Source organism: Streptomyces sp. SKN60 (assembly GCF_026236535.1).
Classification (GTDB): Bacteria; Actinomycetota; Actinomycetes; order Streptomycetales; family Streptomycetaceae; genus Streptomyces.
On sequence record NZ_JAHTMW010000008.1, the window covers coordinates 57124 to 172466 of the forward strand.

General features: G+C 73.5%; 90 protein-coding genes, 1 tRNA gene and 1 riboswitch (2 of these 92 only partly in view). Of the genes, 67 read left to right on the top strand and 24 right to left on the bottom strand.

The features are described 5' to 3' along the window. Positions 1-257, top strand: partial view of a GTPase HflX gene (gene hflX / locus KV205_RS15135; RefSeq protein WP_265864871.1) — the 3' portion only. It extends 1237 nt beyond the left edge of the window; 257 of the gene's 1494 nt are visible here — the last part of the coding sequence; its start codon lies off the left edge, out of view; it ends in the stop codon at positions 255-257. Between the two features lie 109 nt (positions 258-366). Here the strand turns inward: hflX and KV205_RS15140 are convergent, their stop codons facing one another. Continuing rightward, the gene (locus tag KV205_RS15140) at positions 367-1542 is read right to left on the bottom strand and encodes a serine protease (RefSeq protein WP_265864872.1); all 1176 of its coding nucleotides are present in this window, start codon (positions 1540-1542) and stop codon (positions 367-369) included. A 168-nt stretch (positions 1543-1710) separates the two neighbouring features. Next, on the bottom strand, positions 1711-2886 hold the full coding sequence (locus KV205_RS15145; RefSeq protein ID WP_265864873.1) for a serine protease: 1176 nt from the start codon (positions 2884-2886) through the stop codon (positions 1711-1713). 356 nt (positions 2887-3242) lie between these two features. Here KV205_RS15145 and KV205_RS15150 point away from each other — a divergent pair, with 356 nt between their 5' ends. Genes KV205_RS15150 through KV205_RS15170 form a run of 5 tightly spaced genes read left to right on the top strand, consistent with a single transcriptional unit; the run spans position 3243 to position 11502 of the window. After that, entirely contained in the window at positions 3243-4820 is a 1578-nt protein-coding gene (locus tag KV205_RS15150; protein WP_374214674.1) for a diaminobutyrate--2-oxoglutarate transaminase family protein, read from the top strand. A gap of 49 nt (positions 4821-4869) precedes the next feature. Then, positions 4870-6765 carry an IucA/IucC family siderophore biosynthesis protein gene (locus KV205_RS15155; RefSeq protein WP_265864874.1) on the top strand — a complete coding sequence of 632 codons (1896 nt, stop codon included), beginning with the start codon at positions 4870-4872 and terminating at the stop codon, positions 6763-6765. Positions 6766-6818: 53 nt separating this feature from the next. Beyond that, a complete protein-coding gene (locus KV205_RS15160; RefSeq protein ID WP_265864875.1) occupies positions 6819-7592 on the top strand; it encodes a GNAT family N-acetyltransferase in 774 nt (257 codons plus the stop codon). A 59-nt stretch (positions 7593-7651) separates the two neighbouring features. Beyond that, positions 7652-9451 carry an IucA/IucC family siderophore biosynthesis protein gene (locus KV205_RS15165; RefSeq protein ID WP_265864876.1) on the top strand — a complete coding sequence of 600 codons (1800 nt, stop codon included), beginning with the start codon at positions 7652-7654 and terminating at the stop codon, positions 9449-9451. A 50-nt stretch (positions 9452-9501) separates the two neighbouring features. Continuing rightward, positions 9502-11502, top strand: coding sequence for an ATP-dependent DNA helicase (locus KV205_RS15170; protein ID WP_265864877.1), 2001 nt, complete (start codon positions 9502-9504; stop codon positions 11500-11502). Between the two features lie 122 nt (positions 11503-11624). Here KV205_RS15170 and lexA read toward each other — a convergent pair whose 3' ends face one another. Beyond that, positions 11625-12413, bottom strand: a complete 789-nt coding sequence (gene lexA, locus KV205_RS15175; protein WP_265864878.1) for a transcriptional repressor LexA — start codon at positions 12411-12413, stop codon at positions 11625-11627. Positions 12414-12937: 524 nt separating this feature from the next. Between lexA and nrdR the strand changes: the two genes are divergently transcribed. Together nrdR and KV205_RS15185 are read left to right on the top strand one after the other, a co-directional pair. Continuing rightward, positions 12938-13447, top strand: a complete 510-nt coding sequence (nrdR, locus tag KV205_RS15180; protein WP_265864879.1) for a transcriptional regulator NrdR — start codon at positions 12938-12940, stop codon at positions 13445-13447. Positions 13448-13624: 177 nt separating this feature from the next. Next, positions 13625-16516, top strand: coding sequence for a vitamin B12-dependent ribonucleotide reductase (locus KV205_RS15185; RefSeq protein ID WP_265864880.1), 2892 nt, complete (start codon positions 13625-13627; stop codon positions 16514-16516). A gap of 109 nt (positions 16517-16625) precedes the next feature. Here the strand turns inward: KV205_RS15185 and KV205_RS15190 are convergent. Together KV205_RS15190 and KV205_RS15195 are read right to left on the bottom strand one after the other, a co-directional pair. Then, positions 16626-16698: transfer RNA gene (locus tag KV205_RS15190), tRNA-Gln, on the bottom strand. Between the two features lie 74 nt (positions 16699-16772). Further along, entirely contained in the window at positions 16773-18158 is a 1386-nt protein-coding gene (locus KV205_RS15195; RefSeq protein ID WP_265864881.1) for a hypothetical protein, read from the bottom strand. 152 nt (positions 18159-18310) lie between these two features. Here KV205_RS15195 and KV205_RS15200 point away from each other — a divergent pair, with 152 nt between their 5' ends. Both KV205_RS15200 and KV205_RS15205 read left to right on the top strand, forming a co-directional pair. Further along, positions 18311-18856: a hypothetical protein gene (locus KV205_RS15200; RefSeq protein ID WP_265864882.1), complete on the top strand. Its 546-nt coding sequence runs from the start codon at positions 18311-18313 to the stop codon at positions 18854-18856. A 63-nt stretch (positions 18857-18919) separates the two neighbouring features. Further along, on the top strand, positions 18920-19612 hold the full coding sequence (locus KV205_RS15205; RefSeq protein ID WP_265864883.1) for a DUF6215 domain-containing protein: 693 nt from the start codon (positions 18920-18922) through the stop codon (positions 19610-19612). A gap of 51 nt (positions 19613-19663) precedes the next feature. Here KV205_RS15205 and KV205_RS15210 read toward each other — a convergent pair whose 3' ends face one another. Beyond that, positions 19664-20212, bottom strand: coding sequence for a TerD family protein (locus KV205_RS15210; protein WP_265864884.1), 549 nt, complete (start codon positions 20210-20212; stop codon positions 19664-19666). A gap of 87 nt (positions 20213-20299) precedes the next feature. Between KV205_RS15210 and KV205_RS15215 the strand changes: the two genes are divergently transcribed. Together KV205_RS15215 and KV205_RS15220 are read left to right on the top strand one after the other, a co-directional pair. After that, positions 20300-21172: an arylamine N-acetyltransferase gene (locus tag KV205_RS15215; protein ID WP_265864885.1), complete on the top strand. Its 873-nt coding sequence runs from the start codon at positions 20300-20302 to the stop codon at positions 21170-21172. 32 nt (positions 21173-21204) lie between these two features. Next, the gene (locus KV205_RS15220) at positions 21205-21810 is read left to right on the top strand and encodes a YdbC family protein (RefSeq protein WP_265864886.1); all 606 of its coding nucleotides are present in this window, start codon (positions 21205-21207) and stop codon (positions 21808-21810) included. Positions 21811-21874: 64 nt separating this feature from the next. On the opposite strand, the gene KV205_RS15225 is transcribed toward KV205_RS15220, so the two are convergent. After that, a complete protein-coding gene (locus KV205_RS15225; protein WP_265864887.1) occupies positions 21875-22558 on the bottom strand; it encodes a TetR/AcrR family transcriptional regulator in 684 nt (227 codons plus the stop codon). A gap of 115 nt (positions 22559-22673) precedes the next feature. On the opposite strand from KV205_RS15225, the gene KV205_RS15230 reads away from it, so the two are divergent. The 6 genes from KV205_RS15230 (at position 22674) to KV205_RS15255 (ending at position 29661) form a co-directional block, all read left to right on the top strand. Beyond that, the gene (locus tag KV205_RS15230; protein ID WP_265864888.1) at positions 22674-24284 is read left to right on the top strand and encodes an ABC-F family ATP-binding cassette domain-containing protein; all 1611 of its coding nucleotides are present in this window, start codon (positions 22674-22676) and stop codon (positions 24282-24284) included. Between the two features lie 33 nt (positions 24285-24317). Next, positions 24318-24977 carry a histidine phosphatase family protein gene (locus tag KV205_RS15235; RefSeq protein WP_265864889.1) on the top strand — a complete coding sequence of 220 codons (660 nt, stop codon included), beginning with the start codon at positions 24318-24320 and terminating at the stop codon, positions 24975-24977. Between the two features lie 12 nt (positions 24978-24989). Continuing rightward, complete coding sequence (locus tag KV205_RS15240) at positions 24990-25901, top strand: ADP-ribosylglycohydrolase family protein (RefSeq protein ID WP_265864890.1); 912 nt, start codon at positions 24990-24992, stop codon at positions 25899-25901. A gap of 205 nt (positions 25902-26106) precedes the next feature. Next, positions 26107-27870 (top strand): DUF4153 domain-containing protein, encoded by a 1764-nt coding sequence (locus KV205_RS15245; protein WP_265864891.1) that lies wholly within the window; start codon positions 26107-26109, stop codon positions 27868-27870. Positions 27871-28178: 308 nt separating this feature from the next. Next, the gene (locus KV205_RS15250; protein WP_265864892.1) at positions 28179-28889 is read left to right on the top strand and encodes a ribonuclease HII; all 711 of its coding nucleotides are present in this window, start codon (positions 28179-28181) and stop codon (positions 28887-28889) included. A gap of 130 nt (positions 28890-29019) precedes the next feature. After that, a complete protein-coding gene (locus tag KV205_RS15255; protein ID WP_265864893.1) occupies positions 29020-29661 on the top strand; it encodes a hypothetical protein in 642 nt (213 codons plus the stop codon). A gap of 219 nt (positions 29662-29880) precedes the next feature. Here KV205_RS15255 and KV205_RS15260 read toward each other — a convergent pair whose 3' ends face one another. Then, positions 29881-30507 carry a hypothetical protein gene (locus KV205_RS15260; RefSeq protein WP_265864894.1) on the bottom strand — a complete coding sequence of 209 codons (627 nt, stop codon included), beginning with the start codon at positions 30505-30507 and terminating at the stop codon, positions 29881-29883. Positions 30508-30816: 309 nt separating this feature from the next. On the opposite strand from KV205_RS15260, the gene KV205_RS15265 reads away from it, so the two are divergent. From KV205_RS15265 to KV205_RS15300, 8 genes are all read left to right on the top strand, one after another. Next, positions 30817-32979 carry a RecQ family ATP-dependent DNA helicase gene (locus tag KV205_RS15265; RefSeq protein ID WP_265864895.1) on the top strand — a complete coding sequence of 721 codons (2163 nt, stop codon included), beginning with the start codon at positions 30817-30819 and terminating at the stop codon, positions 32977-32979. A 133-nt stretch (positions 32980-33112) separates the two neighbouring features. Continuing rightward, positions 33113-34579, top strand: a complete 1467-nt coding sequence (locus KV205_RS15270) for a DUF4192 family protein (protein ID WP_265864896.1) — start codon at positions 33113-33115, stop codon at positions 34577-34579. Between the two features lie 178 nt (positions 34580-34757). After that, positions 34758-36770: a glycogen debranching N-terminal domain-containing protein gene (locus KV205_RS15275; RefSeq protein ID WP_265864897.1), complete on the top strand. Its 2013-nt coding sequence runs from the start codon at positions 34758-34760 to the stop codon at positions 36768-36770. A 148-nt stretch (positions 36771-36918) separates the two neighbouring features. Beyond that, positions 36919-37686 (top strand): NUDIX domain-containing protein, encoded by a 768-nt coding sequence (locus KV205_RS15280; protein WP_265864898.1) that lies wholly within the window; start codon positions 36919-36921, stop codon positions 37684-37686. A gap of 120 nt (positions 37687-37806) precedes the next feature. Beyond that, positions 37807-39597 carry an ATP-binding cassette domain-containing protein gene (locus KV205_RS15285; protein WP_265864899.1) on the top strand — a complete coding sequence of 597 codons (1791 nt, stop codon included), beginning with the start codon at positions 37807-37809 and terminating at the stop codon, positions 39595-39597. Positions 39598-39703: 106 nt separating this feature from the next. Beyond that, positions 39704-40642 (top strand): FadR/GntR family transcriptional regulator, encoded by a 939-nt coding sequence (locus tag KV205_RS15290; protein ID WP_308404080.1) that lies wholly within the window; start codon positions 39704-39706, stop codon positions 40640-40642. Positions 40643-41018: 376 nt separating this feature from the next. Then, positions 41019-42563 (top strand): RNA polymerase sigma factor, encoded by a 1545-nt coding sequence (locus KV205_RS15295; RefSeq protein ID WP_265864901.1) that lies wholly within the window; start codon positions 41019-41021, stop codon positions 42561-42563. Between the two features lie 150 nt (positions 42564-42713). Continuing rightward, complete coding sequence (locus tag KV205_RS15300; RefSeq protein ID WP_265864902.1) at positions 42714-43532, top strand: serine protease; 819 nt, start codon at positions 42714-42716, stop codon at positions 43530-43532. Positions 43533-43652: 120 nt separating this feature from the next. Here the strand turns inward: KV205_RS15300 and KV205_RS15305 are convergent, their stop codons facing one another. After that, entirely contained in the window at positions 43653-43883 is a 231-nt protein-coding gene (locus tag KV205_RS15305; protein ID WP_265864903.1) for a hypothetical protein, read from the bottom strand. Between the two features lie 432 nt (positions 43884-44315). On the opposite strand from KV205_RS15305, the gene KV205_RS15310 reads away from it, so the two are divergent. The 3 genes from KV205_RS15310 to KV205_RS15320 all read left to right on the top strand — a co-directional run bounded on the left by KV205_RS15310 (position 44316) and on the right by KV205_RS15320 (position 48703). Further along, entirely contained in the window at positions 44316-46433 is a 2118-nt protein-coding gene (locus KV205_RS15310; RefSeq protein WP_265864904.1) for a type IIA DNA topoisomerase subunit B, read from the top strand. Between the two features lie 198 nt (positions 46434-46631). Next, positions 46632-47111 carry a DUF485 domain-containing protein gene (locus tag KV205_RS15315; RefSeq protein ID WP_265864905.1) on the top strand — a complete coding sequence of 160 codons (480 nt, stop codon included), beginning with the start codon at positions 46632-46634 and terminating at the stop codon, positions 47109-47111. Further along, positions 47108-48703 carry a cation acetate symporter gene (locus tag KV205_RS15320; RefSeq protein ID WP_265864906.1) on the top strand — a complete coding sequence of 532 codons (1596 nt, stop codon included), beginning with the start codon at positions 47108-47110 and terminating at the stop codon, positions 48701-48703. Before KV205_RS15315 ends, KV205_RS15320 begins: the two co-directional genes overlap by 4 nt. Before the next feature lie 150 nt (positions 48704-48853). Here KV205_RS15320 and KV205_RS15325 read toward each other — a convergent pair whose 3' ends face one another. The 3 genes from KV205_RS15325 to KV205_RS15335 all read right to left on the bottom strand — a co-directional run bounded on the left by KV205_RS15325 (position 48854) and on the right by KV205_RS15335 (position 51697). Next, positions 48854-49561, bottom strand: coding sequence for a response regulator (locus tag KV205_RS15325; RefSeq protein ID WP_265864907.1), 708 nt, complete (start codon positions 49559-49561; stop codon positions 48854-48856). After that, positions 49558-51237 (bottom strand): sensor histidine kinase, encoded by a 1680-nt coding sequence (locus tag KV205_RS15330; RefSeq protein WP_265864908.1) that lies wholly within the window; start codon positions 51235-51237, stop codon positions 49558-49560. Before KV205_RS15330 ends, KV205_RS15325 begins: the two co-directional genes overlap by 4 nt. A 115-nt stretch (positions 51238-51352) precedes the next feature. After that, positions 51353-51697 carry a hypothetical protein gene (locus KV205_RS15335; RefSeq protein ID WP_265864909.1) on the bottom strand — a complete coding sequence of 115 codons (345 nt, stop codon included), beginning with the start codon at positions 51695-51697 and terminating at the stop codon, positions 51353-51355. A 171-nt stretch (positions 51698-51868) separates the two neighbouring features. Between KV205_RS15335 and KV205_RS15340 the strand changes: the two genes are divergently transcribed. Continuing rightward, the gene (locus KV205_RS15340) at positions 51869-52936 is read left to right on the top strand and encodes a GTP-binding protein (protein ID WP_265864910.1); all 1068 of its coding nucleotides are present in this window, start codon (positions 51869-51871) and stop codon (positions 52934-52936) included. A gap of 7 nt (positions 52937-52943) precedes the next feature. Here KV205_RS15340 and KV205_RS15345 read toward each other — a convergent pair whose 3' ends face one another. After that, entirely contained in the window at positions 52944-54419 is a 1476-nt protein-coding gene (locus KV205_RS15345; RefSeq protein ID WP_265864911.1) for an FAD-dependent monooxygenase, read from the bottom strand. A 90-nt stretch (positions 54420-54509) separates the two neighbouring features. Between KV205_RS15345 and KV205_RS15350 the strand changes: the two genes are divergently transcribed. Next, positions 54510-55169, top strand: a complete 660-nt coding sequence (locus tag KV205_RS15350) for a TetR/AcrR family transcriptional regulator C-terminal domain-containing protein (RefSeq protein ID WP_265864912.1) — start codon at positions 54510-54512, stop codon at positions 55167-55169. Positions 55170-55265: 96 nt separating this feature from the next. Here KV205_RS15350 and KV205_RS15355 read toward each other — a convergent pair whose 3' ends face one another. Beyond that, positions 55266-57722 carry a DNA topoisomerase (ATP-hydrolyzing) subunit A gene (locus KV205_RS15355; RefSeq protein WP_265864913.1) on the bottom strand — a complete coding sequence of 819 codons (2457 nt, stop codon included), beginning with the start codon at positions 57720-57722 and terminating at the stop codon, positions 55266-55268. Positions 57723-57909: 187 nt separating this feature from the next. Here KV205_RS15355 and KV205_RS15360 point away from each other — a divergent pair, with 187 nt between their 5' ends. From KV205_RS15360 to KV205_RS15375, 4 genes are all read left to right on the top strand, one after another. Then, on the top strand, positions 57910-59256 hold the full coding sequence (locus tag KV205_RS15360; protein ID WP_265864914.1) for a pitrilysin family protein: 1347 nt from the start codon (positions 57910-57912) through the stop codon (positions 59254-59256). Between the two features lie 26 nt (positions 59257-59282). Beyond that, positions 59283-60650, top strand: coding sequence for a pitrilysin family protein (locus KV205_RS15365; RefSeq protein WP_265865093.1), 1368 nt, complete (start codon positions 59283-59285; stop codon positions 60648-60650). 236 nt (positions 60651-60886) lie between these two features. Beyond that, positions 60887-61052, top strand: a riboswitch (cyclic di-AMP (ydaO/yuaA leader). Between the two features lie 12 nt (positions 61053-61064). Further along, a complete protein-coding gene (locus KV205_RS15370; protein WP_265864915.1) occupies positions 61065-61835 on the top strand; it encodes a M23 family metallopeptidase in 771 nt (256 codons plus the stop codon). Positions 61836-62027: 192 nt separating this feature from the next. Then, positions 62028-62711, top strand: a complete 684-nt coding sequence (locus KV205_RS15375) for a GntR family transcriptional regulator (RefSeq protein ID WP_265864916.1) — start codon at positions 62028-62030, stop codon at positions 62709-62711. Positions 62712-62950: 239 nt separating this feature from the next. Here KV205_RS15375 and KV205_RS15380 read toward each other — a convergent pair whose 3' ends face one another. Next, entirely contained in the window at positions 62951-63232 is a 282-nt protein-coding gene (locus tag KV205_RS15380) for an HPr family phosphocarrier protein (protein WP_265864917.1), read from the bottom strand. Positions 63233-63409: 177 nt separating this feature from the next. Here KV205_RS15380 and KV205_RS15385 point away from each other — a divergent pair, with 177 nt between their 5' ends. From KV205_RS15385 to KV205_RS15405, 5 genes are all read left to right on the top strand, one after another. After that, entirely contained in the window at positions 63410-66346 is a 2937-nt protein-coding gene (locus KV205_RS15385) for a bifunctional GNAT family N-acetyltransferase/acetate--CoA ligase family protein (RefSeq protein ID WP_265864918.1), read from the top strand. 62 nt (positions 66347-66408) lie between these two features. Beyond that, positions 66409-67002, top strand: coding sequence for a DUF5998 family protein (locus KV205_RS15390; RefSeq protein ID WP_265864919.1), 594 nt, complete (start codon positions 66409-66411; stop codon positions 67000-67002). Then, positions 67002-68207, top strand: coding sequence for an alkaline phosphatase family protein (locus KV205_RS15395; RefSeq protein WP_265864920.1), 1206 nt, complete (start codon positions 67002-67004; stop codon positions 68205-68207). Before KV205_RS15390 ends, KV205_RS15395 begins: the two co-directional genes overlap by 1 nt. Before the next feature lie 64 nt (positions 68208-68271). Further along, complete coding sequence (locus tag KV205_RS15400; protein ID WP_265864921.1) at positions 68272-68919, top strand: thymidine kinase; 648 nt, start codon at positions 68272-68274, stop codon at positions 68917-68919. Positions 68920-69039: 120 nt separating this feature from the next. After that, positions 69040-70392, top strand: a complete 1353-nt coding sequence (locus KV205_RS15405) for an aromatic acid/H+ symport family MFS transporter (RefSeq protein WP_265864922.1) — start codon at positions 69040-69042, stop codon at positions 70390-70392. 19 nt (positions 70393-70411) lie between these two features. On the opposite strand, the gene KV205_RS15410 is transcribed toward KV205_RS15405, so the two are convergent. Beyond that, the gene (locus KV205_RS15410; protein WP_265864923.1) at positions 70412-71317 is read right to left on the bottom strand and encodes a LysR family transcriptional regulator; all 906 of its coding nucleotides are present in this window, start codon (positions 71315-71317) and stop codon (positions 70412-70414) included. 166 nt (positions 71318-71483) lie between these two features. Here KV205_RS15410 and KV205_RS15415 point away from each other — a divergent pair, with 166 nt between their 5' ends. Next, positions 71484-72689 (top strand): MFS transporter, encoded by a 1206-nt coding sequence (locus KV205_RS15415; protein ID WP_265864924.1) that lies wholly within the window; start codon positions 71484-71486, stop codon positions 72687-72689. A 108-nt stretch (positions 72690-72797) separates the two neighbouring features. On the opposite strand, the gene KV205_RS15420 is transcribed toward KV205_RS15415, so the two are convergent. Beyond that, positions 72798-73598 carry an alpha/beta fold hydrolase gene (locus KV205_RS15420; protein ID WP_265864925.1) on the bottom strand — a complete coding sequence of 267 codons (801 nt, stop codon included), beginning with the start codon at positions 73596-73598 and terminating at the stop codon, positions 72798-72800. A 243-nt stretch (positions 73599-73841) separates the two neighbouring features. On the opposite strand from KV205_RS15420, the gene KV205_RS15425 reads away from it, so the two are divergent. From KV205_RS15425 to KV205_RS15450, 6 genes are all read left to right on the top strand, one after another. Next, on the top strand, positions 73842-81179 hold the full coding sequence (locus tag KV205_RS15425; RefSeq protein WP_265864926.1) for a non-ribosomal peptide synthetase: 7338 nt from the start codon (positions 73842-73844) through the stop codon (positions 81177-81179). 58 nt (positions 81180-81237) lie between these two features. Continuing rightward, a complete protein-coding gene (locus tag KV205_RS15430; protein ID WP_265865094.1) occupies positions 81238-82452 on the top strand; it encodes an NAD(P)/FAD-dependent oxidoreductase in 1215 nt (404 codons plus the stop codon). A gap of 38 nt (positions 82453-82490) precedes the next feature. Continuing rightward, a complete protein-coding gene (locus KV205_RS15435) occupies positions 82491-83369 on the top strand; it encodes an SDR family oxidoreductase (protein WP_265864927.1) in 879 nt (292 codons plus the stop codon). 359 nt (positions 83370-83728) lie between these two features. Continuing rightward, entirely contained in the window at positions 83729-85474 is a 1746-nt protein-coding gene (gene paaN, locus KV205_RS15440; RefSeq protein ID WP_265864928.1) for a phenylacetic acid degradation protein PaaN, read from the top strand. Beyond that, positions 85471-86664: a LuxR family transcriptional regulator gene (locus KV205_RS15445; protein WP_265864929.1), complete on the top strand. Its 1194-nt coding sequence runs from the start codon at positions 85471-85473 to the stop codon at positions 86662-86664. Before paaN ends, KV205_RS15445 begins: the two co-directional genes overlap by 4 nt. Positions 86665-86723: 59 nt before the next feature. Next, positions 86724-88163, top strand: a complete 1440-nt coding sequence (locus KV205_RS15450) for an FAD-binding oxidoreductase (protein WP_265864930.1) — start codon at positions 86724-86726, stop codon at positions 88161-88163. 12 nt (positions 88164-88175) lie between these two features. Here KV205_RS15450 and KV205_RS15455 read toward each other — a convergent pair whose 3' ends face one another. After that, positions 88176-89171 carry a GlxA family transcriptional regulator gene (locus KV205_RS15455; RefSeq protein WP_265864931.1) on the bottom strand — a complete coding sequence of 332 codons (996 nt, stop codon included), beginning with the start codon at positions 89169-89171 and terminating at the stop codon, positions 88176-88178. A gap of 162 nt (positions 89172-89333) precedes the next feature. On the opposite strand from KV205_RS15455, the gene KV205_RS15460 reads away from it, so the two are divergent. From KV205_RS15460 to KV205_RS15470, 3 genes are read left to right on the top strand one after another with little or no spacing between them, the layout of a single operon-like run. Then, a complete protein-coding gene (locus tag KV205_RS15460; protein WP_265864932.1) occupies positions 89334-91979 on the top strand; it encodes a YfhO family protein in 2646 nt (881 codons plus the stop codon). A gap of 40 nt (positions 91980-92019) precedes the next feature. Further along, a complete protein-coding gene (locus KV205_RS15465; protein WP_265864933.1) occupies positions 92020-92985 on the top strand; it encodes a glycosyltransferase family 2 protein in 966 nt (321 codons plus the stop codon). Positions 92986-92987: 2 nt separating this feature from the next. Then, positions 92988-94289, top strand: coding sequence for a polysialyltransferase family glycosyltransferase (locus KV205_RS15470; RefSeq protein WP_265864934.1), 1302 nt, complete (start codon positions 92988-92990; stop codon positions 94287-94289). A 6-nt stretch (positions 94290-94295) separates the two neighbouring features. On the opposite strand, the gene KV205_RS15475 is transcribed toward KV205_RS15470, so the two are convergent. Then, complete coding sequence (locus KV205_RS15475; RefSeq protein WP_265864935.1) at positions 94296-95072, bottom strand: VOC family protein; 777 nt, start codon at positions 95070-95072, stop codon at positions 94296-94298. A gap of 212 nt (positions 95073-95284) precedes the next feature. Between KV205_RS15475 and KV205_RS15480 the strand changes: the two genes are divergently transcribed. Further along, complete coding sequence (locus tag KV205_RS15480; RefSeq protein ID WP_265864936.1) at positions 95285-96115, top strand: sulfurtransferase; 831 nt, start codon at positions 95285-95287, stop codon at positions 96113-96115. A 67-nt stretch (positions 96116-96182) separates the two neighbouring features. Here the strand turns inward: KV205_RS15480 and sepH are convergent, their stop codons facing one another. Continuing rightward, positions 96183-97244 carry a septation protein SepH gene (gene sepH, locus KV205_RS15485; protein WP_265864937.1) on the bottom strand — a complete coding sequence of 354 codons (1062 nt, stop codon included), beginning with the start codon at positions 97242-97244 and terminating at the stop codon, positions 96183-96185. A gap of 455 nt (positions 97245-97699) precedes the next feature. On the opposite strand from sepH, the gene KV205_RS15490 reads away from it, so the two are divergent. Further along, a complete protein-coding gene (locus KV205_RS15490; protein ID WP_306806315.1) occupies positions 97700-98404 on the top strand; it encodes a hypothetical protein in 705 nt (234 codons plus the stop codon). 3 nt (positions 98405-98407) lie between these two features. Here KV205_RS15490 and KV205_RS15495 read toward each other — a convergent pair whose 3' ends face one another. Then, positions 98408-99748, bottom strand: a complete 1341-nt coding sequence (locus tag KV205_RS15495) for a D-arabinono-1,4-lactone oxidase (protein WP_265864938.1) — start codon at positions 99746-99748, stop codon at positions 98408-98410. Continuing rightward, positions 99687-100949 (bottom strand): MFS transporter, encoded by a 1263-nt coding sequence (locus KV205_RS15500; protein WP_265864939.1) that lies wholly within the window; start codon positions 100947-100949, stop codon positions 99687-99689. The genes KV205_RS15495 and KV205_RS15500 overlap by 62 nt, the downstream gene beginning before the upstream one ends. 218 nt (positions 100950-101167) lie before the next feature. On the opposite strand from KV205_RS15500, the gene KV205_RS15505 reads away from it, so the two are divergent. From KV205_RS15505 to KV205_RS15515, 3 genes are all read left to right on the top strand, one after another. Next, complete coding sequence (locus tag KV205_RS15505; RefSeq protein ID WP_265864940.1) at positions 101168-102295, top strand: ferrochelatase; 1128 nt, start codon at positions 101168-101170, stop codon at positions 102293-102295. 25 nt (positions 102296-102320) lie between these two features. Continuing rightward, on the top strand, positions 102321-103121 hold the full coding sequence (locus tag KV205_RS15510) for an inositol monophosphatase family protein (protein ID WP_265864941.1): 801 nt from the start codon (positions 102321-102323) through the stop codon (positions 103119-103121). Positions 103122-103210: 89 nt separating this feature from the next. Then, on the top strand, positions 103211-103381 hold the full coding sequence (locus KV205_RS15515) for a hypothetical protein (RefSeq protein WP_265864942.1): 171 nt from the start codon (positions 103211-103213) through the stop codon (positions 103379-103381). Positions 103382-103452: 71 nt separating this feature from the next. Here the strand turns inward: KV205_RS15515 and KV205_RS15520 are convergent, their stop codons facing one another. Then, a complete protein-coding gene (locus KV205_RS15520; RefSeq protein ID WP_265864943.1) occupies positions 103453-103626 on the bottom strand; it encodes a hypothetical protein in 174 nt (57 codons plus the stop codon). A 350-nt stretch (positions 103627-103976) separates the two neighbouring features. Here KV205_RS15520 and KV205_RS15525 point away from each other — a divergent pair, with 350 nt between their 5' ends. The 4 genes from KV205_RS15525 (at position 103977) to KV205_RS15540 (ending at position 107645) form a co-directional block, all read left to right on the top strand. Further along, a complete protein-coding gene (locus tag KV205_RS15525; protein ID WP_265864944.1) occupies positions 103977-104630 on the top strand; it encodes a response regulator transcription factor in 654 nt (217 codons plus the stop codon). Between the two features lie 4 nt (positions 104631-104634). Then, complete coding sequence (locus KV205_RS15530) at positions 104635-105885, top strand: cell wall metabolism sensor histidine kinase WalK (protein WP_265864945.1); 1251 nt, start codon at positions 104635-104637, stop codon at positions 105883-105885. Positions 105886-106283: 398 nt separating this feature from the next. Further along, positions 106284-106580: a DUF4193 domain-containing protein gene (locus KV205_RS15535; protein WP_003955561.1), complete on the top strand. Its 297-nt coding sequence runs from the start codon at positions 106284-106286 to the stop codon at positions 106578-106580. A 12-nt stretch (positions 106581-106592) separates the two neighbouring features. Beyond that, positions 106593-107645: a hypothetical protein gene (locus KV205_RS15540; RefSeq protein WP_265864946.1), complete on the top strand. Its 1053-nt coding sequence runs from the start codon at positions 106593-106595 to the stop codon at positions 107643-107645. A 41-nt stretch (positions 107646-107686) separates the two neighbouring features. Here KV205_RS15540 and KV205_RS15545 read toward each other — a convergent pair whose 3' ends face one another. Then, positions 107687-108166: a DUF3093 domain-containing protein gene (locus KV205_RS15545; RefSeq protein WP_265864947.1), complete on the bottom strand. Its 480-nt coding sequence runs from the start codon at positions 108164-108166 to the stop codon at positions 107687-107689. A gap of 58 nt (positions 108167-108224) precedes the next feature. On the opposite strand from KV205_RS15545, the gene KV205_RS15550 reads away from it, so the two are divergent. From KV205_RS15550 to KV205_RS15585, 8 genes are all read left to right on the top strand, one after another. Further along, a complete protein-coding gene (locus KV205_RS15550) occupies positions 108225-108809 on the top strand; it encodes a PaaI family thioesterase (RefSeq protein ID WP_265864948.1) in 585 nt (194 codons plus the stop codon). Beyond that, positions 108809-109321, top strand: a complete 513-nt coding sequence (gene dut, locus KV205_RS15555; RefSeq protein ID WP_017237679.1) for a dUTP diphosphatase — start codon at positions 108809-108811, stop codon at positions 109319-109321. The genes KV205_RS15550 and dut overlap by 1 nt, the downstream gene beginning before the upstream one ends. Before the next feature lies 1 nt (position 109322). Further along, a complete protein-coding gene (locus tag KV205_RS15560; protein ID WP_265864949.1) occupies positions 109323-110084 on the top strand; it encodes a DUF3710 domain-containing protein in 762 nt (253 codons plus the stop codon). 235 nt (positions 110085-110319) lie between these two features. Further along, positions 110320-110988, top strand: coding sequence for an ABC transporter ATP-binding protein (locus tag KV205_RS15565; RefSeq protein ID WP_265865095.1), 669 nt, complete (start codon positions 110320-110322; stop codon positions 110986-110988). Between the two features lie 109 nt (positions 110989-111097). Further along, on the top strand, positions 111098-113653 hold the full coding sequence (locus tag KV205_RS15570) for a sensor histidine kinase KdpD (RefSeq protein ID WP_265864950.1): 2556 nt from the start codon (positions 111098-111100) through the stop codon (positions 113651-113653). Between the two features lie 67 nt (positions 113654-113720). Then, positions 113721-114404: a response regulator gene (locus tag KV205_RS15575; protein WP_265864951.1), complete on the top strand. Its 684-nt coding sequence runs from the start codon at positions 113721-113723 to the stop codon at positions 114402-114404. A gap of 93 nt (positions 114405-114497) precedes the next feature. Then, positions 114498-114896: an OB-fold nucleic acid binding domain-containing protein gene (locus tag KV205_RS15580; protein WP_265864952.1), complete on the top strand. Its 399-nt coding sequence runs from the start codon at positions 114498-114500 to the stop codon at positions 114894-114896. Positions 114897-114899: 3 nt separating this feature from the next. Then, positions 114900-115343, top strand: the 5' portion of a protein-coding gene (locus KV205_RS15585) for a DUF3159 domain-containing protein (RefSeq protein WP_265864953.1). It continues 306 nt past the right edge of the window; only the first 444 of its 750 coding nucleotides appear in the window; it begins with the start codon at positions 114900-114902; the stop codon falls past the right edge of the window.

Below are 115343 nucleotides of genomic sequence, written 5' to 3' on the forward strand. Positions count from 1 at the left end.
AGCACTCGATGGCCGTCTCCGCCCGCACGGGCGAAGGCATCGCCGAGCTGCTCGCGCTGATCGACGCCGAGCTGCCGCGCCCGCAGATCGAGATCGAGGCCCTCGTGCCGTACACGCAGGGCGGGCTGGTCTCGCGCGTGCACAGCGAGGGCGAGGTGATCTCCGAGGAGCACACCGCGGAGGGCACCCTGATCAAGGCCCGGGTGCACGAGGAACTGGCGGCGCACCTCGCGTCGTACGTCCCCGCCGCGCACTGAGCCGACAGGCGACGAGCACGACAAAGGCGCCGGCCGCCTCCCGCGAGGGAGACGGCCGGCGCCTTTCTGTCTGTGCCGAGGCCTGGTGAGAGGCCTGTTACGAGGGGGGTCAGCGGAACTTCTTGCTGATCATCTCGTGGGCCGCCTTGGCGCCCCTGCCCAGCTGCGGTCCGGCCAGCCAGCCGTTGCTCCCGGCCGGGCCGATCGAGGTGTTCGACACCAGCGCCGTGGTGCCGTTGGGCAGCACCCGGAACCAGCCGCCGCCCGACGAACCGGCGGTCATCGTGCAGCCGATCCGGTACATCACCGGAGTGGCCGGCGCCGTGCTCAGGCGCGTGGCCCGGTCCAGGCACTTGTGCATGATCACGCCGTTGTACGGCGCCGCTCCCGGGTAGCCCCAGGCGCCGATCGTGCCGGCCTGCGCGGGCTGCGGGGCCGAGAAGTCGATCGGCAGGGCCGCGCCGACGGTCTCCTCCAGGGACTTGCGGCCGTTCTGCGGCTGCACGTGCAGCACCGCGTAGTCGTACGGCCAGGCCTGGTTGGTGCCGCCGCGCTGGATCCACTCGCCGGAGGTCACGGCCCAGTCGGCCCAGTACTGGCCGTAGGGGTAGATCTCGTACCCCTGCGCGTTGCGCAGCGAGGCCGGGGACTTGCCCTTGTCGTTGAAGGCCGGCGCGAACATGATGTTGCGGTACCAGCCGCCGCGCTGGCCCGCGTGCACACAGTGCCCGGCGGTCCACACGAGGTTGGACTTGCCGGGGTGGCGCGGGTCCTTCACGATCGTGCCCGAGCAGGCCATGGAGCCCTCGGGCGCGTCGAAGAAGATCTTGCCGACGGGCGCCGCGTAGCGGTGGTACGGGGTCTTCTCGCGCTGCGCCGTCACCGGCCGCGGCGTCGGGTCGCTGCCCCCGGCGGTCGCCTGGGTCTCGACCGTCTGGTCCGGGCTCTTCGCGGACTGCATCCGCTCGCCGTCCCAGAGACCGTCGATCACCGGGTTGACGAAGTCCTCGGCCTCACGGAGCCAGGTGTCCTTGTTCCAGTTCTTCCACTCGCCGTCCTTCCACTTGTCCAGGTCGACGCCGTGCTTCTTCAGCTTGTCGGCGAGGTCCTTCGGAAGGCCGGAACCGGCACCGGAGCCGCCCTCGGACGGGCTCGCGGTCGCCGTCTGATCGGCGGGCTTGTCGGCCGCCGGAGTCTCCGTCGGGCCGCAGGCCGTGGCGGTCAGCGCCAGCGCGAGCGCGGCCGCGACGCCGCCGGCGGCGGGCAGGAGTCGTATCGAACGCATGAAGTGGTGTCCCCCTGGGATGTCCGGCGCGCCCGGCCGGGAGGGCGCGGCGGATCGCCGCTGCCGCCCTGTCGCCATGGACGCGTCACATTGCGGTGCACAGTATGCCCGCGGAATGCCCTTGGAGCCGGGCGGGACCGGGGGCCCCGCCCGACTTCGTACAAGGTCTTACTGGTTCGCGTACTTCTTGCTCACACCGTCGTACAGCGCCTTCGCCTCGGCGCCGAGCCGCGGACCGGCCAGCCAGCCCGCCGTCACCGGACCGATCGAGGTGTTCGACACCAGCGCCGGCTTGCCGTCCTGGCCGGCGGCCACCCAGCCGCCGCCGGACGAACCGCCCGTCATGGTGCAGCCGATGCGGTACATCGTCGGCTGCTCGGCCTTGATGGACAGCCGGCCCGGCTTGTCCGCGCACTGGAACATCTTCTGCCCGTCGAAGGGCTTGCCCGCCGGGTAGCCGGTCGCCGTCATGCCGGCGATCTTCGGCACCGCCGGCGCGTTGAACTCCACCGGGAGCGCCGAACCGACCGTCTCCTCAAGAGACTTGCCGTTCCCGCCCTTCTCCGGCGTCACGTGCAGCACCGCGAAGTCGTACGGCGCGCCCTTGCCGCCGGTCTGCCCGCCCTCGTCGATCCACTGCTGCGAGGTCTGCGCCCAGTCGCTCCACCACACGCCGTAGGGAGCGATCTGCTCGCGGGTGGCGTTCTCGAGGGCGGAGGTCGGCTTGCCGTCGTTGTTGTACGAGGGGACGAAGGCGATGTTGCGGTACCAGCCGCCCTTCTGGCCGGCGTGCACACAGTGCCCGGCCGTCCAGACCATGTTGGACTTGCCCGGGTGCGCCGGGTCCTGCACGACCGTCGCCGAGCAGACCATCGAACCCTCGGGCCCGTCGAAGAACACCTTGCCGGAAGCAGGGGAGTTCTCGTGGTACGGCGCCTGCACGGCCTTCGCCGGCACCTTGGCCGGCGTCGGGTCGGTCACGCCCTTGTCACCCGAGATGTCCTCCTCCTCGACGGGCTTGTCGGGGCGCTCGGCGTCCCGCATCCGGTCCGGGTCCCAGAGGTCCTCGATGATCGGGTTGACGAAGTCCTTCGCCTCGCGCAGCCACTTGTCGCGGTCCCAGTTCTTCCACTCGCCGCCGCGCCACTTGTCGACGTCGATCCCGTGCTCCTTCAGACGGTCCTTCAGGTCGTCCGGAAACGTGATCTTGCCGTCGGCGGAAGGCGTCACGGCGGTGGGCTTGTCACCCCCCGCGTTGTCCTCGGTCGGACCGCAGGCAGTCGCCGTCAGCGTCAGCGCCGCGACGGCGGACGCTGCGGCCAGCAGCGGACGAATCGATCGCATCTCGTGATCCCCCTGGGACTACGTCAACTTGTGCATCAGTTACTTGTGCATCAGTGAACAGCTGCGGCACGGACGGGAACGTGCTGGAACGCACAGCCGTGCCGCGTGAAGCCCCCACTATGCCGGTGCCGGAGGGGACGGTACGACGCAGGTCCGCGGTTCCGCCCCCGGCACGGCCGTTGTCGTGCCGTGATCCGGGACACGCCAAGGAACTTGGCTCCGGCCCGTGATCCCCGGCAGACACCGTCGTTGGTACGTACGGGGGACGCACCGGCAGCCTTCAGGACGCCCTCCCCGGGCCGCCCTGCAACGTACCGATGTGCAACGCAACCGTTACAGCGGGAGGACACCGAGCCGTGGCCGTGACCGAACCAGCTCCGGCCGTACCACCGGGCGCGCGGAGCCGCGAGGAGCCGCGCGCGACCGGCGAGGGGGGCGCCCACGAGGGCATCCTGCGCCGTCAGGCGCAGCGCGAATCCGCCGCGCGCACCTACGCGCGCTCGCTGCCGATCGTCCCGGTCCGGGCCCGGGGACTCACCATCGAGGGCGCCGACGGGCGCCGTTACCTCGACTGTCTGTCCGGCGCGGGCACCCTCGCCCTCGGGCACAACCACCCGGTGGTCCTGGAAGCCGTCCGCAAGGTCCTCGACTCGGGCGCCCCGCTGCACGTCCTGGACCTCGCCACCCCGGTCAAGGACGCCTTCGTCACCGAGCTGTTCGCCACCCTGCCGGCCGAGCTCGCGGCCGACGCCCGCATCCAGTTCTGCGGCCCGGCCGGCACCGACGCCGTCGAGGCCGCCCTCAAACTCGTCCGCACCGCCACCGGCCGGCGCGGTGTCCTCGCCTTCAGCGGCGCCTACCACGGCATGACGGCCGGCGCCCTCGACGCCTCCGGCGGCGCCGAGGACGTCCGGGTCGCCCGGCTGCCCTATCCGCGCGACTACCGCTGCCCGTTCGGCGTCGGCGGCGAGCGCGGCGCCGAACTCGCCGCCCGCTGGACCGAGACCGTCCTCGACGACCCGAAGAGCGGCATCCCCGACCCCGCCGGGATGATCCTCGAACCCGTCCAGGGCGAGGGCGGGGTCATCCCCGCCCCGGACAGCTGGCTGCGCCGCATGCGCGCGCTCACCGAGGCCCGCTCCATCCCGCTGATCGCCGACGAGATCCAGACCGGCGTCGGCCGCACCGGCGCCTTCTGGGCGGTCGACCACGCCGGCGTCGTCCCCGACGTGATGGTCCTCTCCAAGGCCATCGGCGGCTCCCTCCCGCTCGCCGTCGTCGTCTACAGGGCAGGGCTCGACGCCTGGGAACCGGGCGCCCACGCCGGCACCTTCCGCGGCAACCAGCTCGCCATGGCCGCGGGCGCCGCCACCCTCGCGTACGTCAGGGAGAACGGCCTCGCCGAGCGCGCCGGCCTGCTCGGCGCCCGCCTGATCGGCCGCCTCCAGGGCCTCGCCGCCGCCCACCCGTGCGTCGGGGACGTCCGGGGCCGCGGGCTGATGCTGGGGGTCGAACTGGTCGACCCGGAGTACGGGACGGGGCCCGGGGGCGGCGGTCCTGGGACCGCCGGCGCCGCCGGATCCGGAACGTCCGGTCCCGGGCGGTACGGCTCCGGGAGCGCCGGTCCGCGAGGCGCGGGTCCCGGGCTCGACGGTCCGGAGTCCGGAGCCGTCTGGGCCACCGGCCCCGGAACCGACGGTCCCTCCGGCCTCACGCCGCCGCCCGACCCGGAGCTCGCCGCCGAGGTGCAGCGCCAGTGCCTCGACCGGGGCCTGATCGTCGAGCTCGGCGGTCGGCACAACGCCGTCGTCCGGCTGCTTCCCCCGCTCACCCTCACCGACGAGCAGGCGGAAGCCGTCCTCGACCGCTTCGCCGACGCCCTGGCCGCGGCCGAACGCGCCCACCGGTCCCGCCCGTCCGGGCCGTCCCGCTGAACCCCGGACCGATTCCCGCCCGGTCCCCTCCCCCTCCCGAGGAAGTCCCGTGAACCCCATCACGACCACCCCCACGACCGACCCCGCGGCCCCGGCCACGAGCACCGCCACCGCCACCGCGCCGATCCCGCGCCAGTTCCCGGGCCCGCACCCCGGCCCGTACACCGGCGGGCAGAGCGACCCGGTCAAGGACGTGCAGAGCGACCCGCTGGACGACGCCGACCCCGCGCGCGCCGCCGACGCCGCCGCCGTCGAGAACCTGCTGCGCTGCTGGGTACGGGAGAAGAACCTGCCGGCGCCCGAGCCCGGCGGCACCGGTGCGGGCGACACCCTGCGCGTCCCGCTCGACGCCAGCGGCACCGCCCTCCTCGTCCCGGTCCGCCACTGGTCGCCCACCGGCTGGCACCGCTTCGGCGCGCCCGCCCTGGAAGGGCTCCCCGGCACCGCGCCCGCCGTCGACGCCGTCACCCTCGCCGCCCTGCTCGGCCGGGAGACCGGCGGCTCGGGCGGCACCGAGGCCACCGAACTCGTCGGCCGGGTCGCCGACTCGGCCCGCCGCACCGCCGAGTTCATCGCCGAACGGCGCCGCGACCCGCGCCCCGCCCCCGGCGCCGACCTCTTCCTCAGCGCCGAGCAGTCCCTGCTGCTCGGCCACCCCCTCCACCCCACCCCCAAGAGCCGCGAAGGACTCTCCGAGGCCGAGGCCCGGCTCTACTCCCCCGAACTGCACGGCTCCTTCCCGCTGCACTGGATGGCCGTCGACACCGCCGTCCTCGCCACCGACTCCGCCTGGACCGAACAGGGCCGCCCGGTCGCCGCCGCCCAGCTCACCGCCGGCCTCGCCGAGGGGCTCGACCTCCCGGCCGGCACCGTCGCCCTGCCCCTGCACCCCTGGCAGGCCCGCGAGCTGCGGCACCGCCCCGCCGTCGCCGCCCTCCTCGACGCCGGACTCCTCCACGACCTCGGCCCCTACGGCGACCCCTGGCACCCCACCTCCTCGGTCCGCACCGTGCACCGCCCCGGCGCCCGCGCCATGCTCAAGCTCTCCCTCGGCGTCCGGATCACCAACTCCCGCCGGGAGAACCTCCGCAAGGAACTCCACCGCGGCGTCGAGGTCCACCGACTGCTGCGCACCGGCCTCGTCGACCAGTGGCAGGCCGCCCACCCCGGCTTCGACATCGTCCGCGACCCGGCCTGGCTCGCCGTCGACACCCCCGACGGGCAGCCGCTGCCCGGCCTCGACGTGATGATCCGGCACAACCCCTTCGGCCCCTCCGACGACGCCGTCTGCCTCGCCGGGCTCACCGCCCCGCGGCCCTGGCCCGGCTCGCCCCGGATGCGCTCCCGCCTCGCCGACCTCGTGCTGCGGCTCGCCGCCCGCACCGGCCGGCCCACCACGGCCGTCGCCACCGAGTGGTTCCTCCGCTACCTCGACCTCGTGGTCCGCCCGATCCTGTGGCTGGACGGCCACGCCGGCGTCGCCCTGGAGGCCCACCAGCAGAACACCCTGGTCCTCCTCGACCCCGAGGGCTGGCCCACCGGCGGCCGCTACCGCGACAACCAGGGCTACTACTTCCGCGAGTCCCGCCGCGACGAACTGGAGAGCCGGCTGCCCGGCATCGGCTCCGTCAGCGACACCTTCGTCTCCGACCAGGTCACCGACGAGCGCTTCGCCTACTACCTCGGCATCAACAACGTCCTCGGCCTGATCGGCGCCTTCGGCTCCCAGCACCTCGCCGACGAGCGCGTGCTGCTCGCCGCCCTGCGCCGCTTCCTCACCGGCGCCACCGGCCTCGGCTCCCCGCTGCCGCACCGCCTCCTGGAGGCCGCCACCCTGCGCTGCAAGGCCAACCTACTCACCCGGCTGCACGGCCTCGACGAGCTCGTCGGCCCCGTCGACACCCAGTCCGTGTACGTCACCGTGACCAACCCGCTGCGCGCCTGACCGGTCCCCCCTCGCCGCCCAGCCCACCCCGACCGCCGAGAGGAGAGCGCCCCGTGCCTCCCACCGAAGCAGGCCCCGAAGCACGCCCCGGTGCCGCGCCGCCGCCCGGCACCGGGCCGAGCCCCGACGACACCCTCGACCTGCACCTGCCCGAGGAGTTCCTCGCCCTCCTCGCCACCGGCGAGCGGTTCCCGGCCGCCGCTGCCGCCGCCGGCCGTGCCGAAGGCGACCCCGTCCGCGCCGACCGTGCCGACGACGACCTGCTCGACCACGTCGCCGACTGGCGGCCCGCCGACACCCCGGCCGGGCGCTTCGCGCTCGTCCCCGTTCGCCTCGACCACGACCTGCCGCTCGTCGCGGGCTGGATGAACGACCCGGCCGTGGCCGCCTTCTGGGAGCTCCAGGGCCCCGAGAGCGTCACCGCCGACCACCTCCGCGCCCAACTCGACGGCGACGGACGCAGCGTGCCCTGCCTCGGCGTCCTCGACGGCACGCCCATGAGCTATTTCGAGATCTACCGCGCCGACCTCGACCCGCTCGCCCGCCACTACCCGGCGCGCCCGCACGACACCGGCGTCCACCTGCTCATCGGCGGCGCCCGCGACCGCGGCCGCGGCCTCGGCACCACCCTGCTGCGCGCCGTCGCCGAGCTCGTCCTCGACCACCGGCCCCGGTGCACCCGGGTCCTCGCCGAACCCGACCTGCGCAACACCCCGTCCGTCGCCGCCTTCCTCGGCGCCGGATTCCGGCTGTCCGCGGAGGTCGACCTGCCCGACAAGCGCGCCGCGCTCATGGTCCGCGACCGGGACCTGCGCCACGTGCTCTGACCACCCACGACTCAGCTCCACCGCGTGACCCACCGCGGTGCCCACCCCGAGGAGTCCCCGTGTCGACGTCCCCTGCACCCCACGACTCCGCCCCGCCGGTCCTGCACAGCCCCCCGGAACTGACCGCCGGGGCCTGGGCACGGGCCGGCGCCCGGCTGCTCGCCAAGACCGTCGCCGAGTTCGCGTACGAGGGCATCGTCCAGCCCCGTCCGGTACGGCCGGGACCGGACGGCCACTACGCCTTCGCCCTCGACGACGGCGCCGTGCTCGCCTTCACGGCCCGCCGCGGCGCGTACGACAGCTGGCGGATCACCCCCGGCTCGCTCACCCTCGACGGGAAGCCGGCCACCGACCCGCTCGACTTCCTGGTCCGGGCCCGCCGGCTGCTCGACCTCGACGGCGCCACCCTCGGCCACCTCATCCGCGAGCTCACCACCACCCTGGCCGCCGACGTCCGGCTCGACCGCACCGCGCTGCCCGCCGCCCGGCTCGCCGAGCTCGGCTACGCGGAACTGGAGGGCCACCAGACCGGCCACCCCTGGCTCGTCCTCAACAAGGGCCGGGTCGGCTTCTCCGCCGCCGACGCCGCCCGCTGGGCCCCCGAGGCCCGCCGCCCCACCCGGCTCCCGTGGATCGCCGTCAGCAGCCGGCTGGCCGCCTACCGGGGCGTGACCGGCCTCGACACCCCCGACCGGCTGTACGAGCGCGAGCTCGACCCCGAGGTCCGCGCCGCCTTCGACGGCGTGCTGCGCGAGCGGGGCCTCGACCCCGACGCCTATCTGCTGCTGCCCGTCCACCCCTGGCAGTGGGACGAGATCCTGCTGCCGCTGTACGCCCCCGCCATCGCCTCCGGAGCGGTCGTCCCGCTCCCCGCCGACGGCGACCTCCGGCTGCCGCAGCAGTCCATCCGTACCTTCCTCAACACCAGCCGCCCCGACCGGCACACGGTCAAACTGCCGCTCTCCGTCCTCAACACCCTGGTCTGGCGCGGACTGCCCACCGAGCGGACCCTCGCCGCCCCCGCCGTCACCGCCTGGGTGCACGGGCTGCGCGACGCCGACCCCTTCCTGCGCGAGGAGTGCGGGGTGATCCTCCTCGGCGAGGTCGCCTCGGTCACCGTCGAGCACCCGCTCTACGACCGGCTGCCGGAAGTGCCGTACCAGTACAAGGAGCTCCTCGGCGCGATCTGGCGCGAACCCCTCAGGCTGCCCCCGGGCGAACGCGCCCGCACCCTCGCCTCGCTCCTGCACACCGACCCCGACGGCCGGGCCTTCGCCGCCGAGCTCGTCGAGCGCTCCGGCCTCGCGCCGCGGGCCTGGCTGCAGCGCCTCTTCGCCGCCCTGCTGCCGCCGCTGCTCCACTTCCTCTACCAGTACGGCACGGTCTTCTCCCCGCACGGCGAGAACGCGGTCGTGGTCTACGACGAGCAGGACGTGCCGGTCCGCCTCGCGATCAAGGACTTCGTCGACGACGTCAACATCAGCGCCGTGCCGCTCCCCGAGCACGCCACGATGCCCGACGACGTACGGGCCGTGCTGCTCACGGAGGAGCCCGACTTCCTCACCCAGTTCATCCATTCGGGCCTTTTCGTGGGCGTCTTCCGCTATCTGGCGCCGCTGTGCGAGGAGCAACTCGACGTCCCGGAGGAGGAGTTCTGGACTTTGGTGCGCGCCGAGATCCTGCGCCACCAGGGCCGCTTCCCGGAGCTGAAGGAACGCTTCGAGCTGTTCGACCTCCTGGTGCCGCGGATCGAGCGGCTCTGTCTCAACCGCAACCGGCTGCACCTCGACGGCTACCGCGACCGCCCCGAGCGGCCGCACGCGGCCGTCGACGGCACCGTCCCGAACCCGCTCGCGTGAGCGCGGGGAGGGACCGTGGTGTCAGTGCCGCCCCGTAGGGTGGAAGGGCTATGACGAAGCCATCCCTCCCCGATCTCCTCCACGCCGCCGTCTCCGCCGTCGGCGGTGTGGAGCGCCCCGGCCAGGTCACCATGGCCGAGGCCGTGGCCGAGGCCATCGACGACGGTTCCCACCTCCTCGTCCAGGCCGGCACCGGCACCGGCAAGTCCCTCGGCTATCTCGTGCCGGCCCTCGCCCACGGGGAGCGCGTGGTGGTTGCCACGGCCACGCTGGCGCTGCAGCGCCAGCTGGTCGAGCGCGACCTGCCGCGGACGGTGGACTCGCTGCATCCGCAGCTGCGCCGCCGCCCGGAGTTCGCCATGCTCAAAGGCCGGTCGAACTATCTGTGTCTGCACCGGCTCCACGAGGGCGTGCCGCAGGACGAGGAGGAGGGCCTCTTCGACCCGTTCGAGGCGGCGGCCCCCACCAGCAAGCTCGGCCAGGACCTGCTGCGGCTGCGCGACTGGTCGGACGAGACGGAGACCGGCGACCGGGACGACCTGACGCCGGGCGTCTCCGACCGGGCCTGGGGCCAGGTCTCGGTCTCCTCGCGGGAGTGCCTGGGCGCGAGCAAGTGCGCGTACGGGGCGGAGTGCTTCGCCGAGGCGGCGCGCGAGCGCGCCAAGCTGGCCGAGGTGGTCGTCACCAATCACGCGCTGCTCGCCATCGACGCCATCGAGGGCGCCCCGGTGCTGCCGCAGCACGAGGTGCTGATCGTCGACGAGGCGCACGAGCTGGTCTCCCGGGTGACCGGGGTGGCCACCGGCGAGCTCACCCCGGGCCAGGTGAACCGGGCGGTGCGCCGGGCGGCCAAGCTGGTCGACGAGAAGGTCGCCGACCAGCTGCAGACCGCCGCCGAGGGCTTCGAGAAGCTGATGGAGCTGGCGCTGCCGGGCCGTCTGGAGGAGATCCCGGAGGACCTGGGCTACGCGCTGATGGCGCTGCGCGACGCTTCCCGCGCGGTGATCACCGCGCTCGGCTCCACCCGCGACCGCTCCGTGCAGGACGAGGACGCCGTGCGCAAGCAGGCCCTCGCCTCCGTGGAGACCGTGCACGGGGTCGCGGAGCGGATCACCCAGGGCTCGGAGTGGGACGTCGTCTGGTACGAGCGGCACGACCCCCGCGGCGGAGCCGCAAATCGATACAGTGGAGCCTCGCTGCGGGTCGCGCCGCTGAGCGTCTCCGGGCTGCTGCGGGAGAAGCTGTTCGCGGACCGTTCGGTGGTGCTGACCTCCGCCACCCTCAAGCTGGGCGGCGACTTCAACGGGGTGGGCGCCTCGCTGGGCCTCGCCCCCGAGGGCACCCAGGGCGAGGACGTGCCGGTGTGGAAGGGCATCGACGTCGGCTCGCCGTTCGACTATCCCAAGCAGGGCATCCTCTATGTCGCCAAGCATCTGAACCGGCCCGCCCGGGACGGGGAGCGCGGCGACATGCTGGATGAGCTGACCGAGCTGATGCAGGCCGCCGGCGGGCGCACGCTCGGCCTGTTCTCCTCGATGCGCGCGGCGCAGCAGGCGGCGGAGGAGCTGCGCACCCGGATCCCCGAGCTGCCGATCCTGCTCCAGGGCGAGGACACCCTCGGCGAGCTGATCAAGAACTTCTCGGCGGACCCGAAGACCTGTCTGTTCGGCACGCTCTCCCTCTGGCAGGGCGTGGACGTGCCGGGGCCGAACTGCCAGCTGGTCGTCATGGACAAGATCCCCTTCCCGCGCCCGGACGACCCGCTGATGAGCGCCCGGCAGAAGGCCGTCGAGGACGCCGGGGGCAACGGCTTCATGGCGGTCGCGGCGACCCACGCGGCCCTGCTCATGGCACAGGGCGCCGGCCGACTCGTACGGGCGACGGGCGACCGGGGCGTCGTCGCGGTCCTGGACCCGCGCCTCGCGACCGCCCGCTACGGCAGCTACCTGAAGGCCTCGCTGCCGGACTTCTGGTACACGACGGACCGCAATCAGGTGCGGAAGAGCCTGGCGGCCATTGACGCGGCGGCTAAAACAGCAACCACTAATTGAGCAACCCCTACGGCGAGCAACCACATCCGCGAGAGCGGCGCCGGTTTAGGCGCAAAAAGGGGCGGGGCCCCGGGACCGGCGCAGTGGGTCCCGGGGCCCGGTTCAGGGCTGACGAGGTGGGGTCACACCCGTCGCAGCACGGCGACGACCTTGCCGAGGATGGTGGCCTCGTCGCCGGGGATCGGCTGGTACGCCGAGTTGTGGGGGAGCAGCCAGACGTGCCCGTCCTCGCGCTTGAAGCGCTTGACGGTGGCCTCGCCGTCGAGCATGGCGGCGACGATGTCGCCGTTCTCGGCGACGGGCTGGCGGCGGACCGTGACCCAGTCGCCGTCACAGATCGCGGCCTCGATCATGGAGTCGCCGACCACCTTGAGGACGAACAGCTCACCGTCGCCGACCAGCTGCCGGGGGAGCGGAAAGACGTCCTCGACGGACTCCTCGGCCAGGATGGGCCCACCGGCGGCGATCCGGCCGACCAGGGGCACGTAGGAGGCGGCGGGCTTGCCGGTGGTGTCGGTGGGCTGGGTGCTGGGCTGGTCCGAGCCGCGCACCTCGTACGCACGGGGGCGGTGCGGGTCGCGGCGCAGGAAGCCCTTGCGCTCCAGGGCCATCAGCTGGTGTGCCACGGAGGAGGTGCTGGAGAGGCCGACGGCCTGGCCGATCTCGCGCATCGACGGCGGGTAGCCGCGGCGCTGGACGGAGTCGCGGATGACCTCGATCACCCGGCGCTGGCGGTCGGTGAGGCCGGAGCTGTCGGCCCGGATGCCTGGAGGTCGTCCGGGGAGCGAGCGCGCGGGTCGGCCGGGCTCCTCCCCGCTCATGGCGGCGTCATTCATCGCATGCACCGTCTCGAGTCGGCCCTGGGAGCGGCCCTGGGCAGTGATGGTGGCACTGTCTGCGGTGGTGGTCACGTCGTCGGCCCCTCTCGAATGTTCTCCCTGGCTGGCACAACGGTAGTTGCTTTCGAAAGGTTGCGCCAAACACACGTTCGAGTGAAAATTCGCAGTTCGCCTTACGTATGTACGAGCGTCGGTGTATACGCAGACCGGGATGCCTTCTCAAATCGGTCATTACGGTAGCCTTCGCTGCCGGACCGGAAGGGCCTCGGGGCCTCCTGTGCGCCCCGCCTCGCGGGTCCGGGCGCCGGCTGCACAGTCTGGCACCGGCGACCCCGGAAGCGGCGCCGCCGCGCCCTTCCCGTACCCTCTTGGCCGGTCGAGAGAGAGCTCGCGGAGCCCCTGGACACGCGACACGCGCAGGGCGCCGAAATGCCGACCGACCCAAGATCTAGTGGTTGGATGGCATCAGCCACCCACAAGTAGTGGTCCCGGTCTTCCGGGGCAGCTCGGATCGCCTATGCTGGTGGTCGCTTCGCGGGGCCTTGACGGGTCGGGCGGGGCTTTTCAGTCGTGCCTTGAGGGAGGGTCGGAACCACATGCACTGCCCCTTCTGCAGGCACCCCGACAGCCGCGTCGTCGACAGTCGCACCACCGACGACGGGACGTCGATCCGCCGCCGTCGCCAGTGCCCGGACTGCTCCCGTCGTTTCACGACGGTGGAGACCTGTTCGCTCATGGTGGTCAAGCGGTCCGGGGTCACCGAACCCTTCAGCCGTACCAAGGTCATCTCCGGCGTGCGCAAGGCGTGCCAGGGACGGCCCGTCACCGAGGACGCCCTCGCCAAGCTCGGCCAGCGGGTCGAGGAGGCGGTGCGCGCCACCGGGAGCGCCGAGCTGACCACCCACGACGTGGGCCTGGCCATCCTCGGCCCGCTGCAGGAGCTCGACCTCGTCGCGTACCTGCGCTTCGCGTCCGTGTACAAGGCTTTCGACAGCCTCGAAGACTTCGAGGCCGCCATCGCGGAACTCCGCGAGCGGCCTCCCGCCGGGAACGGCGAGCCCGGGGCTGCCCCCGCGGTCCCCGTTCCCGCCCACGCCGCCGACTGAGCGGCGCGCCGGACCGTCACGGTCCGGCTGCCGGCCGCCGCGCGGCCGGACGGAAGACCTGCCCCGAGCGGTCCGTGAGGCGCTCGTGGCAATTGCACTACATAACGCAGTACAGAAGACGGCGCCCTGGAATTTTCTGGGCGCTCCAGGGTGTTTTGCCCGTATATGGGAGGCGGCATGACAGAGACGGCGAGCGGTCCGGCACGTGGTTCCCGCACCAAGGGAGCCAAGGCGGCGAGCAAGGGCCTGCGTATCGAGCGCATCCACACCACCCCCGGCGTGCATCCGTACGACGAGGTGAACTGGGAGCGCCGTGACGTCGTCATGACCAACTGGCGCGACGGCTCGATCAACTTCGAGCAGCGCGGCGTCGAGTTCCCCGACTTCTGGTCGGTGAACGCGGTCAACATCGTCACCAGCAAGTACTTCCGCGGGGCCGTCGGCACCCCGCAGCGCGAGACCGGTCTCAAGCAGCTCATCGACCGGATCGTGAAGACCTACACCAAGGCCGGCGAGGACCACGGCTACTTCGCCTCGCCCGCCGACGCCGAGATCTTCGAGCACGAGCTGGCCTACGCCCTCCTGCACCAGATCTTCAGCTTCAACAGCCCGGTGTGGTTCAACGTCGGCACCCCGCAGCCCCAGCAGGTCTCCGCCTGCTTCATCCTGTCCGTCGACGACTCCATGGAGTCGATCCTCGACTGGTACAAGGAAGAGGGCATGATCTTCAAGGGCGGCTCCGGCGCCGGCCTGAACCTCTCCCGCATCCGCTCCTCCAAGGAGCTGCTCTCCTCCGGCGGCAACGCCTCCGGCCCGGTCTCCTTCATGCGCGGCGCCGACGCCTCCGCAGGAACGATCAAGTCCGGTGGCGCCACCCGCCGCGCCGCCAAGATGGTCATCCTCGACGTCGACCACCCCGACATCGAGGACTTCATCGAGACCAAGGTCAAGGAGGAGGAGAAGATCCGCGCCCTCCGCGACGCGGGCTTCGACATGGACCTGGGCGGCGACGACATCACGTCCGTCCAGTACCAGAACGCCAACAACTCCGTCCGCGTGAACGACGAGTTCATGAAGGCCGTCGAGGCCGGCGGCAGGTTCGGCCTGCGCGCCCGCATGACCGGCGAGGTCATCGAGGAGGTCGACGCCAAGGCGCTCTTCCGCAAGATGGCCGAGGCCGCGTGGGCCTGCGCCGACCCGGGCATCCAGTACGACGACACGATCAACAACTGGCACACCTGCCCGGAGTCCGGCCGCATCAACGGCTCGAACCCGTGCAGCGAGTACATGCACCTGGACAACACGTCCTGCAACCTCGCCTCGCTGAACCTGATGAAGTTCCTCAAGGACGACGGCAAGGGCAACCAGTCCTTCGACGTCGAGCGCTTCGCCCAGGTCGTCGAGCTCGTCATCACCGCGATGGACATCTCCATCTGCTTCGCCGACTTCCCCACCCAGAAGATCGGCGAGAACACCCGCGCCTTCCGCCAGCTCGGCATCGGCTACGCCAACCTCGGCGCCCTGCTGATGGCGACCGGCCACGCGTACGACTCCGACGGCGGCCGCGCCCTCGCCGGTGCCATCACCTCCCTGATGACCGGCACCTCGTACAAGCGCTCCGCCGAGCTCGCCGCGGTCGTCGGCGCCTACGACGGCTACGCCCGCAACGCCGACCCGCACCAGCGCGTCATGAAGCAGCACGCCGACGCCAACGACAAGGCCGTCCGCATGGACGACCTGGACTCGCCGATCTGGGCCGCCGCCACGGAGGCCTGGCAGGACGTGATCCGCCTCGGCGCCAAGAACGGCTTCCGCAACGCGCAGGCCTCGGTCATCGCCCCCACCGGCACCATCGGTCTCGCGATGTCCTGCGACACCACCGGCCTCGAGCCCGACCTCGCCCTGGTCAAGTTCAAGAAGCTGGTCGGCGGCGGCTCGATGCAGATCGTCAACGGCACCGTCCCGCAGGCCCTGCGCCGCCTGGGCTACCAGGAGGAGCAGATCGAGGCGATCGTCGCCCACATCGCCGAGCACGGCAATGTGATCGACGCCCCCGGCCTGAAGACCGAGCACTACGAGGTCTTCGACTGCGCCATGGGCGAGCGCTCCATCTCCGCGATGGGCCACGTCCGCATGATGGCCGCCATCCAGCCGTGGATCTCCGGCGCCCTCTCCAAGACCGTCAACCTGCCGGAGACGGCCACGGTCGAGGACGTCGAGGAGGTCTACTTCGAGGCCTGGAAGATGGGCGTCAAGGCGCTCGCCATCTACCGCGACAACTGCAAGGTCGGCCAGCCGCTCTCCGCCAAGAAGAAGGAGGACGAGAAGGCCGAGGTCACCGCGAAGTCCGAGGCGACGATCCGCGAGGCCGTCGAGAAGGTCGTCGAGTACCGCCCGGTCCGCAAGCGCCTCCCGAAGGGCCGCCCGGGGATCACCACCTCCTTCACCGTCGGTGGCGCCGAGGGCTACATGACCGCCAACTCCTACCCGGACGACGGTCTCGGCGAGGTCTTCCTGAAGATGTCGAAGCAGGGCTCGACCCTCGCGGGCATGATGGACGCGTTCTCCATCGCCGTCTCGGTGGGTCTGCAGTACGGCGTGCCGCTGGAGACGTACGTCTCGAAGTTCACCAACATGCGCTTCGAGCCGGCCGGCATGACGGACGACCCGGACGTGCGGATGGCGCAGTCGATCGTCGACTACATCTTCCGCCGCCTGGCGCTCGACTTCCTGCCCTTCGAGACCCGCTCCGCCCTCGGCATCCACTCCGCCGAGGAGCGCCAGCGCCACCTGGAGACCGGCTCGTACGAGGCGGCTGACGACGAGGTCGACGTCGAGGGCCTGGCCCAGTCGGCCCCGCGCGCCCAGGAGCTGAAGGCCGTCGCCGCCCCCGCCGTCAAGGCCGAGGTCCCGGCCCCGAAGCAGGCGCACACCTCCGCGGAGCTCGTCGAGATGCAGCTCGGCATCAGCGCGGACGCCCCGCTCTGCTTCTCCTGCGGGACCAAGATGCAGCGCGCCGGCTCGTGCTACATCTGCGAGGGCTGCGGCTCGACCAGCGGCTGCAGCTGATCAGTGACTGCATCTGATCGGTAGCTGATCGGTAGCTGAACGAAGGGGATCGACCGTGACGGTCGATCCCCTTCGTGGTGCTTGATGCGCGGAAAGAGGCGACGAGAGGCGACGAGGGCAGGATTCGAACCTGCGTCCACCCGGGATCAGAGCCGGGCGCTCCTCCGCAGAGCTTCCTCGTCGCCTTGGCTGATCATCGCGGTGGGCCGGGGGAGGGGTCAACCGATTTGCCGGGGCGCGCGGCGGCCGTCGCCGGTCACGTCCACTCCTGGGCGGCGGCACGTTTGCCCTTGCCGGAGAAGACCCCCGCCGACCGCAGCGCGCTGGCCATGAGGGGGTCCGCCACGGCGACTCCGTGCACCAGCTCGGGGGTACGCCGGAAGGGCACGGCCTCGGCGGACGGCCGGGCGGTGGTCCAGGCACCCGCCACCGGGTCCACCCGGTGCCGGGCGCAGACCGCCTCGACGAGGGAGCGCGGACACTCCTGCTCACCCCGGAGAACCTCCCAGGGCAGCGGAAGCTCGGCCCACACAGAGGTGTCGGGGTGGAGCCCGCCGCCGCTCATCCGGTGCCAGTACGCGACGTCGGCGGCCATGAGGCGCGGCACCTTGCCCGGGCAGACCCGGTCCAGGATCTCGTCCCGGCCCAACTCGCCGATCAGCGCGAACCAATGGGCCCGCGCCGTGTTCCAGGCCTGGGCCGCCTGGTTCCACGTGGACGAGTCGTCGCCGCGGCGCACGATCATAGTGTCGCGCTCCAGCGGATGCCGGTTCCAGGCGTCCTCCAGCAGGTCGGCGACCTGCCGCAGGAAGCGGCCCCACCGGACGAGCAGCCCGGTGAGGTCCTCGTCCGACACGTGCGCCAGCACCTCGGCGGTGGGGTGGACATGCGCGACCGCGTACCAGCACGTCCGCTCGGGAGCGTCCCGCAGCCGCTGGAACAGGGCCTCCGCGACCTCGTCGTAGACCTGCCGCTGCCGGCCGTTGGTGAAGATGCTGCGCATGTACCCGCGCGCCGTGACGTAGGCGACGAAGGCCGCCGTGTCCGCGTCGGCGGCGAACAGCTCGTACGGAAGGGCATGGGCGAGCGCCCCCTTGCCGGTCATCGTCACCTCGCGGCGCCGCTGCTCGTGGACGATCCGGGCCAGCTTGGCCTCCATCCGGCGCAGCAGCCGGAACCGCTTGTTGTACTGACGCTTCGACAGCGAACCGAGTCCCGCCTCCGCGCGCTCCGCCCGGTCGAGCCGGTCTCGGCCGAAGTCGTTCTCCCCGTACGCCCGGCCGATCTCCTCGCCCGCGCGCCGGATCACCGCCTCGATCCGCGCCGGATCGTCCCCGGCGTCGTCCGGCAGCTCGGGAGAGTGTGAGAACAGACCGGGGAACAGGTCGGCTGCCCGGGCGAGTTGGCGCTGCGCGCCGACGGGGCGGGCGAACTCCTCCCGCATGGAGGTGTATCCGTGCCAGAGGTTGCGCAGGGAGTTCTCGGCGGCCTTGGCGAGCGCCGTCTCGGTGGCCGGGTCGAGGGCGGTGCCCTGTGCGGCGTACAGATCCTGGACGAGTCGGGCCACGTCCTCGGGGCGCTTGCGGAGGACGAGTGTGGCGTGCAGTTCACGGAGCAGTTGTTCGACCACGGGCGACGGCATGCGGCTCACCTTGTCACCGGCGCGACGGCGCCTCCACCGGTTATCCGGCCGCCGGGCGTTCCAGGGGAGTGTCGGCGAGGAGTGGCGGCAGTGCGGAGTCTCCGTGGGGAATGCCCGTGGGGAGTGTCAGTGGGGACTGCCACCATGCCGGTATGGACTTCCTCCTCGAACCGCCCCACGGCGTCGGCCCGCTGCGCATCGGCATGCCCCGCGACGCGGCCGACGGTGCGCTGCTCTCGCTGCGGGAGCCGTCCGCGGTGTCGGCTTCCGACCAGCCGGGGCAGCACGTCTTCCGCCCCAGCGGGCTGATGGTCAGCATCCACAGCATGCGCGGGGAGCTCCTCGCGGTCGAGCTCGGGCGGCCGACGACGGCCGCCGACCGGGTCCTCTTCCGTGACGTGGACGTGTTCGGGCTGCCCGCGCGCGAGGTGGTCCGGCGGATACGGGCGTACACGCCGGTGGTGGAGGACGCGGACGATCCCGACTGCTTCCGCGCGCCCGACCTGCTGCTCGGATTCTGGCGGCCGTACGCCGTCGAGGAGGACGAACCGGCCGACGAGCCCGGCCACTTCTTCAGCTCCGTGCTCCTGGCCCGCCCCGGCTACTACGACACCCCGGCGGAGGCGGAGGCACGGCTGCGGGCAGCCGCTGCGGCCACTGCCTCGGGTGAGGAGAGGGAGGCGGGAATCCCCTCGTGACGGTGCTCTACCCATGAGTAGGCTCTGCGGTCGCGCGATCGGCGCGCACCGCAGGGGGGGACGATGACGGAACGGACGACCGGAGCGGCCCAGGGGCCGAGCGCGGGTGCCCAGGTGGCCCTGGCGCTGGTGCTCGGGGCGGGGCTCGTGGGCGGCTTCTGGTACATGGCCAAGACCTCGCAGGAGGGTGCCGCCGCAGCGCGGCCGGCTGTCTGCAGGGCGTCGAGCGGGACGCTGCCCGCGCGGTACGTCTCGGGGACGCGGCTGTGCGAGGCGCTGAACCGGCCGGACCTGCCCGCCCTGCTCGGGACGCCCGGGCAGCAGGCGCAGACCGCCTGGGGCAGCGACGGCACCCTGGAGGGCCCCGAGGGCGCCGACCGGACCCCGACGCCGTCGGGGACCGTCACCCTGGCCACATACGAGGTGGAGCTCTCGGTCTCGTACGACCGCCTCCGGGTGGCGCAGTTCGGCGCGCTGCTCGGCAACACCGCGGAGCCCACCACCTTCCAGGGGCGCCCGGCGGTGCTCTACTCGGACCGCACCATCGCGCTGCGGATCCCGCTCGGCGGCAAGGGCAAGGCCGAGTCGGGCACCGGGGGCATCGCCCGGCACCTGCTGGTCGCCAAGGACGCCAAGGACGGCGGTGGATCGTACGAACTCGTCATCTGGCGCCGGGACATGGGGGTCCCGGACGACGCGGCGCTGCTGAGGGTCGCCGAGCGGGTGCTGCCGACGGTCCCGGGCTGGGCAGGCTGAGGGAGGGCCGGCGGGGCGAGGAGCAGGTCACCTCGCCCCTGGTCGTCCGTGTCAGGCCCGGCGCTCGCCCATGACGGCGCCGAACGTGCTCGGGTCGATGTCGAAGCCCTGCAGCAGCGGCCGGAACAGCCATTCCCCGGAGCCGTCGCCGCCGGCCCCGCCGTCGCGGACGAACTCGGCGATCGTCGCCGCCGTCGCGTCCGCCACCGAGTCGAGGGCGTCGACCAGCAGATCGGTGTAGCCCTCGCGCACCCGTACGCCGGTCCGCGCGACCTCCCCGAACGTCAGCCGCCCGCCGCCCTGCTGTATGGCCACGCCCACCACCACGCGCGCGTACCGCTCGGCGAGCCGGGTGAGCTCCACGGTCATCGCCTCGTCGTAGCCGAGGCCCTGCCCCGTACGGCTGTCGCGTTGGAGGGTGATCGTGCCGTCGGGGGAGCGGCTGTCGAAGTGCACCAGATAGGCCGGGGGGCCGTACGGGGCGTCCGCCGCGTAGACCGCCGCGACGAGGTCCAGGTCGTGCGCGGGGGAACCGGCCGGACTGGGGTCCCACTTGAGCGCGACCTCGACCTTGCCGACCCCCTTGTTGAGCCCGCTCACGGTCAATCCCCTCTCTTTGTACGGTTCCTGACGAGCTGTTCATGGTGTCATGTGATCAACATGTCATCGGTGGAGGGGGAGTGCCGTATGTGGGGCGGGGAAGAGCTGGATCTGGACGCATATCTGGCGCGGATCGGGTACTCGGGGGAGATCGCCGCCGATCTCGCGACTTTGCGCGCCGTGCACCGCGCGCATGTGGAGAGCGTGCCGTTCGAGAACCTGGACGTGGCGCTCGGGCGCCGGGTCCCGCTCGACGTGAAGAGCCTGCAGGCCAAGCTGGTCGGCCGGCGCCGCGGCGGCTACTGCTACGAGCAGAACTCGCTGCTTGCCGCCGCCCTGGAGCGGATCGGCTTCGCGGTGGCCGGGCGCGGAGCCCGGAACCGTACCCGTGGCGACGCGCTGACGCCGATCACGCACGCCCTGCTCGTCGTCACGGTCGACGGGCAGCCCTGGCTCGCGGACGCCGGGTTCGGCTGGCAGGGCCCGCTGGAGCCGGTGCCGCTGACCGACGGCGCGCGCGTCGAGCAGGACGGCTGGGTCTTCGACGTCCGCGTCGAGCGGGTCGGCGCGGAGGGCGTCGGAGTGGACCGCGTCGGCGCGGAGGCGGAGGGCGTCCATGTGCTGCGCGCGCTTCGCCCGGAGGGGTGGACCGACCTCTACTCCTTCGCCCCGCACGCCCTGTACCCGGTCGACTTCGAGCTCATGAACCACTACAGCTCCAGTCATCCGCGCTCGCGCTTCATCGGCCAGGTGGTGGCCCATCGGCCCGGCGCGGTCGTGCGGCGGGCGCTGGTCCGCGACGGTCTGACCTCGGTGGGCGTGGACGGTGCGCGCGAGGAACGCCGGGTGGGGCCGGACGAGTTGACGGATGTGCTGGCCGAGGAGTTCGGAATCGAACTGGACGACGAGGAGGCCGCGGGTCTGGTGCGGGTGCAGCGGGCGTACTCCGCGGAGGTCTGACGGCGCGTCGCTCCGCCCCGTACCATGGCGCGGTGCTGGTCAAGTGGATTCGCTGCACCGTGGTGGACCGTCGAGGGTTCGAGCGGGGGCAGCGGAAGTGGGCGGGGCTGCTCGGTGAGCCGGGATTCCGGGGGCAGGGCGGGGGATGGAGCCGGCGGCGGCCGGACGTCGCCCATGTCTTCGCGTTCTGGGAGAGCCGTGCCTTCTACGACTCCTTCATGGCCCGCTCCCACGACCGGCTCGCGGCCGCGCAAGTCGGCACCTACCGGAACGCGCAGGTCAAGCTGTTCGACCACCGCTTCGACGTGAAGACCGGCTTCGAGCCGCGGTTCGCGGACGCCGACGTGGCCCGGGTCGCGCACTGCCGGGTGCACGAGGAGCGGGTGGAGCACTTCGCGCTGATGCAGGAGAAGGTCTGGAACCCGGCGATGGCCGGTTCCCCCGGCATGCTCCGCGGGCTGTTCGGCGAGGCGCCCGGGCACGAGTTCCTGGTCCTGTCGATGTGGAACTCGGCGGCGGAGCACGGGAAGTACCGGGTCGAGCGCATCGAACGGCTCGGCCTGCGGGCGCAGACCGAGGCCGACGTCGCCGCGATGAGCGGCGACGTGGTGCAGCTCGAACCGACCTGGGCGGTCTGAGGCCTCGCCTCCGGGGTGATGCGGGGCTGGGCCGGTACGGGTCGGAGGCTTCGGCCCGGCGGGCCTACGTCTGCCCCGGTTCGGCCTCCGAGCCGCCCTCCGGTCCGGCGGGCGACGGCGCGAACGCGCCCGCCCGGACCGCCGCGAGGACCGTGTCCGCCGCCTGGTCGGCGACGGCGGCGTCCACCGGCTCGCGGGTGACGAACAGGCGCAGGAAGAGCGGCGCGGAGACGGCGCGCACCACCGCGCCCGCGTCCGTCCCGGCGGGTGCCTCGCCGCGCGCCACCGCCCGCTCGACCACCGTCTCGCAGCGCCGGAACCGCTCCTCGTAGAAGGCCCGCAGGGCGTCCGCGGCGCGCGGGGACTGGAAGGCGGCGGCGACGAACGCCGTCGGTGCGGCGGCCTGCGCCGGGTCGGCGAAGGCCGCGGCCACCTCGTGCGCGAGCGCGCGCAGGTCGCCGCCGAGGTCTCCGGTGTCCGGCGCCGTCCACCGGTCCTCGCCGGCGAGGGCGAGCGCGTCCGCCAGCATGCCCTCGATCCCGCCCCAGCGGCGGTAGAGCGTCGTCTTGTGCACGCCGGAGTGCTCCGCCACGTACTCGACGGTGAGGGCGGGATAGCCGTGCTCGGCGAGCCCGGTCAGGACGGCGTCGCGGACGGCGGCGCGGGTGCGGGCGGTGCGGCCGCCGGGGCGCCGGCTCCCGGGGGCGGGAGCGGCCGAGGACTCCGTGGCGCTCTGCGGGTCATTCAATTGCTACTCCTGTTGCGTTAGCCGGTCCGAGTGTGTCACACTCTACGTAATGCGACGCTGGTTGCGTTTGTCGGTGTCGCGCTGGTTCATTCCGCTACTCACTCGGAGGCGCCCCTTGCCCACGCAGATCTCTCTTCAGGACGTGACCGTGACCCGCGGCGAACGGCTGCTGCTCGATCAGGTCTCCCTCACCGTGCGCCCCGGCGAGCGGATCGGGATCGTGGGGGAGAACGGTGCGGGCAAGTCCACCCTGCTGCGGATACTCGCCGGGCTCGACGCGCCCGACAGCGGTTCCGCCGTCACCGTCGCGGACGGCGGCGCCCGGCTGCTCGCCCAGACCCCCGAGCTCCCGCCGCACGCCACCGTCGCCGACGCGATCGACGACGCGCTCGCGGAGCTGCGCGGCACCGAGCACCGGCTGCGCGCTCTCGAAGCGGACCTGGGCACGGCGGACGAGCGCGCCCTGGCGGAGTACGGGGAGCTGCTCACCGCCTACGAGCTGCGCGGGGGATACGAGGCGGACGCCCGGGTCGACAAGTCGATGCACGGACTCGGCCTCGGCCACATCGGCCGGGAACGTGTGCTCGGCAGCCTCTCCGGCGGGGAGCAGGCCCGCCTCGGCATCGCCTGCGCCCTCGCCGCCGCGCCCGAGGTGCTCTTCCTCGACGAGCCCACCAACCATCTCGACGCCCACGCGCTCGACTGGCTGGAGGACGCCCTGCTCGCCCACCGCGGCACGGTCGTGGCCGTCTCCCACGACCGGGTCTTCCTGGAGCGGGTGACCACCGCGATCCTGGAGGTCGACGCCGACCGCCGCACGGTCGTGCGGTACGGCGAGGGGTACGCCGGCTTCCGCGCCGAACGGACCGCCGCCCGCCGCCGCTGGGAACAGGCCCACGCCGACTGGCGCGCCGAGACGGCCCGGCTGGAGGAGTACACCCGCACCACCGCCCAGGGCGTCGCCCTGGGACGGGCCATCAAGGACAACAACAAGATGGCCTACGACCGGGCGGGCGGCCGGGTGCAGGCCTCCGTCTCCGGACGCGTGCGCAACGCCCAGGAACGGCTGCGCCGCCTCCGCGAGGAGCCCGTCCCCGAGCCCCCGCGCCCGCTCGCCTTCGCCGCCCGGCCCGTCGCCGGCCGCGCCGAGGGCCGGCTCGTCGAGCTCACCGGCGTCCGCGTCGGCGACCGGCTCGCCGTCGACGCGCTGACCGTCTCCGCCGGTGAGCGGCTGCTCGTCCACGGCGGCAACGGGGCCGGCAAGTCCACCCTGCTCCGGGTCATGTCGGGACTCGTCGAACCCGACGCCGGGCAGGTGACCCGCCGAGGCCGGATCGGCCACCTGGCCCAGGAGATACCGGGCGGCCGCCCCACAGAGCGGCTCCTGGCCGCCTTCGGGCGCGGCCTCGGCCTCCCCGAGGACGAGCGGGCCGAACTGCTCCTCTCGTACGGACTGTTCCGCCCCGCCGACCTCACGGTGCCGGTCGGCCGGCTCTCCGCCGGGCAGCGCCGCCGCCTCGCCCTGGCCCGGCTGCTCGCCCGCCCCGCCGATCTGCTGCTGCTCGACGAGCCGGCCAACCATCTGGCCCTCGGTCTGGTCGAGGAGCTGGAGCAGGCCCTGGAGCAGTGGCCGGGAGCCGTGGTCGTGGTCTCCCACGACCGTGCGCTGCGGCGCCGTTTCACCGGCCGCATACGCCGGATGGACGCCGGACGCCTGGCCGGCTGAGCCGCCCGGAGGAGCCTTGTCTAGGGTCGAGCCATGGCACGACCACGGCGCATCGTCCTCGTACGGCACGGCGAATCCGAGGGCAACGTGGACGACACGGTGTACGAGCGGGAGCCCGACCACGCCCTCCGGCTCACCGACACCGGGTGGCTCCAGGCCGAGGCGACGGGGGAGCGGCTGCGGACCGTGTTCGGCGAGGAGCGGGTCAGCGTCTACGTCTCCCCGTACCGCCGCACCCACGAGACGCTGCGCGCCCTCCGGCTCGACCCGGCCCGGGTCAGGGTCCGGGAGGAGCCGAGGCTGCGCGAGCAGGACTGGGGCAACTGGCAGGAGCGCGAGGACGTGCGCCTCCAGAAGGTCTACCGGGACGCCTACGGCCACTTCTTCTACCGCTTCGCCCAGGGCGAGTCGGGCGCCGACGTCTACGACCGGGTCGGAGCCTTCCTGGAGAGCCTCTACCGCTCCTTCGAGGCCCCCGACCACCCGCCGAACGTCCTGCTCGTCACCCACGGACTGACCATGCGCCTGTTCTGCATGCGCTGGTTCCACTGGTCGGTCGCCGAGTTCGAGTCGCTGTCCAACCCGGGCAACGCGGAGACCCGCACCCTGCTGCTCGGCGAGGACGGGAAATACCGCCTCGACCGGCCCTTCGAACGCTGGCGTACCCCGGAACCGTACGGCCCCACCGGATAGAGTGGCTGGTCGATGACCGCTGACTCCGCTCTCGACCGGCGCTTCGCACGCGCCCTGGCCAGCCTGCGCGGGCTGTCCGTGGGAGACGCCCTGGGCTCCCAGTACTTCGTTCCCGCCAACTATCCCCTGCTCAAGCGGCACGAGCCGCCGACCGGTCCCTGGCAGTGGACCGACGACACGGAGATGGCCTGCTCGGTCCTCGCCGTGCTCGCGAGCCACCGACGCATCGACCAGGACGCCCTGGCCCAGTCCTTCGCCCACCACCACGACTTCGACCGCGGCTACGGCCCCGCCGTGAACCGGATGCTCCGGCTCGTGCGCGAGGGCGGGGACTGGCGGCAGCTGGCGGCGGCGCTCTTCAACGGGCAGGGCTCGTGGGGCAACGGCGCCGCCATGCGGATCGCGCCGCTCGGCGCCTGGTACGCCGACGACCCGGAGCAGGCCACCCACCAGGCCGAGATCTCCGCGTACACCACCCACCAGCACCGCGAGGCCGTCGTCGGCACCATGGCCGTCGCCGCGGCCGCCGCCCTCGTCGCCGACCCGGCCGGCCCGCCCACCCCCGAGGCGCTGCTCGACGGCGTCATCGCCCTCGTACCGCGCAGCGCCGTCGGGGCCGGGCTGCGCAGGGCCCGCGACATGCTCGACTACGGCGACGCCGGCACCGTCGCCGCGGTCCTCGGCAGCGGCCGGCGCACCAGCGCCCACGACACGGTGCCGTTCGCGCTCTGGTCAGCGGCCCGCGGCCTCGGCGACTTCGAGCGGGTGTTCTGGACGACCGCCGGGGTCGGTGGCGACGTCGACACCACCTGCGCCATCGCCTGCGGCGTCGTCGCGGCCGGCCCGGGCGGCACCCCGCCCGCCGCCTGGCTGGAGCAGACCGAGGACCTGCCCGACTGGGTGCCCGCCACGGCCCGCTCGTAGGGCCCGCCCGGCCGGGGCTCTTCCGGACGCCGCCGCTCCGCCAGTGTCACGGTCCTGCCACAGCTGTGGCGGGACCGGTCCGGTGCGGCGTACCGCCGTTAAAGTCGGCCACTCGCAGCGCTGATCATGACAAGCAGCGTGCCGACGAGACACCCGGGACGCCGTGGGCCGCACGGCCCGGCGCACCCGGCCGGGAGGGGGTCCCGTGACCGACACACCATCCGCAGCACAGCCGTCCGGGCAGCACGAGCCGTCCGCACAGCCCAAGGACAGCCCGCCGCCGAGCAGCCCGCCGCCGAGCGGTCCGCCCGCCGGCGCTCCGACGAGTCCGGCGGGTCCGCCCACCGCGGTCGCGCCGCCGCCGGGGGCGCATCCGTACGGCGGGCACCCGCAGGGGCCGTACCCGCCCGGGGCGTACGCGCCGTACCAGGCCTGGGCGCCGCACCGGAAGCCGCCGCCCAGCAAGCTCAGGCCCCCGGCACCGGCCCGGCCGACCTCCCCGACGCTCTGGGCGATCCTGGCCACCGCTCTGGCCGCCGCCCTGCTCCTCAGCGGCGGCGCGGGCGCCAACCTGCTGCTCGTGGCCGTGCCCGCCACCGCCGCCGGCGCCCTCGCCGCCCGCGCGGCCGGCCGCCGGCTGCGCCCCTGGACGCTGGTATGGGCCCTCGGCGGCGCCGTACTGCTCGTCGTGCCCGTCCTCAGCGACGCGGGCTGGCCCACCTTCCTCGCCGTCGTCACCGCCCTCGGCCTCACCGGCTACGCGCTGCACGGCGGCCGCGGCTGGCCCAGCATGCTCTTCGGGCCCGTCGGACTCTTCGATTCCGTGGGCAGCGGCATGCCGTGGACCTGGCAGGGGATGCGCCACAGCGCGGGCGGCGCGCAGGGCCGCTTCGGCGCGCTGGCGCGCCCGATCCTGATCGCCCTGGGCCTGCTCGTGGTGTTCGGCGCGCTGTTCGCCGGAGCCGACGCCGCCTTCGCCGACCTCCTCGGCGGCCTCATGCCGGACATTTCGCTCGACCAGGCGCCCTGGCGGCTGCTGTGCTTCCTGCTCGGCCTCTTCGGCGCGATCGCCGTCGCCCGCACCGCCGCCGCCCCGCTGCGCTGGGACCGGCTCACCTTCAGCCCGGGCCGCCCCCGTGCCCGCCTGGAATGGGCGCTCCCGCTCGTCGTCCTCTGTCTGCTCTTCGCCGCCTTCAACGCCGTCCAGCTCGCCGTGCTCTTCGGCGGCTACGACAAGGTGCTGAGCGAGACCGGGCTCACCTACTCCGAATACGCCCGCCAGGGCTTCTGGCAACTGCTCTTCGCCACCCTGCTCACGCTCGCCGTGATCGGCCTCGCCCTGCGCTGGGCACCCCGCGGCACCCCCGGCGACACCCGCCTCGTCCGCTCCGTCCTCGGCACCCTGTGCGTCCTCACCCTGGTCGTCGTCGCCTCCGCGCTGCGCCGCATGGAGCTGTACGTGGACGCGTACGGCCTCACCCGGCTGCGCATCTCGGTGTCCGCCATGGAGATCTGGCTCGGGGTCGCGATCCTGCTGATCATGGCGGCCGGGATCTGGGGTGCCAAGCTGCTGCCCCGCGCCCTGGCCGCGAGCGCCGCCGGCTTCGTCCTGGCCTTCGGGCTGATCCAGCCGGACGCCGTGATCGCCGAGCAGAACGTCCAGCGGTACCAGCGCGACCACAAGATCGACGTGAACTACCTCGCCGGACTCTCCGCCGACGCCGCACCGGCCCTCGACCGGCTCCCCGAGCGGCTGCGCGACTGCGCCCTCGGCGAACTCGACGACCGTTTCGACCGGACGGAGGGCGAGCCCTGGTTCGCGACCAGCCGTTCCGAGGCCCGCGCCCGCGACATCCTCGAACGGCGCCCCGCCACCAACTCGGTCTTCTGCGGCGAGCCCTCTCGGGACGAGGAGTACGACCCGGACGCCGACCCGTACGCGCCGGACACCGACCCGTACGCCCCCTGAGGGGTCTCCCCGCCGCCCCCAACCAGGTGCTCCCGGCGGCCGTTTCACGCAGGTGGCCGCCGTCCCACCGGCCGGCCTCCGGGCTTCACGCCCGCGACCGGAGGCCGGTGCCCGGCGCCGTCGGGCCCGTGTCCGGCGCCGCTCCCGGACTGTTCGGCGTACCCCGCCAGGGTGTGCGACAGCGAAGGGAGCGGCACCGGAGCACCGCGGTTTCCGGCCCGTCCGGCGGCCGGTTCCGGCCGGGCGGGCATGCCCGCGGGGAATCCGGGTACCGAGGGAGGTATCCATCGGCGTAACCTGTCAGCGCCATGCCGTACGAACCACCCACACACACCGTCGAGCGTTCGATCCGGGCCACGACCGGCGCCAGGATCGTTGCCGGTGTCGACGAGGTCGGACGCGGGGCATGGGCCGGTCCCGTCACCGTGTGCGCCGCCGTCACCGGCCTGCGCCGCCCGCCCGAGGGGCTCACCGACTCCAAGCTCCTCACGCCCAAGCGCCGCACCGCGCTCGCCGCCGAACTCGAGGGCTGGGTCACCGCGTACGCGCTGGGCGACGCCTCGCCCGCCGAGATCGACGAACTCGGCATGACCGCCGCCCTCCGGCTCGCCGCGATCCGCGCCCTGGAGGGCCTGCCGGTCCGTCCCGACGCCGTGATCCTCGACGGCAAGCACGACTACCTGGGCAGCCCCTGGCAGGTCCGCACGGTGATCAAGGGCGACCAGTCCTGTGTCGCCGTCGCCGCCGCCTCAGTGATCGCCAAGGTCCGCCGCGACACCCTGATGGCCGGCCTGGAGGGTGCCTCGGACCTGTACGCGGCGTACGCCTTCGACGCCAACGCGGGCTACCCCTCGCCGGTCCACAAGGCCGCCCTTGAAGAGCTGGGGCCCACCCCGTACCACCGGCTCTCCTGGGCCTATCTCGATGCCATGCCCCGCTGGCGGCACCTCAAGAAGGTCCGCCTCTCGGCCGAGGCCGCCGCACTCGAAAGCGGGGGACAACTCGGCTTCGACTTCTGAACTTCGGCTTCCGGCATGTCCGGCGGAGTCACGGGGAAACCTGTCCGCCGGACCTGCGCAAGGAGCCGGGGCGCCCCTGTGCGCCCACCCGCCCGAGCCCGGTGCGACGGCGTTTGATAGACATCCACTCATGCCTCTCATCCCCGAGGAGCCTCAGATTCACGAGAGTGCCCAGGGTCCCCGCGCGACCGCGGCCGCAGGCCGCCCCGTGCCGACCCCACGACCCGTACCCGGCCCGCGTTCCGCCGCCTCTCCGCGACCCGGGCGTCCCGGCCCCGGTCCGGCCAGGCCCGCGCCGCCGGTGCCGCGCCCGCCCGCTGCCGGAACGGCTTCCCCCGCCCGTGCGGAGAATCGTTCCGACCAGCGGACCGAACCGCGCAACGAGCCGCAGGTCCAGCTGATCCCCGCGCCCGTCGACGGAGCCGTCGACGCCGCCGAGGAAGCGGTGGACCTGCTCCTGGAGAACGGCCGCGCCCCCGGCGACGTCCTGGTCCTCACCACCGGCGAGCAGCACCCCTGGGCGGCGCACGAGCTGTCCTTCGGCGAGGCCGCCTACTGGGCGCAGCAGGACGCCCGCGAGGACGTGTTCTTCGCGGACGCCGCCGCCGTGGACCGGGCCGCCGCCCGGCCCGTGGTGGTCGTCGCGGTCAACGGCGGCTCCGACGCGGACGTCGCCCGCCGCCTGCCCGAGGCGATGCGCCGGGCGACCGCCCTGCTGATCGTCTGCGGCGACCCGCAGCGGGTCACCGCCGCGCTCGGCGCCGGCGTCTGACCTGCCCGTCCGGGCCCCGCCCGAGCCCCGGCCGTGCCCTCCCCGGGTGCGGAAGGGGCGGGGCGTGGGCCGGCCCGCGCACATGGCGGGTGGCGTACGGAGCAGCCGGCGCCGTTCGTACGGAGGCGGGGCCGGGCGGGGCCGCGGTCGCTCGGACCGCGCCCCGTACCGTCCCGTCGGACCGGCCGTCCCCCGGAAGCCCGGGGCGCGGCCGGACGCTCAGCGGGCCGCGGCCCGGCGCAGCGGCTCGGGGGCGCCGCTCGCGATCCGCGGGATCAGCCGGTCGAGCGCGGGGTCCTCGCCCAGCGGCGCCGGCTTCGAGTCGGAACTGGGCCGGCGCCCGCCCCGTCCCTCGCCGAGCACCTGCCAGCCGCCGCCGGTCAGCGTGATGTACGCCCCGCAGCGCAGCCCGTGCAGGGTGCACGCGTCACGCAGGCCCCACATCCAGGCGCCGTCCTCCTCGGTCCACCGCTCGTCGCCCTCGCGGCAGTAGAGCAGCACCGCCGTACGCACCGGCGCACGCCGGCGCAGGTCGTGCGGGATGACCCGGCGCAGCTGCGCGAGGAGCGCGTTGCGGAACTCCCAGCCGTCCGCCGGAGCGGCCCGGCGGGCGAACGAGGCACTGGCCGCGAGCCGTTCCTCGTGGTCGAGCACCGCGACCACGGCCGTGGACGGCGTGGGACGGTGACGGGAGTGCAGGCCGCTGACGACCTCGCGCGGATTGCGCAGGAGCGGGATCCCGGCCGAGGCCCACTCGGCCGGTTCGAGCATCCGAGCGAGGCGGCTGGCCGACCCGGACGACGAGTTCGTAGGAGCGGTCGAGGGCGGAGCGAATCCGAGGGTCACGATCCTCCCTTCGGATACGCGCCCGCTCCGCGGGCAGGGTCGGATGAGGGCGCACCACGGCACGGCCAACGGGCCGCGTTGGGCGTGCGGGGTGGATGACCAATTCTTCCCTGGCCCGTGCGCGGGCGGCAACGAGCAATTGGCGCCGCTGACTGGAATCCACCGGTATGACTCTCATATCCCTGCCCAGTTGCCCATTGTTCACGCTCTGTTTCACCGATCGACGTGCAACGCGGCAACCACCGGGTCACCGGCCGTCACGCGGGGTGAAGTGGCCGATTGTCAGTCCCATCGGGTTGCATGGGGGGCATGGACAACCTGGACCTCCGGACCGAAGCAGACACCGTCCTCGCGGAGCTCGTCGGCGACCCGTCGGGCTCGGCCAGACTGCGCGAGGACCAGTGGCAGGCGGTCGCCGCCCTCGTCGAGGACCGCCGGCGCGCGCTGGTCGTCCAGCGCACCGGCTGGGGCAAGTCCGCGGTCTACTTCGTGGCGACCGCGCTGCTGCGCCGCCGCGGCGCCGGACCCACCGTGATCGTCTCCCCGCTGCTCGCCCTGATGCGCAATCAGGTCGAGGCGGCGGAGCGGGCCGGTATCAGGGCACGCACCATCAACTCGGCCAACCCGGAGGAGTGGGACACCATCCACCAGGAGGTCGAGCGCGGCGAGACCGACGTCCTGCTCGTCAGCCCGGAGCGGCTCAACTCCGTCGACTTCCGCGAGCAGTTGCTGCCCAAGCTCGCCGCCACCACCGGCCTCCTCGTGGTCGACGAGGCGCACTGCATCTCCGACTGGGGACACGACTTCCGGCCCGACTACCGGCGCCTGCGGGCGATGCTCGCCGAACTCGCGCCCGGCGTGCCGGTCCTCGCGACCACGGCCACGGCCAACGCGCGGGTCACCGCCGACGTCGCCGAACAGCTCGGCACCGGCGCCGGCGAGGCCCTCGTGCTGCGCGGCACCCTGGAGCGGGAGAGCCTCCGCCTCGGCGTGGTCCGCCTCCCGGACGCCGCCCACCGGCTGGCCTGGCTGGCCGAACACCTCGACGAGCTGCCCGGCTCCGGGATCGTCTACGCGCTGACCGTGGCCGCCGCCGAGGAGGCCACCGCCTACCTCCGCCAGCGCGGCTTCGCGGTCGCCTCCTACACCGGCCGCACCGAGAACGCCGACCGGCTGCAGGCCGAGTCCGACCTCATCGGGAACAAGGTGAAGGCGCTCGTCGCCACCTCCGCCCTCGGCATGGGCTTCGACAAGCCCGACCTGGGCTTCGTGCTCCACCTCGGCTCGCCGTCCTCGCCGATCGCCTACTACCAGCAGGTCGGCCGCGCCGGCCGCGGCGTCGACCACGCCGACGTGCTGCTCCTTCCCGGCAAGGAGGACGAGGCGATCTGGCGCTACTTCGCCGACACCGCCTTCCCGCCCGAGGCCCAGGTCCGCCAGACCCTCGCCGCGCTCGACGGGGCCGAAGGACGGCCGCTGTCCGTGCCCGCCCTCGAGGCCGCCGTCGACCTGCGCCGCAGCCGCCTGGAGACCATGCTGAAGGTCCTCGACGTGGACGGCGCCGTCAAGCGGGTCAAGGGCGGCTGGATCGCCACCGGCGCCCCCTGGACGTACGACGCGGAGCGCTACGCCTGGGTCGCCCGGCAGCGCGCCGCCGAACAGCAGGCCATGCGCGACTACGTGGGCACCACCGCCTGCCGCATGGAGTTCCTGCGCCGCCAGCTCGACGACGAGGGCGCCGTGCCGTGCGGCCGCTGCGACAACTGCGCGGGCCCCTGGGCCGATTCCGCCGTCTCCACCGAGACCCTGACCGCCGCCGAGAAGGAACTCGACCGCCCCGGCGTGGAGATCGACCCCCGCCGCATGTGGCCCACCGGCATGCCCGCCCTCGGCGTCGACCTCAAGGGCCGGATCCCGGCCGGCGAACAGTGCGCCTCCGGCCGGGCGCTCGGCCGCCTCTCCGACATCGGCTGGGGCAACCGGCTGCGCCCGCTGCTCGCCGACCGCGCGCCGGACGTCCCCGTCCCCGACGACGTGCTGCGGGCCGCCGTCGCCGTCCTCGCCGACTGGGCCCGCTCGCCCGGCGGTTGGGCCTCCGGCGCCCCGGACGCGCCCGAGCGCCCCGTGGGCGTCGTGGCCCTGCCCTCGATGACCCGGCCGCAGCTGGTCGGCTCGCTGGCCCGGGGGATCGCCACCGTCGGCCGGCTGCCCTTCCTCGGGACGCTCGCGTACGTCACGGAGGACGGCGCCCACGCGGCCCGCCGCAGCAACTCAGCCCAGCGCCTGCGGGCCCTGTCCGGCGCCCTCGCCGTGCCCGAGGAGCTGGCCGCCGCCCTGCGCGAGACCCCCGGCCCGGTCCTCCTCGTGGACGACTCCACCGACTCCGGCTGGACCCTCGCCGTCGCCGCCCGCCTGCTCCGCCGCGCCGGCAGCGGACCCGTGCTGCCCCTGGTGCTGGCCGCGGCGGGCTGACCTCTCATCGAAGCGCATCCGGCGGCCTGGCGCGACCGCCCCGCCGACCCCTGTGGAAAACCTTCCGAAAGGCCCAACCGGGAGTTATCCACAGGGGTTTCGCGATCCGGGAAATCACGGGACCGTCGTGACCATGAACACGAACCGCCACGGATCCCACGAATCCCGCGACCCCCACAACTCCCACGACTCCCACGACTCCCACGGGTCTTCCGCACCCCAGCAGATCACCCTGCGCGGCCCGGCCGAGCTCGCCGACGCGCTGCCCTTCATGCTCGGCTTCCACCCCAGCGACTCCGTCGTCCTCGTCGCACTCCACGGCGAGCGCGGCCGCTTCGGCGGCCGGGTCAGGGTCGGCATCCCGGGCTCGCCGCGCGAATGGCCCGCCACCGCCGAGTACTTGGCCGCCTGCCTGGTCGAAGGCGCCGGCCGCCGTCGCGGCGACCGGCCCGACGCCATCGTCGTCTTCCTCTGCCAGGAACCCCGCCCGGGCGAGACCGCGCAGCGCGTCATGGAACGGCTGCGCCCCTTCGCCCAGCGCCTGCGCACCGCCTGCGGCGCGCTCGACATCCCCGTCCCCGAAGCCCTCTGCATCTCCGACGGCCTCTACTTCTCCTACTGCTGCCCCGACGCCCGCTGCTGCCCGCCCGACGGCACGCCCCTCGCCCTCTCCGGCACCTCCGTGATGGCCGCCTCCGCCGCCTACGCGGGCATCCAGGTCCGCGGCACCCTCAAGGACATGGAGGCCCGGCTGAAGCCCCGCACCGAGGACGACGCGGCGCAGCGCGCCGCGCTCAACGAGGCGGCGACCGTCATCGTGCCCAGGATCCTCGACACCCCCGCCAGCGGCCTCGGCCGCCGCGAGACCCGCGAGACCACCCTCGGCCTCGCCCGGCGCCTGCTCGCACGGTTCGCCGCCGCACCCGGCGGCCCGGCACCCCGGCCCCACGCCGGCGGCGCCGCCCTGCCGCCCGCGCTCAAGGCGCCCCTGACCAGCCCGGCGACGGGCGACGAACGCGACGACGCGCTCCTCTCACCCGACGAGGCCGCCACCCTCATCCTCGGCCTGCAGGACCGCGACACCCGCGACCAGGCCGCCGAATGGATGGAGGGCCCGGAAGCCGCACCCGCGCTCCGGCTCTGGCGGGCGGTGTCCCGGCGCTGCGTCCCGCCCTACCAGGAGTACGCCGCGGCCCCGCTGACCCTGGCCGGCTGGGTCGCCTGGTCCACCGGCGACGAGCCCTCCGCCCGGGTCGCCCTCGGACTCGCCCTGGAGGCCGACCCCGAGTACCTCTTCGCCCGCCTCCTTCACCAGGCGTGCAACGAAGGCCTGGACCCGGAGGCCCTGCGCGTCTGCCTGCGCCAGGAACGGGACACCCGGCTCGCCGCCGAGGAGCCCGGCACCCCGGCTCCGGCCGAGTCCGCCCCGACGGAGGTCCGCGCCCGGCAGCGGGCCCGGCAGACGGCCCGCCGCGCCGCCCGCCAGGCCGGACTGCGCACCACCCAGGCCGCCCGGCGGCGCCGGGCCGAACCCCGGCCGCCCCGACGGCCCGTGGTGCGGCGCACCCGCCGGACCGGCCGGGCGAGGAGCGGGGCATGACGGCCGTGACCCGCCGACCCGCGGCGGCGTTCACCTCTGTGGCGGTCGCGCAGGAGCGGAACCGCCGTTCCACGGCCGGACGAGCGGACCGCCGGGACCGCTCGCGCGGCCCCGGCCACGGCCCCGCCCGGGCCCGGCCGCACCGCCCGGACCGCACAGAGAGCGCCGCAGACCCGTCATGGCCCCCAGCACCGCCCAGGCCCCCGGACCCGCCACCGGACATCCGCCCCACCCCGGCGAACCGCAGGCCGTGCACGACACCCTCGTCGGCGTCGCCCTGCCCGCCCTCGCCATCAGCGCCCGGCACGGCCAACTCACCGGCACCGGCCTCCAAGGCGTCTTCAAGGACGGCCGCCGGCTCCTCGCCCGCTCCGTCCTGCGCGTCGCCGGCCGCGCACCCGTCCCGCTCCGCGGCCGCGCGGACGGCGCCGAGCGCGCCGAGTTCCTCGGCGTCCTGCGCGCACCCGGCGACCTCGGCCCCGACCCCGGCCTCCTCGTCGAGCGCACCCGCGACGCCGACGGCACCGAACGCATCACCCTGCGCAGCTCCGCGCCCCGGCCTGCCCGGATCCCGGTGGAGCTCGCTCTGGGCACGGATCTCGCGGACCTGGGCGCGGTGGCGGCCGGCCGGCCCGGCCCCGAGCTCACCGCGAGCGTCCACGGCACCGGCCTCCGCTGGACCGCCCCCGACGGCACCGCCGTCAGCGTCCTCGCCGACCCCGCGCCCAGCGACGCGCTCGGCGCGGCCGGACTCCTCCGCTGGGACGCCGAACCCGCCGCCGGAGCCCCCTTCGTCCTCACCCTCCGGGTCCACTGCGAACGCGCCGGCCGGACCCGGGCGCCCGGCGCGGGCAGGCCCGGCGGACACGTCCTCGCCGACGCCGTCGCCGAGGGCGACGACCCCCGCCTCGGCCCCCTGCTGCGGGCCTGCGTCGCCGATCTGCGCGCACTGCTCCAGCGCGACCCCGCGCACCCGGCCGACGTGCACCTCGCGGCTGGCGTCCCCTGGCGCCTGGGGCCCGTCACCGCCGAGGCCCTGTGGGCCGCCCGGATGGCCCTCCCGCTCGGCACCCGGCTCGCCGCCACCACCCTGCGCGCCCTCGCCCGCACCCAACTGCCCGGCCTGGGAGCCGAGTCCGGACGCATCCCCGGACCGCTCAGGGACGCGGGCCCGCTCCTCCCGCCCCGCTGCACCGGCGTCGAGGCCACCCTCGCCTTCCCCGCCGTGCTCGCCGAGGCCCGCCGCTGGGGCCTGCCCGAGCAGGACCTCGCGGAACTGCTGCCCGTCGCCGAGCGCTGCCTCGACTGGCTGCGCGGCGCCGTCGACGACCACGGGTTCGTGCCGGACCCGTGGCCCGCCGGGCCCGCGCGGGCCGAGACCCAGGCCCACGCGCACCGCGCGGCCGTGCTCGGCGCCGACCTCCTCGACTCCTGCGGGCGGCCCGGCGGGGACGCCTGGCGGGAACGGGCCCGGGCGCTGCGCGAGCGGTTCCGCGACCGGTTGTGGCTGGACGACCCCGCGGGCGGACGTCCGCTGCTCGCCCGGCTGCCCGACGGACGCCCGCTGCCCCACCTGGGCGGCTGGGCCGCACACCTCCTCGACACCGGCCTCACCGCCGCCGGACGGCAGGCGCCCGGGCTGCTCGACAAGGCGCAGACCGAGCGCCTGGCCCGGCTGCTCGCCGCCCCGGCGCTCGACTCCGGCTGGGGGCTGCGCGGCCTCGGTGAGAAGGAGCCCGGCTACAACCCGTTCGGGCACCGCTCGGGCGCGGTGCGGGTGCACGAGACGGCGGTCGCCGTCGCGGGGCTCGCCGCCGCCGGGCACGAGCGCGAGGCGGCGGCGCTGCTGCGCGGCGTGCTGGACGCCGCGGAGGCCTTCGACCTGCGGCTCCCGGAGATGTACGCGGGGGAGCGGCGTACCCCCGGCGCCCCACCGGTGCCGCACCCGGCCGCCTGCCGGCCCGCCGCGGTCGCCGCCGCCTCCGGCGTCCACCTCCTGACCGCCGCCCTGGGCATCCGCCCCGACGCCCCGGGCCGCACGGTCACCCTCCACCCCCTGCGCTCCGCCCCCCTCGGTGAACTCCGCCTCTCCGCCCTCACCCTCGCCGGCGCCCCCTTCGCCGCCCGCGTCGGCCGCCTGGGCCTGGGCATGGTGGAGGAGGCGGCACTGGGTCTGCAGCTGGGTGTGTGAGGGGCGGGGCCTCGAACCGGGGGCAGGGGACGGGGTGGGTGGGGATGGGGGAGGGAGAGGGAGAGGGGGGAAGCCCCCCGGGAAGAAGTGGAGGCGGATCCTTCCGGCGGGCGTGTTTATCGTCAGGGAGACGACTATGATCGCGGGCATGTCTCCCTACGACCCGTCGGCCTTTCCGCCCTTCGCTGTCACCGTCGATCTGGTCGTCCTCACCGTGCGGCGCCATGCGCTGTGCGCGCTGATCGTGAGACGGGGGGAGGCGCCGTTCCAGGGGCGCTGCGCGCTGCCCGGCGGGTTCGTGCGGGACGACGAGGATCTGGATGCCGCCGCCGCGCGTGAGCTGGTGGAGGAGACGGGGCTCTGCGTGCACGACCCGGGGGACCCGGAGCCGGTGCCGGGGCACGGGGCGCACCTGGAGCAGTTGGCGACGTACGGGGCGCCGGACCGGGATCCGCGGATGCGGGTGGTGAGCGTGGCCCATCTCGCGCTCGCTCCGGACCTGCCCGCGCCGCGGGCCGGCGGGGACGCCCACAGCGCGCGCTGGGCGCCGGTGGAGGAGCTGCTCGGCGAGGACGGGACGGCGGAGCGCGAGGGCGAGCCGGTGCCGCTGGCGTTCGATCACGCGCGGATCCTGGCCGACGGGGTGGAGCGGGCCCGTTCGAAGATCGAGTACTCGTCGCTCGCGACGGCCTTCTGCCCGCCCGAGTTCACGGTCGGCGAGCTGCGCCGGGTGTACGAGGCGGTCTGGGGCGTGGCCCTTGACCCGCGCAACTTCCACCGCAAGGTGACCGGCACGCCCGGCTTCCTGGTGCCGGCGGGCGGGACCACGACCCGTCAGGGCGGGCGCCCCGCCCAGCTGTTCCGTGCTGGTGGGGCGACACTGCTGAACCCGCCGATGCTCCGCCCGGAGGTCTGACGGGCGGTCGCGGGGCCGCCCCGAGACGCCAACCCTGCGCCAAAAGTCCGAAATGTGGCGTTATCTTGCTGGGACAGCCGCCCTGCCGCGGAGCGGTCTCACCTACCCGCGAGAGAAGCGATGCTCCAGGCCATCGGACTCACCAGCACCCCCCGCCCGGGCCGCCCGGCCGTCGTGGACGACCTCACCTTCGAGGCCCGGCCGGGCACCGTCACCGCCCTGCTCGGACCGGCCGGCGCGGGCAAGACCACGGCCCTGCGCCTCATGCTCCAGCTCGAACCGGGCCGTGGCGTCACCTACTTCCGGGGCCGCCCGCTGCACCGCGTCGCCCACCCCGCCCGCGAGGTCGGCGTGCTGCTCGGCGACGTGCCCGGCCATCCCTCCCGCACCCTGCGCAGTCAGCTGCGCATGCTGTGCGCCGCCGCCGGGGTGCCCGGCTCGCGCGCGGAGGACATGCTCGGGGCCGTCGGCCTCACCGGCCTGCACGACCAGCGCGTCGGCACCCTCTCGCTCGGCATGGACCGCCGACTGGGCCTCGCCTCCGCCCTGTTGGGCGACCCGCACACCCTGCTCCTCGACGAGCCCGCCGCCGGACTCTCCGTACGGGAGAGCGCCTGGCTGTACGAACTCCTGCGCGCCCACGCCGACGAGGGCGGCACCGTGCTCTACACCACGGCCGACCCCAAGGACGCGGCCCGCAACGCCGACCGGGTCGTCACCCTCGACGGCGGGCGGCTCGCCGCCGACCAGGACGCCGCCGAGTTCGCCCGCACCCGACTGCGCCCCCGGGTCGCCGTGCGCACCCCGCACGCCGCGCGCCTCGCCGCCCTCCTCACCCAGGAGTCGCGGTCCGCCCGGCGGCCCGTGGAGGTGGTCACCGAGGGCGGCAACCGGCTCTCGGTCTACGGCAGCGACTGCGCGACCGTCGGCGAGAGCGCCTTCCGCAACGGCGTCCTGCTCCACCGGCTCGCCGACGAGACCGGCGACACCCGAGAGACCCGAGAGACCCGAGAGACCCGCACCGCCCCGCACCCCCCGGAGCCCGCCGCGGCCGCGCCGGCGGAGCCCGTACCCGCGGAGCCCGCACCTGCCGGCAACGAGCCCGCGCCCCGCGCGTACCGAAAGCACCGCGCGCCCCATCGCTCCCCCCTGCGCCCCCTGCGCTACGAGATCCGCCGGCTGCTCGGCGTGCCCTCGACGCCGCTCGTCGCGGCCGGTGTTCTGCTGGTGTCCGTCACGCTCGCCGTACTGCTCGCGCGCAGCGGGCGCACTCCGCTGCCCGCCGTACTGGCGGGCTGGCCGGGGATCTCGCCGCTGCCGCCCGCCGCGCTGGGGGCCGGGCTGCTCGGCGCCTTCTCGTTCGGCGAGGAGTACCGCTACCCGGCGCTCACCACCGGGCGCGGCGCGGTGCCGCGCCGGCTCGGGCTGCTGCTCGCCAAGCTGGCGGTCGCCGCGGGCGTCGGGGCGGTCCTCGCGGTGCTGGCCGTCGTGGCCGATCTGGAGGCCGTCCGGTTCGTCTACGGCCGTGAGTTGATCCCCGTACCGCACAACTGGCCCACTCTGTGTGCGAATTGGTTCGGCCTGGTGATCGGCTGCGCCTGGGCCGGGCTGCTCGGCGCCGGGGTGTTCCGGGCCGCGGCCGCCGGTGTGGCGGCGGTGCTCGCCGTGCCCGTGGTCTTCGCGCCGCCGCTGCAGCGGATGCTCGCGGGCGCGCCCCGCCGCTCGGTCGCGGGACTCCCGGCCCGGATCCGCGAGTTCGCGAGCGTGGAGTGGTCCTCGGCCGCCGACCGCTGGGTGATGGGGGCGCTGCGGGTGGTCGGGCAGCCCGTCGGGGTGGCTCTCACCCTGACGTTGACGGTCCTGCTGTGCGCCTATGTGCTCACGGGCCGCCACGGCAGGGCGCGTTGGTGATCACAATCGGACTGAAAGCTTCCGCTTCTTCGGCAACTCCCTTGGAAATTGCCGTTAATGTCCGATAAATCGTCAATTGCCCAGGGGGTGCCGATCACCCTTTCGTGTGCTTTTCACCAAAGACCTCAAGGGGCACGGGAGCCACGCCGACAAAGGATGCGTGACTACCCTTGCGCACACGATGATGACCTCCGCCCGCCCCGTCGAGTCCGGCCTCGGCGCCCCGGGCGACCTCGACCGCTACCCCTACGCGGAGGCGCCCGGAGCCGACCGCGTCGGACCGCCCGTCTGGGAGGCGACGGAGGAGCTCGGCCGGGTCGGCCGCCGGGCCGCCGGCAGCCGCGGGCGCGGACTGCACGGCCAGCTCGTCCAGCAGCTCGGCCAGATGATCGTCTCCGGCGATCTCGGCGCCGACCGTCCCCTCGTCCCCGAGGAGATCGGCCAGCGCTTCGAGGTGTCGCGCACCGTGGTCCGCGAGTCGCTGCGCGTACTGGAGGCCAAGGGCCTGGTCAGCGCCCGCCCCAACGTCGGCACCCGGGTCCGCCCGGTCAGCGACTGGAACCTGCTCGACCCCGACATCATCGAGTGGCGCGCCTTCGGCCCGCAGCGCGACGACCAGCGCCGCGAGCTCAACCAGCTGCGCTGGACCATCGAGCCGCTGGCCGCCCGGCTCGCCGCCGGTCACGGCCGCGAGGACATCCAGCAGCGCCTCGCCGACATGGTCGAGATCATGAGCCACGCGTACGCGCAGGGTGACGGGATCACCTTCTCCCGCGCCGACGCCGAGTTCCACGCCCTGCTGATCCAGCTCGCCGGCAACCGCATGCTGGAGCACCTGTCCGGCATCGTCGGCGCCGCCCTCCAGGTCTCCGGCGCCCCCGCCACCGGCTGCGACCGCCCGAGCGAGAGCTGCCTCGCGCACCACGCCCGGATCGTCGACGCGCTGGCCGCCGGCGACGCGAACGGCGCCGAGGCCGCCATGCGGCAGCTGCTGACCGTCCATCCCGAGGAGGGGCGCGTCGTGCCGGCCCCGCGCGGGAACTGATCCGCCGGCCGTGACCAGCAGCACCGAGACGCGCGCAGCGCGTGCCGCCGGACCCGAGCGGAGCCCGGGGACCACCGTCGTCCCCGGGCGCGCCGGGGTCGGGCGGCGCGATCTCGGGCCGTTCCGGATGTTTCATGGCGGATTCGCCGCAAATGAGGTGTGACTCGGGCCACGCGGATTGGGCGTAACACTCTTCGAAGCCGCGCGATGACCTAAGAGGTGACAGCCGAGGAAGGAATACAGCAGCCGCTCACGGCGCTGTGCAGTTCCCCGGTCCAGCCCGCGCCGTCGGCACATTCCCGGCCGACGGTCGTCGGTCCCAGCCTGATCCAGGGCGGGGCCGGAAGCCGTTTTCCATCGTTCCGAGAGGTTGTTCGTGTCGGCCAGCACATCCCGTACGCTCCCGCCGGAGATCGCCGAGTCCGAGTCTGTGATGGCGCTCATCGAGCGGGGAAAGGCTGATGGGCAGATCGCCGGCGATGACGTGCGTCGGGCCTTCGAGGCCGACCAGATTCCGCCAACCCAGTGGAAGAATGTTCTGCGCAGCCTCAATCAGATCCTCGAGGAAGAGGGTGTGACGCTGATGGTCAGTGCAGCGGAGTCGCCGAAGCGCGCCCGCAAGAGCGTCGCAGCGAAGAGCCCGGCCAAGCGCACCGCCACCAAGACCGTCACCGCCAGGACGACCGTGACGAAGACCGTCTCGGCCGCCACCGCGGCCCCGGCGGCCGAGAGCGCGGATCCGGCCGACGAGGCCGGGGCGCCGGCCAAGAAGGCCGCGGCCAAGAAGACCGCCGCGAAGAAGACGGTGGCGAAGAAGGCCGCCGTCAAGAAGACCGCCGCCAAGAAGACCGCGGCGAAGAAGGACGACGAGGAGCTGCTCGAGGGCGAGGAGCTGCTCGAGGACGTCGCTCCCGGCAAGGACGAGGAGGAGTCCGAGGGCGAGAGCAAGGGCTTCGTCCTGTCCGACGAGGACGAGGACGACGCGCCCGCTCAGCAGGTCGCCGTCGCCGGTGCCACCGCGGACCCGGTGAAGGACTACCTCAAGCAGATCGGCAAGGTCCCGCTGCTCAACGCCGAGCAGGAGGTCGAGCTCGCCAAGCGCATCGAGGCCGGTCTGTTCGCCGAGGACAAGCTGGCGAACTCCGACAAGATCGCCCCCAAGCTCAAGCGCGAGCTGGAGATCATCGCCGAGGACGGGCGCCGCGCCAAGAACCACCTCCTGGAGGCCAACCTCCGTCTGGTGGTCTCGCTGGCCAAGCGCTACACCGGCCGCGGCATGCTCTTCCTGGACCTGATCCAGGAGGGCAACCTGGGTCTGATCCGCGCCGTCGAGAAGTTCGACTACACCAAGGGCTACAAGTTCTCCACGTACGCCACCTGGTGGATCCGTCAGGCGATCACCCGCGCCATGGCCGACCAGGCCCGCACCATCCGTATCCCGGTGCACATGGTCGAGGTCATCAACAAGCTCGCCCGTGTGCAGCGCCAGATGCTCCAGGACCTGGGCCGCGAGCCCACCCCGGAGGAGCTGGCCAAGGAACTCGACATGACCCCGGAGAAGGTCATCGAGGTCCAGAAGTACGGCCGCGAGCCGATCTCGCTGCACACCCCGCTGGGCGAGGACGGCGACAGCGAGTTCGGTGACCTCATCGAGGACTCCGAGGCGGTCGTCCCGGCCGACGCGGTCAGCTTCACCCTGCTCCAGGAGCAGCTGCACTCCGTCCTCGACACGCTCTCCGAGCGCGAGGCCGGCGTCGTCTCCATGCGCTTCGGCCTGACCGACGGCCAGCCGAAGACGCTCGACGAGATCGGCAAGGTCTACGGCGTGACGCGTGAGCGCATCCGCCAGATCGAGTCGAAGACGATGTCGAAGCTGCGTCACCCGTCCCGCTCGCAGGTGCTGCGCGACTACCTCGACTGATCGTCCGTCCCGCCAGGGACGCGACAGGCGTACGAAGGACCCGGTTCCCCGTTCGGGGGGCCGGGTCCTTCGCGCGTGAGTGCGGGTGCGCGGTGGGCAGGGGTGGACGACGCTGGGTGAAAGGATGTCAGCGGAGAGTCAGGAGGCTTCATGCGTCGTCCCATCACCCGTGCCTTGACCGGAGTCCTGGGCCTGATCGCGGCGGCGGCCGGGCCGTTCGGCGCGGCCGGCACCGCGCACGCCGACAGCGTCGTGGTCGGCGGGCAGCCGACCGGGATCACCGAGTCGCCGTGGGTCGTGGCCCTGTCCAGCCGTGACCGGTTCGGGGGTACCCGGGCGGGGCAGTTCTGCGGCGGCGTCGTGGTGGCCCCCACCAAGGTGCTCACCGCCGCGCACTGTCTGGGCCGCGAGGTGCTCGGCGGGTCGCCGGGGCAGCTGTCCGACTTCTCGGTGATCGCCGGGCGCACCTCGCTGCGCGGGCACGGCGGCCGGGAGGTGCGGGTGGCGGACACCTGGGTGAACCCGGACTACGACCCGTCGACCAACTCGGGCGATCTGGCGGTGCTCACGCTCGCGAGGGCGCTGCCGGAGTCGTACGCGATCGAGCCGGCCCGCCCGGGCGACGCGGCGCTCGCGGAGGGCACGGCGGCCGACGTGTACGGCTGGGGCGACACGACGGGCAACGGGACGTACGCGATGTCGCTGCGCTCGGCGCGGGTGCAGGTGCTGCCGGACGCGGCCTGTGAGCGGGCGTATCCGGGCGGCGACGGTGCCGCGTACCGCGGCGACACGATGCTGTGCGCGGGGGATCCCCGTGGGGGCCATGACGCCTGTCAGGGCGACAGCGGCGGGCCGCTGGTGGCCCGGGGCCGGCTGATCGGCCTGGTCTCCTGGGGGAGCGGCTGCGGGCAGGCGGAGAACCCCGGTGTCTACACCCGGGTCTCGGCGCTGCTGCCGCGGCACTTCTGAAGGCACGTACCCAGAACGGCGCGTACGAGAACGGGCGGCCACCCCCCTGAGACTGCGGGGGTGGCCGCCCGTCGGCCGGTCGTCAGGAACCGGCCCGTGGCTCGTCGGGGATGCGAGGCGTCAGTGGTCGTCGCCCTGGGTGCGGGCCGGCACGTCGGTGAGCCGGTCCGTCTCATCCTGTATCTCTGCGGCGATCTTCTTGAGTTCCGGCTCGAACTTGCGCCCGTGGTGGGCACAGAAGAGCAAGTCACCGCCGCTGACAAGGACGACACGCAGGTAAGCCTGGGCGCCGCAGCGGTCGCAGCGGTCAGCGGCCGTCAGGGGGCTCGCGGGGGTCAGAACAGTAGTCACGTCGCCTCTTCTCTAGCTCGACGAGCTGTCGTACCAGGGTCAACATCCAACCAGGCCGAAAACGTTCCCGCTCGTGGCTTTTCCTCGAAACTTTTTCCCAAGGTGGCTGTCTGCTGCCGGTTGGCGGCGAATGAGCCGTATTGCTTCGCTCTACGGGTTTCGCATTGCTGTGTGTGGTCGTGCCCTCCCGGCGGGTTGCCGGTTGTTCATGAGGACGTGCCCGGAGCCTAAATGGTTCATGCCTGGAAGGGAACGTGATGTTCGCGTCACCCCATCGAGGGATCGAACATCCATACGACTCTGGACTAGCATGAAGATTCAGGAGGGTGGCGTGACAACGGCTCTACCAGGGCTCTGTACCCTCTGAACCGGTGCGGGCCGCCGTGCCTTACCCACCGGGCCAGATTTCAAATTCAGCGAGGAGCGAACCGCGTGACCGCCGAGACGTCCGTGCCGTCCAGTGCGCTGCTGACCGCAGACCGTGACGGTTCCAACTACACCGCGCGGCACCTGCTCGTCCTCGAAGGGCTTGAAGCCGTCCGCAAGCGACCCGGCATGTACATCGGGTCGACCGACAGCCGCGGCCTGATGCACTGCCTCTGGGAGATCATCGACAACTCCGTCGACGAGGCCCTCGGCGGCTACTGCGACCACATCGACGTCATCCTCCACGACGACGGCTCCGTCGAGGTCCGCGACAACGGACGCGGCATCCCCGTCGACGTCGAGCCCAAGACCGGTCTGTCCGGCGTCGAGGTCGTCATGACCAAGCTGCACGCCGGCGGCAAGTTCGGCGGCGGCTCGTACGCGGCCTCCGGCGGTCTGCACGGCGTCGGCGCCTCCGTGGTGAACGCGCTCTCCGCCCGCCTCGACGTCGAGGTCGACCGGAACGGCGCCACGCACGCCATCAGCTTCCGCCGCGGCGTCCCCGGCATGTTCACCGAGCAGGGTCCCGACAGCCCCTTCGACCCGTCCGGCGGCCTCCTCAAGGGAAAGCGCGTCCCCAAGACCCGCACCGGCACCCGCGTGCGCTACTGGGCGGACCGCCAGATCTTCCTCAAGGACGCCAAGCTCTCCCTGGACACGCTGCACCAGCGCGCCCGGCAGACCGCCTTCCTCGTCCCCGGCCTCACCATCGTGGTCCGCGACGAGCGCGACCTGGAGGGCATCGGCAAGAGCGAGGAGACCTTCCGCTTCGACGGCGGCATCAGCGAGTTCTGCGAGTTCCTCGCCCAGGACAAGGCCGTCTGCGACGTACTGCGCCTCACCGGCCAGGGCACCTTCAAGGAGACCGTCCCGGTCCTCGACGACCGCGGCCACATGACGCCGACCGAGGTCACCCGCGAGCTCGGCGTCGACGTCGCCCTGCGCTGGGGCACCGGGTACGACACCACGGTCCGCTCCTTCGTGAACATCATCGCCACGCCCAAGGGCGGCACCCATGTGTCCGGCTTCGAGCAGGCGATCACCAAGACGGTCAACGAGGTGCTGCGCTCGGCCAAGCTGCTGCGCGTCGCCGAGGACGACATCGTCAAGGACGACGCCCTCGAAGGCCTCACCGCCGTCGTCACCGTGCGCCTCGCCGAGCCGCAGTTCGAGGGCCAGACCAAGGAGGTGCTCGGCACCTCCGCGGCCCGCCGGATCGTGGCCACCGTGGTCGCCCGCGAGCTGAAGGCCTTCCTGACCTCCACCAAGCGGGACGCCAAGGCCCAGGCCCGCGCCGTCCTGGAGAAGGCCGTCGCCGCCGCCCGTACCCGGATCGCGGCCCGCCAGCACAAGGAGGCGCAGCGCAGGAAGACCGCCCTGGAGTCCTCCTCGCTGCCCGCCAAGCTCGCCGACTGCCGCAGCGACGACGTGGAGCGCAGCGAGCTCTTCATCGTCGAGGGAGACTCCGCGCTCGGCACCGCCAAGCTCGCCCGCAACAGCGAGTTCCAGGCGCTGCTGCCGATCCGCGGAAAGATCCTCAACGTCCAGAAGTCCTCCGTCTCGGACATGCTGAAGAACGCCGAGTGCGGAGCGATCATCCAGGTCATAGGAGCGGGCTCGGGCCGCACCTTCGACATCGACGCCGCGCGGTACGGAAAGGTCATCATGATGACCGACGCCGACGTCGACGGCTCCCACATCCGCACCCTGCTGCTGACCCTGTTCCAGCGCTACATGCGCCCCATGGTCGAGCAGGGCCGGGTCTTCGCCGCCGTGCCGCCGCTGCACCGGATCGAGCTGGTCCAGCCCAAGAAGGGCCAGGACAAGTACGTGTACACGTACTCCGACAGCGAGCTGCGGCAGACCCTGCTCGAGTTCGAGCGCAAGGGCGTCCGCTACAAGGACGCCATCCAGCGCTACAAGGGCCTCGGCGAGATGGACGCCGACCAGCTGGCGGAGACCACCATGGACCCCCGCCACCGCACCCTGCGCCGGATCAACATCGGCGACCTGGAGGCGGCCGAGCAGGTCTTCGACCTGCTCATGGGCAACGACGTGGCGCCCCGCAAGGAGTTCATCACCAGCTCCGCGGCGACCCTGGACCGCTCGCGCATCGACGCCTGACACCGGGGCCGGACCCCGGCCCGCATACCTCCACCGGCCGGCCCGCCCGATACGACTTATCGGCGGGCCGGTCAGTCGTGCCCGGGGCCTCATCACCTGATGGAGTGAAGAAGGACGGGAGAAGAGTCCGGGATCCGCCCAGTCTGTCCATCCTTGGGCACGCGGCCGAAACGGTTCGCTGACAAGGAGAGTTCACCGGTGGAGAAGCACGACGGGAGCGGATCCGCGGAGGTGCGGATCGACGACCCCTGGTACGACGAGCTCGCCGCCGGCTGGGGCGAGCATGACGGGGACGGGACGCCGCCCGGCGCCGTTCCCCACCAGCAGGCCCCGGCCCCGGCCGATGGCCACAGCGCCGCGGACGTCTATCTGGAGGTCCAGCGGAGCCCCGCCTTCCAGGAAGTGCGCCGCCGATACCGCCGCTTCGTCTTCCCGGCCTCGCTCGCCTTCCTGCTCTGGTACCTGGCGTACGTCGTGGCCGCCACCGCCGCCCCCGGCCTGATGGCCCGCCCGGTGACCGGCGCGGTCAACGTCGCCATGGTCGCCGGACTCGGCCAGTTCGCCACCACCTTCCTGCTGACCTGGGCCTACGCCCGGCACGCCCGGCTGCGCCGGGACCGGGCCGCGCTCGAACTGCGCTGGGACACCCAGGAGATGACCCGGGGGGTGCGGCGATGACCGGAGACCACCAGACCCTGGCGCTGCTGCTGTTCAGCGCGTTCATCGCGGTCACCCTGGGCATCACCACCTGGGTCAGCCGCAACCGGCGCGGCTCCGCAGAGGAGTTCTACGCCGGCGGACGCCTCTTCTCGCCCCTGGAGAACGGATTCGCCATCGCCGGCGACTACATGTCCGCCGCCTCCTTCCTCGGCATCTCCGGCCTCATCGCGCTCTTCGGCTACGACGGCATGCTCTACTCCGTCGGCTTCCTCGTCGCCTGGCTGGTCGTGCTCCTGCTGGTCGCCGAACTCGTCCGCAACTGCGGCCGCTTCACCCTCGCCGACGTCGTCGCGGCCCGGATGGCCGAGCGCCCGGTCCGGATCGCCGTCGGCACCTCCTCCGTCACCGTCTCCGTGCTCTATCTCGTGGCGCAGATGGTCGGCGCTGGCAGCCTGGTCGCCCTGCTGCTCGGCGGCACCAGCGACGCCGCCCGCGCCTGGACGGTGATCGGCGTCGGCGCGCTGATGGTCGTGTACGTGTCGCTCGGCGGCATGCGCGCCACCACCTGGATCCAGATCGTCAAGGCCGTGCTGCTCATGGCCGGCACCATCGCACTCACCGTGCTCGTCCTGCTGCGCTTCCACTTCGACGTCGACCAGCTGCTCAGCACCGCCGCCGAACGCAGCGGCCACGGCCGGGACTTCCTCGCGCCCGGGCTGCGCTACGGCGGCGACTGGACCGCCCGGGTCGACTTCGTCAGCCTCGGCCTGGCGCTCGTCCTCGGCACCGCCGGACTGCCGCACATCCTGTCGCGCTTCTACACCGTGCCCACCGCGCGGGCCGCCCGCCGCTCCGTCGTCTGGTCCATCGCCCTCATCGGCGGCTTCTACCTGATGACGATCGTCCTCGGCTTCGGCGCCGCCGCCCTCGTCGGGCCCGACACCGTCCGCGCCTCCAACGCCGCCGGCAACACCGCCGTGCCGCTGCTCGCCCTCGACCTCGGCGGCGGGGTCGGCTCCACCGGCGGCACGGTCCTGTTCGCGGTCGTCGCTGCCGTCGCCTTCGCGACCATCCTCGCCGTGGTCGCCGGCATCACCCTCGCCTCCTCCGCCTCCGTCGCGCACGACCTCTACGCCTCGCTGCGCCGCCGCCGGAGCGCCAAGGAACACAGCGAGGTGGCCGTCGCCAAGCTCGCCGCCGCGGGCATCGGGGTCGCCGCGATCGGCCTCGGCCTGCTCGCCCGCGACCTCAACGTGGCCTTCCTGGTCGGCCTCGCCTTCGCCGTCGCCGCCTCCGCCAACCTGCCCGCGCTGCTCTACTCGCTGTTCTGGCGGCGCTTCACCACCCGGGGCGCGGTCTGGTCGGTGTACGGCGGCCTCGTCCCCGCCGTGCTGCTCGTCGTGGTCTCACCGGTCGTCTCCGGCAGCCCCGAATCGCTGTTCCCCGGCGTCGACTTCCAGCTCTTCCCGCTCCAGAACCCCGGGGTGGTCTCCATCCCGCTGGGCTTCCTCGCGGGCTGGCTCGGCACCGTGACCTCCCCGGAACCCCCGGACGAGGCCCGGCACGCCGAGACGGAGGTACGGGCGCTCACGGGGGCGGGAGCGGTCTGACGGCGCGCCGCGCGCGGCGAGCCGAGGCCGTCTTCCGGCCGGCCGGGCCCGCCGGAGGTGCCCGTCCCGGCGCGGTACGGCGCCCCCGGGCGGCGGGGGGAACGAGGACAGCGGCTCCCGACTCGGCCTCGCCGCCCCCCCCGCCGTGCCTCAGCCGGCCGTTGCCGGGCCCGCCCACGCGTACCGGTGCTCCGGGCGGCCCGTCTCGCCGTATTTCAGCGAGAGCCGCACTCGGCCGGTGCGCTCCAGGAGCTTGAGATAGCGCTGGGCGGTCTGCCGGCTCACCCCGGCCCGCTCGGCGATCTCCTGCGCCGACAGCGGCCCGTCCGCCGCGAGCAGTACCTGCCGCACCAGCTCGGCCGTCGTGGGGGAGTGGCCCTTGGGCAGGTCCGGGACGACGGGGCCGGTGGAGAGGGCGCCGAAGATCCGGTCCACTTCGGCCTGTTCCGCCTCGCCGCCGCCGTCGAGGGTGCGGCGCAGCGCCGCGTACGCCTCCAGTTTGGCCCGGAGGCCGGCGAAGCCGAACGGCTTCACCAGGTACTGCAGCGCCCCGTGCCGCATCGCCGCCTGGACGGTCGCCACGTCGCGCGCCGCGGTCACCATGATCACGTCGGTCTGGCGGCCGAGGGCGCGCAGCTCGCGTACGACCGCGAGGCCGTTGCCGTCCGGCAGGTAGTGGTCAAGCAGCACCAGGTCCACGGCGGGCTCGGGCTCGGGCTCGGGCGCGGTCAGCGCGGCCAGCGCCTCCGCCGCCGAGTGGGCGACGCCGACCACCCGGAAGCCCGGCACCTTCGCCACATAGGCGGCGTTGACCTGGGCCACCCGTACGTCGTCGTCGACGACCAGGACGTCGATCACCGCGCCTCCTCCGGAGCCACGGGCGCGAGCTCGCCGTCCGGCCCGCCGTCCGCCTCGACGAGCGCGTCCGGCAGCAGCACGGTGAACTCTGCGCCGCCGTCCGGGCCGGTGCCGACCACGGCGCTGCCGCCCCGCCGCTCCGCGAGCCGGCGCACCAGCGGCAGCCCGAGGCCGCGCTTGCCGTGGGCGGGCGGCTCCTTGGTGCTCCAGCCCTCCGTGAAGATCAGCTCGCGCCGCTCCGCGGGCACGCCGGGGCCGCTGTCGCCGACCCTCAGGACCACCGCGCGGCCGTCGGCGCGCAGATCCACCTCCACGCGCGCGTGGGGAGTGCCGGAGGCGGCGTCGAGGGCGTTGTCGACCAGGTTGCCGACGACCGTGACCAGTTCGCGCGGGTCGACCAGGCGGTCCGGGAGCAGCGAGCCGGGCGCGACGCGCAGCGAGACGCCGCGCTCGGCGGCGACGGCGGCCTTGCCGACGAGCAACGCGGCGAGCAGCGGGTCGTGCACCTTCTCGGTGACCTGTTCGGCCGTCGCCCGGTGCACGCCGACCACCTCGGTGACGAAGTCGGCGGCCTCGTCGTACATTTCCAGTTCGAGCAGCCCGAGCAGGGTGTGCATGCGGTTGGCGTGCTCGTGGTCCTGCGCGCGCAGCGCGTCGATCAGGCCGCGCGTGGAGTCCAGCTCGCGGCCCAGGCGTTCGAGTTCGGTGCGGTCGCGGAGGGTGGCGACGGCGCCGCCGTCGTGGGTGGGCATCCGGTTGGCGATCAGCACCCGGCTGCCGCGCACCGTGACCAGGTCCTCGCCGGTGGCCCGGCCCGCGAGCACCTCGGTGGTGCGGCCGGCGCCGAGCACCTCCTCCAGGGGGCGGCCGGTGGCCTCGGGGCCGATGCCGAGGAGCCGCTGCGCCTCGTCGTTCATCAGCCGGATCCTGCCCGCGCCGTCGAGCGCCACGACGCCCTCGCGGATGCCGTGCAGCATCGCCTCGCGCTCGGCGAGCAGCGCCGAGATGTCGGAGAAGGCGAGGTCGTGGGTGCGCCGCTGGAGCCGTCGGGAGATCAGATAGGCGGCCAGCGCGCCGGCCGCCAGCGCACCGCCGGCGTAGCGCAGCAGCCCGGGGATCGCCGCCACGAGCCGGTCGCGCACGCTGTCGTACTCGATGCCGACCGACACCGCGCCGACGATCTCCCCGCGCCGGTCCCGCAGCGGCGCCTTGCCGCGCGCGGAGCGGCCGAGGGTGCCGCTGTCGATCTCCATCACGGCGTGCCCGGCGAGCGCGGCGCTCGGGTCGGTCGAGACGCGGCGGCCGATCTGGGCGGGGTCGGTGTGCGACCACCGGATACCGGCGGTATCCATGACCACCACGTACTCGGCTCCGGTGGAACGCCGGATCCGCTCGGCCTCCGCCTGCACCGGGCCGTCGGGCGCCGGACGGCTGGTCGCGAGGCCCGCGGCCATCTCCGGCGAGGCCGTGGTCTGCGCGATCGCCAGGGCGCGGCGCATCGCCTGATCGTCCAGCTGCGCGCTCAACGGGGCCAGGAACAGCCCGGTGGCCAGCACCGTCACCCCCGTCGCGATGGCCAGCTGCATCAGCAGCACCTGCGAGAACACCCGCCGCGGCCACCCGATCCTGCGCCGGCGGCCGGGCGGCCGCGCGGGGGAGGACGGTGCGGGGCTCATGGCTGAAACGGTACGGGGACGGGGGCGCCGACCGGAAATGCGGCGGCCCCCGGGGCGGTGCCTGGCTGCGGCGCGGCGCGCTGCTGCCCCTCGGCCCGGCCCCCCGCAGGGCTCGTCACCCAGCCGCCGCGAGGTAGGCGACGAGCACGGCCGGGGGTACCAGCATGCACAGCAGGTGGGCGACGGCCGTACGGGGGAGACGGAACAGGCCGAACAACAGCAGCCCGCCCGCGAGCCAGCCGAGGTACAGCTGCTCGGCCAGTCGGCCGGCGGCGTCCATCTCTGCCTGCTGGGTCGCATCGGGCGCACCGAAGGTGATCCCCGAAGCCATGACCATCATGAAAAGCATCCCGCACAGCAGGACGTTCATCAGCCCGACCAACACCGCGACCGGGGTGTCGGCGCGGCGTATGCGCCGGTACCAGCCGACAGCATCCCTTGACGTGCCCGTCTCATACATGCGCGTCAGCCTGCCCCGCACGTGGGCGGCGGGGCATGAGTACGGGTACTCACCTCCCCGACCCAGGACAAGCGCATGGGGCCCCGGGGCGCAGGACACGGTCCCGCGTGGGTGCCCGCCTATTCTGGAGGCTTCGCAGGTGCAGGCATCGACGGCCCGGAGGCGTGACCCTTGACCAGCCAGCCCACCCAGCAGATTCCCGTCATCGTCCTGGCCGGGTTTCTCGGGGCGGGGAAGACCACCCTGCTCAACCATCTGCTGCGCAGTGCGCGGGGGACGCGGATCGGGGTCATGGTCAATGACTTCGGCGACATCGGGATCGACGCCATGACCGTGGCCGGGCAGGTCGGGTCCACCGTCTCGCTCGGGAACGGCTGTCTGTGCTGTGCCGTGGACGCGAGCGAGCTCGACGAGTACCTGGAGGTGCTGACCCGGCCCGAGGCGCGGCTCGACGTGATCGTGATCGAGGCGAGCGGTCTTGCCGAGCCGCAGGAGCTCGTGCGCATGCTGCTGGCCAGCGAGAACCGGCGGATCGTGTACGGCGGTCTGGTCGAGGTGGTCGACGCCGCCGAGTTCGCGGCGACTCGGGAACGGCACCCGGAGACCGACCGGCACCTCGCCGTCGCCGACCTCGTCGTGGTCAACAAGGCCGACGGCGTGGCGCCGGAGGAGCTGCGTGCCGTACGGGAGACGGTCACCGCCCTCGCCCCGCGCGGTGCCGTCGTCGAGGCCGCGTACGGGCGGATCGACCCCGAGCTGCTGTTCGACCGGGTGGTGCCCGAGGGCGAGATCGCCGGGCAGATGTCGATCGAGGACATCCTGTACGGCTCCGAGGTCGACGAGCACGCCCACCCGCACGCCGCCTACGACACCCTCTCCCTGAGCACACCGGTCCCGCTGCACCCGCGCCGGCTCATGGCGTTCCTGGACTCGCGCCCCGAGGGCCTCTACCGGATCAAGGGCTTCGTCGACTTCGGCGCCGCCGACCCGGCCAACCGCTACAGCGTCCACGCGGTCGGGCGCTTCCTGCGCTTCCGGCCCGAGCCCTGGCCGGCCGGTGAGGAGCGGCTGACCCAGCTGGTCCTCATCGGCAGCGGCATCGACGCCGCCGCCCTGCGCAAGGAACTCGCCGGCTGCGAGCTGGACGGACCGGACGACACGCCCGACGAGCACAGCATGTGGGGCGTCCTGCGGTACGTGCCGCAGCCCGACGAGGAGCCGAGGGAAGACACGCCTTAGTGCGGGCCTAGACCTGCGCTCCGACCGGGGCCTCGCCCAGGTTCGCCAGGTGTGCGTCCAGACCTTCGGCGTCCGGGCCCGCCCAGCCGACGTAGCCGTCCGGGCGGATCAGGAACAGGCCGGTGCCGTACGCCTCGTACGCCGGCAGGTGCGCCGGGCGCAGCGACGGGGAGCCGAGGAGGGGCGGGAGCGGGACGCCGACCGCGAGCAGGGTGAGGTGCGGGCCGCGGAAGAGGTCGAAGAGGCGGCCGGCCCCGTACGGGCCGTCCGGGGCGCGGTCGCCCGCGCGCAGGGCGTCCTCGGGGAGACCGGGGCGGGTCTCGACGGACCAGGGCGAGTCCCGGTAGCCGAGGTCGAGCTGCTGGACCTCGGAGCCGCGCTGGGTGCCGCGGCCGGTGGTGCTCGCGCGGTGGAGGCGGGTGCTGAGGCCGAGGACGTCGGCGGCGACGGGCTGCCGCTCGGTCTCGTAGGAGTCGAGCAGCGCGGCCGGGGCGCCGTGCCGCAGCACCCGGCCGAGCTTCCAGCCCAGGTTGTAGGCGTCCTGGACGCTCGTGTTGAGGCCCTGGCCGCCGGCGGGGGAGTGCACATGGGCCGCGTCCCCGGCGAGGAAGACCCGACCGTCCCGGAACCGGTCCGCCATCGCCGCCCGGGCCCGGAAGTCCGAGGACCAGCGGACCTCCGCCACGTCCTCCGGCGCCAGCGGGGTGCGGGCCGCGAGCAGCGAGCGTACCCCCTCCGGTGAGGTGTCCACGATCGCCGACTCGTCCTCGAACCCGGCCACGAGCTGGAAGAGTTCACCGCCGGGCAGCGGGCACAGCGCCACGCCGCCGCCCGGCGCCGTGGCCCACAGATGCCAGTTGCCGCGGTCGACGACGGTGCCGGGCGCGAGCCGCACGTCCGCGACGAGCATCGGCCGCGGGTCGACGGTCTCCCCGGTCATGCCGATGCCGAGCGCGCGCCGCACGGTGGAGCGGCCGCCGTCGCAGGCCACCAGATACGCCGCCCGCACCGTCTCGCCGGTGGACAGCTCCGCCTCGACCGCGTCCGCGGTCTGCCGGAAGCCGGTGAGGGCCGTGCCGAAGCGGACCGCGCCGCCCAGCTCGCGCAGCCGCTCGTACAGCAGCTCCTGGGTGCGGAACTGCGGGACGAGCAGCACGTTCGCGTACGGGACCTGCTCGGTCGGCTCCGAGCGGGCCATCATGTCCCACTCGCCCTGCGGCTCGGCGCCCTCCCAGCCGCGCATCAGCGGGTACGGCGCGCCGGCCACCAGGACCGCGGGCAGCACGCCCAGGTCGTCGAGCACCTCCAGACTGCGCGGCTGCAGCCCCTTGCCCCGGGAGCCGGGGAAGAGGCCGTCGGCCTGCTCCACCAGCAGCGCGCGCACGCCCCGCCGGGCGAGGTCGATCGCCAGGACCAGCCCCGTCGGGCCCGCTCCGACGATGACGACCTCCGTGTCTGTGTCCGTGTCCGTGTTCTTGCTCATGACAGCATCCCCGTCCTTAACGCTGTTAAGTTCCGACGCCCGGAGCATCTCCTTAACGCTGTTAAATTGTCAAGGGGATACGGTGAGCCGGTGGCGAGCAAGAAGACGACCCGGCTGGATCCGGCGCAGGTGGCGGAGACCGCCCTGCGCCTGCTGAACGAGCGCGGCCTGGAAGGCCTCACGCTGCGGGCGATCGCCCAGGAACTGCACGTCCAGGCCCCGGCGCTGTACTGGCACTTCAAGAACAAGCAGGCGCTGCTCGACGAGATGGCGACGGTCATGTACCGCCAGATGGTCGCCGACCCGGCCGCCCGGCCCGCCGGGGACGTGAGCTGGCAGGAGCGGATCCTCGCGGTCAACCGGGGCCTGCGCGCCGGGCTGCTGCGCTACCGCGACGGCGCCAAGGTCTACAGCGGCGCCCGGTTCACCGGGACCGAACACGCCGCGGACATGGAGCGCGAGCTGGGCACGCTGGTCGACGCGGGGTTCTCGCTGCCCGACGCGGTGCGGGCGAGCACCACCGCGTACCTCTTCACCCTCGGCTTCGTCACTGAGGAACAGGGCACCGAACCGGTGCCGGGCGAGCGGCGCGAGGGCTTCGACGTGGCCGAGCGCGCCGAGCGGATGGCCGCCTACCCGCTCGCCGCCCAGGCCGGGGCCGAGATCTTCGGCGACTACGACAGCGGCTTCGAGGACGGTCTGCGGATCATCGTCGCCGGCATCGCGGCCACCTACGGTCCGCGGGACTGACCGTACGGCGACGCGAAGACGGCCGTACGACGACGCCCCCGGACCCGCGCGCAGCGGCGCGAGACCAGGGGCGTCGGCGTACGTGCCGGTTGCCGGTCAGGCCGTCGGGCCGGCCACCACCTCGACCGGCTTCGCCAGCGGCGTGCCCGAGCCGTCGCGGCGCGGGTCCGGCTCCGGGAGCTCGGACGGGGTGCCGTTCTGCTGGGCGGCGCGGGCCGGGGTGGCGCCCGCCCAGGCGAAGACCAGCAGGTCCTCGCCCTTCAGGAAGCGCTGGCAGCGCACACCGCCGGTGGCGCGGCCCTTGCGCGGGTACTGGTCGAACGGGGTCAGCTTCGCCGAGGAACCGGTCTCGGCGTCCAGCGTGCCGGTCGAGCCCGCCACCGTGAACACCACCGCCTCCGCGGCCGGGTCCACCGCCGTGAAGGACAGCACCTCGGCGCCGGCCGCCAGCTTGATGCCGGCCATGCCGCCCGCCGGACGGCCCTGCGGCCGCACCTGGGAGGCCTGGTAGCGCAGCAGCTGGGCGTCGGAGGTGATGAAGACCAGGTCCTCGTCACCGGTGCGCAGCTCGGTCGCGCCGACGATACGGTCGCCGTCCTTGAGGGTGATGACCTCCAGCTCGTCCTTGTTCGCCGGGTAGTCCGGCACGACCCGCTTGACCACGCCCTGCAGGGTGCCGAGGGCGAGGCCCGGCGACTCCTCGTCGAGGGTGGTCAGGCACAGCACCGTCTCGTCCGCCTCCAGGGAGACGAACTCCGCGAGCGGCGCCCCGCCCGCCAGGTTCGGCGCGGCGGCCGTGTCGGGCAGCTGAGGGAGGTCGATCACGGCGACCCGCAGCAGCCGGCCGGCCGAGGTCACCACGCCGATGTCGCCGCGCTGGGTGGCCGCCACCGAGGAGACGATCACGTCGTGCTTGGCCCGCTTGCCGTCGTGCACGGCCGGCACCGTCTCCGTCACCGTACGGGCCAGCAGGCCGGTGGAGGAGAGCAGCACCCGGCACGGGTCGTCCGCGACCTCCAGGGACGTGGCCGCGACCGGCGCGCCCGCCGACTCGAGCAGGACCGTGCGCCGGTCGGTGCCGAACTTCTTCGCGACGGCCGCGAGCTCCGCCGACACCAGCTTGCGCAGCTCGGCGTCGGACTCCAGGATCCCGGTCAGCTCGTCGATCTCGCCGGTGAGCCGGTCGCGCTCGGTCTCCAGCTCGATGCGGTCGAACTTGGTGAGCCGGCGCAGCGGGGTGTCCAGGATGTACTGCGTCTGGATCTCGCTCAGCGAGAAGCGCTCCATGAGGCGCGCCTTGGCCTCCGCGGAGTTCTCGCTCTCCCGGATCAGCCGGATGACCTCGTCGATGTCGAGCAGCGCGACGAGCAGGCCCTCCACCAGGTGGAGCCGGTCGCGCTTCTTGCCGCGGCGGAACTCGGAGCGGCGCCGCACGACCTCGAAGCGGTGGTCGAGATAGACCTCCAGGAGCTCCTTGAGGCCGAGGGTGAGCGGCTGGCCGTCGACCAGCGCCACGTTGTTGATGCCGAAGGACTCCTCCATCGGCGTCAGCTTGTAGAGCTGCTCCAGGACGGCTTCCGGCACGAAGCCGTTCTTGACCTCGATGACCAGGCGCAGGCCGTGGGCGCGGTCGGTGAGGTCCTTGACGTCGGCGATGCCCTGCAGCTTCTTGGAGCCGACCAGGTCCTTGATCTTGGAGATGACCTTCTCGGGGCCGACCGTGAAGGGCAGTTCGGTGACGACGATGCCCTTGCGGCGGGCCGTCACCGTCTCGATCGTGGTGGTCGCGCGGATCTTGAAGGTGCCGCGGCCCGACTCGTAGGCGTCCTTGATGCCGGACAGGCCGACGATCCGGCCGCCGGTCGGCAGGTCCGGGCCGGGCACGAAGCGCATCAGCGCTTCCAGGTCCGCGTTCGGGTAGCGGATCAGGTGCCGGGCGGCCGCGACGACCTCGCCCAGGTTGTGCGGGGGCATGTTGGTCGCCATGCCGACCGCGATTCCGGACGCGCCGTTGACCAGCAGGTTCGGATACGCGGCGGGGAGCGCGACCGGCTCCTGCTCCTGGCCGTCGTAGTTCGGCGCGAAGTCGACGGTGTCCTCGTCGATGGACTCCGTCATGAGCAGCGCCGCCGGCGCCATCTTCGACTCCGTGTACCGCATGGCGGCCGGCGGGTCGTCGTTGCCGAGCGAGCCGAAGTTGCCGTGGCCGTCGACCAGCGGCACCCGCATGGAGAACGGCTGCGCCATGCGCACCATCGCGTCGTAGATGGACGCGTCGCCGTGCGGGTGCAGCTTGCCCATGACCTCGCCGACGACGCGGGCGCACTTGACGAAGCCCCGGTCGGGCCGCAGGCCCATCTCGTTCATCTGGTAGACGATGCGCCGCTGCACCGGCTTCATGCCGTCGCGGGCGTCGGGCAGCGCACGCGAATAGATCACCGAGTACGCGTACTCGAGGAAGGAGCCCTGCATCTCGTCAACGACGTCGATGTCGAGGATTCGCTCCTCGAACGCGTCGTCCGGCGGCGGTGTCTTCGTGCTGCGGCGGGCCATCGCGGCTGCGGCTCCTTCACCAACAAGGTTGATCTGACGCGGACCATTGTGGACCGTGGCACCGACAACGCCGACCGCGACCCGGAAGAGGGACATCCGGGAGGGCCGGGAACTTCGCCAGGTGTCGGCGCGCTTGCATACAGTGGCAGGACTTTTTCCCGATCGCGATCGAAGGGGACACATGCCCATGGGTCACACGGCTGCGGCCGAGGCCGGCTCCGGCGGCCTGACAGCGACCGAGCACCGGCTGGCCAACGGCCTGCGCGTGGTGCTGTCGGAGGACCACCTGACCCCGGTCGCCGCGGTCTGCCTCTGGTACGACGTCGGCTCCCGGCACGAGATCAAGGGCCGCACCGGTCTCGCCCACCTCTTCGAGCACCTGATGTTCCAGGGCTCGAAGCAGGTCCACGGCAACGGCCACTTCGAGCTGGTGCAGGGCGCGGGCGGCTCGCTCAACGGCACCACGAGCTTCGAGCGCACCAACTACTTCGAGACGATGCCCGCCCACCAGCTGGAGCTCGCGCTCTGGCTGGAGGCCGACCGGATGGGCTCGCTGCTCGCCGCCCTGGACGACGAGTCCATGGAGAACCAGCGGGACGTCGTCAAGAACGAGCGCCGCCAGCGCTACGACAACGTGCCGTACGGCACCGCGTTCGAGCGGCTCACCGCCCTCGCGTACCCGGACGGACACCCGTACCATCACACCCCGATCGGCTCGATGGCCGACCTGGATGCGGCCACCCTGGAAGACGCGCGGAACTTCTTCCGCACGTACTACGCGCCGAACAACGCGGTCCTCTCGGTCGTCGGCGACATCGACCCCGAGCAGACCCTCGCCTGGGTGGAGAAGTACTTCGGCTCCATCCCCGGCCACGACGGCAAGCCCGAGCCGCGCGACGGCTCGCTGCCCGAGGTCATCGGCGGGCAGCTGCGGGAGGTCGTCGAGGAGGAGGTCCCGGCCCGTGCGCTGATGGCCGCCTACCGGCTGCCGCACGACGGCACGCGCGCGTGCGACGCTGCCGACCTCGCCCTGACCGTGCTCGGCGGCGGCGAGTCCTCCCGGCTGCACAACCGGCTGGTCCGCCGCGACCGCACGGCCGTCGCCGCCGGCTTCGGCCTGCTGCGCCTGGCCGGCGCGCCCTCGCTCGGCTGGCTGGACGTCAAGACCTCCGGCGGCGTCGAGGTCCCGCAGATCGAGACCGCCGTCGACGAGGAGCTGGCCCGGTTCGCGGCCGAGGGCCCGACCGCCGAGGAGATGGAGCGCGCCCAGGCCCAGCTGGAGCGCGAGTGGCTGGACCGGCTCGGCACCGTCGCCGGCCGCGCCGACGAACTCTGCCGCTACGCGGTGCTGTTCGGCGACCCGCAGCTGGCCCTGACCGCCGTCGACCGGGTCCTCGACATCACCGCCGACGAGGTCCGCGAGGTGGCCGCCGCCCAGCTGCGGCCCGACAACCGCGCCGTGCTCGTCTACGAGCCGGTCGGCGGCACGGCCGAGGAGACCGACAGCGACGAGGAAGAGGGAGCGGACCAGTGACCGACGCTGCCGCGTCTTTGACGAGCATGACCTTCCACCCGCAGCCGCAGGCCGGCGAGGCCAAGCCCTGGGCCTTCCCGGCCCCGGAGCGCGGCGCGCTCGACAACGGGCTCACGGTGCTGCGCTGCCACCGCCCCGGCCAGCAGGTGGTGGCCGTCGAGATCTTCCTCGACGCGCCGCTGGACGCCGAGCCCGAGGGCCTCGACGGCGTCGCCACCATCATGGCCCGGGCCCTGTCCGAGGGCACCGACCAGCACACCGCCGAGGAGTTCGCCGCCGAGCTGGAGCGCTGCGGCGCCACCCTCGACGCGGCCGCCGACCACCCGGGCGTACGGGTCTCCCTGGAGGTCCCGGTCTCCCGGCTGCCCAAGGCGCTCGGCCTGCTCTCCGAGGCCCTGATCGCCCCGGCGTTCGTCGAGACCGAGGTCGAGCGCCTGGTGCGCAACCGCCTCGACGAGATCCCGCACGAGACGGCCAGCCCGGCCCGCCGCGCCGCCAAGCAGCTCTCCAAGGAGCTGTTCCCGGCCGCCTCGCGGATGTCCCGGCCGCGCCAGGGCACCGAGGAGACCGTCGCCGCGATCGACGCCGCCGCCGTCCGCGCCTTCTACGACGCGCACGTCCGCCCGGCCGCCGCCACCGCCGTCGTGGTCGGCGACCTCACCGGCGTCGACCTGGACCAGGTGCTCGCCGACACCCTCGGCGCCTGGAGCGGCAAGCCCGCCGCCCCGCGCCCGATGCCGCCGGTCACCGCCGACGACACCGGACGGGTCGTCATCGTGGACCGGCCGGGCGCCGTCCAGACGCAGCTGCTCATCGGCCGCGTCGGCGCCGACCGCCACGACAGCGTCTGGGCGGCCCAGGTGCTCGGCACGTACTGCCTCGGCGGCACCCTCACCTCCCGCCTGGACCGCGTCCTGCGCGAGGAGAAGGGATACACCTACGGCGTGCGGGCGTTCGGCCAGGTGCTGCGCTCCGACGGCGAGGGCAACGGCGCGTCGATGCTCGCCATCAGCGGCTCGGTCGACACCCCCAACACCGGTCCGGCCCTCGACGACCTGTGGAAGGTGCTGCGCACCCTCGCCGCCGAAGGCCTGACGGACGCGGAGCGCGACGTCGCCGTGCAGAACCTGGTGGGCGTGGCCCCGCTGAAGTACGAGACGGCCGCCTCCGTCGCCGGGACGCTCGCCGACCAGGTCGAGCAGCACCTCCCGGACGACTACCAGGCGCACCTGTACGCGCGCCTCGCCGCCACGGGCACCGTGGAGGCGACCGCCGCGGTGGTCAACGCCTTCCCGGTGGACCGGCTGGTGACCGTGCTCGTCGGCGACGCGGCGCAGATCGCGGAGCCGGTGCGGGCCCTCGGCATCGGTGAAGTGAGCGTCGTCACCGGCTGATTGAGGCGCTGTCACCGGCTGCCCACCAGCTGCACCGGGCTGCCTGAGACGCCGTCACGGGACCCCGGCGACCTGGTTCGCCGGGGTCCTCCCGTATGTCCGTATTACTGTCGTGTGTTGGTGAATGCCCTGTGGCATGTCTTACAAAAACCCGTGTCCGTTTGGTTATTGAAAGACGATCGGCCTAGCGTCGATGCGGCTGTCCGGCCACCGCTCGACGCCGCATCCGCGGCAACGGACAGTCATCGCCGAGTCCCCGCAAGGCGCGAGCCTGGGGAGCCGGGGACCCACACGCAGTCCCTGGGGTGAATCGGACGCCTTCGCTCCGCGCGGAGGGGCCCGTAGGAGACCTTCCTGCTCCGAACCCGTCAGCTAACCCGGTAGGCGAGAGGGAAGGAAAGGATCAGCCACTACATGGCGTTCACCCGTGCCACCGGGAAGCACCGTGCCCCGAGCCGGCTGGCGCGCCGCAGCGCCGGCTTCGCCGGCGTCGCGACACTCGCCACCACCGGTGTCATCGGCACCCTGGCCTCCCCGGCGCTCGCCGCCGACACGGAAGGCGCCTCCCCGGAGGACACCGGCCTCACCCAGGTCGTCCTCGACGAGTCCCTCACCGATCGGGTCGACGAGCAGGCCGCCGCCCAGGAGAAGGCCGCCGCCGAGGAGGCCGCCCGCGTCCGCGCCGCCGCCGAGGCCAAGCGCAAGGCCGAGGCCCGCGCCAAGGAGATCCGCGAGGCCAAGGAGCGCGCCGCCCGCGAGGCCGAGCGCAAGCGCCTCGCCTCCTTCCAGCTCCCCGTGGCCGGCTCGTACGTGAGCACCGGCTACAAGACCGGCGGCTCGCTCTGGTCCTCCGGCAGCCACTCCGGCATCGACTTCCACGCCGCCTACGGCACCAAGGTCGTCTCCGTCGGCTCCGGCACCGTTGTCGAGGCCGGCTGGGGCGGCGCGTACGGCAACAACATCGTGATCCGGATGAACGACGGCACGTACACCCAGTACGGCCACCTCTCCGCCCTCACCGTCTCCGTCGGCGAGAAGGTCACCCCGGGCGAGCAGATCGGCATCTCCGGCTCCTCCGGCAACTCCACCGGCCCGCACCTCCACTTCGAGGCGCGCACCACCGCGGAGTACGGCTCCGACATCAACCCGATCAGCTACCTCCGCGCCCGCGGCGTGAACGTCTGACGGTCGCGACCGGCGAAAAGCCCACATCCGGTGTAAAGCCCGCATCCGGCGAAAAGCCTCGGCTCGAAACGAGCCGGGGCTTTTTTGCGTCCCTTTCCCATGGGTGCCGTCGGAAATTCCGGCGTCCTGCAATAGAGTCGCCGGACAGGCGGTGCTCGACGGCTGTCGCGCGGCGGAAAACGGAGGTCGGACATGCGCATTCCCGCGCATTCGGTATGCACGGCGATCCGGGACGACATCGTCTCCGGGGTGTACGCGCGGGGCGCCCGGCTGACGGAGGAACAGCTGGCCCGCCGCTACGGCGTCTCCCGCGTCCCGGTCCGCGAGGCCCTGCGCACCCTGGAGTCCGAGGGCTTCGTGGTGACCCGCCGGCACGCCGGCGCCCAGGTCGCCGAGCCCGGCGAGCAGGAGGCCGCCGACCTGCTCGACATGCGCTCCCTGCTCGAGCCGCTGGGCGCCGCCCGGGCCGCCCAGCGGCGCACCGAGGCCCACCTCAAGGTGCTGCGCGGCCTGGTCAGGCTCGGGCAGGAGCGGGCCAGGAGCGGGCGCGGCGAGGATCTGGCGGCGCTCGACGGCTGGTTCCACGAGACGCTGGCGCAGGCCTCCGGCAGCCCGCCGCTCACCGCGCTGCTCACCCAGCTGCGGCACAAGATCGCCTGGATGTACGCGGTCGATCCGGCCGAGCGGCCCGCCGAGACCTGGGCCGAGCACGGCGCGATCGTCGACGCGGTGGCCCGCCGGGACGCCGAGCGGGCCCGGGCGCTGACCGCGCTGCACGTGGAGCGGGCCCTGCCGCGGCACCGCCCGAAACAGGGGGACCGGTCGCGGGTGAGGGTTTCGCAACATGCCGTACACAGTGCGGGACCGCGGAATTAACACGGGCACCGTATACAAAGAGAAGGGAATTCCAGAGGGATTTTCGCGCTGCCCGGAAAGCGGATAACCCGCGCCCGTGCCGGCGTCGGCGGTGCCGCATCGCAGCGGAATTTCCCGGGAGTATTTCCCGAGGTCCCGGGAAAAGCGAACGGCCGCGTCCGCCGGGAGTACCGGGGACGCGGCCGTTCGCGCGAGCCGTCGTCGGGGAGGTGACGGAGAGGCGGCCGGGAGGCGGTGGGTCAGACCGTCTCGGGGAGCTCGTCCAGGCCCTCGGCGACCAGTCGCGCGAGGCGGTCGAGCGCGACCTCGGCGCCGTCGGCGTCCGAAGCGAGCACGATCTCCTCGCCGCCCTGCGCACCCAGGCCGAGCACCGCGAGCATGGAGGCGGCGTTGACCGGGTTGCCGTCGGCCTTGGCGATCGTCACGGGGACGCCGGAGGCCGTGGCGGCACGGACGAAGATGGAGGCGGGGCGGGCGTGCAGGCCCTCGGCCCACCCGACGTTGACGCGGCGCTCAGCCATGGTGGTAGCCCTTCAACTTTCAGCGGTTGTCTAGACCAGTCTCTCACGGGTGGCGGCGTGCTCCCGTACCGACCTTCGGCCCCGGCCGGACGGCCGTTCGGCCTTCCCTACCTTGCCCGGCGCCCCAGGGCCGCGCGACCCGTGCCACTGTCCGACCTCAGCCGTAGGCTGAGCCCCATGCAGAGCGGGTCTGAGCAGTCGGGGCGGCCGGAGCACGCGTATCCGGACCACTGGGAAGCGGACGTGGTCCTCCGGGACGGCGGCACCGCGCGGATCAGGCCGATCACCGCCGACGACGCCGAGCGGCTGGTCAGCTTCTACGAGCAGGTCTCGGACGAGTCGAAGTACTACCGCTTCTTCGCGCCCTATCCGCGCCTGTCCGCCAAGGATGTGCACCGCTTCACCCACCACGACTTCGTGGACCGGGTCGGCCTGGCTGCGACCGTCGGCGGCGAGTTCATCGCCACCGTGCGCTACGACCGGATCAACGAGCAGGGCCGTCCCGCCTCCGCCCCGGCCGACGAGGCCGAGGTCGCCTTCCTCGTCCAGGACGCCCACCAGGGCCGGGGTGTCGCCTCCGCCCTGCTCGAACACATCGCGGCCGTCGCCCGCGAGCGCGGCATCCGGCGCTTCGCCGCCGAGGTGCTGCCCGCCAACAGCAAGATGATCAAGGTCTTCACGGACGCCGGCTACACCCAGAAACGCAGCTTCGAGGACGGCGCCGTCCGGCTCCACCTCGACCTGGAGCCCACCGACCGCTCCCTCGCCGTCCAGCGCGCCCGCGAACAGCGCGCCGAGGCCCGCTCCGTACAACGCCTCCTCGCCCCCGGCTCCGTCGCCGTGATCGGCGTCGGCCGCGCCCCCGGCGGCGTCGGCCGCACCGTCCTGCGCAACCTCCTCGACGCCGGCTACACCGGCCGCGTCCACGCGGTCAACGCCGCCCTCGGCGAGGGACCGCACGAGATCGACGGCGTGCCCGCCGTCCACTCCGTCGCCGCCATCGGGGCCCCCGTCGACCTCGCCGTCGTCGCCGTCCCCGCCGAGCGCGTCCCCGAAGCCGTCGCCGCCTGCGGCGAGCACGGCGTGCGCGGCCTCGTCGTGCTCTCCGCCGGTTACGCCGAGAGCGGCCCCGAGGGCCGCGAGCGCCAGCGCGCCCTGGTCCGCCAGGCCCGCTCGTACGGCATGCGGATCATCGGGCCCAACGCCTTCGGAATCATCAATACGGCCGAGTCCGTCCGGCTGAACGCCTCCCTCGCCCCGCAGATGCCGGCCGCCGGCCGGATCGGGCTCTTCACCCAGTCCGGCGCCATCGGCATCGCCCTGCTCGCCGGACTGCACCGGCGCGGCGCGGGCCTCTCCTCCTTCCTCTCCGCCGGCAACCGCGCCGACGTCTCCGGCAACGACCTGCTCCAGCACTGGTACGACGACCCGGCCACCGACGTCGTCCTCCTCTACCTGGAGTCCATCGGCAACCCCCGGAAGTTCACCCGGCTCGCCCGCCGCACCGCCGCCGTCAAGCCCGTCGTGGTCGTCAAGGGCGCCCGGCACAGCGGCAGCGCCCCGCCCGGCCACCGCGTCCCCGTCACCCGCATCCCGCACGCCACCGTCTCCGCGCTGCTGCGCCAGGCCGGGGTGATCCGCGTCGACACCGTCACCGAACTCGTCGACGCCGGACTGCTCCTCGCCGAGCAGCCGCTGCCCGCCGGCCCCCGCGTCGCCATCCTCGGCAACTCCGAGTCCCTCGGCCTGCTCGCCTACGACGCCTGCCTCACCGAGGGCCTGCGCCCGCAGCGGCCCCTCGACCTCACCACCGGCGCCACCCCCGCCGACTTCCGCGCCGCGCTCACCGCCGCCCTCGCCTCCGACGCCTGCGACGCCGTCGTCGTCACCGCGATCCCCTGGGTCGGGGAGAACGGGGCCACCGAGTCCGGCGACGGCGAGGTCCTCGCCGCGGCCCTGCGCTCCGCCGTCGCCGCCGCGCCCGGACCCGCCAAGCCCGTGGTCGTCGTGCACGTCGAGATGGGCGCCCTCGCCGAGGCCCTGTCCGAGGCCACCCGCACCGCCCCGGCCCGCCGCGCGGCCCCCGCGCCCACGGCCCCCGCGGCGACCGCCGTACCCGCACCCGCACCCGCACCCACCGCCCCCGCGCCGACCGCCGCGCCCGCGGCCCCTCCCGTACCGCCGGAATCCGTCTCTCCGGATGCCGCGCACCCGTACGCCCCCGAGCCCGGCGTCATCCCCGCGTACCCCGCCGCCGAGCGCGCCGTGCGCGCGCTCGCCGAATCCGTCCGCTACGCCCAGTGGCGCCGCCAGGCCGCCGACCCCGGCCGGGTCCCCGAGTTCGACCGGATCGACGAGGCCGGCGCCGCCGCGCTCGTCGAGCGGGCCCTCGGCGGGCCGGACGCCGACCCGCGCGGCGTCACCCTCGACGCCGACACCACCCGCGCGCTGCTCGGCCACTACGGCATCGAGGTGCTGCCCACGCTCCCCGCGCCCGGCCCCGACGAGGCCGTACGGGCCGCCGCCCGGCTCGGCTACCCGGTCGCCCTCAAGACCACCGCGCCCCACCTGCGCCACCGCCCCGACCTCGGCGGGGTCCGGCTCGACCTGGCCACCGAGGAACAACTCCGCACCGCCTACGCCGAGCTCACCGAGACCCTCGGCAAGCCCGAGGAGCTCCAGCCGGTCGTCCAGGCCATGGTGCCGCGCGGCGTCGACACCGTCGTGCGCTCCGCCATCGACCCGGCCGTCGGCGCCGTCCTCTCCTTCGGCCTGGCCGGCGCCGCCTCCGAACTCCTCGGCGACACCTCCCACCGGCTCGTCCCCGCCACCGACCGGGACGCCGCCGAACTCGTCCGCTCCATCCGCACCGCCCCCCTCCTCTTCGGCTGGCGCGGCTCCGCCCCCGTCGACACCCCCGCCCTGGAGGAGCTGCTCCTGCGCGTCTCCCGCCTCGTCGACGACCACCCCGAGGTCGTCGCCGTCTCCCTCGAACCCGTGGTCGTCGCCCCGCGCGGCCTCTCCGTCCTCGGCGCCACCCTCCGCCTCGCCCCGCCCCCGCCGCGCACCGACCTCGGCCCGCGCAGCCTCCCCGCATATGAAGGACCTTCGTGACCGGCGCCACGGGCGGCCCGCAGCGGCCGGAGGGGGCCCCGCAGCCCCGTAGGATGGAGTCCATGGCGAAGACCGGTACGACGACCCAGGGGCTGCGCGCGGCGATCGAGCGCAGCGGCTACTACCCGGCCCTCGTGGCCGAGGCGGTGGAGGCCGCCGTCGGCGGCGAGGCCGTCACGTCGTACGTGGTCCACCAGGAGACCACCTTCGACGCCAACGAGGTCCGGCGGCACGTCACCGTCCTCGTCCTCACGGCCAACCGCTTCATCGTCAGCCACACCGACGAGCAGTCCGCCGACAACAGCTCCCCGACGCCGTACGCCACGACCTCCACCGAGTCCGTGAAGCTCGACCGGATCTCCTCGATCGTCGTCAGCCGTGTCGTCGCCAACCCCGAGGCGTACACCCCGGGCACCCTGCCCCGCGAGGTCGTCCTCACCATCGGCTGGGGCGCCGTCTCCCGGATCGACCTGGAGCCGGCCGCCTGCGGCGACCCCAACTGCGACGCCGACCACGGCTACACCGGCAGCTCCACCGCCGACGACCTCAGCCTCCGGGTCAGCGACGCCGGCGACGGCCCGGACACCGTCAAGCAGACCCTCGCCTTCGCCCAGGCGCTCTCCGAGGCCACCGCGACGACCCCGGCCGCCCGCTGATGGTGCAGCCCACCACCGTCGCACACGGCTGGCCGGACGAGCCGGAGCCGCTCGACCCCGCCACCGCCCCGCTCCCCGAGTACGGCACCGGCTCGCTCGGCGATCTGCTGCCGACCCTGGTCGCCGGACAGGGCGTGCCCGGCTGCACCCCGCGGATCACGGAGCTCGCGCCCGCCGACCGCAACTGCGTCTTCCTCATCGACGGGCTCGGCTGGGAGCAGATTCTCGCCCACCCCGACGAGGCGCCCTATCTGACCTCGCTGCTCGGCACCTCGCGCGGCGGCACCGGCCGCCCGATCACCGCCGGCTTCCCCGCCACCACCGCGACCTCGCTCGCCTCGGTCGGCACCGGACGCTTCCCCGGCACCCACGGGCTGCCCGGCTACACCGTGCGCAACCCCGACACCGGCGAACTGATGAACCAGCTGCGCTGGAAGCCGTGGACGCCGCCGCAGGTCTGGCAGCCGTACCCCACGGTCTTCCGGCTCGCCGACCAGGCCGGGATTCACACCGCCCAGGTCTCCTCGCCCGCCTTCCAGGACACCCCGCTCACCAAGATCGCGCTGAGCGGCGGCACCTTCCACGGGCGCCTCTCCGGCGAGGAGCGGATGGACCTGGCCGCCGAGCAGCTGGCCGCCGGCGACCGCTCGCTGGTCTACACGTACTACAGCGAACTCGACGGCGCCGGACACCGCTTCGGCATCGACTCCGACGCCTGGCGCGGCCAGCTGATGTTCGTCGACCGGCTGGTCCAGCGGCTCGCCGAACAGCTCCCGCCGCGCTCCGCGCTCTACGTCACCGCCGACCACGGCATGGTGGACATCCCCTTCGACGAGGACCACCGGCTCGACTTCGACGAGGACTGGGAGCTGCGGGCCGGCGTCGCGCTGCTCGGCGGCGAGGGCCGCGCCCGGCACGTCTACGCCGTCCCCGGCGCCGCGTCCGACGTCCTGACCTGCTGGCAGGAGGTCATCGGCGACCGCTTCTGGGTGGCGAGCCGCGAGGAGGCCGTCGCGCTCGGCTGGTTCGGCGACACGATCGACGAGCGGGTGTACGGACGGATCGGCGACGTGGTCGCCGCCGCGCAGGGCCCCCTCGCCATCACCGCCTCGGTCAACGAGCCCAACGAGTCCGCCATGACCGGCATGCACGGCTCGATGACCCCGGAGGAGCAGCTGGTGCCGCTGTTCGAAGTGCGCACCTGAGTCCCCGCGGCCCCTGTCTCTCCTCCCTTTTCCCGCCCCGATCTCGAAAGGTCTCCGACCTCCCATGCCCGAGCTGGTGTTCTTCTCCGGAACGATGGACTGCGGAAAGAGCACCCTCGCTCTTCAGATCGAGCACAACCGCTCCGCCCGCGGCCTCGAGGGCATGATCTTCACCCGGGACGACCGGGCCGGCGAGGGCAAGCTGTCCTCCCGCCTCGGCCTGGTCACCGACGCCGTCGAGGCCGCCGAGGGCTTCGACTTCTACGCGTACCTCGTCACCCATCTGTCGAAGGGCGGGCGCTGCGACTACGTCATCTGCGACGAGGCGCAGTTCCTCGCCCCCGAGCAGATCGACCAGCTCGCCCGGGTGGTCGACGACCTGGAGCTCGACGTCTTCGCCTTCGGCATCACCACCGACTTCCGCTCCAAGCTGTTCCCCGGCTCGCAGCGCCTGGTCGAACTCGCCGACCGGGTCGAGGTGCTCCAGGTCGAGGCCCTGTGCTGGTGCGGCGCCCGGGCCACGCACAACGCGCGCACCGTCGGCGGCGCCATGGTCGTCGAGGGCGCGCAGGTCGTGGTCGGCGACGTCAACGCGGGCGACGAGGTCGGCTACGAAGTGCTGTGCCGGCGCCACCACCGCAAGCGGATGACGAGCGCGACGGCGCGCGCGGCGGCCCTGTCGCCGGACGTGCTGCCGGTCACGATGAACTGAGGCCACTCGCCCGGCTCGCCGGTGCGCGGCCGGACCCCCTGCTTCACGGCGTGTTTCCCCGGAGATTCTGCTCTGCGGAATCTTCTGTTCCGTCGGGGTGCCCGCAGGCACCTTGTGACCATGAGCACAGCGAAGAGCGGCCCCGTCGAAGCGGCCGCGCCCTGGAGACCCGCCGCCCTCGTCATCGGCCTTTGCTGGTTGATCGTCGTCTTCGACGGCTACGACCTCATCGTCTACGGCACGACCATCCCGGCCCTGCTCAAGGAGCCGGGCTGGCAGCTCACCCCCGGCCAGGCCGGCACCATCGGCAGCCTCGCGTTCGCCGGCATGCTCGTCGGCGCGCTGTTCGCCGGCAACCTGGCCGACCGGCTGGGCCGGCGGCGCACCATCCTCGCCTGTGTCACCTGGTTCACGCTGTTCACCGGCCTGTGCGGCCTCGCGCCGAACGCGGAGGTCTTCGGCGTGCTGCGCTTCGTCGCCGGCCTCGGCCTGGGCGGTCTGGTGCCGTCCGCGAACGCGCTCGCCGCCGAGTTCGTCCCGGCCCGGTTCCGCTCGGTCGGCGCCACCGCGATGATGTCCGGCGTCCCCATCGGCGGCGCGCTCGCCGCGATCATCGGCATCCCCACCCTGCCGGCGCTCGGCTGGGAGGCGCTCTACCTGTTCGCCTTCAGCGGCTTCCTGCTCGTCGCCGCCCTCGGCCGCTGGCTGCCGGAGTCGGCCGTCTGGCTGCGCAGCAAGAACCGTGTCGACGAGGCCCGGGCCGTCGAGACGCGGTACGGGCTCGGCGCGGCCGAGGACGACACGAACGGCGCGACCACCGGTACCGCCGCGCCGGCGTACCGCCCCGCCCTGAGCACCGTGCTCCGCCCGCCGTTCCTTCCGGCGACGCTGCTCTTCGGCGCCGCGACGGTCGCGACCCTGTTCGCCTGGTACGGCCTCGGTACGTGGCTGCCGAAGCTGACCGCGAGCGAGCCGCGCTTCGACCTGGGCAGCGACCCCCTCACCTATCTGCTCGCCCTCAACCTGGGCGCGGTCGCGGGCTCGGCGATCACCGCGTGGGTGGCCACCCGGATCGGCCCGCTGCGCAGCGCGATCATCGCCGCCGCCTGCGCCGCGATCGGGCTGGCCTCGCTGGTGACGTATCCGTCCTCGATCCTCGTCGTGTACGGAGCGCTGATCCTCGCCGGCGTCGGGACCCACGGCACCCAGTGCCTGATCATCTCGGCGGTCGCCGGCCACTACCCGCCGATCCTGCGCGGCACGGCCCTCGGGTTCGCGCTCGGCGCGGGCCGGATCGGTGCCGTGATCGCGCCGACCACGGCCGGCTGGCTGCTCGACGGCGGCTACGGCGTGAGCTCCAACTTCCTGCTCTTCGCCGGAGCTTCCGCGCTGTCCGCCGTGCTGCTCGTCGCGCCGTACCTGCTCACCCGGTCCGCCCGCACGGCCGAGCCCGCCGGAGCGCTCGCCCAGTGATCCGTGCAGCGGGCAGGGTCTAGCTCCGCTCCTCGGCGAGGGTCTCGGCGACCACCTCCGCGAAGGCCTGTGCCTGCGGGGTGCCGGTCCGGCGGCGCAGGACGACGCCGAGGAGGGAGTCCGGGAGGCCCTCGACCGGGACGAAGGCGATGGATCCGCGGTGACCGTGGTACTCGGCGGTCGAGCGGCAGAGCAGCATCGCGCCGCGGTCCGCGGCCGTCAGGGAGAGGCCTTCCTGCAGGGTGTTGACCAGGGGGCCGGCCGGGATCGGCCGGCCCTCCGGCGTCTCGCGGGGGGCCTGGGCCAGGCGCCAGTACTCGGGGGCGGAGTCCTGGATGCCGATCAGCCGGCAGGTCGCGAGCTCCTCGGCCGAGACCGACGCGCGCCCCGCGAGGGGATGCCGGGCGGAGACCGCCAGCGTCTGCGGCTGCCGGGAGAACACCGGCCCCAGCAGCAGGTCCTCCTCCGCCACCGGCAGCAGGACCACCGCGCAGTCCACCTCCTTGCGGCGGACCGGCCCGAACGGATCGGACAGCGCGATCTCCGCCACCTCGATCGCGCACTGCGGGTAGCGCTCCTCGAACCCGGCGATGGCCCGGGCCAGATAGTCGTCCACCGTGCCCTGGAAACCGATCCGCAGCACCCCGTCGACGTTCCGGGCGGCCGCCCGGGCCTCGTCGACGGAGCTCCGCAGCGCCTCGTACGCCGGACGCAGCGAGGACAGGAAGGACTCGCCCAGCGGCGTCAGGCCCACCCGGCGGCTCGTCCGCTCCACCAGCGGGGCGCCGATCCGGCTCTCCAGGGAGCGGAGCAGCTGGCTGACCCGGCTCTGGGAGACATAGAGCCGCTCGCCCGCCCGGCCGAAATGCAGCTCCTCGGCGAGCACGAGGAAGGCCTCGAGCTCGCGGATGTCCAGACTGCTCATGGTCTCCCCTTCTGCGCCGCGATCCCAGGATCGTCTCCTGGGTTGTCTACCCGGGCGGGCGGCCGGTCCGCCAGGCGGGCCGGGGGAATCGATCAAGTAGCCGGGCTCATCGAAGCATGAGGGATTGGGCGTTGTTCCCGCAGGTCGCGGCGGGTTGGCTGAACTCATGGCACAGACAGAGGAAATCGCAGGGGTGACCCCGGACGCTCCGGAGCCCCGGGGCGGCGGCTGGCCCGCCGTGGTCGCCGTCGCCGGCGCGACGTTCACCGTGGTCACGTCCGAGATGCTGCCGGTGGGGCTGCTCACGCCCATCGGCGAGGCGCTGAAGGTCACCGAGGGCACGGCAGGACTGACCCTGACCATCACGGGTCTGGTGGGCGCGGTGTCCGCGCCGCTGCTCACCCCGGCGCTCGGCCGCTTCGACCGGCGCCCGGTGCTGTGCGGTCTGATGGCGGTGCTGATCGTCGGCAATCTGCTGGCCGCCTGGTCCCCGCACTTCGCCGTGATGGTCGCGGCCCGGGTCCTGGTCGGCATCGGCATGGGCGGGGTGTGGGCCATCGCCGCCGGTCTCGCGGTACGGCTCGTCCCGGGCAAGTCCGTCGGCCCGGCCACCTCGCTGGTCTTCAGCGGGATCGCCGTGGCCTCCGTGCTCGGCGTCCCGGCCGGCACGTACATCGGCGAACTCGCCGACTGGCAGACGGCGTTCGTCACCGTCGCCGGTCTCGCGCTCGTGGTCCTCGTGGCCCTGGCGGTGCTGCTGCCGAAGCTGCCCGCCGAGCAGGAGATCCGGCTCGGCGGCGTGCTGCGGCTGGTCGGCAACCCGCGGGTGGCCACCGGCCTCGGCGTGGTGCTGCTCCTGGTCACCGGCCACTTCGCCGCCTACACCTATGTGCGGCCCGCCCTGGAGGAGATCTCCGGAGCGAGCGCGTCCGTGATCGGCACGCTCCTGCTCGTGTACGGCGTCGCCGGCGTGCTCGGCAACTTCGCCTCGGGCGCTCTCGCCTCGCGCACTCCGCGCGGCGCGCTCCTGGCGATCAGCCTGGTGCTCGCCGCCACGGTCTGCCTGATGCCGCTGATCGGCGGGTCGGTGGTCACGGCGACGGTGCTGCTGGCGGTCTGGGGCGTGTCGTACGGCGGGGTCTCGGTGTCCACCCAGACCTGGCTGCTCGCGGCGGCCCCCGAGGCCCGCGAGTCCGCGTCCGCCCTGTTCGTCGGCGTGTTCAACGGCTCGATCGCGCTGGGCGCGTTCGTCGGCGGCCTCGCCGCGGACGGCTCCGGCATCGAGGCCGTCATGTACCTGGGCGCGGCCCTCGCCGCCGGTGCCCTGGTGGTGACGGCCGCGGGCCGCGCACCGGCCGCCGGGCGCCTCTGACCGGCGAGCGCCACTGACCGGCGGGACCGGTTCCATGAGCCGGCGGCGCTCCGGGGCATTCCCCCGTCCCCGGGGCGCCGCCAACCCGACCGTCACCGGTCGGAGAGGTCAGCCCACGAAGCCGTCGACACGGTCGAGGAACTCCCGGATCAGCGCGGCCCATTCGGCCGGCCGCTCGGCGGCGATGGCGTGCCCGCAGTCCAGGACCGCCAGCTCGGCCCCCGGGATTCCGTTCGCGAGTTCACGGGAGTGAAGAGGTGTGATGAGGAGATCCCGGGCCGGGGAGACGACCAGGACGGGCACCCGGATCGCGGCCAGATCGGGCCGCACGTCGATGTGGTCGAACAGCGCCAGCTGGGCGTCCGCGCCGGGCGGCATGCCCGCGGCGAAGAGCCCGAGCTGCTCCTCGATCTCCGCGCCGGAGCGCTCGTCCAGCCAGTCGGGCCCGCCGACCATCAGGGACAGATAGGCGGCCAGGTCCCGGCCGGCGGGATCGCTCCGGCCCAGCGACCGCCAGGTGTCGATCGCGAGCCGCAGGCGGGGATTGGGGAAGGCGAAGCCGGCGGAAAGCACGAGGGCGGTCACCCGTTCCGGATGCCGCACCGCGGCCCGTATCGCCACCGTCGTACCCATCGAGAAACCGGAAATGGCGAAGGAGTGCACGCCGGATTGCACGGCGCTTTCCACGATTTCGTCGGCGAGTATGTCAAGACTCAATGCGCGGTCCGCGAGAGGGGTGGAACCGGAGCCCGGAAAATCGGGGCCGACCACGGTCCTGGATTCGGATAGAGAGCCGATCAACGGGCCGAAGCTGTCCCGCACATCGCTGCCGGCGCCGTGCGCGAGCAGCAGGCCAGGGCCGGTTCCCCACACGGAGCGGGCTAACGAGGAAGGAGGTGAAGGGGTCATGACGGCGATGCTAGCGAATCACCGTGCTATTTCCCGGAATTGTTCGTCGACTTCACGCCACTGTGACAGACCACGTGACAGACCACGTGATGGACCCCCTGATAGTCCCCTTGGCAGACCACTACCTGATCGAGTGGTCGGCGACTACTCGATCGAGTAGTGGTGGATCGGATCACGTGAAACGTAGGCTCACGAGCATCGGGCAACGAAATCCCCTGAGCCTGAATTATCGAAGGAAGGCCGATGCTCACTTCACGTCAGCTCCCGCTGTCCGCCTATCAGCGCGATATCTGGGCTGCCGAATCCGCCACCGCCGCCGACCCTCAGTTCAACGTCCTCCTCCACGAACGGCTGGACGGGGAGCTGGACACCGATGTCCTGTGCGCCTCCCTGGAGCACGTCCTCCGGGCCAACGACGCCTTCTCGCTGCGCTTCGACGACACCGCCGGTGTCCCCTTCCAGTGGCTCGCGACCGAGGACACCGCCCCCTGGGTGGAGTACGCCGACCACTCCGACGCGCCCGCCCCCGGCGCGGCCTGCGCCGCCCGCCGCCGGGACTCCTTCAACCGCCCCTTCGCGCTGCGCCGTTCGCGGATGTTCACGGCCGCCGTGCTGCGCGAGAGCGAGCGCGTGGTCCATCTCCTCCTGAACGTGCACCACTTGATCGCGGACGCCTGGGCGCTGAACCTCGTGCTGCGCCAGGTGCACGACGAGTACCTCCGCCGCACCGGCGGGGTGGAGGCCGGGATCCCCGCCTCCGTCCCCTCCGTGACGACGCTGCTCGACGCCGAGGCCGCGTACCGCGCCTCCGCCGCCCACGAGCAGGACCGCGCCCACCACCGCGAGGCCCTCGCCGGGGTCGCGCCCGCGCTCTTCACCCGTACCGTCGCCGCCGGAGAGGCGCCCGTGCTCCGCGGCCGGCACAGCGTCACCGTGGACGCCGCCCTGGTCCGCCGGATCCGCGCCCTCGGCAGCTCGCCCTTCGCCTTCGTCGCCGCCGCCTTCGCCACCTACCTCGCCCGCGCGCACCGCGCCGACGAGGCCGTGCTCGGCGTGCCGTTCCTCAACCGCCCGTCCGAGGCGGAGAAGGCCGTCGTCGGCCAGGTCGCCAACAGCCTTCCGGTCCGCGTGGCCGTCGACGCCGGGGCGAGCCTGCCGGAGCTCGCCGCCCGGATCCGCACCGGCACCGACACCCTGCGCCGCCACGAGCGGCTCGCGCTCGGCGACGTACTGCGCGAACTCCCCAACACCGGCGCCGGATCGCGCCGCCTCTTCGACGTCACCCTGTCCTATCTGCGCTTCCCGCGCCCCGCGGCCCTGCCCGGCGTCGCGGCCGAGACCACCGTCCAGGCACCCGTGCACGCCCAGGACGCGCTGTCCGTGATGATCCACGCCTTCGACGACGACGCCGACCTGCGCCTCGACCTCGACTACGCGCTCGACGTCTTCGACGAGGACCTGCCCATCACCGCCGTCGCCGACCAGCTGCTCATGCTGATCCGCGCCGGAGCCGAGCGGCCCGGGCAGCCGGCCGTCACCCTGCCGCTGCTGGGCGAGGCCGGGTACGCCGACCTCGTCCACGACTCGCGGGGCCCGCGCGTCCCGTACGCCGACGACACGACCCTGCACGCGCTGATCGCCGCACAGGCCGCCCGTACCCCGGAGCGCACCGCCGTCACCAGCGCCGACGGTGCCGACACCCTGACGTACGCCGAACTCGACGCCCGCTCCAACCAGGTGGCCCGCGGACTGCGCGCGCACGGCGTCGGCACCGGCGACCGGGTCGCCGTCCTGATGGAGCGCTCGCCCCGGCTGCTCGTCGCCCTGCTCGGCGTCCTGAAGGCGGGCGGCGCCTACGTGCCCGTCGACCCCGGCTACCCGGCCGAGCGGATCGGGCTGCTCCTGGAGGACAGCCGGGCCGCCGCCGTGCTCGTCGACCCCGATTCCGGCACCACCCTGCCCGAGGCGGCGGCCGGCAAGCCGCCGCTGACGGTGGCGGAACTGCTCACCGGACCCGACGGACCGCTCCCGCCGCACGCCGGCCCGCGCGACCTCGCGTACGTCATCTACACCTCCGGCTCCACCGGGCGCCCCAAGGGCGTCATGGTCGAGCACCACTCGGTCGTCAACCGGCTGGCCTGGATGCAGCGGGCCTACCCGGTCGGCGAGGACGACGTGCTGCTCCAGAAGACGCCGATCTCCTTCGACGTCTCCGTCTGGGAGCTGTTCTGGTGGGCGATCGAGGGCGCGGGCCTGGCCCTGCTGCCCGTCGGCGGCCAGCGCGACCCCCGGCAGATCCTCGCGACCGTCGAGGACCGCGGAGTGACCGTGCTGCACTTCGTGCCCTCCATGCTCGGCCCCTTCCTCGACCTCCTGGAGGTCTCGCCGGAGCTCCGCGCCCGGGCCGGCTCCCTGCGCACCGTCTTCTGCAGCGGCGAGGCCCTGCCGGCGGCGCGCGTCGAGCAGTTCAACCGGGTGTTCGGCGCGGGTACGGATACGGGTTCGGGCGCGGGCTCCGGCCCGGGCGCCCCGCGCCTGGTCAACCTGTACGGGCCCACCGAGGCGACGGTCGACGTGTCGTACCACGACTGCCCGTCCGCGTCGGACGCGCCGGACGAGCCGGTCCGCCGGGTGCCGATCGGCCTGCCCATCGACAACACCGTCCTGTACGTGGTCGACGCGCACGGCGGCCTCCAGCCCCCCGGCCTCCCCGGCGAGCTGTGCATCGGCGGCGTCGGCGTGGCTCGCGGCTACCTGGACCGGCCGGAACTCACGGCCGAGAAGTTCACCGAGGACCCCTTCCCCGCGCGCCACACCACAGGGGACGAGCCGTTCACCCCCGAGCGCCGGATCTACCGCACCGGCGACCTCGCCCGCCGGCTCGCCGACGGCGGCATCGAGTACCTGGGCCGGATCGACGGCCAGGTCAAGATCCGCGGCAACCGCGTCGAGCTGGGCGAGGTGCAGAACCGGCTCGCCTCCCTCCCCGGGATCCGCGACGCCCTCGTCGTCGACCGCGACACGGCGGCCCGCGGCACCGTGCTCGTCGCCTACCACGTCGCCGACGAGGCCCTCGACCCGTCCTGGCTGCGCGCCGAACTCGCCGCCCAGTTACCCGAGTTCATGATCCCGTCGTACTTCGTGCCGATCGACCGAATACCCCTCACGCCCAACGGCAAGGCCGACCGCCGCGCCCTGCCCGCCCCGGTCACCGGCTCCGCCGAAGGCCACGGGAACGCACGCGGCGGCGCCGAGCCGCCCCGGAACGCCACCGAGGAGACACTGCTGCGGATCTGGTCCGAGGTCCTGGAGACCCCGCCCGGCCGGATCGGCGTGCACGACGACTACTACGCCCTCGGCGGCGACTCGATCACCCTGCTCCGCATCCAGGCGCAGGCCGAGAAAGCCGGCATCCGCTTCTCGCCGACCGACCTCATGAACCACCCCACCGTGGCCCAGCTGGCCGCCCGCGCGACCACCGGCGCCCCCGCCGCGCCCCGCGCCGAGCTCGCGCCCTTCGCGCTCGTCTCCCAGGTGGACCGGGCCCGCCTCGAAGGCCGCGCCGACGCCCATCCGCTCACCCGCCTCCAGCTCGGGCTGCTCTACCACAGCCGGGCCGACGAGCGTTCGGCCGTCTACCACGACGTCTTCCAGTACAGCCTGGTCCTCGACTGGGACGAGGACCGCTTCCGGGAGGCCTTCGACCGACTCGTCGCCCGCCACCCGGTGCTGCGTTCCTCCTTCGACCTCGGCTCCTTCTCCGAGCCGCTGCAGATCGTCGACCACGCCGTCGACGGCGGCCTCGCGGTCCTGGACCTGCGCGGCCGCCCCGAGTCCGAGGCCCGGGCGGAGATCGCCGCCCATGTCGAGGAACGCCGCTTCCACCGGTACGTGTTCGAGCGCGCCCCGCTCTACCTCTTCCGGGCGCACGTCCTGGACGACACCGTCGAGCTGGTGCTCAGCTTCCACCACGCGATCCTCGACGGCGGCAGCGTCGCCACCCTCCTGCGCGAACTCCTCCAGGACTATCTGCACCGCCTTGGCCACCCCATCGCGGCCGTCCCCGACACCGCCCTGCCCTCCGGCGCCCACCACGTGCTCGCCGAGCGCCGGGCCCTGGAGTCGGCGGACACCCGGCGTTTCTGGCAGGAGCGGCTTGCCGACGCCCCGCTGCCGCAGCTGGAGGCGTTCCGCCCGCACGAGACCCCGCGCGAGGCCGAGCAGCTCACCCGGATCGTCGACCTGCCCAGGGAACTCACCGACCGGGCACGGGACTTCGGCGCCGAGCGGGGTCTGCCGCTGAAGTCGGTGCTGTTCGCGGCGCACTGCCTCACCCTGCGCCTCCACTCCGGCCAGCCCGATGTCACCACCGGTCTGGTCACCCACGGACGTCCCGAGATCGAGGACGCCGACCGCACGGCCGGCCTCTTCCTCAACACCATGCCCGTACGCCTCGACACCGGGGCCGCCGCCGACTGGGCGGGCGTGGTCCGCGCGGCCTTCGAGCAGGAGAGGCTCAGCCACGAGCACCGCCGCTATCCGCTCAGCGCCATCCAGGAGGACCGCGGCGCGACCGTCCTGGAGACCGCCTTCAACTACATCCACTTCCGGCAGCTCGCCGCCGTCCTCGAACTGCCCGGCGTGCGCATGCTCGACTTCCGGACCTGGGAGGAGACCAACTTCCAGCTGCTCGTCAACGCCATGACCGACCCGGTCGAGGGGACCGTGCGGCTGCGCATGGACTTCCACGGCCAGACCTTCACGCCGGCCCAGGCGGAGCTGTACGCCGACACGTTCACGGCCGTGCTCGACCGCGTCGTCCGGCACCCCGACGAGCCCGCGGACCTGGGCTTCCTCAGCCCGGAGCCGTACGAGGCCGCGGACGCCGCCCAGGCAGCCGGTGGCCCCGAAGCCGGTGCCCCCGAAGCCGGCGCCCCCTTCCAGGACGTGGCCCGCACCGTCGCCGAGCGGACCCGGCTGACCCCGGACGCGGTCGCGCTCGTCCAGGGGCCGCGCCGCTGGACGTACGCCGAACTCGGCGCCGCAGCCGACCGGGTGGCCGCCCGGCTGCTCGCCCTCGGCTCCCGGCCCGGCGACCGGGTGGGCATCGCCCTGCCCCGCTCCCCGGAGACCGTCGCCGTGATCCTGGGCGTCATGCGCGCCGGGGCCACGACCGTGCCCCTCGACGTCAGCTACCCGGTCGAGCGCCTGACCTCCATGGTGAGCCAGGCCGAGCCGTTCCGGATCGTCGCCGGCGCCGAACACGTCGGCGCGCTCGGCGAACTGGCCCCGGTGCTCTCCGCCGAGGAGCTGTTCGACGGATCCACGGACACGCCCGAAGGACCGGCCGACCCCGCCGTCGCGCCCGCCGCCATCACGCCGGCCGACATCGCGTACATCCTCTTCACCTCCGGCTCCACCGGCGCCCCCAAGGGCGTCGCCATGCCGCACCGCTCGCTCGCGAACCTCGTGGCCTGGCAGAACTCCGTGCCGAGCGGCGTCGTCGGCGGCATCACCGCCCAGTACGCGCCCCTCAGCTTCGACGTCTCCTTCCAGGAGATCTTCTCGACGCTCTGCGGCGGCGGCACCCTCCACCTCCTCTCCGAGGACGAGCGCCGCGACATGCCCGCGCTGCTCCGCCTCCTCGACCGCGAGGGCGTCGAGCGCCTGTACCTCCCGTACGTCGCGCTCCAGCAGCTCGCCGAGGCCGCGGCCGCGTTCGACCTGGCGCCGCGCGGCCTGAAGGCGCTGCTCTCCTCCGGCGAGCAGCTGCGCGTCACCGACGAGATCCGGCGCCTGTGCGCGGCGCTGCCCGGGGTGATCCTGGAGAACCAGTACGGGCCCACCGAGTCCCATGTGATCACCGCGTACACCATGCAGGGCGACCCGGCCGCCTTCCCGGCGCTGCCGCCCATCGGCCGCCCGGTCGACCGGTCCCGGGTGCACGTCCTGGACGGGCGGGGGCGTCCGGTGCCGACCGGCGTCAAGGGCGAGCTGTATCTGGCCGGCGACTGCCTCGCCGAGGGGTACGTGGGCCGGGCCGATCTGACCGCCGAGCGGTTCACCGTCCACCCGGTCACCGGCGAACGCCTCTACCGCAGCGGCGACCTGGGCATGCGGCTGCCCGGCGGCGACATCGTGTGCCTGGGCCGGGCCGACTCCCAGGTCAAGGTGCGCGGCTACCGGGTGGAGCCGGCCGAGGTGGAGCTGGCGGTCGGCCGCTTCGCCGCCGGACACCCCGGCATCCAGGAGGTCGCCGTCGTCGCCCGCCGGCGCGAGGGCAACGACTCCTTCCTGGCCGCCTTCCTGACCGGCGACCGGGACGGCGCCGACCTGGTCCTGCTGCGCAAGCAGCTGCGTACCGTACTGCCCGACTACATGACGCCCTCGCACTTCGAGTGGCTGCCCGCCCTCCCGCTCACCCCGAGCGGAAAGCGGGACGACGCCGCGCTGCGCCGGACGCCGCTGACCACCGACACGGCGGCCGACGAGGCCGAGCCGCTCGACGCGTACGAGCGGACGCTGACCGCGATGCTCGCCGACCTGCTCCAGCTGCCGGCGGTGGGCCCGCACCAGAACATCTTCGACCTCGGCGGCACCTCGCTCACCGCGATGCGCCTGGTCGTGCAGATCGAGCAGCGGTACGGCACCAGCATCCCGCTCTCGGACTTCGTCGCGGCGCCCACGGCGGCGGCCCTCGCGGCCCGGCTGCGCTCCGGCGAGGCCAGGACCGCCTTCGACCCGCTGGTGCCCATCCGCACCGACGGCGACCGGCGCCCGATGTTCTTCGTGCACCCCATGGGCGGCAACGTGCTCTGCTACGTGCGCTTCGCCAAGCACCTCCCGGACGACCAGCCCTTCTACGCGCTCCAGGCGGCCGGCGCCGACCCGGGCACCGAGGCGCTGCGCAGCGTGGAGGAGATCGCCGCCGGCTATGTCGAGGCGATCCGCCGGGTGCAGCCCAGCGGCCCGTACGTGATCGGCGGCTGGTCCTTCGGCGGCTTCGTGGCCTTCGAGATGGCCCGCCAACTGCGCGCGGCGGGGGAGAAGATCGCCCGTCTGGTGCTGCTCGACACCACCGCGCTCAACCCCGGGCGGCGGCTGAACACCGGCGACGAGGCGCTGCTCGGCTGGTTCTTCTGGGAGCTGCTCTGGCTGCGCCGCGGCGGGGACTCCCCGCTGGAGCTGATCCCGGCCGAACTGGGCACGCTGGAGGAGAAGTTCGACTTCATCGCCCAGCTGGCCATCGACGAGGGCGTGCTGCCGGCCGGCAGCACCGGGGCGGTCGTCCGGCGCCTGTTCCAGGTGTACGAGGCGAACTGGAAGGCCGCCTTCGCCTACCGCCCCGAGGTGGTGGACCAGGACATGGTCCTCATCCACGCCTCGGAGCCGCTGCCGGAGGTCCTCAACTCGATGCACACCGCCATCGAGAGCATGCACAAGGACCCCACGAACGGCTGGCGCGAGCGCACCAGCGGCGTCCTCGACGTGGTCGACGTCCCCGGCGACCACCTCACGATCATGGAGGAACCGCACGTCGGCCACATGGTCAGGACCGTCGTCGAGCTGATCGGTGAGTGACATGACCACCCCTCACACCACCCCTCACATCGGTACGGAGAAGGAGACGGACGGCACCATGGGGCGCAGCAGCAGCAGCAGCGGCGGCACGGCACGGAAGGCGCCACGGAAGGCGATCGTCCTCGGCGCGGGCATCGGCGGTCTCACCGCCGCCGTCGCCCTGCGCGAGGCGGGCCTCGACGTCGAGGTGTACGAGCGGGCCGGCGAGCTGCGCGCCGCCGGTTCCGGCCTCTCGGTGATGAGCAACGCCGTCGGCGCCCTGGACTCCCTCGGTGTCGGCATCGACCTGGAGAAGCGGGGCACGGCCCTGGAGTCGTACCACGTCAGGACCGCGCGGGGCCGGCTGATCCGGGAGTTCCCCTTCCCGGAGATCATCGGGCGGCTCGGCGTGCCCAGCGTGCTGATCACCCGCCCCGACCTCCAGGCGGCCCTGCTGGAAGCGGCCGACGGCATTCCGCTCACCCTCGGTGCCACCGCCACCGGGTACGAGACCGGGGAGGACCCCGCCGACGGGGTGCGGGTGCGCTTCGAGGACGGGCGCGAGGCCCATGCCGACGTGCTGATCGGCGCCGACGGCTTCCACTCCGTCGTGCGCCGGCAGCTGGTCGGCCCGGAGGACTCCCAGGACAGCGGGTACCTCTGCTGGCTGGCCGTGGTGCCCTTCGCCCATCCGCGGTTCGCCCCGGGCTCGGTCACCCACTACTGGGGCAGCGGCCGGCGCTTCGGCATGGTCGACATGGGCGGCGGCCGGCTCTACTGGTGGGGCACGAAGAACATGCCCGCCGAGCGGTCCGCGCACTGGCGGGGCGGCAAGGACGAGATCCTCGCCACCTACGCCGGCTGGGCGGACGAGGTCCAGGAGGCCGTCCGGGTCACCCCCGAGGCGGACATCATCGCGGTGCCCTCCCGGGACCGGGCCTTCCTGGAGCGCTGGGGCCGGGGTCCGGTCACGCTGCTCGGCGACGCCGCCCACCCGATGCTCACCAGCCTGGGCCAGGGCTCCGGCATGGCCATCGAGGACGCCGTCGTGCTCGGCCGGGCTCTCAAGGGCGCCACCGACCTCCCGCGCGCGCTGCGCCGCTACGAGGACGAGCGCCGGGAGCGCACCCGTGGCATGGTGGCCGCCTCCCGCGGCATCAGCACCTTCGAGCAGTCGGAGGACCCGGTGCGCCGGCCCGTCCGGGACGCCTACTTCCGGTTCATGCCGGCCCGCAGGCTGGTCCGCACCCTGGAGGAGTCCCTCACCTTCCCCCTGCACCCCGCAGCGGTGTGACCGCCGCCGGACGATCGAAGGATCAGGAGAGACATCACATGTCAGGCACATTCGGCGCCCTCACGCCGCACGGCAGGTCCGTGCTCGTCACCGGGGCCTCCTCCGGCCTCGGCCGGGTCTGCGCGCTCGTCCTGGAGCGCGCCGGCTTCCGGGTGTTCGCGGGCGTGCGCCAGGAGGCCGACGGCGAGGCGCTCGCCCAGGACGCCGCGTACGGCAGGATCACCCCGGTCCGCATCGACGTGACCGAGGAGAAGAGCATCGCCGCGGCGGCCGAGCGGGTCGCCGGGGCCGTCGGCGACGGCGGTCTGTGGGGACTGGTCAACAACGCGGGCATCTGCGTCTCGGCGCCGCTCGAATGCGTTGCGCCCGAACAGCTCCGCCGCCAGCTGGACATCAACGTGGTCGGCCAGCTCGCCGTCACCCAGGCGTTCCTGCCCCAGCTGCGGCGCGCCCGGGGCCGGGTGGTCAACGTGACCTCGGGGCTCGGCAGCGTGGCCATCCCGTACCTGGGGGCCTACGCCTCGGCCCAGTTCGCCAAGGAGGCCCTCACCGACGTGCTGCGGCGCGAGCTGCGGCCGCACGGCGTGGACGTGAGCGTGGTCCAGCCCGGGGCGATCATGACCCCGATCTGGGGGAAGGTCACCGAGACCGCCCGGGCCGCCATGGACGGCGTCCCGGAGACGGTCGCCGAGCTCTACCGCATCCCGTTCCACCGCTTCCTGCACGCCAACGAGCGCCAGGCCAGGGACAGCAGGACCCGTCCCGAGGACTTCGCGCGCACCGTCGGACAGGCGCTCACCGCCCGGCGGCCCCGGTCCCGCTACCGGGTCGGCGCGGACGCCCGCACGGTGAGCGTGCTCGCCCGGGCCCTGCCCGACGCGGCTCTCGACCGCTATCTGCGCCCGATCACGCAGTAGGCCGCGGAATTCGGTTCGGCCCGGGCCCCGCGGCCCAGGCCGAAAGGCCCGTAGGAAACAGGCCAGCCGGCGGGCCCGCCCGACCGCCTTCCCAGAGGGATCACGCCATGATCGTGACCGGAACCCCATGTCCCGGACATGTCACGGCAGTTCCGCTTTCGTCCCCCGGAAGGCCGGGCGGGCCCGCCAAGGGCCCGCACGACCACGCGCGTTCACGGGCTCCGGCGCCCTCGGCCCGCCCCCCGGCGCGCGGCCGGCCCGCGGCGCCCGGCCCGGCGGGCGTGAACGATACGTCAAGTCGGCGCACTGACCGAGTTTGCTGTGGAACCGGTGATCCCCGTACGACAAGGATGAAGATCATGGCCCGCACCCCCCTTCCGTACCCTTCCCCCACCGCGGCCGCCGCCCCGGCGCGCCTGATCGCCCGGCACCGGACCACCCTGGACCGGGCCCTGACCGCCGTCCGCACCCGTGAGCACTGGTCGCCCTACCCCGAGGACACCCGGGTCTACGGACCCGGCGGCGCCGCCGACGGCGAGGCCTCCTTACGCGCCCTGCTGGGGCGGCCGTTCGAGCTCGGCCAGCCCGGCCGCGACGGCACGGTCGGCCCGGCGCCCGAGCGGGGCGGCGAGCGCTCCCCGTACGGCTTCGACCTCGGCATCTCCTACGCCCACCACGACCCCGCGGTCCTGCTGTCCGCCCTGTCGGCCGCCCTTCCGGCCTGGCGGGACGCCGGGCCCGAGGCCCGGGCCGCCGTCTGCCTGGAGATCCTGGACCGGATCAACGCCCGCAGCCCCGAGTTCGCGGCCGCCGCCGAGCACACCAGCGGCCACAACCCCGTCATGGCCTTCCACGCCGGCGCCGTCCACGCCCAGGACCGCGGTCTGGAGGCCGTCGCCTACGCGTACGCCGAGCAGACCCGGCTGCCCGCGAGCGCGCACTGGCGCAAGCCGCAGGGCCAGGGCCGGGTGATCGACATCCACAAGCGGTTCACGGCCGTGCCCCGCGGGATCGCCCTGGTCGTCGGCAACAGCGTCTTCCCCGCCTGGAACGGCTACCCCGGCCTCTTCGCCTCGCTCGCCACCGGCAACCCCGTCCTGGTCAAACCGCACCCCGCCGCCGTCCTCCCGCTCGCGCTCACCGTCCGCCTCGCCCGGGAGGTGCTCGCCGAGGCCGGCTTCGACCCGAACCTGGTGTGCCTGGCCCCCGAGCACCCCGGCGAAGGGCTCGCCCGGCGCCTCGCGACCGCCCCCGAGGTGCGCCTGGTGGACTACTCGGGCCGGACCGCCTTCGCCGGCTGGCTCCACGAACACGCCCGCCAGGCCCGGGTCTTCACCGCCGTCTCGGCCGTCAACTCGCTGCTCGTCGAGTCCACCGGCGACTACCGCGACATGCTCGCCAACCTCGCCTTCTCCGTCTCCCTCTACAGCGGCCAGCTCTGCACCAGCCCGCAGAACCTGCTGATCCCGCGCGGCGGCATCGCCACCGACGAGGGCCACAAGGCGTACGAGGAGGTGGTCGCCGACCTCGGCACGGCCCTGGACGCCCTGCTCGGCGACGACGGCGCGGCCTGCGAGGTCCTGGGCGCGCTGCTCGGCCCCGAGGTCCTGGCCCGGGTGGACCTGGCGATGTCCGGTGCCCTGGGCCCGGTCGGGGTGCCGTCGCGGGCGGTCCGGCACCCCGCGTACCCGGACGCCGTCGTCCGTACCCCCGTCGTCGTCACGCTCGACGCCGCCAGGGACGCGGACCGCGCGACCCTGCTCGCCGAACGGCTCGGACCGGTCTGTCTCGCCGTGGCCGTGGACTCCGCGGCGGCGGGCGTCGAACTCGTCGCGGAGACCACGAAGACCTGCGGCGCGCTCTCCGTCGGCCTGTACTCCGTCTCCGAGGAGGTGACGGAGGCGATGACGGCCGCCTGCGCCGAGGCCGGCGTGATGCTCTCCACCAATCTGATGGGGGACTGGTACATCTCGCAGTCCGCCGTCTACTCCGATCTGCACGGCACCGGCATGAACCCCGCGGGCAACGCCGTCCACAGCGACGGCGCCTTCGTGGCGGAACGTTTCCGGACGGTGGTCGTACGCCGCTACGGCGGTGCCACATGAACACCGTCCTGGCCCCGGAGGCGCCGCTGCGCGGCCGGGAAGGCGAACTGGCGCTCATCCGCGAGGTGCTTGAGCACGGCAGCCGCGGCGGCACCGCCGTACTCACCGTCGAGGGCATGCCGGGCATCGGCAAGACCCGGCTGCTCAGCGAGGCGGCCGCCCTCGCCCGGCAGCTCGGCTACCAGCCCGCGCGCCGCCCCCATGGCCGGGAGGCGCGCCACCACCGCCTGTCCGCCGCCCGCACCGGCGCCCGGCCCGCCGGACCCCATCTGGTGATCCTGGACGACCCCTGCGGGACCCCCGACCGCCCCGCGCACCGGGCCCGCGTCCCCGCACCCCGCGGCCGCTCCGGCCCGGGCCGCGGCGTGCTGCTGATCGCCCACCGGCCCGGCGAGGCCGCCGCGCTGCCCGGATCCCTGCTCGCCGACCCGGCCGTCCGCACCGAACGCCTCGTCCTCGGACCGCTGGCCCCCGCCGACACCCATCGGCTCGCCCACGACCTGCTCGGCGCGCCGCCCGCCCGCTCCCTCGCGCCGCTGGTCGACGACACCGGGGGCCACCCCCGGCTGCTCATCGAGCTGCTCACCGGCCTCCGCGAGGAGGGCGGCGTCGAGTTGACCGGCGGCGAGGCCGAACTCCTCACCGAGCGCCTGCCGGCCCGCCTCGCCGCCCGCGTACGGGCCACCCTGGAGCGCTACTCGCCGTCCTGCCGCCAACTGCTCCGCGTGGCCGCGGTCCTGGGCGACGAGGTCGTGTACGGCGAACTGGCCCTGATGCTGCGCACCTCCGTCTCCGCCCTGCTGCCCACCCTGGAGGAGGTCCGCGCCACCGGAGTGGTCCGCGACACCGGCACCCGCGCCGCCTTCCACAGCGCCCTGCTGCGCCGGCTCGTCGCGGAGTCCGTACCGGTCCCCGTACGGCTCGCCCTGGAGCAGGAGGCCGCGACGCTCCGCTCCGCCCGCCGGGGCCAGCGCCAGAGCCCGCAGGCACCGGCGGCCCGGCACGGCGAACCCAGCGGACAGCAGCGCGCCCTGGTGGCCCTGGTCGCGGAGGGCCTGACCAACCAGCAGATCGCCAGCCGGCTCGCCCTGTCGCCGCACACCGTCAACTACCACCTCCGCAAGCTGTTCAAGCACTACGGAGTGAGCTCGCGCATCGACCTGCTGCGGGCCGCCGCCCGCGCCCACTAGGGCCGCCCTCGCCCGGCCCGCCCACCCGCCCACCTGCCCCGACCGGAGGTCCCCACCCCGTGGCCGAACTGCGCCTGTCCCCGACCTGGCCCCACCCCGACACCCCGCCCCCCGCCCGCCGCACCCCCTGGCTCCGCGACGCCCTCGCCGCCGAGACCGAGCCCGCCACGGGTGCGGATCGCACACCGCCGCTCACCGACGAGATCCGCTGCGACGTGTGCGTGGTCGGCGGCGGCTTCACCGGACTGTGGACGGCTCTGGAGATCCTGCGCCGCGCCCCCGGCACCGACATCGTGCTCATCGAGGCCGATGTGTGCGGCGGCGGCGCCTCCGGCGCCAACGCCGGTTTCCTGATGCCCATGTGGGCCCGCTTCAGCAGCCTGGTCGCGATCGGCGGCCACGAGGAGGCCCGCAGGATCGGCGAGGCCTCCGCCGTCGCCGTCGACGAGATCATCGACTTCGCCGACACCCACGGCATCGACATCGAGCACCGCCGCGGCCCCTGGATGTGGGCCGCCTCCTCGCCCGCCCAGCGCGGCGCCTGGCAGCAGACCCTGGACGACCTGCACCGCGCCGGGATCGAACCGCTGCACCGGATCACCGCCGCCGAGGCCCGCGAGACCGTCGGCACCCGCCACCACTACGGAGCGGTGCTCGACCCCGGCTGCGTCACCCTCCAGCCCGCCCGGCTGACCCGCGGGCTGCGCCGGGTCGCCCTGGACGCGGGCGTACGGATCCACGAACGCACCCCGCTCACCGCGCTGCGGCCCGCCCCGCGCGGCACCGTCCGCGCCCGCACCCCGTACGGCGCCGTCGACGCCGACAAGGTAGTGCTCGCCGTCAACGCCTGGGCCGGGCAGCTCGAAGACCTCGGCCGCCGCATGGTCACCGTCGCCAGCGACACCGTCCTCACCCGGCCGATACCGGACCGGCTCAAGGCCCTCGGCTGGGACGGCGAGGTCTCCGTCTGCGACTCCCGGCGGCGCCTGAACTACTACCGCACCACCCCCGACGGGCGGCTGCTCTTCGGCAAGGGCGGCTCCGGCGTCGCCTACGGCGACCTCGGTCCCAGCACCCTGTGGGGCGACGCCCTGCGTCCGGCCGAACTGCGGGCCCACCTCGCCCGCCTCTTCCCCGAACTCGCCGACGCCCCCGTCGACATGCGCTGGACCGCGCCCGTGGAGTACTCGGTGACCCATCTGCCCTTCGCCGGGTGGCTGACCTCGGTGCCCGGAGTCTGCTACGCCACCGGCTACTCCGGCGACGGCGTCGGCCCCTCGCGGCTGATGGCCAGGGTGCTCGCCTCCCTCGTCCTCGGCACGGACGACGAGTGGTCGCGCTCCGCCTTCACCCGGGTCCCCGGCGGCTGGTTCCCGCCGGAGCCGGTGCGCACCCCGGGCGCCCGCCTGGTGCTTCCGGCGCTGCGGGCGATGGAGGCCCGGGAGGACCGCGGGGGCCGGGTGCCGGACCTGGTCAAGCGGCTGGTGGAGGTGTTCTGACCCTCGGGGGGTTCACTGGTCCGGCACCGCGCGGAAGCGGCGCCGGTACTCCATCGGTGTGGTGTCGAGCCGGCGGCGGAAGGCCCGGATCAGGGTGTCCGTGGTGCCGAACCCGCAGTTCGTGGTGATCCGTTCGAGGGTCGCGTCGGTCGACTCAAGCAGGTGCCGGGCCCGCTCGACCCGCGCCGACTCGATGTAGGCGCTCGGGGTGGTGCCCAGCTCGGACTTGAAGATCCGGGTCAGCTGCCGCTCGCTGATGTGCGCGCTCGCGGCCAGGTCGGCGAGGGTGAGCCGGCCGCCGAGGTTGCGGGTGACGTAGTGCCGCAGGTCCTCCACCCGCCGGGTGGTGGAGACCGGTTCGAGCGGCACGCTGAACTGGCTCTGCCCGCTGGGCCGCTTCAGATACATCACCAGCTGCCGGGCCACCCGCAGCGCCGTCGGCTCGCCGAAGTCCTCGGCGACCAGCGCGAGCGACAGGTCCAGGCACGAGCTGATGCCGGCGCCGGTCCACACGTCGCCGTCCCGGACGAAGATCGGGTCGGCGTCCACCTCGACCGCCGGGTGCTCCGCGGCCAACTGCCCCGCCGTCGACCAGTGGGTGGTGGCCCGCTTGCCGTCGAGGAGCCCGGCGGCGGCCAGGATGTGCGCGCCGACGCAGACCGAGGTGACCCGGCGGGTCCGCGCGGCCAGGGTCCGCACCCAGGAGACCACCGTGGGGTCGACCAGGGCCCGCACCCGCCGCTCGCCGTCCGTCTCCACCGCGCCGGGCACCAGGAGGGTGTCGATGCTCCGGGCCGCCGCCTCCTCGAAGGTCAGGTCGGGCAGCACGCGCACCCCGGCCGAGGTGGTGACGGGCGCCGTCGACTCGGCGGCGAGGACCACCTCGTACCCCGTCGCGTCGTCCGTCTCGCGCCGCAGCAGCGCGAAGACCTCGGGAGGTCCGGTGACGTCGAGCAGGTCGACGCCCTCGAAGAGGACGATGACGACGAGCCGTCCGGCGCCGCTCACGATGACCCCACCCTCCCCGTCCGACCCTCTGCTCGCTCGCATGCTAGGGCACCGGCTGTTCACCTGCGGTGCGCCCGGAGACCTCCTCCCGATCGGGCGGCGGTCGCACGGCTCGGAGGTAATGCGTCTCTACGACGAACAGCCGACCGCCCAGGAGGACGTGTGCCACCCGCAGCACCCGCAGCCGAGACCGCGACCCGTCCGTCCCGGCCCCGGCTGCGGGCGGCGGCCGGTGCGGCGCTGCTCACCGGCGTGCTGTTCTGCCTGGCCTCGCGGCTCGCCGGGAGCTACCCGTTCGGCGCCCGGACCCGCAACATCGTCGACCTGGGCCAGCAGTACCTCCCGTACCACGCGTACTGGCGCCGACTGCTCCTCGGCGAGGCCCACGGCGACCTGTTCCTCAACTGGTCCTCGGGCTTCGGCAGCAACTTCCTGGGCGACCTCGGCACCTACCTCAGCAGCCCCTTCGACCTGCTCGTGGTGGTCTTCCCGGCCGACCGCCCCGAACTCGCCCTGTACGTCATCACCGCGCTCAAGATCGCCACCGCGGGCGCGGCCATGGCCGCCCTGCTGCTCACCCTGCGGCGCGGCCCGTGGCCGGTCGCCGCGATCCTCGGCACCGCGTACGCGCTCTCCGGCTGGACCTTCAACTACGGCGCCACCGTGCCCATGTGGCTCGACGGCCTGGTCGCCTTCCCGCTGCTCTGCCTGGTGGGGGAGTGGGCCCGGAAGCGGCGCCGGCCGGCCCTCGGGCCGCTGGTCGTCGCCGTCGCCTGGATCGCCAACTTCTACACCGCGTACATGGCCACCATCGGCGCCGCGGTCTTCCTCCTCGTCCGGCTGCTCACCACCGAGGACACCGGAGCCGACACCGCCGACGGCACCGGGGTCGGGCGCACGATCCGTCGGCCCCGCCTCGCCGCGCTGCTGCGCGCCGCCCGTACCGTCGCCATCGGCGTCGGGCTCGCCGCCCCGCTCGTCCTCGTCGTCTTCCTCGGCACCAAGGTCGCCGACCCGACCCCGCCGACCCCCTTCGCCCCGGCCGCCTGGACCGACGTCCTCGCCCGCTTCCTGCCGGCCACGGCGAGCGTCGCCTCGCCCGCCCTCTTCATCGGCACCCCGGCCCTGGCGCTCGCCCTCACCCTGCCGTTCAACAGCGCCGTCGCCGGCCGCGTCCGGGCCGGCTGGGTCACCGCGATCGTCCTGGTCACGCTGTCGCTGCAGTGGGAGCCGACCCATCTGCTCTGGCACGCCGGGGCCTCGCCCAACGGCATCCCGTACCGTCAGACCTTCGTCCTGTGCGGACTGTTGCTGATGGCGGCCTGGCTGTCCGTGGCCGGCGGCCTGCCCCGGCCGCTCGCCCTGCTCGGCGGCGCCGGCGCGCTCGCCTTCCTCGCCCGGGCCGCGGCCGTCAGCGTCGACATCGACCGCTGGACCTATCCGGCCGCCGCCGGGGCCGTCGCCCTGGCCGCACTCGCCGCCGTCGCCGCGCTGCTCGCCCGGTCCCGCCCGGCCGGCCGGCTGCTGCCCGTGCTCGCCGTCGGCCTGCTGCTCGCCGCGCAGGCGGGGGAGACCCTGGTCACCGGCAAGCGCATCGAGGAACAGCAGCTGAGCAAGGTCTCCTGGGCCCCCCGGATCGGCCCCTGGCACACCGAGATGACCGCCACCGTCGCCGCGAAGGACGCCTGGCCGCACCACCGCACCGACCCCGGCGAGGTCCCGGGCGGCAACGACGTGCTTCTGGTCGGCGGCGAGGGCGCCGACTACTACAGCAGCCTCACCTCCGACACGTACTCCCGCACCCTCGCCGCCCTCGGCTTCGGCTTCTACGCCAAGGGCCGGCACCCGGTCAGCCTCGACAACCCGGTCACCGACGCGATCTTCTCGATCGGCACCCGGATGCGCTCCACCCCCGAGGGCCCGCTGGAGCTCGACCGGCTCCCCGAGGCCCGCGTCGACGTCGCCGAAAGCCCCGTGCCGCCGCTCGTCACCGTCCGCCCGGTCCCGCCCGCGCCGGCCCCCGCGCCCGGCTCGGCCGCCGACACCGCCTTCGCCCGCCAGGAGCGCATGCTCGGGAGCATGGTGTACACGGTGCCGGCCGACCCGCGCCGTACCGACACCCCCGACGGAACCGGCGCCATCCTCACGGCGAGCTGCCCGGCCGGCTCCGAGGTCTGGCTCTGGGCCCCCGAGTACCAGGGCACCGCCACCCTCTCCGGCGGCCCGGCCGCGGCCTCGCCCGTGGTGTTCGCGGGCAAGCTCCCCTCCGTGCTCGCCCCCATGCAGCGGCTCGGCACCGTCCCCGCCTCCGGCGCCGTACGGATCGAGCTGACGCCCGAGCCGGAGGCCGCGCCCCGGCGGGGGCTGCCCGCCCGGCCGGTCGGCTGCCTGGAACGGCACCGGCTCGACAGCGCCGTACGCGAGCTCACCGCCACCGGCGCCACCGCCGTCCGCGCCACCGGCCACACCCTCACCGCCGAGCTGCCCGCCGGCAGCAGCGGCACCGCCGTGCTCGCCGTCCCCCGGATCTCCGGCTGGCGCTGCGCCGCCGGCGACGCGCCCCTGGAACCCGCGCACCGCCGCCTCGGCCTGCTCGCCGTCCCCCTCGACGGCAAGGCCACCACGGTGACCTGCTCCTTCCGCCCGCCCGGCACCAAGCTCGGCGGCGCGGCCGGCGCGGCGGCCCTCCTCGCGCTGCTCCTCACCGCGTGGCTCCACCGGAGCCGCCGGACCGGTGAACCCGCCGGACGGCGAGAGTTCACCGCCCGTGCAGATCCGGCTCGTTCAACGGAGAAGACCCCTGTCTAGCCTGCCCGACCAGTACCGATCAGCGAGTTGGTGAGTCCGAGTGCCGAAACTGTCCGTCGTCGTGCCCTTCCACAATGTCGGGCCCTACGCCCCCGACACCCTGCGCAGTCTCGCCGACAACGCGGACGACGACACCGAGTTCCTGCTGATCGACGACCACTCCACCGACGAGACGCCAGACCTCCTCGACCGCTGGAAGAGCCGCATCCCGCAGGCCACCGTCATCCGCCACGCGACCAACCTCGGCGTCGCCCAGGCCCGCAACACCGGCATCGACGCCGCCACCGGCGACTACATCACCTTCCTCGACGGCGACGACTGGTACGCCCCCGGGCACCTGCGCGCCATGGTCGACGGGATCCACCGCCTCGGCGTCGACTTCGCACGCACCGACCACGTCCTGTCCACCGGCCGGAACCGGCAGATCCGCTACGCCCCGGCGAAACTCCGCGACACCGCCATGGACCCGCGCGACGGCATCGCCCCGTCCAGCATGATCACCATGGTCGACTACCCCTTCGTGCCCTTCGGCGTCTACAGCGCCCGCCTCTTCGAGAACGGCACCGGCCGCTTCGAGACCAGACTGCGCACCGCCGAGGACCGTCTCTGGATCTGGCGCCTCCACCTCACCGCCACGAGCTACGCCGCGCTCTCCCTGCACGGCTGCTTCTACCGCCGCGGCGTCACCACCTCGCTCACCCAGATCACCGACAACCGGCAGCTGGACTTCATCCCGTCCTACGACCTGCTGCTCGACGAGGTCGGCCGGGACCGCGACGCCGACCGCTTCCTGCCCAAGGCCGTCCGCACCTACTGCGCGATGATCGCCTTCCACATGGCGAAGTCCGACCAGTACGAGGCGGCCGTCGGCAAGCGGCTGCGCCGCGACGTCACCGACGCGCTGCGCCGGATGCCGCAGCGGGTACTCGACGAGACCCTCGCGACCATGGACACCCCCCGCAGCACCCTCCTGAAGAGCCTGCGCGACACCGGAAAGGCCGCCTGAGCATGCCGACCACGGAACGCGACCCCGTCCAGATCTTCCAGGTGTCCACCCTGTACGGCGCCGCCACCGTCGCCGCCGCCATCGACGCCGGCCGCTTCGGCGCACCCGGCGCGGCCCGGCGCCTGCTGCTCGTCTCGAACAACGCCGAGATCCCCGAGACCGCCGTCCGCCTGGAGACGATGACCGGCTACGCGCAGGTCGCCGCCCGCTTCGACGGCGTCCTCGACTGGAACGAGGCCGTCCACCCGCACCACCCCAGCTCCTGGGCGCCGCGCCCCGAGGAGGCCCCGCTCTGGCAGCGGGTCCTGCGCACCGCCTGGGGGCTCGGCACCGCCCCCGTCGAGCTGGTCGTCGAGTCCATCCAGGTCAACCCGGCCAAGGCGCTCGCCGCCGTGTTCGCCGAGAGCTCCGTGCATGTCTACGCCGACGGCCTGATGAGCTACGGCCCCACCCGCGACGAACTGCCCCAGTCCATCGCCTGCCGCATCCGCCGGGTGCTCCACCTCGACCTGGTGCCCGGACTGCGGCCGCTGCTCCTCACCGAGTACGGCGTCGGCGCCGAGCTCGTCCCCGACGACGCCTTCCGCGCGGTGCTGCGCGAGATCGCGACGGCCTCGGAGAGCTCGGCGGAGAACGCGGCCCTCGCCGCCGCGACCGCCGCCGCCCCCACCGCCCTGCTCCTCGGCCAGTACCTCGCCGTCCTCGGCATCCTCACCGTCGAGGAAGAGGAGGAGCTGCACGTGCGGATGCTGCGCGGCGCCGCCGCGGCCGGCCACCGCTCCGTGGTCTTCAAGCCGCACCCGACGGCCCCCGCCGGCTACTCCACCGCCCTGCGCGAAGAGGCCGCCCGCACCGGCGTCGACCTCACCGTCCTGGACGGCCCACTGCTCGCCGAGACCTTCTACGAACGATGCCGCCCCAACCTCGTCGTCGGGTGTTTCTCGACCGCGATGCTGACGGCCGCCGTCTACTTCGGCGTGCCGATCGCCCGGGTCGGCACCGGCACGGTCCTGGACCGCCTCACCCCGTACGAGAACAGCAACCGGGTCCCGCTCACGGTCGTCGACCACCTGGTGCCCGACCTGGACGGCGACACCGCGCCCGCCGTGCCGGGCGCCGCCTCCGACGGCCTCGCCCCGCTGGTCCGCGCCGTCGGCTACTGCATGCGCCCGGCCGCGCACCCCGGCCTGCGCGAGGAGACGGCCGCCTATCTCGCCGCGCACGGCACGGACCCGGCCCTGGCCCACCACTTCCCGGCCGAGCGGCTCGCGGAGCTGGAGCTGAAGGTCCCCGTCCGCGCGTAGCGGTTCTTACGTACGGTCGGCCGAGCGGACCAGGGTGAACACCGCGCCCTCCGGGTCGGTGACCAGGGCGAGCCGCCCCGCCGTGCCCTCGCGCGGCGGGCGGACCATCTGACCGCCCAGGTCCACGACCAGCCGGGCGGAGGCGTCGACGTCGGCCACCTCGAAGTACGTCATCCAGTGCGCGCCCCGGTCGCGGGGCAGCGCCGTGCCCACCCCGTGCAGCGAGGCGACCGGGCGCCCGTCGAGGTGGAGGGTCAGATAGTCGAAGTCGGCGGACACCACCGGCTCGACCTCGTAGTCGAAGACCGTCGCGTAGAACTTGCCGACGGAGGCCGTCTCGTAGGTCAGCAGCTCGTTCCACACTGGTGTCCCGGGCGGCCCGGCCGCCGCCGTGCCGTGGTGGGCGTCGGCCTGCCAGACCCCGAACACGGCGCCCGCCGGGTCCGCGCAGATCACCAGCCGGCCGGCCTCGCCCGCGTCCAGCGGGCCGACCGCGACCGTGCCGCCGCAGCAGCGGATGGTCTCCGCCGTCTCGTCGGCGTCGTCGGTGGCCAGATAGGGGGTCCAGGCGATCGGCAGATGCCGGTCCGGGGGCAGCTGACCGATGCCGGCCACCTCCCGCCCGTCCAGGAGCGCACGCACATACGGGCCGAGCTGCTGCGGACCCGGCACGAAGTCCCAGCCGAACAGCGCGGCGTAGAACTCCTGCGTCGCGTCAAGTCCGTGCACCATCAGGCTCACCCAACAGGGCGTACCGGGTGTGCGCCGAGTCGCCTCGGTCATCGTCACTCTCTTCTCGCCAGTGGCCGTGCGCGGTGGGCCGTGCGGGCCGTGCGGGGGCCTCCTGGCGGGTCCCTGCCCGCGCGCCGCCCGCCGTACACCTGGACCGGACGGCCGTCCCGACCCGATGGTGACACCGCGGGACGGCCCGCGCGCCCCGGACGAATCGGGCGGGTGCCGTCCGTCAGGGGGCGGGCTGCGCGAGGATGGCTCCCATGAAGCCCATCATCTCCGCAAGCGAACTCGTCAGCGAATCGGCCGGGGCGACGCCGCCGGTCCTCCTGGACGTCCGTTATCTGGCCGTCGGCGGTCCGCCCGGAAGGCCGGAGTACGAGGCCGGGCACATCCCCGGTGCCGTGTACGTGGACCTGGACGCCGAACTCGCGGGGCCGCCCGGTGCCGGCGGGCGCCACCCGCTGCCGGACCTGGCCGCCTTCGGCGCCACGATGCGCCGGGCCGGGGTGTCGGCCGGCACCCCGGTCGTGGTCTACGACGGCGGGCTCGGCTGGGGCGCGGCCCGCGCCTGGTGGCTGCTGCGCTGGGCCGGGCACCCGAACGTCCGGGTGCTCGACGGCGGCATCGCCGCGTGGCCGGGGGAGCTGTCCAAGGACGTGCCCGCGCCCGCGCCGGGCGACTTCGAGCCGCGCCCGGGCGGCCTGCGGCTGCTCGACGCGGACGGCGCCGCCTCGCTCGCCCGCTCGGGTCTGCTGCTCGACGCGCGCGCCGCCGAGCGCTACCGGGGCGACGTGGAGCCGATCGACCGGATCGGCGGCCACATCCCGGGTGCCGTCTCGGCCCCGACCATGGAGAACGTGGACGGAACCGGGCGCTTCCTCTCGGCCGAGGCCCTGAGGGCACGGTTCGCCGGGCTCGGCGCCGACTCCGCGGGTGAGATCGGCGTCTACTGCGGCTCCGGCGTCTCCGCCGCCCAGGAGGTGCTGGCCCTGGAGCTCGCCGGCTTCGAGGCCGCGCTCTACGCGGGCTCCTGGTCCGAGTGGTCCGGCGACCCGGCCCGCCCGGTGGCGACGGGGCCTGACCCGCAGTAGCCGCGGCGGTACGGCGAGGGGCTCGCGCCATCACCGTGGCGCGGGCCCTTCCCCGTACGACAACGGGTCAGTCCGACGACTGCTTCTTGCGGCGGGTGCCGAAGACGATCTCGTCCCAGCTGGGCACCGCCGCACGCCGCCCGGGTCGGACGCCGTCCGCCTCGGCCTGCCGGTCGGTGGTGCCGATGAGCCGGTCGCGGTGGCCCGAGACGGCCCGCGGCATCAGGACGTCCGCATAGGCGGAGCCGGCGCCCGCGGAGGCCGCCGGGGCGGGCGGCTCCTCGGCCTCGACCTCGTCGGAGGGCTCACTGACCGGCTGCTCGGGCACCACCAGGTCGCCGCGGAAGCTCGGCACCGCCTCCAGGAGGCTGGTGAGCGAGTCGCGCTCCTCCTCCGGCTCGGGAGCCGGGGCGGGCGCGCGGTCGATCTGCCGGTCGAGGGCACGGTCGAGCGGCCGGTCCCGGGGGAGCCGGGCGATCCGCGGCACGAACGGGAAGCTCGGCTCCGGAACGGCCGCGAGGGTGTCGTCGGTCTCGCCGATCAGCGCCCGCGCCTCGTCGTCCACGGCCTGGACGAGCCGCCGCGGCGGGTCGTACGTCCAGCTCGCCGTGTGCACCTCGCCCGCGACGCGGTAGACGAGCAGCACCTCCCAGGTGCCGTCGTCGCGGCGCCACGAGTCCCACTGCACGGTGTCCTTCTCGGCGCCGCGCAGCAGCAGCCGCTCCTGCACCGCCTCGCCGAGCTGGGGTCCGGTGTTCTCGCCGGGCCGGCGCACGGGGGTCTTGCGGGCCCGCTCCGCCATGAAGGCGCGCTCGGCCAGCACGGGGCCCTCGAAGCGGCGCACCCGGTCGACGGGGATGCCGGCGAGCTGTGCGACCTCCTCGGCGGAGGCACCGGCCCGTATCCGGGCCTGGATGTCGCGGGGGCGGAGGTGGCTCTCGACCTCGATCTCGATCTGTCCGAGCCGGGCGCGGTCGTTGCGGACCGCGGCACGCAGCCGCTCGTCGATCGGAAGTGTGTACTCCGTGTTGTCAGCAGCCTTCAGCACCAGTCGTGTGCCGTCGTTCGAGACGGCCACGACACGCAGTTCGGGCATGGGAACCTCCCGGGTGGTGCCTGCCGACGTCACGTGCGTCGCTGCTTCCGCTAGTCGAGTGTGGCCTGCCCGGGTGCAGCCTGCCACAACCCTGCCGAGTTGCCCGGCGTGTCGGGCATGGACCCTGGAACGCCGTTATGGCACGGTTACCTGAATGCGACGCAGAGTGACTGGCGGTCACGCTGTGTCGCGGTGCCCGTGCGGTGCTGCCGTGGCGCCGCCGGTTCGAGTGCCACCTTCGGCCCCCTTCCGTCGATTCCGGACACCCGTGAGGGAATCCGGACCCAGGGCTCGCCACAGTACTCCATTCGGGCCATCCGGGTGGAGCGGCGCGCCGCCCAACTTCTCGGGCGGCTTCGGAGTTGAGTCTTCGTGATCCCGGCCCCCGCGTGTCCCTCTTCACAGAAGCGTCGGAAACGGAACTAATCCCTTCGCCCATTTGTCCCTTCTGGGTGCACGCGGGAACGAATGAACGAGCTGGGACGGACATGCCCGAAGAGAAGAAGAAACGGTTCGACCTGAGCCTTCCTCAGGTCGCGGGCAGCGCGCTCGCGGCCGTGCTCGCCGCCAAACTCGCCTCCACGCTCGGTGTCTACGGCACCATCCTCGGCGCGGGTGTGATCAGTGTCATCGCCACCTGCGGCGGCCCGCTCCTCCAGCACCTCTTCAAGCGCACCGGCGAGCAGATGCGCGAGGTCGCCGCGCCGGCGAAGCAACCCCAGCGGCTCCAGGGGCCGGGGGAGTTCGGCGAGCCGACCGTCCACGGCACCCGGATGCGAGGCTGGAAGCGCCCCGCACTCGGCGCCGCCGCGGTCTTCCTGATCGCCATGGGCGGCATCACCGCGTACGAGCTGACCTCCGGTCAGGACCTCGGCGGCACCAAGGGCGCCACGACCTTCGGCTCGGCGGTGCGGGGCGGCGACCGTCAAGGCGAGGGCGGGAAGGGCGAGGAGTCACCGGCCCCGACGCCCCGGCGGGAGGGCGGTGGTGCCGGGACGCCGACCCCGGACGGGACCTCCGGCGGCGGCGGGACCGGTACGGCGACGCCCGATCCCACCGGTACGCCGACCGGCAGCCCGACCCCGACGCCGTCCGGCTCCACCGAACCCACCGACGCCCCGACCACCACGCCGCCGAGCACCGCTCCGCCGACCACCGCGCCCGCGAGCCCGCCCGCGACGGCCGCCGAGTGACCGTCAGTCGCCGAGCACCCGGCGCAGATAGTCGTTGCCGAAGCGCCGGTCCGGGTCGAGCCGGTCGCGCAGCGCCGTGAACTCGCCGAAGCGCGGATAGGCCTTCTCGAAGTAGGCGGCGTCCCGGGTGTGCACCTTGCCCCAGTGCGGGCGCCCGCCGTGCCCGGTCATGATCCGCTCCACCGCGGTGAAGTAGGCGCGGTGGGGCGTGCCCTTGTAGAGGTGCACGGCGATGTACGCGGACTCCCGGTCCGAGGCCGTGGACAGCGCGATGTCGTCGGCGGGCGCCGTACGCACCTCCACCGGGAAGCTCACCTTCAGCGGCGAGCGCTCGATCATCGCCTTCAGCTCGCGCAGCGCCGACACGGCCGCCTCACGCGGCAGCGCGTACTCCATCTCCAGGAAGCGCACCCGGCGCGGCGAGGTGTAGACCTTGTACGGGATGTCCGTGTACGTACGGGCGGACAGCGCCCGGCTGGAGACCTTGGCGAGCGCCGGGATGACCGGCGGCACGGCCCGGCCCAGCGAACAGGCCAGCTGGAAGACCCCGTTGGACAGCAGTTCGTCCTCGACCCAGCCGCTCACCCGGCCCACCGGAGCGGCGGGTCCAGCGCTGCGGTTGTTGCGCTTGGTGTTGCAGTTGTCGGTGTGCGGGAACCAGTAGAACTCGAAGTGCTCGTTCTCCGCGTGCAGCTGGTCGAACTCCGAGGTCACGCGGTCGAAGGACATCGGCTCCTCGCGCGCGGTGAGCAGGAAGACCGGCTCCACGGCGAAGGTGAGGGCGGTGACCACGCCGAGCGCGCCGAGGCCGATCCGGGCGGCGGCGAAGACCTCGGGGTTCTCGGTGGCCGAGCAGGTCATCAGGGAGCCGTCGGCGGTGACCAGTTCCATCGCGCGGATCTGCGCGGCGATCGAGGCGGAGTCACGCCCGGTGCCGTGGGTGCCGGTCGAGGTGGCGCCGGCGACCGTCTGCTCCATGATGTCGCCCATGTTCGTGAGCGACAGGCCCTCGCGCGCGAGCGCCGTGTTGAGCCGCTTCAGCGGGGTGCCGGACTCCACGGTCACGGTCATCGCCTCGCGGTCGATCCGGCGGATGCCGCTGAGCAGGTGCGGGCGCACCAGCACCCCGTCGGTGGCGGCGATGGAGGTGAAGGAGTGGCCGGTGCCGACCGTCTTCACCCGCAGGCCGTCCTCGGCCGCCCTGCGCACGGCGTCGGCGAGCTCCTCGGCCGAGGCCGGGCTCACCTCCCGCACGGGGCGGGAGGTGACGTTCCCCGCCCAGTTACGCCACGTGCTGCCCGCCGCCCTGGTGCTCCGCTCCGGCTGCGTCGTCGACCTGGTCAAGCTGCCCCTCCCGCGTCGGCGCCGGCCTGCGCAGCCGGCGGTGGCCCAGGAGCGCCACGGCGACCGCGAGCGCACCCGACAGGACGGGCACCACGTACCCCGACTCCGCCCCCGACGCGTCGACCACCCAGCCGGCGGCCGAGGAGCCCAGCGCCACACCGATCGCGAGCCCGGTTCCCGTCCAGGTCATGCCCTCGGTCAGCTTGGTGCGCGGTACGTGCGCTTCGACGAGGGCCATCGTGGTCACCATCGTCGGTGCGATGGAGAGGCCCGCGACAAAGAGCGCCACGGCCAGCAACGGCAGGTTCCCGGCCAGTAGGAGGGGGATCATACTCACGGCCATCGCGCCCACGCCCACGAGCCAGCGCACCGCCGGATCGCCCTTGACCCGGAGCAGTCCGAAGACCGCGCCGGCCAGACAGGAGCCCAGCGCGTACACCGCGAGCACCAGGCTCGCGGCCGACTTGTGGCCCTGTTCCTCGGAGAAGGCGACGGTCACCACGTCCACCGAGCCGAAGACGGCGCCCGTGGCCACGAAGGCCAGGGCGAGCACCTGGAGGCCGGGGGAGCGCAGCGCCGAGCCGCCGGAGTGGGTCTCGCGCGGGTGCGGGACGGGCTCGGTGGCGCGCTGCGAGGTCAGCCAGAAGACGCCGGCGGCGAGGAAGGCGCCGGCGAGCAGCGGGCCCGCCTCGGGGAACCACGTGGTCGACAGACCGATCGAGATGATCGGGCCGAAGATGAAGCAGATCTCGTCGACGATCGACTCCCACGAGTACGCGGTGTGCAGTCGCTGGGCGTCGCCGTGGTAGAGCGCCGCCCACCGCGCGCGGGTCATCGCGCCGAGGCTCGGGACGGTGCCGACGAAGGCCGTGAAGACGAACAGGGTCCAGTCCGGGGCCCCGAACTTCACGCACAGCAGCAGCCCGGCGGCGGCCGTCAGCGAGATCAGGGTGGCCGGGCGCAGCACCGCGCGCTGCCCGTGCCGGTCGACCAGGCGGGAGATCCGCGGGCCGAGCGCGGCGGCCGAGAGCGCGAGCGTCGCGGACAGCGCGCCCGCGAGCCCGTACCGCCCGGTGACCTGCGAGATCATGGTCACGATGCCGATGCCCATCATGGACAGCGGCATCCGGCCGATGAAGCCCGCGACGGAGAAGGCCGTGCTGCCGGGGGCCGCGAAGATCGCGCGATAGGGACTGGGCAAGGGGATCTCCGGGCTCGGGCAGGCATGCGGGACCGCACGGCGGGGCGCACACGTGTCAATTAATAGCTAAAGCCTACGGCGTTGAAGTCGCCCGGTCACTCGCTTTTCCGGTCGGGCTTCCGGTCGGGCCTCTGGTCGGATCTTCCCGTCGGTCTTCGGTCGGTCTTCCCGTCGGGCCGCACCACGGACCGTCAGCGGCGGGTGGCAGGATCGGTGCCATGTCCGACGCGCTCGATCCCGCCCCGTACGACGCCCTGCTGCTGCTCTCCTTCGGTGGCCCGGAAGGCCCCGACGACGTGGTCCCGTTCCTGGAGAACGTGACCCGCGGCCGCGGCATCCCCAAGGAACGCCTCAAGGAAGTGGGGCAGCACTACTTCCTCTTCGGCGGCGTCAGCCCCATCAACGGCCAGAACCGCACCCTGCTCGACGCCCTGCGCGCGGACTTCGCCGCGTCCGGCCTCGACCTGCCGGTCTACTGGGGCAACCGGAACTGGGCGCCGTACCTCACCGACACCCTGCGCGAGATGATCACCGACGGACGGCGCCACATCGCCGTCCTCGCCACCAGCGCGTACGCCTCCTACTCCGGCTGCCGGCAGTACCGGGAGAACCTGGCGGACTCGCTCGCCGAGCTGGAGGCGGAGGGCCTGCCGCTGCCCCGCGTCGACAAGCTCCGGCACTACTTCAACCACCCCGGCTTCGTCCGCCCCATGATCGAGGGCGTGCTCGCCTCCCTCGCCGAGCTCGACGAGTCCGTGCGCGCCGGGGCCCACCTCGCCTTCACCACCCACTCCATCCCCGACTCCGCCGCCGACACCTCCGGCCCCGTCGGCGGCCACGGCGAGGGCGGCGCCTACGTCCGGCAGCACCTCGACGTGGCCCGGCTGATCGCCGACGCGGTCCGCGAGGAGACCGGCGTCGAGCACCCCTGGCGGCTCGTCTACCAGTCGCGCAGCGGCGCCCCGCACATCCCGTGGCTGGAACCCGACATCTGCGACCACCTGGAGGAGCTGCACGCCGCCGGCGCCCCCGCCGTCGTGATGGTGCCGATCGGCTTCGTCTCGGACCACATGGAGGTCCTGTACGACCTCGACACCGAGGCCACCGCCAAGGCCGCCGAGCTCGGGCTGCCGGTCCGTCGCGCGGCCACCGTCGGCGCCGACCCCCGGTTCGCCGCGGCCGTGCGCGAGCTGGTCCTGGAGCGGGCCGCGGGCGAGCGCGGGCAGCGTGTCGAGCGCTGCGCCCTGGGCGCGCTCGGCGCCTCCCACGACCTGTGCCCGATCGGCTGCTGCCCCGGCCGGGCCGAGCGCCCGGCCGCCGCCGGCGCCGACAGCCCGTACGCGTGACCCCGACGCCGAAGGAGACCGAGGCATGACCGACCCCCTGCTGACCGAACTGCACGAGCTGGCCCTGGAGGCCGGCCGGCGGGCCGGCGCCCTGCTGCGCGACGGACGGCCCGACGACCTGGCGGTCGCCCAGACCAAGACCAGCGCCGTCGACGTCGTCACCGAGATGGACATCGCCGCCGAGAAGCTCATCACCGGCTTCCTCACCGAGCACCGCCCGCACGACGGCCTCCTCGGCGAGGAGGGCGCCGCCACCCCCGGCACCAGCGGGGTGCGCTGGGTCATCGACCCGCTCGACGGCACCGTGAACTATCTCTACGGCCTGCCGACCTGGGGCGTCTCCATCGCTGCCGAGCGGGACGGCGAGACCGTCGTCGGCGTCGTCGAGGTCCCGATGCGCGGCGAGACCTTCCACGCGACCCTCGGCGGCGGCGCCTGGCTCGGCGACCGGCGCCTCGCCGTCCGGCCCGCGCCCGAGCTCGGCCAGGCCCTGGTCGCGACCGGCTTCGGCTACGTGCAGGCCCGCCGCGACCACCAGGCCGCCGTGGCCCGGGAGCTGCTCCCCCAGGTCCGCGACATCCGCCGCGCCGGCTCCGCCGCCATCGACCTCTGCGACCTCGCGGCCGGCCGCCTCGACGCGTACTACGAGCGCGGCCTCAACCCCTGGGACCTCGCCGCGGGGGATCTGATCGCCCGCGAGGCGGGTGCCCTGACGGGCGGCCGGGCCGGCGAGCGCCCGTCGGGCGAGCTGCTCCTGGCGGCCCCGCGGGGCCTGTTCGGCACGCTGCAGGAGTTCCTGGAGCGGGCGGGCGCCTGGCACGACTGAGGCCGGGCAAGCCCCGCCCGCCGGACGGAGTCCGGCCAGGCGTCCGACGCCTGGGAGGCCCCCTGGGGCCGAGCAGTGCGAGGGCGGCCATGAAAGGTGGTGCCCTCGCCGCGGGCGATCTCATCGCCCGCGAGGCGGGCGCCCTGACCGGCGGCCGGGCCGGCGAGCGCCCGTCGGGCGAGCTGCTGCTCGCGGCCCCGCGGGGCCTGTTCGGCACGCTGCAGGAGTTCCTGGAGCGGGCGGGCGCCTGGCACGACTGAGGGACGGGCGCGCACGCCGGAGGGCCCCCGGAGCCGATGGTTCCGGGGGCCCTCCGAGGTATCCGCGGGGATCAGGCGCAGGCAGCGCCGATCTCCACGCCGTGTTCGGCGGCCAGGCGGTGCAGGTCGTCGAGCTCGGCCTGCTCGACGTCCGCGAGGAAGTCGTCGCCCGCCTCGCGAGCGCGCGTGAGGTCGGACTGCGTGGCCTTGATCCGGTGCAGCAGTCCTGCGGTGAAAGCGTCCATCGTGCGCCCCCTCGTCGTGGGTCGGTGGCACGGGGAGTGCCGGGGGTGGGTGGACCACGCACAGCCACCTCTGGGGGACAGAGAGCGGTAGGTGGCAGGCCACCTACAGGGCGTGATCGCGGGGTGTGCAGTCGTCCTCCCCAGCCCTTCGCGGACGGAAACCTCAACTGGCCCGCCGAATCAGGTGAATTCTTCGTGCGCCCCGGCGACCGACCGGTCGGACCGGAGCCCCGCAGGGCGCCTTACAGCCGGTTTACGGCCGCTCGGGGCAGGATGGATACGCACAGTCAGTGCGCAGAACCGCCTTGTCCGCGTGCGGGACCAGGGCGCCCAGGAAAGGACTTACGGACGTGCGCGTACTCGTCGTCGAGGACGAGCAGCTCCTCGCGGATGCGGTGGCCACCGGCCTGCGCCGGGAGGCCATGGCGGTCGACGTCGTGTACGACGGGGCCGCCGCCCTGGAGCGCGTCGGCGTCAACGACTACGACGTCGTGGTGCTCGACCGCGACCTCCCCCTGGTCCACGGCGACGACGTCTGCCGCAAGATCGTCGAGCTGGGCATGCCCACCCGGGTGCTGATGCTGACCGCCTCCGGCGACGTCAGCGACCGCGTCGAGGGCCTGGAGCTCGGCGCGGACGACTATCTCCCCAAGCCCTTCGCGTTCAGCGAGCTCACCGCCCGTGTGCGCGCCCTGGGGCGCCGCACCAGCGTGCCGCTGCCGCCCGTCCTGGAGCGGGCCGGCATCAAGCTCGACCCGAACCGCCGCGAGGTCTTCCGCGACGGCAAGGAGGTCCAGCTCGCGCCGAAGGAGTTCGCGGTCCTGGAGGTCCTGATGCGCAGCGAGGGCGCGGTCGTCTCGGCCGAGCAGCTCCTGGAGAAGGCCTGGGACGAGAACACCGACCCGTTCACCAACGTGGTCCGCGTCACGGTGATGACCCTGCGCCGCAAGCTCGGCGAGCCCCCGGTGATCGTCACCGTCCCCGGCTCGGGATACCGGATCTGAGCCGATGGCCCCGAACAACACGATCCTCCACGCGCCGCCGAAACCGCACTGGGACCCCCGGGACCCGGTCCGCCCGCTGCTGCGCCCCACCATCCGGATAAGGCTCACGCTGCTCTACGGCGGGATGTTCCTGATCGCCGGCATCATCCTGCTGGCGATCATCTACCTCTTCACCGCGCAGGCGGTCCGGGACACCACCGCGACCCTGCCCTTCAAGGTGGTCAGCGGCACGGTCACGCCGACCACCGACTGGTGCGAGCTGCCCCAGAAGTCCACCGGCGAGCCCTTCACCGGTGAGCAGCTCAACAACGCCGTCTCGATGTGTCTGCGGCACCAGAGCGACCTCGCCTTGGACGACCTGCTGCGGCGCTCCCTGTTCGCCCTGCTCGGCCTGAGCATCATCGCCTTCGCCTTCGGCTACGCCATGGCGGGCCGGGTGCTCTCCCCGCTGGGCCGGATCACCCGGACCGCCCGCCAGGTGGCCGGCACGGACCTGTCCCGCCGGATCGAGCTGGACGGGCCGGACGACGAGCTGAAGGAGCTCGCCGACACCTTCGACGAGATGCTGGAGCGCCTGGAGCGGGCCTTCAGCGCCCAGCAGCGCTTCGTCGGCAACGCCTCGCACGAGCTCCGCACCCCGCTGGCGATCAACCGCACGCTCCTCGAGGTCACGCTCTCGGACCCGGCGGCGCCGGTGGAGCTCCAGCAGCTCGGCAAGACCCTGCTCGCGACCAACGAGCGCAGCGAGCAGCTGGTCGAGGGCCTGCTGCTGCTCGCCCGCAGCGACAACGCGATCGTCGAGCGCAAACCGGTCGACCTGGCCGAGGTGGCCTCCCGGGCCATGGACCAGGCGCGCTCGGAGGCCGACGCCAAGGGCGTGGAGTTCCGCGGCGAGCGGGGCCCGGCCGTGGTCCAGGGCAACGGTGTGCTCCTGGAGCGGATCGCCCTGAACCTGGTGCAGAACGCCGTGCGGTACAACGTGCCGGCGGACGGCTGGGTGGAGGTCGTCACCTCTGTGCAGGGCGGTCAGGCCGTCCTGGAGGTGTCGAACACGGGCCCGGTCGTCCCGGCATACGAGATCGACAATCTTTTCGAGCCATTCCGGCGCCTCCGGCAGGAGCGCACGGGCAGTGACAAGGGTGTCGGCCTCGGCCTGTCGATCGCGCGCTCCGTCGCGCGGGCGCACGGCGGCCGTATCATCGCCGAGCCGCGCGAGGGCGGCGGACTCGTGATGCGTGTCACTCTGCCGATCTGACACACTGCACGAAGCCGACCGGTTTTGTTCGCTTTGCGCTGAATTTCCGGTTCTCTTTCCTCGGGTCGTTCTGTGTGATCGATCACAGGAATGAGTGTCCGGTCCTCCACTCTCCGTGATCGCGAATTCCCGCGGAAAACCCGGAAAAGTCCGGGTTTCCGGGGGTCCGAATGACGGGAAGTACACGGGGTGGCACCCGTGAGGGAGGGCCGCAGGACCGTGTACGGTCCGCTTCGCCACCCAAAGCCGGTCACTCGTGAGAGGGCGGATTGGGTGTCGATTGAGTAACAGACCTTGATGTGAGGCAAAATCTCCGCCTCAGGTCGGGCACAAGTCCGGCCTCTCACGCGTTACGTGCGCTGGAGACACCGCAAACCACCCAGAGGGGGAGAGCTGACATGGCAACGGATTACGACACCCCACGCAAGACCGACGACGACGTCGACTCGGACAGCCTTGAGGAACTGAAGGCCCGCCGGAACGACAAGTCGACCTCGACCGTCGACGTCGACGAGTTCGAGGCCGCCGAGGGCCTGGAGCTCCCGGGCGCCGACCTCTCGAACGAGGAACTGGCCGTCCGGGTCCTGCCCAAGCAGGCGGACGAGTTCACCTGCATGAGCTGCTTCCTCGTGCACCACCGGAGCCAGCTGGCCCGGGAGAAGAACGGTCAGCCGATCTGCCGCGACTGCGACTGAGATCGAGTGACCGTGGCAGGCGACACACCGTCTCGGAAGCGACGGCTCCGGCTCCCCGGGAGGTCGGAGGCGTACCAGGGCGGCTCGGGCCCGGCAGAGGGCGTCAAGGACGCTCCCTCCGCCGAGCACTCCGCCCCCCTGCCCGCACCTGGCGCACGTGACGACGGGCGAGGCCGCACGGCCTCGCTCGAAGCATCCGACGCGCACCGGGCCGGTCACCGGCTCGACCCGGACACCCACCTGGACCTCAGTGGCCCGGACCCCACCGGCCTCGCCGGCACCGGCCCGGACACCCGCGACGGCACCGCGAAGCGCGGCGTCCTGCGGCGCGTGGCCAACCCCGCGCGCGTCCAGCTCGAGCGCATCAGGCTCGACAGCGCCCGCATCGAAGCCGTACGGCGCGGAGTCAGGCGCGGCGGTCAGGGCGCCAGGGCCGGCATCGGCTATCTCGCGGACCGCGTCATCGAGATCGCCCCGCGCGTTCCCGTACGGGACCTCGCGACCCTCCGGCGGCAGTTCCCCGGCCTCGGCCCCGAGCAGATCGCCGACAAGCTCATCTCCGGCGCGTCCAGGGCCAGCGCCACCGTCGGCGCCGGCATCGGCGCCGCCGCCATGCTGCCCGTACCGCCCGCGATGGCCGCCGAGCTGGCCGCGGAGATCACCGGCGTCGCCGCCATCGAGCTCAAGCTCGTCGCCGAGCTGCACGAGGTCTACGGCCTGCGGCCCCCGGGCGCGCTCCCCCAGCGCTCCACCGCGTACCTCACCGCCTGGACCGAGGAGCGCGGCATCGACCCCACCAAGCCGACCACGGTCAACGCGGCGCTCGGCGGCCAGATGAAGCGCGAACTGCGCCAGCAGATCATGAAGCGCATGATGCGCAACCTGCCGAACCTCACCCCGTTCATGGTGGGCGCGGCCGTCGGCGCCGTGATGAACCGGCGCGACACCAGGAAACTCGCCGAGCACATCCGCAAGGACCTGCGCGCCCGCCAGATCCCCTGGGACGCCCTCCCGGCCCTGCCGCCCCTGGAGCAGCCGGAGAACCCCAAGGAGATCGACTTCTAGCCCTGGAGGGGCCCTGAGGGCCCCTGGAGGCCCGTACGGGACTACGCAGCCTCGGTGCGGGCCGCCTCGATCGCCGCCGCCAGTGCCTCCGGCTCACGGCTGGACAGATAGACGTACGGCGTCGGGTCCTCCGGGTCCGTCACCTCGACCCGTACCGCCGTCGCCACATAGCTGCGCATCACCATGAACGCGCGCGGGTCGGCCTTGTGCGTGCGCCAGGCGCGCGCCTCCTCGGCGTCGAGCACCTCGGGCGCCCCGAGCGCCGACGCCGGAATCCGTGCGTCCCCCGCGACCAGCGAGCCGGCCACCACCCGGATCCGGGCCGAGCCGTAAGAGGAGACGCCCACCGCGGCGAGCGCCCCCGCGGCGAGCAGACCGCCGAGCGCCGGCACCGTCCCCAGCGGGAACATGATCAGGGCGCCCGACAGACCGATCAGGGCCGCGATCAGCCACCAGGAGCGGGGTGCGGTCAGACGTTCGTCGAAGCTCGGGGCGGTCGCGGGCGCGGAAGGCTGCTGCATGTCCCCAAGCTTGGCACGGCGCGACCCGCGCCCGGCCGCGCGGGTAAGGTCTGCGCCTGTGACTGGAACATCTGCCGCTCTCACCCCGCCGGCCGACGCCATAGCGCCGGTACGCCACCCCGACGCGCCCGCCCCCGGCGAGCCGCTCGGGGCGCACTACGAGTACTGCTTCGGGTGCGGCGGCGGGCAGCCCCACGGTCTCCACCTGGAGGCGCGCGCGGGCGAGGGCGTGACGGTCACCGCGGAGTTCACCGTGACCCCCGACCACCAGGGCGCCCCCGGCCTCGCGCACGGCGGCGTGCTCGCCACCGCGCTCGACGAGACCCTTGGCTCCCTGAACTGGCTGCTGCGGGTCATCGCCGTGACCGGGCGCCTGGAGACCGACTTCGCCCGGCCCGTCCCGGTCGGCACGGTGCTCCACCTCCAGGCCGAGGTCACCGCCGTGCACGGCCGCAAGATCTACTCGACCGCCGTCGGCCGGATCGGCGGGCCCGAGGGCCCCGTCGCCGTCCGCGCCGACGCCCTCTTCATCGAGGTCAAGGTCGACCACTTCATCGACAACGGGCGCCCGGAGGAGATCCGGGCGGCCATGTCCGACCCCGACCAGGTCAGGCGCGCCCGCGCCTTCGAGGTGAACCCCTGATGCGCAATCCCGTCGACGTACTCATCCGCCGGGTGGACCCGGAGGTGCCGATCCCCGCGTACGGTCACCCCGGCGACGCCGGCGCCGATCTGGTGACCACCGAGGCCGCCGTGCTCGCCCCGGGGGAGCGGGCCGTGCTGCCCACCGGGGTGTCCATCGCGCTGCCCGACGGCTACGCCGCCTTCGTGCATCCGCGCTCCGGACTCGCGGCCCGCTGCGGAGTCGCCCTGGTGAATGCCCCGGGGACGGTCGATGCCGGGTACCGTGGAGAGATCAAGGTGATCGTGGTCAATCTCGACCCGCGCGAGAGCGTGCGGTTCGAGCGCTTCGACCGGATCGCCCAGCTGGTCGTCCAGCAGGTCGAGAAGGTGCGCTTCCACGAGGTGGCGGAGCTTCCCGGCTCTGCGCGGGCCGAGGGGGGCTTCGGGTCCACCGGCGGTCATGCCGCCGTGGACGGCACTACGGGTGGGAATCGATACGCTTCGGTCGTATCCGACCGGGAAGGACAGTGACGTGTTCGGACGTCGCAAGAAGAGCGGTGCCGCCGAGGACGCCGCCGAGCAGGTCGTCGACGCGGTGGACACCGAAGACGCGACCGACGCCGCCGGAGGGCAGCGCCGGGTGAACCTTCCGCCGGCACCCCGGCCCGACGGTCCCTGGGACATCTCCGAGGTCAGCCGGCCGGAGGACGGCCGGGTGGACCTCGGCGGCATCTTCGTGCCCGGTGTCGAGGGCATGGAGCTCCGGGTCGAGGTGGCGGGCGACGCGATCGTCGCGGCCACCGTCGTGCTGCGCGACAGCGCCGTGCAGCTCCAGGCCTTCGCCGCCCCCAAGAAGGAGGGCATCTGGGGCGAGGTCCGCGAGGAGATCGCCAACGGCATCACCCAGCAGGGCGGTGTCATCGACGAGATCGAGGGCCCGCTGGGCTGGGAGCTGCGCGCCCAGGTCCCGGTGCAGCTGCCCGACGGCAACCGGGGCGTCCAGCTGGTGCGCTTCGTCGGCGTCGACGGCCCGCGCTGGTTCCTGCGCGGCGTGATCTCCGGCCAGGGCGCGGTGCAGCCGGAGGCCGCCGGCCTCCTGGAGCAGATCGTCCGGGACACCGTGGTCGTCCGCGGCGAAGGGCCGATGGCCCCGCGCGACCCGATCGTCCTCAAGCTGCCCAACGACGCCCAGATGGTCCCGGACGGCGTGCAGCAGGACGACCAGTCCGGCTCCCGCTTCTCCGGCGGCATGGGACAGCTGCAGCGCGGCCCGGAGATCTCCGAGATCCGCTGAGGCCGGTGACATGAGCAGGCCCGGTGGGCCGCTCCCGTCCGCTCGTACCTCGGGTACGGGTGGGGCGGGAGCGGCCCACCGGGTTTTCCACAGCCGGTTTTCCACAGGCCTGGTCCCGCCGCGCGCCCGCGGCACATACTGGCGGAGCACACGTTCGAACCAGGGGGGTACCACGGTGAGTGAGAGCAACGCGCGGACCGGCACGGCCGTCCTCGACGACCCGGCGGCGGCGCCGATGGTCCGGGTGGAGAACCTGCACCGGTCGTACGGGACGGGGGCCGCCGCAGTCCACGCCCTGCGCGGCGTCTCCTTCGACATCCCGCGCGGCGAGCTGGTCGCCCTCAAGGGCCGCTCCGGCTCCGGCAAGACCACCCTGCTCAACCTGGTGGGCGGCCTCGACACCGCCGACCAGGGGCGCATCGTCATCGACGGCACCGACCTCGCCGATCTGGGCGAGGAGGGCCTGCTGGAACTGCGCCGGGACCGGATCGGATTCATCTTCCAGTCCTTCGGGCTCATACCGATCCTGACCGCCGCGGAGAACGTCGGCGTGCCGATGCGGCTGCGGAAGGCCGACCCGAAGGAGCGCGAGGAGCGCGTCGCCCTGCTGCTCTCGCTCGTCGGGCTCGCCGATCACACCGCCCAGCGCCCCGGAGAGCTCTCCGGCGGCCAGCAGCAGCGGGTCGCCATCGCCCGCGCCCTCGCCAACCGGCCCGCGCTGCTGATCGCCGACGAGCCCACCGGACAGCTGGACGCCGAGACCGGCCTGGCCGTGATGGAGCTGCTGCGGGCCGTGGTGCGCAGCGAGGGCTGCACCGCCCTGGTCGCCACCCACGACACCCAGCTCCTGGGCCTCGCGGACCGGGTGCTCGAGCTGCGCGACGGCGAGATCATCGAGCACTGACGAGTGCGCTGCTCCCGCCTCCGGCCGGCTGCATCAGAATCACGTCAAGACGGCCCGGAGCGCTGCTACCTGTGCGGAATGTCCGATTAGCTGGACGTAAGGTCATGGCATGGGACGCGGCAGACTCCGGATCTACCTGGGAGCGGCACCGGGCGTCGGGAAGACGTACGCGATGCTCTCCGAGGCGCACCGGCGCAGGGAGCGCGGTACCGACGTGGTCGTCGCGTTCGTCGAGCACCACGACCGGCCGCGCACCGAGGTGATGCTGCACGGCCTGGAGGGGATACCCCGGCGCCGCCTGGAGTACCGGGGCGGGGAGTTCTCCGAGATGGACGTGGACGCGGTCCTCGCCCGGCGGCCGGCCGTCGCGCTCGTCGACGAGCTCGCCCACACCAATGTGCCGGGCTCGCGCAACGCCAAGCGCTGGCAGGACGTGGAGGAACTCCTCGCGGCCGGCATCGACGTGGTCTCGACGGTGAACATCCAGCACCTGGAGTCCCTGGGCGACGTGGTCGAGTCGATCACGGGGGTGCGGCAGCAGGAGACGGTGCCGGACGAGGTGGTGCGCCGGGCCGACCAGATCGAGCTGGTCGACATGTCGCCGCAGGCCCTGCGGCGCCGGATGGCGCACGGCAACGTCTACCAGCCGGACAAGGTCGACGCGGCCCTGTCGAACTACTTCCGGCCCGGCAACCTGACGGCGCTGCGCGAGCTGGCGCTGCTGTGGACGGCCGACCGGGTCGACGAGTACCTGCGGCAGTACCGGGGCGAGCACAACATCCGCTCCACCTGGCAGGCCCGGGAGCGGATCGTCGTCGGCCTCACCGGCGGCCCCGAGGGCCGGACCCTGATCCGGCGGGCCGCCCGGCTCGCCGAGAAGGGCGCCGGCGGCGAGGTGCTCGCCGTCTACATCTCCCGCAGCGACGGCCTCACCGCCGCCTCGCCGAAGGAGCTGGCGGTGCAGCGGACGCTCGTCGAGGACCTCGGCGGAACGTTCCACCATGTGATCGGCGACGACGTGCCGCACGCCCTCCTGGAGTTCGCCCGGGGCGTCAACGCCACCCAGATCGTGCTCGGCTCCAGCCGCCGCCGCACCTGGCAGTACATGTTCGGGCCGGGCGTCGGCCAGACCGTGGCCCGCGAGTCGGGCCCCGACCTCGACGTGCACATCGTCACCCACGAGGAGGTCGCCAAGGGCCGCGGCCTGCCCGTCGCCCGCGGCGCGCGCCTCGGCCGGGGCCGGATCGTGTGCGCCTGGCTGGTCGGCGTCGCCGGACCCGCCCTGCTCACCCTGCTGCTCACCCATGTCGACGCGGACCTCGGCCTCGCCAACGACATGCTGCTCTTCCTCACCCTGACCGTCGCCTCCGCCCTCCTCGGCGGATTCCTGCCGGCCCTGGCCTCGGCGGCCTTCGGCTCCCTGCTGCTCAACTGGTTCTTCACCCCGCCGCTGCACCGGCTGACCATCGCCGACCCGCTGAACATCGTGGCCATCGCGGTCTTCTTCGGCGTCGGCATGTCCGTGGCCTCCGTCGTCGACCTGGCCGCCCGGCGCACCCAGCAGGCCGCCCGGCTGCGCGCCGAGTCCGAGGTGCTGTCCTACCTGGCCGGCAGCGTGCTGCGCGGCGAGAGCAGCCTGGAGGCCCTGCTCGAACGGGTCCGGGAGACCTTCTCCATGGAGTCCGTCGCCCTCCTGGAGCGCGCCGACGACCTCGCGCCCTGGACCTGTGCCGCGAGCGTCGGCGCCCACCCGGCGACCCGGCCCGACGACGCGGACGTCGACATGCCCGTCGGCGACCACCTGGCGCTCGCCCTCAACGGGCGGGTGCTGCCCGCCGAGGACCGCCGGGTCCTCGGCGCCTTCGCCGCCCAGGCCGCCGTCGTCCTCGACCGCCAGCGGCTCGTCGACGAGGCCGAGGGAGCCCGCAAGCTCGCCGAGGGCAACAAGATCCGCACCTCGCTGCTCGCCGCCGTCAGCCACGACCTGCGCACCCCGCTCGCGGGCATCAAGGCCTCCGTCAGCTCGCTCCGCTCCGACGACGTCGAATGGTCCGAGGAGGACCAGGCGCTCCTCCTCGAAGGCATCGAGGAGGGCGCCGACCGGCTCGACCACCTCGTCGGGAACCTCCTCGACATGTCCCGGCTGCAGACCGGCACCGTCACCCCACTGATCCGCCCCACCGACCTCGACGAGGTCGTCCCCATGGCCCTCGGCGGCGTCCCCGACGGCAGCGTCGAACTCGACATCCCCGAGACCCTCCCCATGGTCGACGTCGACCGCGGACTGCTTGAGCGGGCGGTCGCCAACATCGTCGAGAACGCCGTGAAGTACAGCCCCGAGGGCGTCCCCGTCGCCGTCTCCGCCAGCGTCCTCGGCGAACGCCTCGAACTGCGCGTCACCGACCGCGGCCCCGGCGTCCCGGACGAGGGCAAGGACGGCATCTTCGAACCGTTCCAGCGCTTCGGCGACGCCCCGCGCGGCTCCGGCGTCGGCCTCGGCCTCGCCGTCGCCCGCGGCTTCGTCGAGGCCATGGGCGGCACCCTCGCCGCCGAGGACACCCCCGGCGGCGGGCTCACCATGGTGCTCACCCTGCGCACCGCCGGCGGCGCCGCGCCGCCCCCGGACCCGGGCGCCGCCCCGCAGTCCGTCCACAGCTTCACGTAACCGACCCGGGCCACGGCCCCCGGCCCGTAACACCCCCTCACGACAACCGACAGGAAGGCCACCCTCCATGACCCGGGTCCTCGTGGTCGACGACGAGCCACAGATCGTCCGCGCCCTGGTGATCAACCTCAAGGCGCGGAAGTACGAGGTCGACGCGGCGCCCGACGGCGCCACCGCCCTCCGGCTCGCCGCCGAGCGCCACCCCGACGTCGTCGTCCTCGACCTCGGCCTGCCCGACATGGACGGCGTCGAGGTGATCAGGGGCCTGCGCGGCTGGACCCGGGTGCCGATCCTGGTGCTGTCCGCCCGGCAGACCTCCGACGAGAAGGTCGAGGCGCTCGACGCCGGCGCCGACGACTACGTCACCAAGCCCTTCGGCATGGACGAGCTGCTCGCCCGGCTGCGCGCCGCCGTCCGCCGCGCCGAGCCGGTCGGCCGCGAGGAGGGCGACGTGGTCGTCGAGACCGACGGCTTCACCGTCGACCTGGCCGCCAAGAAGGTGCACCGGGCCGGCAAGGACGTCCGGCTCACCCCGACCGAGTGGCACCTCCTGGAGGTCCTGGTCCGCAACAGCGGCCGCCTGGTGAGCCAGAAGCAGCTGCTCCAGGAGGTCTGGGGCCCCTCGTACGGCACCGAGACCAACTATCTGCGGGTCTACATGGCCCAGCTGCGCCGCAAGCTGGAGCCGGACCCCTCGCACCCGCGCCACTTCGTCACCGAACCGGGCATGGGCTACCGCTTCGAACACTGAGTTCGGTCTCCGGGTCCGGTCCGGGTCAGGTCCGGGGCCGCTCGGGGTTCGGTGCCCGACGGGCCGTCGGCGGCGGCCGGTACGCTTTTACGTATGAGTGCCGCACCGCGTACAGAGAAGCCCGCCGGGCGCTTCCGCCGCATGCTCGACCGGCTGTCCACCTCCCAGGAGGAGCTGGAGTCGGTCGAGCTCCAGGAGGACTCCGCGGCCTCGGGGTGCACCCGGATCTCCGACTGCCACGACCGCGAGATAGTCAAGGTGACTGGTACGTTGCGGACGGTCACCCTGCGCCCCCGTGCGGGTGTGCCCGCGCTGGAGGCCGAGCTCTTCGACGGCACCGCCCCGCTGGACGTGGTCTGGCTGGGCCGCCGCTCCATCGTGGGCATCGAGCCGGGCCGCAAGCTGATCGCCTCCGGTCGCATCTCCATGAGCCACGGCCGGCGGGTCCTCTTCAACCCCAAATACGAGCTCCGACCGCTCGGACAGGAGTAGCCGGTGACGTCAGTCGACAAGCCGACCACCGACAGGGACGCCCCGGCCGGCCAGGCCGGCAAGGCGGTGACCGAGGCCGCCCTCTTCGAGGCCTTCGGCGGCGTGCGCGGCATGGTGGAGACGGTCCTGCCCGGGCTGCTCTTCGTCACGATCTACACGATCAACAAGAACCTGCACTTCTCGGCGATCGCCGCGCTCGGCGTCTCGCTGGCCCTCGTGGCCGTGCGCCTGATCCGCCGCGACACCGTCAAGCACGCCTTCAGCGGCGTCTTCGGCGTCGCCTTCGGTGTCGTCTTCGCGATGATGACCGGCAACGCCAAGGACTTCTATCTGCCGGGCATGCTGTACACCCTCGGCCTGGCCCTGGCGTACATCATCACGACGCTGGCCGGCGTGCCGCTGATCGGTCTGATCCTCGGCCCGGTCTTCAAGGAGAACCTCTCCTGG

What these genes read in the sequence shown, in the direction of transcription:
- KV205_RS15140 (WP_265864872.1), bottom strand. Translation starts at nt 1,542, where the DNA reads ATGCGTTCGATACGACTCCTGCCCGCCGCCGGCGGCGTCGCGGCCGCG.
- KV205_RS15145 (WP_265864873.1), bottom strand. Translation starts at nt 2,886, where the DNA reads ATGCGATCGATTCGTCCGCTGCTGGCCGCAGCGTCCGCCGTCGCGGCG.
- KV205_RS15170 (WP_265864877.1), top strand. Translation starts at nt 9,502, where the DNA reads ATGACGAAGCCATCCCTCCCCGATCTCCTCCACGCCGCCGTCTCCGCC.
- nrdR (WP_265864879.1), top strand. Translation starts at nt 12,938, where the DNA reads ATGCACTGCCCCTTCTGCAGGCACCCCGACAGCCGCGTCGTCGACAGT.
- KV205_RS15185 (WP_265864880.1), top strand. Translation starts at nt 13,625, where the DNA reads ATGACAGAGACGGCGAGCGGTCCGGCACGTGGTTCCCGCACCAAGGGA.
- KV205_RS15195 (WP_265864881.1), bottom strand. Translation starts at nt 18,158, where the DNA reads ATGCCGTCGCCCGTGGTCGAACAACTGCTCCGTGAACTGCACGCCACA.
- KV205_RS15200 (WP_265864882.1), top strand. Translation starts at nt 18,311, where the DNA reads ATGGACTTCCTCCTCGAACCGCCCCACGGCGTCGGCCCGCTGCGCATC.
- KV205_RS15205 (WP_265864883.1), top strand. Translation starts at nt 18,920, where the DNA reads ATGACGGAACGGACGACCGGAGCGGCCCAGGGGCCGAGCGCGGGTGCC.
- KV205_RS15215 (WP_265864885.1), top strand. Translation starts at nt 20,300, where the DNA reads ATGTGGGGCGGGGAAGAGCTGGATCTGGACGCATATCTGGCGCGGATC.
- KV205_RS15235 (WP_265864889.1), top strand. Translation starts at nt 24,318, where the DNA reads ATGGCACGACCACGGCGCATCGTCCTCGTACGGCACGGCGAATCCGAG.
- KV205_RS15240 (WP_265864890.1), top strand. Translation starts at nt 24,990, where the DNA reads ATGACCGCTGACTCCGCTCTCGACCGGCGCTTCGCACGCGCCCTGGCC.
- KV205_RS15250 (WP_265864892.1), top strand. Translation starts at nt 28,179, where the DNA reads ATGCCGTACGAACCACCCACACACACCGTCGAGCGTTCGATCCGGGCC.
- KV205_RS15255 (WP_265864893.1), top strand. Translation starts at nt 29,020, where the DNA reads ATGCCTCTCATCCCCGAGGAGCCTCAGATTCACGAGAGTGCCCAGGGT.
- KV205_RS15265 (WP_265864895.1), top strand. Translation starts at nt 30,817, where the DNA reads ATGGACAACCTGGACCTCCGGACCGAAGCAGACACCGTCCTCGCGGAG.
- KV205_RS15270 (WP_265864896.1), top strand. Translation starts at nt 33,113, where the DNA reads ATGAACACGAACCGCCACGGATCCCACGAATCCCGCGACCCCCACAAC.
- KV205_RS15275 (WP_265864897.1), top strand. Translation starts at nt 34,758, where the DNA reads ATGGCCCCCAGCACCGCCCAGGCCCCCGGACCCGCCACCGGACATCCG.
- KV205_RS15280 (WP_265864898.1), top strand. Translation starts at nt 36,919, where the DNA reads ATGTCTCCCTACGACCCGTCGGCCTTTCCGCCCTTCGCTGTCACCGTC.
- KV205_RS15285 (WP_265864899.1), top strand. Translation starts at nt 37,807, where the DNA reads ATGCTCCAGGCCATCGGACTCACCAGCACCCCCCGCCCGGGCCGCCCG.
- KV205_RS15300 (WP_265864902.1), top strand. Translation starts at nt 42,714, where the DNA reads ATGCGTCGTCCCATCACCCGTGCCTTGACCGGAGTCCTGGGCCTGATC.
- KV205_RS15320 (WP_265864906.1), top strand. Translation starts at nt 47,108, where the DNA reads ATGACCGGAGACCACCAGACCCTGGCGCTGCTGCTGTTCAGCGCGTTC.
- KV205_RS15330 (WP_265864908.1), bottom strand. Translation starts at nt 51,237, where the DNA reads ATGAGCCCCGCACCGTCCTCCCCCGCGCGGCCGCCCGGCCGCCGGCGC.
- KV205_RS15335 (WP_265864909.1), bottom strand. Translation starts at nt 51,697, where the DNA reads ATGTATGAGACGGGCACGTCAAGGGATGCTGTCGGCTGGTACCGGCGC.
- KV205_RS15345 (WP_265864911.1), bottom strand. Translation starts at nt 54,419, where the DNA reads ATGAGCAAGAACACGGACACGGACACAGACACGGAGGTCGTCATCGTC.
- KV205_RS15355 (WP_265864913.1), bottom strand. Translation starts at nt 57,722, where the DNA reads ATGGCCCGCCGCAGCACGAAGACACCGCCGCCGGACGACGCGTTCGAG.
- KV205_RS15360 (WP_265864914.1), top strand. Translation starts at nt 57,910, where the DNA reads ATGGGTCACACGGCTGCGGCCGAGGCCGGCTCCGGCGGCCTGACAGCG.
- KV205_RS15365 (WP_265865093.1), top strand. Translation starts at nt 59,283, where the DNA reads ATGACCTTCCACCCGCAGCCGCAGGCCGGCGAGGCCAAGCCCTGGGCC.
- KV205_RS15370 (WP_265864915.1), top strand. Translation starts at nt 61,065, where the DNA reads ATGGCGTTCACCCGTGCCACCGGGAAGCACCGTGCCCCGAGCCGGCTG.
- KV205_RS15375 (WP_265864916.1), top strand. Translation starts at nt 62,028, where the DNA reads ATGCGCATTCCCGCGCATTCGGTATGCACGGCGATCCGGGACGACATC.
- KV205_RS15380 (WP_265864917.1), bottom strand. Translation starts at nt 63,232, where the DNA reads ATGGCTGAGCGCCGCGTCAACGTCGGGTGGGCCGAGGGCCTGCACGCC.
- KV205_RS15385 (WP_265864918.1), top strand. Translation starts at nt 63,410, where the DNA reads ATGCAGAGCGGGTCTGAGCAGTCGGGGCGGCCGGAGCACGCGTATCCG.
- KV205_RS15390 (WP_265864919.1), top strand. Translation starts at nt 66,409, where the DNA reads ATGGCGAAGACCGGTACGACGACCCAGGGGCTGCGCGCGGCGATCGAG.
- KV205_RS15395 (WP_265864920.1), top strand. Translation starts at nt 67,002, where the DNA reads ATGGTGCAGCCCACCACCGTCGCACACGGCTGGCCGGACGAGCCGGAG.
- KV205_RS15400 (WP_265864921.1), top strand. Translation starts at nt 68,272, where the DNA reads ATGCCCGAGCTGGTGTTCTTCTCCGGAACGATGGACTGCGGAAAGAGC.
- KV205_RS15405 (WP_265864922.1), top strand. Translation starts at nt 69,040, where the DNA reads ATGAGCACAGCGAAGAGCGGCCCCGTCGAAGCGGCCGCGCCCTGGAGA.
- KV205_RS15410 (WP_265864923.1), bottom strand. Translation starts at nt 71,317, where the DNA reads ATGAGCAGTCTGGACATCCGCGAGCTCGAGGCCTTCCTCGTGCTCGCC.
- KV205_RS15415 (WP_265864924.1), top strand. Translation starts at nt 71,484, where the DNA reads ATGGCACAGACAGAGGAAATCGCAGGGGTGACCCCGGACGCTCCGGAG.
- KV205_RS15420 (WP_265864925.1), bottom strand. Translation starts at nt 73,598, where the DNA reads ATGACCCCTTCACCTCCTTCCTCGTTAGCCCGCTCCGTGTGGGGAACC.
- KV205_RS15425 (WP_265864926.1), top strand. Translation starts at nt 73,842, where the DNA reads ATGCTCACTTCACGTCAGCTCCCGCTGTCCGCCTATCAGCGCGATATC.
- KV205_RS15430 (WP_265865094.1), top strand. Translation starts at nt 81,238, where the DNA reads ATGGGGCGCAGCAGCAGCAGCAGCGGCGGCACGGCACGGAAGGCGCCA.
- KV205_RS15435 (WP_265864927.1), top strand. Translation starts at nt 82,491, where the DNA reads ATGTCAGGCACATTCGGCGCCCTCACGCCGCACGGCAGGTCCGTGCTC.
- paaN (WP_265864928.1), top strand. Translation starts at nt 83,729, where the DNA reads ATGGCCCGCACCCCCCTTCCGTACCCTTCCCCCACCGCGGCCGCCGCC.
- KV205_RS15445 (WP_265864929.1), top strand. Translation starts at nt 85,471, where the DNA reads ATGAACACCGTCCTGGCCCCGGAGGCGCCGCTGCGCGGCCGGGAAGGC.
- KV205_RS15470 (WP_265864934.1), top strand. Translation starts at nt 92,988, where the DNA reads ATGCCGACCACGGAACGCGACCCCGTCCAGATCTTCCAGGTGTCCACC.
- KV205_RS15475 (WP_265864935.1), bottom strand. Translation starts at nt 95,072, where the DNA reads ATGACCGAGGCGACTCGGCGCACACCCGGTACGCCCTGTTGGGTGAGC.
- KV205_RS15480 (WP_265864936.1), top strand. Translation starts at nt 95,285, where the DNA reads ATGAAGCCCATCATCTCCGCAAGCGAACTCGTCAGCGAATCGGCCGGG.
- KV205_RS15490 (WP_306806315.1), top strand. Translation starts at nt 97,700, where the DNA reads ATGCCCGAAGAGAAGAAGAAACGGTTCGACCTGAGCCTTCCTCAGGTC.
- KV205_RS15505 (WP_265864940.1), top strand. Translation starts at nt 101,168, where the DNA reads ATGTCCGACGCGCTCGATCCCGCCCCGTACGACGCCCTGCTGCTGCTC.
- KV205_RS15510 (WP_265864941.1), top strand. Translation starts at nt 102,321, where the DNA reads ATGACCGACCCCCTGCTGACCGAACTGCACGAGCTGGCCCTGGAGGCC.
- KV205_RS15515 (WP_265864942.1), top strand. Translation starts at nt 103,211, where the DNA reads ATGAAAGGTGGTGCCCTCGCCGCGGGCGATCTCATCGCCCGCGAGGCG.
- KV205_RS15520 (WP_265864943.1), bottom strand. Translation starts at nt 103,626, where the DNA reads ATGGACGCTTTCACCGCAGGACTGCTGCACCGGATCAAGGCCACGCAG.
- KV205_RS15530 (WP_265864945.1), top strand. Translation starts at nt 104,635, where the DNA reads ATGGCCCCGAACAACACGATCCTCCACGCGCCGCCGAAACCGCACTGG.
- KV205_RS15535 (WP_003955561.1), top strand. Translation starts at nt 106,284, where the DNA reads ATGGCAACGGATTACGACACCCCACGCAAGACCGACGACGACGTCGAC.
- KV205_RS15545 (WP_265864947.1), bottom strand. Translation starts at nt 108,166, where the DNA reads ATGCAGCAGCCTTCCGCGCCCGCGACCGCCCCGAGCTTCGACGAACGT.
- dut (WP_017237679.1), top strand. Translation starts at nt 108,809, where the DNA reads ATGCGCAATCCCGTCGACGTACTCATCCGCCGGGTGGACCCGGAGGTG.
- KV205_RS15565 (WP_265865095.1), top strand. Translation starts at nt 110,320, where the DNA reads ATGGTCCGGGTGGAGAACCTGCACCGGTCGTACGGGACGGGGGCCGCC.
- KV205_RS15570 (WP_265864950.1), top strand. Translation starts at nt 111,098, where the DNA reads ATGGGACGCGGCAGACTCCGGATCTACCTGGGAGCGGCACCGGGCGTC.
- KV205_RS15575 (WP_265864951.1), top strand. Translation starts at nt 113,721, where the DNA reads ATGACCCGGGTCCTCGTGGTCGACGACGAGCCACAGATCGTCCGCGCC.
- KV205_RS15580 (WP_265864952.1), top strand. Translation starts at nt 114,498, where the DNA reads ATGAGTGCCGCACCGCGTACAGAGAAGCCCGCCGGGCGCTTCCGCCGC.